This window comes from Flavobacterium sp. OHVDL-2026-0007 (assembly GCF_059882335.1).
Map to the genome: position 1 here is coordinate 2825907 of NZ_CM187612.1, position 115343 is coordinate 2941249.

The following is a 115343-nucleotide window of genomic DNA, read 5'->3' on the forward strand; positions in this document are numbered from 1 at the left end:
GTTAAATTTTCAGTTTCCGGACCTGCCATTGGAGGTGCAAAATCAGGTATTAACTTTGACCCTAATGATCCTCGTAAAAAAGGCGTTTTACAACGTTGGTATAAAGCCGTTTCTCCTTTACTAAAAAGCTACTACGGAACTGGAGGAGATTTAAATGTGGATGAAATTCATGAAGTAATACCGATGACGGAAGAATGTGGTGTTTGGCATCCACAAGAAGGTGTTTTTAACGGGCATTTTAAACCGACTGAAGCGGATAAAATCAACAGAATCGGTCAATTGCGTCAAGGGGTTATCAAAGTAATCGAGAACCCAAAATTCTCACCTGATGTAACCAGAAAATATACTGTTGCTGATATGATCACTGGTTTCGGTGTTGCCGAAGCAGTCCGTCACTTTTACGCTACTTATGGTGGCGATGTAAAAGGTAAAAAAGCGATCGTACAAGGCTTTGGAAATGTGGGTTCAGCTGCCGCTTTTTATTTAGCGGAAATGGGCGCCAAAGTGATCGGAATCATTGACCGAGATGGTGGTTTAATCAAACAAGATGGTTTTTCTTTTGAGGAGATCAGAAGCCTGTTTTTAAACAAAGACGGTAACAAATTAGTAGCCGACAATATGATTCCTTTTGAAGAAATCAATTCCAAAATATGGGCTATTGGTGCTGAGATTTTCACTCCATGTGCCGCTTCAAGATTGGTTACCCAAACTCAAATTGACAGTTTAATTGCCAATGGATTAGAAGTGATCTCTTGTGGTGCGAATGTTCCTTTTGCTGATAAAGAAATTTTCTTCGGATCCATTATGGAAGCCGTAGATCACAAAGTGAGTTTGATTCCTGATTTTATTTCCAATTGTGGAATGGCTAGAGTTTTTGCTTATTTCATGGAGAAAAAAGTACAAATGACAGATGAGGCCATTTTCACAGACACCTCTGATATTATCAAAAATGCTATTCTAAAAGCACATGCTTTAAGTCCATCTAAAACAAATATTAGTGCAACCGCTTTCGAAATTGCACTGAAACAGCTCGTATAATTATTTTTATACTTCCTTCTAAACGAGTCAACTAATCATTGGCTCGTTTTTTTTTACCTCATACTGAGTTACTTTGCTCTTTAAAAGAACAAAAAAACACTTATTCTAGAGAATCAATACCCTCTTCACAAGTCAGTATAAAATCATAACTGCCCTTCACATCTAAACAATTTTTACTACTTTTAAACGTTTTTATAAAATACAATTACAAAATTCAGAATCTAAATGACGGCAACCGATTCTTCAGATAAAAAGAAATCACTTCTCATCTCTACAGCACTTTATGCTGTTTTATTATTGCTTTTATTCTTCATACGCTTTTGGCCTCCTTATAATCCAGAAAATAATGTGGCTCTTGCCTCTGGAGGTGGCGGCGGTGGTGGTGTAACCGTGAATTTTGGAGACAGTGATTTAGGCTCTGGAGCCAACTATAAAAGTGAAGTTTTACATGTGAAAAACGAGGCCAAAGCGGTACGCGCTAAAGCTACTCCTGATGAAGCCATACTTACACAAGAAAACGCCACTGATGAAAGTGTTGTTATTCCTGTAAAAGAAAAACCTAAAAAAAATACTCCTGTTGTCAAACCAGAAGCCAAACCTGTACCCGAAAAACCAAAAGTTTCGAATTCTACCAATAATGCTTTATCAAGCATTTTAAAAGGATCTAACAAAGGTGGAGATGGTGACGACAAAGTAGCAGGAAACAAAGGAAAAGCAAGCGGTAGCTTAAGCTCTAATGGCTATTATGGCAGTGGAGGATCTGGAGGAGGAACAGGTGGCGGAAATGGTACCGGAAATGGCATTGGTACTGGAAGCGGTTACGGCGCTGGAAGCGGAGGCGGTACTGGTGGTGGATCTGGTTATTCACTAGGAAACAGAAAAGCATTATCTAAACCTGCACCTAAATACACTTGTGATGAAGCCGGAAAAGTGGTAGTAGAAGTTACCGTGGATCAAAATGGAAAAACCGTTAGTGCCACACCAGGTATAAAAGGAACAACTAACACAGCACGATGTTTACTCGATCAAGCTAAAATTGCTGCTATGAATACCAAATGGGATGCAGACAGCAATGCACCAGCAAGACAAGTTGGAAAAATCATTTACAACTTTAGCTTAGATTAAAAATATAGACCCAAGTAAAAAGGCTTTCTGAAATCGTAATTTCAGAAAGCCTTTTTTATTATTTATAGTTGGTTGCCCAGAGCATTACCGCTGTAAGACTACATCGTTTTAACAGCACTCTGTATGGGTTCCTCCTAGTCTCTTCCTTGATCCTAAGGCCCTAATTGCCGTTGGAGGAAAACAAACTACTTAGGACTCGTTGCGATCACAAACTTTAGATTATTCTTCACTCCTATTTGCAATACATCTACTAGGTCTTGAACCTGTAGATTAAATGGAATTCGAACCACAACCGTTTGGTCTTTATCTGTTCCTATTTTCGACATCAAGCTGGTTTCGAGATTCTCAAAATCAACCGGCTGTTTATCAATATAGAATTTCTTATCTTCTGTAACCGATAAACTAATCAATTGTTTATTGGTTTTCTCATTTGCTTTTGCTTTGGGCAAAGTCATTTTGATAACATTAGGATTTGCAAGCGTTGAAATGATTAAGAAAAACAACAGCAGGAAAAACATAATATCACTTAACGATGAAGTAGCTACTTCAGCATGAAATCTTCTTTTTCTTTTAATAGACATACCCTATGCTCTTTGAATTATATTGACAAATTCTAAGATTTGCTTCTGAATCTTCAAAGCAAAATCATCAATTTTTCCGTTTAATAAGTGGTAAGCACTATAGGCAATAATACCTACTAAAAGTCCAGCACCACTACTGATCATTTTTTCATATAAACCTCCAGAGATATTACCAATACTAATATTCTCGGTAACAGAGATACTATAAAAAATCTTAATTACTCCTGAAATCGTTCCAATAAAACCTAATGTTGGTGCAATACCCGCAATAAGTCCAAGATGCCCTAGACGTCTTTCCATTTCTCCGATTTCAATATCAGCAGCACGATCCATATTGGATTCTATTTCAGTAATTGGCCTACCAATTACTAAAACCCCTTCTTTTAAAATATTTCCCGCTGCAGTATTACTTCTTTCTACTATAGTTCTAGCCAATTCAATATTACCTGAATTCAACTTATCCCCTACGTCTTGCATTAATCTTGCATCGATTTGAGAAGCCTTGCTAATATATAAATAACGTTCTATGATTACATAAAAGGTATAGAATAATAAAATGGCAATTGGAATTAAGAAAAAACCTCCTTTTAAGATAAATCCTAAAACAGAGATTTCGGTATTGGGAGCAATTTTTTCGATAACTACGTTAGATGCGGCGTTTGCAATGGTATCAGTTTGTAATTGAATGAAGCTAAACATATTTTAATTCTTGTTTTTAATAATTAATTCTAAAAAATATTTCAATTTTGCAATAAAGATAATTTTCATTGTAATATTAAACTAAAAAAAATGAAAATTATTTCAATCGACAACTATTTTATCCAAAATAAATGAACTATCAAGAAACAACAAATTGGATGTTTAACCAATTACCGATGTATCAACTTCAAGGCGCTTCTGCCTATAAAGAAGATTTAACCAATATTAAGTTATTGGCCGCGCATCTTGGTAATCCTGAGAACGAGCTTAAATGCATTCATGTTGCCGGTACCAACGGTAAAGGATCGACATCGCATATGCTCGCTTCCGTTTTACAGGAAGCCGGATACACCGTTGGCTTGTATACTTCACCCCATTTAAAAGATTTTAGAGAACGAATCAAAATCAATGGTCAAGAAATTTCAGAAGCATTTGTCTGTGAATTCATTTCCAAGCACAAAAGCTTTTTCGAAGCCAATGACATGAGTTTTTTCGAAATGTCGGTTGGACTAGCTTTTGACTACTTTGCTTCAAACAAAGTAGATATCGCTATCATCGAAGTTGGTCTAGGCGGACGTTTAGACGCCACCAATATCATCAAACCGTTGGTTTCAGTGATCACCAACATCGATTTAGATCACACTCAATTTTTAGGAACTACACCAAAAGAAATAGCTGGCGAAAAAGCCGGCATTATAAAACCAAATACACCCGTTGTCATTGGAGAATATACATCCGAAACACAGCCTGTGTTTTTAGCTAAAGCAGAAGAACAAACAGCCCCAATTTATTTTGCTTCGGAATTAATTCAAGAAGTTTACCCCTCCGATTTAATTGGAGACTATCAGTTTCACAACAAAAAAACAGTTCAGCAAACTATTGCTGTTTTGAATACACAAAACGAATTTAATGTTTCCAACGAGAATCTACAAAAAGGTTTATTGAAAGTGGTAACCAATACCGGTTTACAAGGTAGATGGCAACAATTAGGAGAAAACCCAAAAATCATTTGCGACACGGCACATAATAAACATGGATTGGCTATTGTAATGAAACAAATTCAAAAGGAAACTTTTGCGCATTTACATATCGTTTTAGGAGTTGTTAACGACAAAGACTTAGATTCCATCCTACCTCTTTTCCCTAAAGACGCACAGTATTATTTCTGCAGCCCTGATTCATCAAGAGGACTAAATGCTGAAGTACTGAAAAATACAGCCAAAAAATACGATTTAACAGGAACTACATATGATTCTGTAGCCAAAGCCTTTACTGAAGCCAAGAAAAATGCTACAGAAAAAGACTTCGTATATGTTGGCGGAAGTACGTTTGTAGTGGCTGAATTGCCTTTAAACAAAGAGAATTAAAACTTCATATAAAATCCAGCTTAAAATTCATATTTAAAAACATAACAGCTTGGTTTATAATATGTTAAATTTGTATAGTTTTTTTAATAACCAAACAAATTTACATCATGAAAAGCAGAAGCACCCTCGCTATGGGAGTCATCGTACTGATGATTCTCAGCAGCGCAATCATTTGCGCGCAAGAAAAAGAAAAACCTGTATTCATTACAGTAACGACATTTCACTGGAATTTAGATTCTAAAGGAAAAGACTGGAAAGCTGGCGAACAAGAATATTTTGACAAAGTCACCAGCAAAAATGATTTGATCATAGGCTCAGAACTACTGACCCATTATTACACGGACGACAATACTGAAATTCTTCTTGTAAGTGTCTATAAAAGCTGGGAGGATATCGAGAAAGCAGGTGAACTAAGCAATGAACTAATCAAAAAAGCTTGGCCCGATGAAAAAGATAGAAAAGCATTTTTCGACAAATATGACAGTTACTACTCTCCCGTTCATTCAGACGAAATCTACCAAAGCGTCACTTCAATTGGCAGAAAAGAATACAAAGACCAAACTAAAAAACCAATGATTGTCTACATCCGTAAATCTCAGATGAATCCTCAAGGCAAAGGCAGTGGTCTAAAAGAATTTAATGAAAAGATTACCTTTAATAACCCCTACCTAAAAGCCTACTACCCCTATCGTCATTCTTGGGGAGCCAACAGTACGGATTTCATGGAAGCCTTCTTCTATGATTCTTTATCCGATTTAGAGAAATCAAATGAAAAAATAACGGAACTTATTAAATCAACTTGGCCAAAAGAAAAAGATCAGGATGCCTTTTTCGATGAATTAGAAAAATCATTCACTGGAAAACACTCCGATTATGTCTATAGAAACATTCCATCGCTATCTAAATAGAAAATAACCTCAAAATTCAAACTCATAATCAATTCTACCCCAATCATATAGAAAATACATTAAAAAAACTTTAAATTTTTAGTGTATTTTCTTTGCAGAACTCAAAAACTAGCTTATATTTGCACTCGCAATCACAAACGATAGCAACCTAGTAAAATAGGGCGATTAGCTCAGCTGGTTCAGAGCACCTCGTTTACACCGAGGGGGTCGGGGGTTCGAACCCCTCATCGCCCACCAAGAAACTCCTTAAGAAATTAAGGAGTTTTTTTTATTCCATTTTTTAAAAAATTTACTTTTTTTTCAATACCCTGAATCCAACAAAAAATCAGAAATATAAAAGTGTTTTACACCTTCTACTGACTCCTTCCAAAAATCATCCATTGTTACCACAAACTTAAGGTATCGATCCTTAACACCTAAAAGCACTAAAAATTCACGCATTGCAGTTTGCTCGCTTTCTATTCTATACGCCACTTGCACATAGATTTTTAGCGACTTTCTAATGGAATCGAAAAAAATAAAACACCTATGAAAATGCCCCAAATAGTGTCTAACTTTTTGGGGCATGTTCAATCTTGATGGTTTTTATTTTTTTACAAGGATAAAATAAAAATTGACTTTATCTTTAAATATCCTAAAGAATCAGTCTAATTACGGCTAATTACTTACAGCTAATTTTAACTCCGGTTTTATCATAACACTCTGTTGCTTTTCCATACATTGTCTTTGTAAGTCCGAAAATCCCTTTATCTATATTGTATTTAATAAAATTAGGAATGATAATCTCCTGGATAAGCACCTTACCATTTCTATCAATAATATTATATTTATTTTCACGGTTACCATCTTTATTTAGGGCAAAATACTTATCTGTATCTGTTATTCCAAGCAAACTTGTTGCATTTTCATAAATTAAAGAACGCGTAGACTTATCATATATATCGACAACCGAATTTTTTAGATCTATTTGCTTAGTAATTGCATACATATTCCCGGCACTACGGAAATTTTTTATGTTTTTGTTTTCACCATATGCTAAGGTGTTTGTTTTAGAATCGTATGCTTCACAATAATCATTGTACTTAACCACAGCAAAATCTCCTTCTGAACTAAAATCCTTTACATCTTTATTTGCGCCATATAAAAAAGCACTAGTTTTATTATCATATATTTCACAATAATTGTTATACTTAGCCACATCAAACGCTCCTACCGTCGTTAAACTATTATAAAACGCTCGGTACACAAAAGCTTTTTTTTCTAAATCATAATAATTTTGTTTCCCTTGTTTATCTTCTACTACAATTTTATTTCCTTCAAAATAAAACATGAATCTTGCATAATCTTCTTCAAAAACTCTTTTTCCCTTACTATCTACTAATATTGGTTTATCATAATCTCCTACAATGAAATAATTTTTAGGATTAACATCACTTAATACGTAGACTTCTCTAATTGCCTTATCTGATTCAAAAAATATCTTATTAGTAGCAGGATTAAAAAGTATGTATTTTTCATTATGTTTTCCTACAAGCAGTTTATTAACAGGAAGTGCATTGATATCTTCATAAATTGAAATGTCGATGTTTTTCTTTGTACTTAATTCCATTAATTTTTCTTTTCCTGCCTCATCATAGGTTACAAATCCAGGAATTATAAAACTAATACCTGAAACATCGTTGGTAAAAATGGTTGTCCCATTATCAGTAATAATATTTTCTGCCCCCGAATTTGAATGTACAATCACATAGGAATTATTTTCTGAATTATACAGGTTTTCCTGCATATTAAGCGCATAATAATATTTTGAGAGGTCTACATCAAGTTTCTTGCCCGTGTTATCAATAATTCTAATATTCGAACATTTCGACCATTCGCTTTGATTTATACATTTATCAACTACTATTTTAGAATTATTTTTTGTTGTAGTTATCAATCGTGTGTCTGCAGGGATTTTTTCAACATTACCATTAATGTTAATCAAATAAGATTCCTGGTTCTCTCCGTATAGTACAAAATCGTCGTACATAAAATGTTTTTCTGAGCTTGTTGGTATTTTAAAATCACCACCACTAACACTTGCCCCCATACTCCTGGCTTTTGAAATAACATCTTTAGATACCAGTCTGCTAGGTGCCAGGCTTAGCAATTTAATTGGCACATCTTTTTCTTCTTTAATTTCTACAACTACAGTCTTTTTAATGGGCGTCGCAATCTTTTTTTTCTGAGAAAAACAAATTTGTGTTGTTGATAATAAAATTATTAAAAGTAAAAATCGATTCATGTTTTGTGTTTTAATTTTTAGAATAGTTGATTAATTAATATTGAGTTTTCTTATGTTAGATTTCATTACAGAAGTTTTGTTATAAAAAAAATATCAAAGTTTTCTTTTTTCAATTTTTGATATTTTTCAATATAAGCATCTAAAAACCAGCTTTGCTTAAAAATTGCATTGGATCTTTTATATTTAGTATTTCTTCAATTACTTTTTGTTTGTCTTTTGTTTATCGAAGTAAGACTCTGTTATTTTATAGCCAATTATAAATCATTTGGTCTGTCATCTTTCTTAGAGGTTCCAAATAACCAATCTTAATAGTCCGTATTTTTTTAATCTCGTAACAAATTCTTGACATAATTTATCTAAGTTTTAATCTCCATATTTATATGAAAATTTATTTATTGATTCTCATGAAGAGTCTTTTTACATATATCCAATAAATGGATTTTGTTTTGATTTCTCAATACAAAAAACCAAACAGCCACAGTGGTATTTTATTTTGAAACCCATATTCTAAATCATCTACTGCAATAAAAGCATTCTCTAAGCCCTTAATTTGCTTAGCAGTCTTATCCTTTCCTCCTATCTCAAAAGCATACTTTTCATTTACAAAAAAATCAGTAGATTCATGATAACTTATATTATTGTGATACCCCAACTGATTAGCAAAAAAAGTCTCCCTTACATTCCCTACATTAAATTTAACTGGAGATAATACAAACATCAAATTGGTGTTTTCTAAATATATTTTAGCTGGTTTTTGTAATTTACTACTTCCTCTAGCCTCCTTATACAAATTATTTGTTAAACCAATCTCCTCTAAATAGTGCAGATACTGCATCAAAGTCGCTCGACTTACCCCAATTTTCTCACTCAGATTACTTACATTAGGAATAAACGGAACTGATTCAGAAATAATACCCAGCAGTTTCTTTATTTTAAAAACATAACTCAAATCAACACCCCTTAGCAAAGGCAGTTCAATCTCAAGCATCATATTGATTACCTCCTCCAATCGCTGCCCATACAATTCTGGTTGTTCTCTATAAAAAGGATAATATCCATATTTCAAATATGCCTCAAAATACTCAAATGGCTTTATTCTGGCATTTATCAAAGTCGCTTCCTCTATATGATTTTCCAATATCTTTTCTAAAGATAAACGTTCAAAATACACTCCAGTTTCCAACGAAATATACTCCCTAAACGAAAGCCCATGAAGATGGTATACAATAGCCCTTCTACTCAAATCAGCTCGAGCATTTAAAATTTCCAGAAGCGACGATCCTGTAAAAACAACTTTCAACTTTGGATAATCGTCATAAATATTTTTGAGCTCTTGAGCCCAATTAGCATACTTATGAACTTCATCCAAAAACAAATACTTGCCACCTACTTTCACAAATTCATCTGCCAAATCTACCAAAGTCATATTACTAAACCCAATAGAATCTAAGCTTACATATAAAGACCTCTCTAATTCATTACTAAAATTAAGCTTCATATATTGCAAAAGCAAAGTAGTTTTACCTACACCCCTCGCTCCTTTAATCCCGATCAGTCGTGCATCCCAATTGACTTCATTAATAAAACTACGCACAAACTGTGTAGATGTATTTTGCAATTTTCTTTGATACTTTTGAAACAATAACTCCATAATGTTTTACTAAGAACACAGATATACTTTATTTTGCTATATACACTTTACAAAAACATTGTGTTTTTGTAATATACACATTACAAAATATACTTAAATACAATTTCATGCATTACAAAAACATTACTATTTTTTCATAAAGACATCTCATCCACATATACTACATCCCTGGCCAATACAATACATTAAATCTATGATTATCTGGATCAGCAAAAGCAAAAGTATAGCCTTTCTGATAAGCTTGTGCATCTGAAAAAACTGTGCCGCCAGCCACTTTTACTTTTTCAACCCATTCATCCACTTCCTCTTTGCTTCTTGCAGAAAGAGAAAACATAACTTCATTCTCCTTCTTAGGATCACTAAGGCTACCATTTACGTTTTCACTTAATCTTTCCTTGCTGAAAAAATTGATCACAAAGTTTTTCTCACCGAAAAAAAAACTTACTACTACTCCTGCTTCATCTTCACCATTTTGCTGAAAGCCTAATGCTTTATAAAACTTAGCTGTTTTCTTCAAATCAGTTGAGACTAAGTTCGCCCATATCATTTTTGATTCCATAACTATTTATTTTAAAGATGTTTTTCAAAGTTACAAAAAGCGAACTAGAGTCTAAAAATCAACTTAAAAAGAATTCAAGATCACTAATAAAAACAAAACACAATAAAAACACCAGAGCCAACAGATCAATACACCCCAAAAAACAACAATAAAGCCTTTTTAAGGGACTAAAATTTAAAACGGATATATTGGATGTTTCAAGCAGCATTATTCAAATAACACAGACAAAAAATAGCCAAACAAATCTAATTACAAGACTCAAACTCTTTAACACTAACAGCTATCCTTGGTCAACTTTAAGTATTGTTGACCTAACAAGGAAACTTTTCAGATATTGGATTAAAGATTTCCAAAACGGCTGAAAACAAAAAACCCCGTTTCGTTAGAAACAGGGTTTTCAAAAGAAAGGCGACGACATACTCTCCCACATAACTGCAGTACCATCTGCGCAGGCGGGCTTAACTACTCTGTTCGGGATGGGAAGAGGTGAGCCCCGCCGCAATAACCACCTTAAGGTCGTTTTGCAATGGGTGATTAACTTATTGTCAATCAACATTACACAATATCTTAACATACTGAGATAAAGAAAAAAGTATTTATTAGAAAGTTTCTCCCCCTGACCGGAGTCAGGGGAAAAGGTGTACATAAGCTTACGGATTATTAGTACTACTCGACTATGACATTACTGCCTTTACATCTATAGCCTATCAACGTGGTCATCTTCCACGATCCTTAAAAGAAATCTCATCTTGTGGTGGGTTTCGCGCTTATATGCTTTCAGCGCTTATCCCTTCCAAACGTAGCTACTCTGCGATGCTCCTGGCGGAACAACAGATACACTAGAGGTTTGTCCAATTCGGTCCTCTCGTACTAGAATCAGATCCACTCAAATTTCTTGCGCCCACAGTAGATAGAGACCGAACTGTCTCACGACGTTCTGAACCCAGCTCGCGTGCCACTTTAATGGGCGAACAGCCCAACCCTTGGGACCTTCTCCAGCCCCAGGATGTGACGAGCCGACATCGAGGTGCCAAACCCCCCCGTCGATATGAGCTCTTGGGGGAGATCAGCCTGTTATCCCCGGCGTACCTTTTATCCTTTGAGCGATGGCCCTTCCATGCGGAACCACCGGATCACTATGCTCTACTTTCGTACCTGATCGACCTGTATGTCTCTCAGTCAAGCTCCCTTATGCCATTGCACTCTACGCACGGTTACCAAGCGTACTGAGGGAACCTTTAGAAGCCTCCGTTACTCTTTTGGAGGCGACCACCCCAGTCAAACTACCCACCAAGCAATGTCCCCCGCAATCGCGGGGTTAGGCCTCAGATAAACAAAGGGTTGTATTTCAACAATGACTCCACAACGCCTAGCGACGCCACTTCACAGTCTCCAACCTATCCTACACATCATTTATCCAAGGTCAATACTAAGCTATAGTAAAGGTGCACAGGGTCTTTTCGTCCCACTGCGGGTAAACGGCATCTTCACCGTTACTACAATTTCACCGAGCTCATGGCTGAGACAGTGTCCAGATCGTTACACCATTCGTGCAGGTCGGAACTTACCCGACAAGGAATTTCGCTACCTTAGGACCGTTATAGTTACGGCCGCCGTTTACTGGGGCTTCAATTCAATGCTTCTCCGAAGATAACATCTCCTCTTAACCTTCCAGCACCGGGCAGGTGTCAGGCCCTATACTTCATCTTACGATTTTGCAGAGCCCTGTGTTTTTGATAAACAGTCGCCTGGACCTCTTCACTGCGGCCAGCTTGCGCTGGCGACCTTTCTCCCGAAGTTACAGGTCTATTTTGCCTAATTCCTTAGCCATGAATCTCTCGAGCACCTTAGGATTCTCTCCTCGACTACCTGTGTCGGTTTGCGGTACGGGTACTTATTACCTGAAGTTTAGAGGTTTTTCTTGGAAGCCCTTAGGCGCACTATCTCTTTGTCCGAAGACTCCGAGTACTATCGTATTTCCCCAAGCCGCGTGGATTTGCCTGCGCAGCTTATAGGTAGGTACTTCAACGAACTATTCCGTCAGTTCGCGGCGCTTTCATCACTCCGTCACCCCATCACAGTAATAAGTAGTACGGGAATATTAACCCGTGGTCCATCGACTGTCCCTTTCGGGTTCGCCTTAGGTCCCGACTAACCCACAGCTGATTAGCATAGCTGTGGAAACCTTAGTCTTTCGGTGTGCGGGTTTCTCGCCCGCATTATCGTTACTTATGCCTACATTTTCTTTTCTAACCGGTCCAGCAGGCCTTACGACTCACCTTCAACCCTGTTAGAATGCTCCCCTACCACTCCGTAAATAAATACGAAATCCATAGCTTCGGTAATATGTTTATGCCCGATTATTATCCATGCTCGTCCGCTCGACTAGTGAGCTGTTACGCACTCTTTAAATGAATGGCTGCTTCCAAGCCAACATCCTAGCTGTCTGGGCAGACAAACCTCGTTCTTTCAACTTAACATATATTTGGGGACCTTAGCTGATGGTCTGGGTTCTTTCCCTCTCGGACTTGGACCTTAGCACCCAAGCCCTCACTGTTGTGAAACATTATATAGCATTCGGAGTTTGTCAGGAATTGGTAGGCGGTGAAGCCCCCGCATCCAATCAGTAGCTCTACCTCTATATAACTTTGTGCACAACGCTGCACCTAAATGCATTTCGGGGAGTACGAGCTATTTCCGAGTTTGATTGGCCTTTCACCCCTACCCACAGGTCATCCGAAGACTTTTCAACGTCAACCGGTTCGGTCCTCCACTGTGTGTTACCACAGCTTCAACCTGCCCATGGGTAGATCACACGGTTTCGCGTCTAACACTACTGACTAAAGCGCCCTATTCAGACTCGCTTTCGCTACGGATCCGTGGCTTAACCACTTATCCTTGCCAGCAACGTTAACTCGTAGGCTCATTATGCAAAAGGCACGCCGTCACCCCACTAAAGGGCTCCGACCGCTTGTAAGCGTATGGTTTCAGGATCTATTTCACTCCGTTATTCACGGTTCTTTTCACCTTTCCCTCACGGTACTGGTTCACTATCGGTCTCTCAGGAGTATTTAGCCTTAGCGGATGGTCCCGCCAAATTCAGACAGGATTTCTCGTGTCCCGCCCTACTCAGGATACCACTATCTATTATACTCGTTACCCATACGGGACTATCACCCTCTATGGTGTCACTTTCCAGTAACTTCCGGTTCCTTGTACATAAAATATCGTGGTCCTACAACCCCAACATTGCCGTAACAACATTGGTTTGGGCTAATCCGCGTTCGCTCGCCACTACTTACGGAATCACTTTTGTTTTCTTCTCCTCCGCCTACTTAGATGTTTCAGTTCAGCGGGTTTGCCCACCTATCGGTGTACTATGTCTTCAACATAGTGGGTTGCCCCATTCAGGTATTTACGGATCAATTCGTGTGTGCCGATCCCCGTAACTTTTCGCAGCTTATCACGCCTTTCATCGCCTCTGAGAGCCAAGGCATCCCCCATACGCCCTTATTTTGCTTATTGTACCAATCATAAATTAATATGACCGTTTTTTTTTATTTCCTGTTACGTATAACAGAAAATGCTTTCTACTTTTTATTATTTTCTTATCTCAATATGTCAATGAACTTTTATCCAAAACTTTCGCTTCGAATCAGTGGAGAATAACGGAGTCGAACCGTTGACCTCCTGCGTGCAAGGCAGGCGCTCTAGCCAGCTGAGCTAATCCCCCATTTCAATTGTAGAAACTGAATTCAGATCTTAGATCTATATTCCATCTAATTTCTTTTGGTGAATTCCAACTTCTAGAATTTCCTTTTTTTTCAAGTTTAAATAGTTGTCTCGGACAGACTCGAACTGTCGACCCCTACATTATCAGTGTAGTACTCTAACCAGCTGAGCTACGAGACACTCTTATTCTTAAAAATTTATTATTTGAACTAACAGCAAGAGTAAAATAGTCTTAAAATCATGACCTATAAAGCTTCTTCTTTTTTCCTCAGCGTGTTGATAAATCAACTAACACTAAGGCTCTAGAAAGGAGGTGTTCCAGCCGCACCTTCCGGTACGGCTACCTTGTTACGACTTAGCCCTAGTTACCAGTTTTACCCTAGGCAGCTCCTTGCGGTCACCGACTTCAGGCACCCCCAGCTTCCATGGCTTGACGGGCGGTGTGTACAAGGCCCGGGAACGTATTCACCGGATCATGGCTGATATCCGATTACTAGCGATTCCAGCTTCACGGAGTCGAGTTGCAGACTCCGATCCGAACTGTGACCGGTTTTATAGATTCGCTCCTGGTCGCCCAGTGGCTGCTCTCTGTACCGGCCATTGTAGCACGTGTGTAGCCCAAGGCGTAAGGGCCGTGATGATTTGACGTCATCCCCACCTTCCTCACAGTTTGCACTGGCAGTCTTGTTAGAGTTCCCGACATGACTCGCTGGCAACTAACAACAGGGGTTGCGCTCGTTATAGGACTTAACCTGACACCTCACGGCACGAGCTGACGACAACCATGCAGCACCTTGTAAATTGTCTTGCGAAAGATCTGTTTCCAAACCGGTCAATCTACATTTAAGCCTTGGTAAGGTTCCTCGCGTATCATCGAATTAAACCACATGCTCCACCGCTTGTGCGGGCCCCCGTCAATTCCTTTGAGTTTCATTCTTGCGAACGTACTCCCCAGGTGGGATACTTATCACTTTCGCTTAGCCACTGAGATTGCTCCCAACAGCTAGTATCCATCGTTTACGGCGTGGACTACCAGGGTATCTAATCCTGTTCGCTACCCACGCTTTCGTCCATCAGCGTCAATCAATTAGTAGTAACCTGCCTTCGCAATTGGTATTCCATGTAATCTCTAAGCATTTCACCGCTACACTACATATTCTAGTTACTTCCTAATAATTCAAGTTTAACAGTATCAATGGCCGTTCCACCGTTGAGCGATGGGCTTTCACCACTGACTTATTAAACCGCCTACGGACCCTTTAAACCCAATGATTCCGGATAACGCTTGGATCCTCCGTATTACCGCGGCTGCTGGCACGGAGTTAGCCGATCCTTATTCTTACAGTACCGTCAAGCTGGTTCACGAACCAGTGTTTCTTCCTGTATAAAAGCAGTTTACAATCCATAGGACCGTCATCCTGCACGCGGCATGGCTGGATCAGGCTTGCGCCCATTGTCCAATATTCCTCACTGCTGCCTCCCGTAGGAGTCTGGTCCGTGTCTCAGTACCAGTGTGGGGGATCTCCCTCTCAGGACCCCTACCCATCGTAGCCTTGGTAAGCCGTTACCTTACCAACTAGCTAATGGGACGCATGCTCATCTTTTACCGTTGTGACTTTAATTATAAAATGATGCCATTTCATAATACTATGAGGTATTAATCCAAATTTCTCTGGGCTATCCCTCTGTAAAAGGTAGATTGCATACGCGTTACGCACCCGTGCGCCGGTCTCTAGTTCCGAAGAACTATACCCCTCGACTTGCATGTGTTAAGCCTGCCGCTAGCGTTCATCCTGAGCCAGGATCAAACTCTTCATCGTATATTGTTGATCTAATAAATTAGATCGTATTGTTATTCGAATCAGTCTCTATCGGTTCATTTAATTAATCTCTCGATTATCTTACTCTTTATTATTTGTTTTAACATCTCTGTTAAAACGGCTGTCAATTCAATATGTCTACGAACGTGTCTTTTTTGTTTGTCGCTTATGTCTCAAAGCGGCTGCAAAAGTAGAAAAGTTATTTACAACTGGCAAGAAAAATGTGAAGTTTTTTTTTGAAGACTTTCGTCTCATTTAAACTTCTCTTTCCAACCAATCTCTCAATGAACTTTGCAATGTTTTGCGGGGTGCAAATGTAACATCCGTTTTCCAATCTCACAAGCTTTTCAAAATCTTTTTTCAGAAAAATTTTCCGATTTTCAATTTGTTTGCTTGTCAAGATTTCAGTGAACGTCTGCGTCGTTGCGGGTGCAAAACTACAACCTTTATGCGGGTAAACAAGCTTTTTAAAACACTTTCTACATTCTTTTTTACACTTTTTTCTTAACGCACTGATAACACTAAACTTACCTTTAACCTTGTTTTTAGTTTTATAGGATTTTTCTTTAGACACCTACGTTTACCACAACAACACCACTAAGAAAACGCCCCATTTTATTGAGTTCGCAGCTCATTCGGCTATTTCATGGTAATTTATCAAGTCCCTCATTATAGTGTTTCTTCAACTTGAACCCTTTTTAATCACCTCCCTAACCATTTCCTACTACCTCCACCCCTGCTAACTCTCTCAAACCCCTTACCCGCTTCCTCTCTTCAGCAGCACTCCCTATTACACAGGAACAAAACAGACCGCTTTACCTATACTATATATAGACCACCTATATAACAAGCTACCTACAACAAACAACAAGCCCGACCATCTCTCGAAACGACCGGGCTTGTCATGATAGTATTTCCATCATAGCACTACAAAAAAAACTTAATCGAATCGAATCGCTTTCACTGGTGAGATCTTGGTAATGATATAAGAAGGAATCAACAACACTACAAAACAAATGGTAATAGTCAACAAGTTTAACAAAACCACATAACCCCAATTTAAATACACTGGCGCCTGATTCACATAGTAGTTCTCCGGATTCAGAGGAATGATTCCAAACTGCTGCTGAATCAACAACAACGAAATACCAATTAGATTCCCCCAAAACAATCCTCGCACGATAAGGTAAAAGGCATTATACAAAAATACTTTGCGAACCGACCAGTTATCAGCTCCCAATGCTTTAAGAATCCCTATCATCTGTGTACGCTCTAAAATCAACACCAACAATGCTACAACCATATTAATGGTAGCCACTAAAATCATAACCGCTAGTATCACCACGATATTAAAATCAAAAAGCTGCAACCAATCAAATATATAGCTGTATTTTTCAATTATGGTTTTAGAATCTAAATCAGATGACGTCTGCTCGTAGATCTTCTCTCCTGTTGCTTTTATTTCACTAAAGTCTTTTACAAAAACTTCAAAAGCCCCTACCTGATCTTCTTTCCATTTATTGATCCGTTGCACATGACGAATATCGCCAATGATATAAGTAGCGTCGAAATCTTGAAACCCTGAATTAAAAACACCAACAATCTTGAAGCGGCGACTATTAGGCAATTTACCTTGTTCTTCTTTGATAAAAAAGGTATTAAAACTATCTCCAACTTTCAAATTGAGTCGATCAGCAAGAAATTTAGAAATCAAGACCTCTTCATTAAGACTTTTTGAAAAATCAGGCAATTTACCCGCTACCAAATATTCTTTTATATTACTCCAGTTATAATCCCCACCTACTCCTTTGAACACAATTCCTTCAAAAGCATTATCCGTTCTTATGATCCCTGCCTTTGTAGCGATCGCTTGAATATGACTTACCTCAGGAACTGATTTGAATTGGGGATAAAAATCTTGTTTTTTCGAAATAGGAACTAAAGTAACCTCCGAATTATTATTGTCATAATTCGAAATGATCACCTGGCCATTGAAAGCAGAAACTTTTTCACGTATCTTTTGCTGCAAACCAATTCCGGTTGCCACCGAGATAAGCATCATAATAATACCAATGGCAATTGCTGAGATAGCAATCTTTATAATAGGCGCCGAAATACTGCTTTTATAATCTTTGGCAGTAATGAGTCTTTTGGCTATGAAATATTCTAAATTCAATATGAATGGTCTTAGATGGGTTTATTGGGACAGCCTACTATGGCCTTAGTCAAAAATACATTTAAAAAAGCAAAACTAATTTGCTTCAAAAAACAATTACAATATATTTATCACTTATAGTGGCAGCTTCTTCTTCATTTCTTCTACTATATTATAAGCAGCAGGACAAATAGTAACATTCTTTAATGTAAGATCTGTAATTTGATAAAACTTCTTACGATCTGTATGCGGAAATTCTCTGCAAGCCTTTGGACGCACATCATAAATCATACAATAATTTTCAGCATCTAAAAAAGTACAAGGAACACTTTTCAAAACATAATCCTTATCCTCATCTATTTGCAGATGTTGATCAATGAACTGTTGTGGCTTCTGCCTGAAATGTTTCGATATCCTTTCAATATCCGCCAAGGTAAACAAAGGTCCAGTCGTTTTACAGCAATTAGCACACTGCAAACAGTCCGTTTTTTTAAATTCAGCCTCATGCAAATCCTGCATGACGTAATCTAAATTCTTAGGTTGTTTCTTTTTCAGCTTATCGAAATACTTTTTGTTTTCGATATGCTTATCTTTGGCTAACTTATTTAAGTTATTTAAAATTTGTTTCAAGTTTAGATTTTAAAGTTGACATGCAAAATTAAACAACTTTAAACTTGAAACGGTAAACTTTGAACTAAAATACAATGAAAGATCTTTTTGGGAAAGCGATGTTCGATTTCCAAACCAATAATTCACCAGAAGACCTCATTACTGAAACTTCCATTTCAGAAGAAGATGAAATGAGTGTAGAATACCTTTTTCGCTCTTATAACGAAATGCCTAAGCTTGAACAAAAAGCACTACAACTAGCCACTGGAAAAGTACTTGATGTGGGTTGTGGTGCAGGAAGCCACGCTTTATCGTTACAAAACGAGCGTAATCTTGACGTTACCGCTATTGACATCTCTGAAAAAGCTATCGAGACCTGTCAACTCAGAGGCGTTAAAAAAGCCATAGTACAAAACATACTTGATTTTGAAGGAGAAAAATTTGACACGCTACTATTATTAATGAATGGAGTGGGCATCTTTGGAAAACTAAACAAATGCAATGACTATCTGTCCAAACTAAAATCACTGCTCAACCCAGGAGGACAAATCCTACTAGACAGCTCTGATCTTATTTATATGTTTGACGAAGATGAGGATGGAGGAAAGTGGATTCCCTCTAGCAATGACTATTATGGAGAATTAACTTTTAACATCAGCTACAAGGGAGAAAAAGAAGACACTTTCGATTGGCTGTACCTAGATTACAATACCCTTCAGAACGCCGCAGTGGCCAATGGCTTAAAATGCGAACTCGTTACTGAAGGTGAACACTATGATTATTTAGCTAGACTTACTATTGAATCTTAATATTTAGAAAAATGGAAGCATCTGATTTAGAAAAATTAAAATACCCTATTGGAAAATTCAGCCCTCCAAAACAGTATACCCTTGAGTATCTCTCAGAAAAAATTCTAGAAATTTCAAGCTTTCCTGCTAAATTAAAATCGGAAACGATTCACCTAAGCGATTTACAACTCGATACGCGATATCGTCCTGACGGCTGGACTATCCGACAGGTCATTCACCACTGTGCCGAAAGTCATATGAACTGTTTTATCCGACTAAAATGGGCCTTGACCGAAAACAATCCCGTGATCAAAGCATACGATGAAACCTTATGGTCAGACTTACCCGATTCCATACAAATGCCCATCGAACCAAGCCTCACTTTGTTAGAAGGGTTACATTTTAGATTGGCCTACCTGATGAGTCTTGTCTCCCAAGTGGATCTGGACAAAACTTTTATTCATCCTGAAAACAATTCAGAATACAGTATCAAACAAATGATCGGAACTTACGCTTGGCACGGTAATCATCACCTGGCACAAATCACCAACTTAAAAAAAGACAGGAACTGGAAATAATCTACAGCATACTTTCTACACAACGCATCCACACCTTAAACAAAAAAATCTCTTCGTTTCGAAGAGATTTTGTTTTATTACTTATGGGATATTTAAATACTTGTGCGTTTGCAACGACACTCTCCATTTAGGATTACTCATTACATAGTCCACAATTAAGGGTGTCATCTCTTCCTTCTTACTCCATTCGGGTTGAAGAAACAAAATGGCATTATCATTAACTAATTCCGCTTGCTCTTCAGCAAAAATAAAATCGTGTTTATTGTAGATAATTACTTTTAACTCATGTGCATTATCGTATACCGTTTGAGTAGGCAATTTATTCTTTTTAGGAGAAAGACAGATCCAATCCCAGGTTCCACTAAGCGGATAAGCTCCTGAAGTTTCTATATGCACTTTTAAATTTTTATCTTTTAATTGCTGTGTAAGCAAAGTCATATCCCAAGTTAATGGTTCACCACCAGTAATCACCACAGTATCAGCATAAGTAGAAGCGTGTTGTACAATTAAGTCTACACTTGTCGGTGGATGCAATTCTGCATTCCAACTCTCCTTCACATCACACCAGTGGCACCCTACATCACAACCTCCAATTCGTATAAAGTAAGCAGCAGTCCCTGTATGAAAGCCTTCTCCCTGTATGGTATAAAACTCTTCCATCAAAGGTAACATTGCTCCTTTATTTACTTCTAATTGTATTTCTTTTGATAACATTATTTCATTTTAAAGTGCAAAGATAGTCAATTAAATACGGAACAAAAAAAACCGACAGTTCTTTGAACTATCGGTTTTACTTTTTAACTTAAAAATCGTTTCTTATTTTAAAGCTTTCACTGACTGACTAGCGTAAGCATTAGCAGGATCTAAAGCTAATGTTTTGTTGAAGAACTCAACCGCTTTAGCTTTGTCTGTATTGGCATAACTAGCACCAATACTATTATAAGCTTCAATTACTTTTTTCATAGTAGCAGGTTTTGCTAACTCTTCAGCTCCTTTAGCCGTCATATTAGTTACATACTGCTCGTAGTTTTTAATGATTAAATCATCTTTCTCTAACAAGTTGTTGATTCTACCTTTATACAAATAGGCCTCATCATAACTTGGAGAAGCCTCTAAGATTCTATCAAAAGCAGCTTCCGCTTTCCCTAGGGCAGCAGCATCTGCAGCACCATTTGTTTTATTAGCATTAGCATAATAAAGTGAAATACCATAATAAACATTATCATCAAGGTAGTTTTTAGACTCTTTATTATTCGCTCCTAATTCAAAAATACCAGCAGCTTGTGCAAATTGTTTTTTAGCAAACATTGCTTTTCCTAAATCAGAAAGCTCCTCAACCACTAAAGGCTCTAATTCTACAGCTTTTTTAACATCAATCATACCTGCATCAAAAGCAGCTTGATCAACTACACCCTCAGCATTAGTACCTTTTTTGATTTTAGCTAAACCTAAGTATAGATAATCTCTACCAATAATTTTGTTAGTTGGCACTTTCATGAAATCCTCAATAGACTTAATAGCCACATCAACATTTCCATTCTCATAAGCAGCATAACCTAAGTATCTGAAAATTCTTGGATTAACCTTATCCTCAGCACTCATTTTGTTAGCTACCACTTCAAGAGTTTTATAATCTTTAACCAAGATTAAGAAATCTGCATGACGCATTTTTGAATCCAAAGAGTAATCTGTAAGACTTAAATATTTCTCATAGTTCGTAATAGCATTTTGCATATTCACTTTAGAAGTAGAAGGTTTGTTTCTTCCCCATTTGTAATATGTTTCAGCCAATTCTCTGTAAACAGGACCATAATTTGGGTTTATTGCAATTACTTCATTAAATGCCTTAATTGCTTCCTCATATGATTTTGCTCCTTTTAACAAAACTCCTAATTGCATTTTTGCTCTCAAAAGTGTTGGATCTGCAGTAAATGCATCACGGTAAGCCTTGTAAGCATCGTTTTGATTGTTTGCTCCATAATACGCATCTCCTATTGTCAAAAGAGCGTTTGCATTTTGTGGATCAATCAACAACGCACGTTTCACGCTAGCAATAGCATTAACATAATCAGGGTTAGCCGAATTCATATACGCTTTACCGATATAGATAAATTCATCTACATCTTTACGTTTCATATCTTTAGTTGCCAAACCAATATTAGTTACAGCACCAGCGGTATTTTTATCATCTAAATCAATTTGAGCTAGTCCAATATAATTTAAGTTTTTGTGATCTGAAGCTGCCAATCCATTTGCGTAATAAATTTTAGCAGAGTCAAGGATACTTTGATTCAAATACACATTACCTAAAACAAAATTAGCTTCCCCATCAGATGGTTTTGCTTTGATGATTGATTTTAACAATCCTTTTGCTTTTTGAAATTGTTCAGCATCGATTGCTTTTTTAGCTTCTTTGATATCTTGCGCTTGTGCGACAGTAGCTGAAGCAACGAAAGCAAGACTGAAAATTTTAAATTTATTCATCTTAATTGTAATTAATTTATTCTTTATCGTTTATAATTTGACTTCTAATTTTAAGCTTTCTACCTGGTGTTCTCACAGGCAATAATCCTGACTTTAAAACTATACGTTGTCCGATATCTCCGGCAATGAATGAAGCAAAGCCCATTCCTAAACCTGAATACCCTTGACAATTTATAATATACAAATCACGTGCCAATGGATATTTAATCTCGGCAAGATCATTCTGCGTTGGGCTGTAATATTGATCATCTTTCAAACCTTTAACACTCAAAACATTTATCTCTTTCACAATGCCCGCCATTTTTGGAGAAGGTTGTGAAAGCCAATTTACTCCCACCACTCCAATCATACCGTCATTCTCAGAAACAAATTTAATCACTTCGTCGTTTGTTTTAAAAGAAAAAACACCCTTAGCTGGAATATCTTTAACCTGAGCCAACTCTTTCATATAACGCACCGTACTTGAATTAGGATTATCAAATACCAGTCCCTTAATTTTTGAGTCCGATTTTCCTTGCATAAAATCTATTACAGATTTCAACGCAATTAATGTGTCGTTATTGCCTTTGTTCGAAATAAAAGCAATCGCATCTGTTGCGAAAACCGTTACACGAGGCTTGATCTTACTCTTAGCAAACCTATCTTTTTCTTCTTGAGTCAAATCTCTAGTAGTGATCACCACTTTAGCTTTTTGATTCAATAAATCATTTATCAATTCACCTTCAGACTTCGATTGAACTGCAATTTTAGCACCATAGTAGGTTCCTTCAAATACAGCGACTTGATCTTCCACTATTGGCGTTATCGTTTCATCCGCTGTAATAGTAATAGATCCCTTTAAAATCGTCTCTTTATCCGCTTCACTCTTGCTTTTTTGGTTGCACGTGACAAACAAAAAGACAAAAGCCGCTAAACCAAAAACCTTACTATATTTTAACATACCTACTCTGTGTTTGCATTAATTAATCTCAAAAAACGTATGGCCGAATACACGATCAACAAGCCACCAAAAGCATATCTATACTTCTGTTCCATGTCCAACGGCAGCTTTTCCCAAAACATAATCATTAAACCTAGCACAAGGTAAATCAAAAAAAACAGTATTCCTAAAACAAGAAGAAATCGCTCTTTGAGCGATTTCTTCTGAATATTATTAAGCATATTTTTTAACATTATTCTGCAGATTGAATCGTAATAGGTAAAGAGTAAAGAACCCTAACTTTTTTACCATTTTGCTCACCAGGAGTCCATTTCGGACATTTCTTAAGAACACGAATTGCTTCTGCCCCTGTACCGTAACCGATATCCCTTAAAACTTTAATGTCGGTTAATGAACCGTCTTTTTCAACTACAAAAGTAACATATACTTTACCTTTTAAACCTTCTTCTTCTGGAGTCTTGTAATTGTTTCCTACGAATTTGTAGAATTTCTCAATTCCTCCTGGGAAATCTGGTTTCACCTCAATACCTGCAGTATTATAAACATTGTTATCTTCTTGCACTACCTCGGCTACAGGTCCTTTACCAACTGGCTCATCAACAGTTAAAACTGCATCTGGATCTCCTTTGATAGTTTCTGAACCTACTTTTTTGTCTTTAAGCTCCTCAATTTTTGGAGGATCTTCAGTAACTTCATTCGCCTTAGCAACCACTGGTTTCACGAACTTCACTTGATCCACTTTTGGTGGTGGTGGTGGTGGTGGTGGTTGATTTGGTTTAATTTCCTCTTTTTTAGGAGGTAATTTTACTGTTGCAATCTTAATATCGTTATTCACCTCTTCTTCAGTAGAATCAGGTAAAAAACTTGCAATAAGAGGAGCCGCTACAGCAAAGCTAAAAATAATCGATCCAATGATAAGCGCTTTTACCGTTGTTTTTCTATTCGATTTTCTTAACTCATATGCACCGTATATCTTATTACGCCCTTCGAATACGATATCAAGCCACTGATTTTTAATTATATCTAATTTCATTTTTCTTGATTATTAGGATGTTAAAACAAGATTGCTCTTATTTTTTATCTATCAATTTAGTTTCCTCTGGACTAAACTCAGGAACAATCGCATAAGTATCTACTCCCGCAATAGCCATTTCATCCAACATATCAACTAAATTTCTATAAGTTGACTTTTTAGTTGGTTTGATAATAACGATGATTCCATTTTTAGGTTTCCCTTGAGCAGCAGAATATTCTAAAACTGATTTCTTTCTTTTAAGAACTTCTTTACGAATCCCATCTTTACCATAAGCGATATCTTTTGGACCCGCAATAGGAGTCGCCAATAATCCCATATAATAAACCATCTTATTATTTTCCCCTAATATTACTGTCATCGTACGATTCTCATCTACCTTGATGTCTTTATTCTTAGTAGGATCATCGTCCTTATCAGGCAATGACAAATCCATTGATTGAGGTTTTGACAACGATGTAGTCAACATAAAGAATGTGATCAATAAGAACGCCAAATCCACCATTGCCGTTAAATCGACCTTAGAATTTTGCTTTTTACTTCTTACTTTACCACCTTTTCCGCCACCACCGTCGCCGGTATTTAATTCAGCCATTTAGTGTATCTTTTTTAATTAAAAGTCTTTTCCTCTCATACCTGTAACTAAGTTAAAGGTGTTGATTTTTTGATCTTGTAGAATATCCATAATCTTTTTGATTTGTGGATATTGTTCTTTAGCATCTCCTTTGATCGCAATTTGCAATTCTTTATCATCAAGATCAATAGAAGCTCTTCTTGAAACCAAAAGCCATTCTTTTAATTGATTATCCAAAGAATCGATTGGAATACCTGGTTGATTAGCTTTAACTCTATCAGACGCTTTCATTGCAATGATCTCTTTCAAACTTGCTACTGGAACACCGAAGTCATCCATTAAGGCAAATTTGGTTTTCTCATCTTCTGTAAAATTCACACCGAATTTTGCACCCATTCCTTCAAGAGTTCTTTTACGGATCTCTCTTCCTTTGAGGTCAAAAAACACTTTGCTTTTCCCATCATCCCCTTTACCTATCGTAATAATAGCCAAATCTGAATCTGGTAATTTACTTTGAACAGTAGAAGAAGGCATATCTACAGGAAGTGCTTCAGGCACCTTAGCAGTAGCGGTCAAAATAAAGAACGTAAGCAAAAGGAACGCAACATCACACATGGCAGTCATATCTGTCGATGTTGACTTTTTTTTCATTTTTATTTTAGCCATTCTCTTTTATTTTTATTTTGATATAATTAATTAGTCGTAATATCAAAAATTAATTATTGTTTCAAACTTCCTCTGAATCTTCTGTAAGTATTTACAATTGTAGTACCAGCCTCATCGATAGAGTAAGTTAAATCATCAATTTTAGCAGTAAAGAAGTTGTAAGATACAATTGCTAAGATTGAAGTAGAGATACCTGTTGCAGTGTTGATAAGTGCTTCAGAGATACCTGTTGCAAGAGCAGCTTGATCTGGAGTTCCAGCAGAAGCTAACGCACCAAACGCTTTAATCATCCCCGATACAGTTCCTAATAATCCTCCTAAAGTTCCTAAAGATACTAATGAAGAGATAATAGTCATATTTTTTTCTAACATTGGCATTTCTAATGAAGTAGCCTCTTCGATTTCTTTGTGGATTACTTCTGAAGCCTCTTCACTGTTGAAACCTTCTTTTTTAACATCTTGATATTTAATCAAAGCAGATTTAATTGCATTTGCAACTGAACCTTGTTGTTTGTCACATGAAGCGATTGCAGCCTCGATGTTTCCTTCTTTGATACTTCCTTGTACATTTTTCATAAATGCATCTAAGTTAGCTTTACCTGCAGCTTTACCGATAACGATAAATCTTTCAATAGAAAAAACAACAACCATTAAAAACATACCTAATAATACTGGTACGATAAAACCTCCTTTATATACTTGTCCTAATGTATTGATCGGATGACCAGTTTCTGGATTACCACCCTCGAAGTTAGAAGCATCTCCCATGATTACTTTCCAAATAAACACCCCAACTAAAATACACGCTACAATGATGATTCCTGTAATCATTCCTCCTCCATTTGAAGTGCTTTCTTTTTTAACTTTAACGTTTGCCATTTTTTTTAATTTTAATAGTTTTAAATAATTTTATTTTTTAGTTATATTTAACTTGTAGAGGAGCAAATTTATACGTTTAGTTTAAATAAAAAAACTTTTTTCAATTTAATTCAACGAAATTTAACGCTAATTTAAAAAACATCTCATTAATTTGGTACCTGGTTTTTCTCGATAAAACAAAAAACAGGACGTTTTTTGGAAAAATTACAACGTTTTAGTAAATATTCAAACATTCCTTTGATATCTTCTTAAAAAGTTGCGAAATATTTTTTTACATATTTTTTAATCCAAAATAGCTTTTTCCTACTAAATATAAAGAATAACCCAATGTTAAAAAAAAAGTAATACTCTTATAATCATCTAAATTACAAAGAAAAAATGACAAAAAAAGACAATTTCATACAAGATATAACAAATGGCTATTCACCCAAGGGAGGTAGCATCATCCTAGGAGGAGCCATCTTTGACGGAGAAACACTTCCTAATGCCCCTGTCAAAATCCCTTTAAAAACATTAAACCGTCACGGACTGATTGCTGGCGCCACTGGAACTGGAAAAACCAAAACCATTCAAGTTTTTTCTGAACAATTATCTAGTGCAGGAATCCCAGTTTTAATGATGGACATAAAAGGTGATTTTAGCGGAATCGCAAAAGAAGGAAAAGAAGAAGCCTTCATTACAGAGCGCCAGGCCAAAATAAACATTCCCTATAATGTAGCTGCCTTTCCTGTTGAATTGCTATCATTATCCGAGCAAAACGGTGTTCGATTACGCGCAACAGTATCCGAATTCGGTCCTGTATTGTTCTCTAGAATTTTAGATTTAAATGACACCCAAGCTGGAGTTGTTGCCGTCATTTTTAAATATTGTGATGACAACCAAATGCCGCTATTAGATTTAAAAGACATCAAGAAAGTCATCAACTACATTACCGAAGAAGGGAAAGATGAAATCTCGGCGAATTACGGTAAAATCTCTACAGCAACAACAGGTACTATTTTAAGGAAAATCATCGAACTTGAGCAACAAGGAGCTGATCTGTTCTTTGGAGAATTGTCCTTTGAAATTGATGATTTAATGCGAATTGATGAAAACGGAAAAGGATTTGTCAACATCATCCGTTTGACCGACATTCAGGACAAACCCAAATTATTTTCTACTTTTATGTTGAGTCTATTGGCTGAAATCTACCAACAAATGCCCGAAAAAGGAGATGTTGATCAACCAGAATTGGTGATTTTTATTGATGAAGCGCACTTAATTTTCAACGAGGCCAGCAAAGCCTTATTAGAACAAATCGAAACCATTGTTAAACTAATTCGATCAAAGGGGGTTGGAATCTATTTTGTGACCCAAAATCCAATGGATGTCCCTAGCGGTGTTTTGGCCCAATTGGGATTAAAAATCCAGCATGCCCTTAGAGCATTTACGGCAAATGACCGACAAGCCATCAAAAAAACAGCCGACAACTACCCAACCTCATCCTATTACAAAACAGATGAATTACTGACCAGCTTAGGAATTGGAGAAGCCCTAGTCACTGCCCTAAACGAAAAAGGGATCCCTACTCCACTTGTCGCTACGATGATGCGTGCCCCTATGAGCCGAATGGATATCTTAACAACCGATGAAATTGACTCCATTAACAACCAGTCGAAACTCGTTAGGAAATACAGCGAAGAGATAGATCGTGAAAGCGCTTACGAAATCCTAAACAAGAAAATAGCCGCTGCCGTCCAGGCCAGCGAAGAACAAGAAGAGCAAGCTCCGAGCAAAACATCAAGATCCGAACCTAGTACCGCGAGTGTTGTGGGGAAATCCGTTCTAAAAGTAGTGACTAGTGCCACTTTTATAAGAGGTGTATTTGGTGTCTTATCTAAAATGTTCAAGAAGTAAAAAAAACAAAACCCGACAGTTTTTTCACTGTCGGGTTTACTATTTTGATTTAGATAACAATTCTAGTATCTTATTTTCAATGGCGGGTGTATTCCATATCTCCTCAATATTTTCAGTTCGAAGCACCTGTTCCATAATTTCATTTTGAAAATCTCCAATAGCCAAAGCTTCCGTATAGGGACGATCACTAAAAGTAACTCGACTATACAGCGGAACCCATTTATCGGGATATTTATCTGAAAATGCCTTTTCGATTTTCTTTTGCAATAAAAATTTCTCATCGGCCGTCTTGGTACTCATTTCTATGAAATTACGATACGAAAGCTCTGCAATTGCATCTGCATTGGGTTTACGTGAAGTTTCATATTCAGCGAAAATCGTCTTCCAATCGTCTCCATATTTTTGAATCATTTCACTCAGTACCGTAATATCTTCAAAGCCAGCATTCATCCCTTGTCCATAGAACGGAACAATAGCATGACAAGCATCTCCGATTAAAGCAATCTTATTTTCGTAGGTCCATGGAAAACATTTCATGGTCACTAGTGTACTGGTTGGGTTCTTGAAGAAATCCTCTGCCAATTTCGGAATCACATCAATCGAATCCGGGAAGTTTTTCTCAAAGAAATCTTCTACCATTTTTCGATCTATAAGTGAGGCAAATGAATTTTCGCCTTCAAAAGGCATAAACAAGGTACAGGTAAAACTTCCATCTAAGTTAGGAAGCGCAATTAACATATACTCACCACGCGGCCAAATATGAAAAGAGTTTTGATCTAATTTATGTGTTCCATCTGCATTGGCCGGAATATTCAATTCCTTATAGCCCATATTTAAAAACTCCTGTGAATAGTTAAACATGCTCTGACGCTGCATTCTGTGTCTGATTCTTGAAAAAGCACCATCAGCACCAAAAACCATATCGTATTTACGCTCTTCCCACTCCCCTCTTTCTGTTTCCCCTATATGCAAAGTCGCATCATTAAGGGTTACATCCCAGATTTTTTGCTCAAAGTAGAATTCCGCTCCTGCCTCTTCAGCAAGATCAATCATTTTACGATTGAGTGTTCCTCTCGAAATCGAATAAATCGATTCTCCTTCTTGTCCATAATTCTGAAAATTCAGCTTATCAACCAAATGAATAGCCCTTTTATCCAAAGCAATGGAGATATCTCGTACCGAGTCACCAACGCCAACAGCATCCAGTGCCTTCCATCCTCGATTAGACATCGCCAAATTAATAGATCGACCTGAGAAATTTATTTTACGAATATCAGGACTACGATCATAAACATGAACCGTATGCCCTTCTTTTTTAAGATAAATTGCCAACAAGGAACCAACTAATCCAGAACCAACAACAGCAATTTTTAATGGAGTTTGCATCAAGAAAAATCTAAATATATAAGATCGTAAAAATAAGTAATAAATACACAAAAGCTTAAAATTAAAACAAATATTTACAACTTAGGACCATTGAACACCCGCTTTTATTACGATTTTAAGCTTTGACGCCCTGCTCCCTATCTCATTTATAAGGATCCTTATCCCCAAAAAAACAGTATTAGCCTTCCTACAACTCCCCTTTTCGTAACAAAATCTCTCTCGAACAAATTTATTTTCAATTTCAAAAGCACTATTTTAGCTGAAGAACAAAACGTCGATCAGTACAACAGCCCGATTGTTAATAGTATCAAAACTGTCGTTTTTTTACTTTATAAAACGGACTCCTTAACAAAACGGCAACTGTTCATTCCCATTACTCATACCCTAACACCTATGAAAAGCGAACTATTACAATCCAATCTTATTTTAGAAAACGAAAAAGTGCTATTAATTCCTTTTGAGAACGAAAGAAACCTCGAACTCAAAGCGATTATTTTTGATGACACTATCTGGAAATTTATGGGTATGTATGTTCGCAATGACCTTGATTTTGAAAACTACATCCAAAATACGTTACAACAAAAAGCCAATGGGATCTGCTATCCCTTTTTAATCATTGACAAAGCCACTAACCAAGTAGCCGGAAGCACACGATATGGTTACCTCAATGCCGCCAGTCAAAAATGTGAAATTGGCTGGACCTGGTATGGCAAAGCCTTCCAAGGAACAGGTTTAAACAAAGCCTGCAAATTTGCCCTACTCGATTTTGGCTTTGAAAACATTCAATTTAAAAGAATACAATTCAGTGCCGACCTAGAAAACACTAAATCACAAAGAGCCATAGAAAAACTAGGCGCTCTAAAAGAAGGTGTTTTTAGAAACAATTATATAGATTCTCAAGGAAAAAGCAAAGACGATGTCTACTATAGCATTATATCGGAACAATGGGCCCAGACCAAACAAGCCTACTTCTCGGAGTTTAGGCCGTAAAGACCAAGGAAACAACCTAAGCAAAAAAAGGGTATTTTAGCCTAACTTTTCTGCCTCAAACCATTAGATGAGGCAGCCTTAACATAGTGGCTAAGATGAAATTATATTCCGAATATTATGTAAGTGAAAAATGCGAACGATTTGTCAGCAAGATTTGGTGTCTCGATAACAGCGTTGGTGAGAGTCTAATCGAAAACAAACTTGTCTTACCAAACGGCTGTTTTAACCTGGCGATAGTCAGCGGAAATGCGATCGAGGTCCATACCAGTAAAAAGAAATACCAAATGAATGAAGGTTTCTACTTTTGTTCGCAAATGACCAATAAAGTTTTGGTCCACATACAACCCAAAACTAAAGTTACGATAATTCAACTACACCCTTGGACACTTTCGATGTTCCCCATATATGATTTGAAAACTTTTTCGGATGCTATTATTAAAATAACTCAGACAGCTTTGCCTTTTGATATCCCAACCGACATGTCGGCTCTATTGAATACGCTGAATCACTATTTTGAAGAACTAAGCATTTCACATCCAAACAAAAATACCATCGAAAGAATTTGCGAAATCATCAAACTTCAGAACCAAGAAATTACCATCTCCGAAATTGCAAAGAGCTTAGCTGTATCACAGCGCTTACTACAGATTAAATTTAAAACCGCCACTGGACTCACCATTAAACATTACGTTCAGATACTGAAATTCAGAAAATCAGTCGAACTCATGGCCAATACTGATCTGCAGAAACTCAGCTTAACGGATGTTGCGCTTTACAACCAATACTTTGACCAGTCTCATTTTATAAAGAAATTTAAAGATGTGACCAAAACCACTCCCAAAATGTTCAACTCTGAGCTGTACTTTCTTTCTAAAAAAAGATAAGATTTCGCATTTGTACAATTTTGAGAAGTACGATTGAATTACTATTGCAAAATCATTAATTATCAATCAATCACAAAATGAAAATCAACCTATCCTTTTTCCTTTTAAAAACTATTTTAATTGGAATCTTATTCTTCCAAACCCACTTTGGGTTTTCCCAAGAAAAGAAAAGCTCCAACTTGTACAAAACCATAATATCTAAAGACAGCCTACTGTTTAATGTTGGTTTCAACACTTGCGATATTGTACAGTTTGAAAACTTACTAAGTGACCAATTTGAATTTTATCACGACAAAGACAGTATTCAAGACAAAGCTGTATTCTTAAAAAATATCCGAAAAGGTTTATGTGGCTCCACCAAAACATACCAAGCAAGAAGAGACTTAATACCCGAAAGTACCGAAATTTATCCCTTAGCCAAAAATGGTGCTTTGTATGGTGCTATCCAAATTGGAATTCATCAATTTTTCGAACCTACACCCGCAGGAAAAGACAAATTTGGAAGCACTGCCCGATTTACACATGTTTGGATTTTAGAAAATGGGATCTGGAAACTAAGAAGATCGTTTAGTTACGATCATCAATCAGTCAATACTGCAGGCACTAAATCAAGTATTTTTGACAATGACTCCGAAATCCAAAAATGGCTCCAACAAAATAAGGTTCCCACTCTAGGAATTGGCGTGATCAATAACGGAAAACTACAACAGATAAAAGTCTTTGGAGAACTCCAACCAGGAGTTGCCGCGCCCTATAATACCATCTGGAATGTAGCTTCCTTAACCAAACCGGTCACGGCAATTGTAACTTTGAAACTCGTAAGTTTAGGAAAATGGGATTTAGATGAACCTCTTTACAAATACTGGACGGATCCGGATATAGCCCAAGATCCCAATACCAAATTACTGACCACTAGAATCCTTTTGAGTCACCAAAGCGGTTTTCCGAATTGGAGATTCTTAAACCAATCAGGCAAATTGAACTTCAAATTTACTCCTGGAGCTCAATATCAATATTCGGGAGAAGGTTTTGAATACCTGAGAAAAGCATTAGAGAAAAAATTCCATAAAACATTGGATCAATTGGCCGATGAACTCCTTTTTAAACCGCTAAATATGAAGGACAGTCGATTTGTCTGGGATGATAAAGCAGATCATTCTCGATATGCAATAGGGTACGACAACAAAGGCCATGCTTATGAACCTACTAAAAATAAAAAACCAAATGCAGCAGATGATTTACTCACTACCATTGAAGACTACGGCAACTTTCTGTGCAGTGTTATAAACGCGGAAGGATTGAGTCCAAAAGTATATACCGATATGACTTCCCATCAGGTCTCCACGAAGGAAAATAAATATTTCGGTTTGGGATTTGAAATCTATGACTTAGGAAACAACCAGTTTGCCTTAACTCACGGTGGCGCAGACAAGGGCGTTCAGACTATGGTCATACTGTTACCCAAAACAAAACAAGGCCTTCTTATCTTCACCAATGTAGACGATGGCTACAAAGTTTACGAAAAAATAGTTTCTCACTATTTAGGCGAAATGGGTCAGAAGATAATCGATATTGAAATGAAGTGAAAAACTACTCACATCAACACCAAAGATTTACACTTTAAAATCATAAAAACTCATGATCAAACTCCTCACCCTTATCCTACTGTTCTTTGCCACATTGGCTTTGGCACAAACCAACAAAGAGGTACTCAAAATGGATCTCCTAAAAACAGAAATCATCAAAATGGACAGTTTACTCTTTACCGTTGCCTTCAATGGGTGCGATACAATACTATTCAAAAACATCCTTGCTGATGATATTGAATTTTATGACGACCGCTCTGGTTTAAATACTTCAAAGCCAAAAGAGATACAATCTTTACTTTCTAAATGTGCAGATTCGGGAAACCTGACCCGAAAATTAAATTACTGCACCATTGACAAACTAGGGGATTTTGGCGCTGTACAATTAGGCGAACACACCTTTATATATAATGGTATTGCAGTAGGCACAGGGAAATTCATTCATATATGGGAGCGAAAAGAGAAGCAGTGGCAACTCAAACGAATTGTTAGTTATGAACATAGACCCATCAAAAAATAACCTTTAGACAATGAGATGTTCTTCACTATTTAGGCAAATGAAACAAAATTCACTTGATATTGAAACCAATTCCTTTTTTTGTCGTCTAACTAGATTAGAGCCTTGTTTTTAATTCACAAATTACTCTAATCAAGTAGCTTACAAAGAATTATTTTCATCATCCTATCAAAAAACGAACATCAATTCATTAACCTTAATTATCAATCATTATGACAAAATCAATCAAACTCATCACCATTTACACGGTGACACTACTGTTCACCTTTCAACTGTCGTTTGCTCAGGACAAAGCAAAAGAAATTGAGCAACTTCTCACCACTTATAAAGACTATGGACAATTCAATGGTTCAGCCCTAATAGCCCAAAACGGAAAAGTCATTATGAAAAAAGGATTTGGTTCCGCCAATATGGAATGGAATATCCCCAATGAGCCCAATACCAAATTTAGATTGGGCTCGATCACGAAGCAGTTTACTGCGTTTTTAATTGTGGCATTAGCTGAGCAAGGAAAATTAAAACTAGACGTACCCATTAGCACCTATTTACCTGATTACCCAAAAGCTACTGCGGATAAGATTACCCTTCATCATTTGCTCACCCATACTTCAGGCATTCCTAATTACACCTCATTACCCAACTTTTTTAAAGATAAAAGCCGTAATCCTTATACTCCAGAAGAGTTTGTCAAAACATTTAGCGATCTTCCTCTTGAGTTTACCCCTGGTGAAAAATTCAATTACAGCAATTCTGGTTATTTTTTATTGGGTTATATCATAGAGAAAGTTTCTGGAAAATCTTACGAACAGTATTTACAAGAAACTATTTTCACCCCACTAAAAATGGTCAATTCTGGTTACGATCATAGCGAGACTATCCTCCCAAACAGGGCCACTGGTTATGAAAAAAGAGGTAAAAAAATCACCAATTCTCCTTATCTCGATATGAGTATTCCTTATGCTGCAGGTTCTTTATATTCTACTGTGGAAGACCTTTATCTTTGGGACCAATCACTTTACACGAACCAGTTGCTTTCCTCAAAATCAATGGAATCTTTATTTAATACGTACATCAAAGCAGGAAAAGGCTCTTATGGATACGGCTGGTTTATTGAGCAAACCAATGATGCAAGCCCACTCAAAGTCGTACAACACGGAGGAGGCATCAATGGTTTTAACAGTATCCTATATCGCATTCCAGCAGATCGTAACCTAATTGTATTATTGAACAATACTGGCGGAACAGTTTTAAATGAAATGAGTGAAGCCATTCGTGCCATTTTATACAATCAACCCTTTAAAGCGCCTAAAAAATCTTTAGCCTTTGAACTATTTGATGCATTTTCAGAACAAGGCCTTAGCGCGGGCATCAGTACTTTTGACAAAATTAAAAACGACCCTACTTATGCTCTTGTAGAAAACGATATGAATAACGCTGGCTACCAATTATTGCAAAACGGCAAAACAAAAGAGGCGATAGAAGTTTTTAAGATCAATACTGAAGCGAATCCAAAATCCGGAAATGCCTATGACAGTCTAGGTGAAGCGTATTTGAAAGACGGTAACAAAAAACTAGCCATCGCCAATTACAAGAAATCCATAGCACTTGATCCAACGAACGATACTGGTAAGAAAACATTAGAAGAAATCTTGAAAAACTAACAAGCCTATACGTAGGTTTCTTTCTTTATAAAAAAGCTTCGATACTGCAGTTGTAATGTAGTATCGAAGCTTTTTCTTTTTCCGATTTTCAATCGAATCCTTTTTCTAAAAAGGCTATTTCTTCATAGGTTTAAAAATCAATTTAGTAGACGTTTTTACAATCTCCTCTTTGTTCAATTTCATTTTTCTAAATTCCCCAGCATTAAACATTTTAGCCTGATCGTCATAATGTTTACTGAACGGATTACCCGATTGTCCAGTTGGCAAAATACTCCAACTGTTTTCAATATCTGAAAAATCAACAATTCTTCTCGTTGAAGGCCCACCTTTAACGGTATACTGACCTTCATCATTAAAGCCAAAATACTGATTATTGATCACTTCATTTGATCCTGGAGCTGCGTCAGGTCCTACATTAAACAGATTACGTAAAGCGGCTACTTTTCCTAATGGATGTTCGTGCTCCACGGTATGTACTTTACCCCACTTCCAATGGGAAACTTGATCACCCAATTGTTTTTGAAGTGCCGCAACTGCTTGATGAAATGATTTTGACACTATTTCCTTTCTATTTTCTATGTGGTCTTTGGTTTTGATATCATCCCACCAAACTGAATTTTCCTGTTCTATTTGTCGGGCTATAATTTGCTTTCCTATATGAGTTCCCAGAAACAGATTAAAATTATCTACCCCCAGTTCATCTTGAAAGGTGTTTTTCAAGTACAAATAAATCCACTTATTATAAATCGTTGGTCCAACGTCTTCTAAATTATTGGTTCCTTTCCAAGCTTGTAAAGCTGTCATCACTTCTTTCTCTTTTGCAGTCATGGCTTGACCTTGGACAGTCGCGATTAAAGTTTGGACCACACCAGGTGAGATAGGAGACGTATTATCAAAAATCATTTTGCTAATCGCCCGCTTATCCCAATCTGATTTTGCCTCCATTAAAGCGGTGATTCTTTTGGCTCGGTCTTCAGGCAAATAATACCCTGGATACAAATAACCATCGATGGCCTCCGGTTGATTATTCGCAGAGTACACATACCCCCATTTGGGATTTTCAGCGGATGGATTTTTTGAAAAATCCAAGTATTCTACAATATCATCTTTACCTTTGGCTCCATCCAAAACAAAAAAGGAATTCACCCCTTTGTTGTGTTTATATAAAGTTCCTGTTGCCCACCAACCTACATTGCCTTTAGCATCTCCATACATTACATTTAACCCTGGAGCCGCAACCAATTGTACGGATTTTCTAAAATCGTCTTTGTCTTTAGCATGCGATAGTCCATATACCGCATCCAAAATACGAATCGGCTGCTGGGTATAAATCCAAGACATGGCAATAGGTGCTTTGCCATTTACATTCGTTAACAAATCATTCATTATAGGCCCATGTCGACTTGACTTAATGGTGAAGACCTCATCGGCCTCATCCTTTACTTTTATGGTTTTCTTTCTAGATTCAAAAGTGCCAACTCCAGTTGGAGTTACATATTGATTGGGACGCCCCGCTATAGTCTTTTCTTGATAAAAATCGACATCATCGTTTTCAAACATCGTTAAGCCATAGGCATAATTTCTATTGTGCGCTAGTAAGGGAAAGGGAGTTCCTGCCAAATAACAACCGTACAATTCAAAATGGGGTGTAATCAAATGCGCCTCATACCAGGTTCCCGGTTGCGAAAAACCAATATGGGGGTCGTTAGCGAAAATCACTTTTCCGCTTTTCGTTTTATTGGGGCCTACCACCCAGCTATTACTCCCTACAAAAGGAGGGATTGGAGAGGCCTCTAACAAAGAGGCTATTGATTTTGCAACAGCAGTATAGGCCTGGGCATTTTCTTTAGCATTCTTGATTATTGTAGTATTGAACTCTGCTTCAATACCCAAATCTTTCAAATAGGCCACGCCATATTTGTCGCGGATCATCGTTAACAAGGGATCCGTTTTTTGAGCCATCGCAAAACTAAAAGACATATAGCCAAAAATGTTATACACATCTTTTATGGTAAACTTTTCTTTCTTCACGCCCAACAAGGTAAATTCGATGGGTGTTACCCCTTGATCGACATATTGATTAATACCATCTAGATATGCCATGGTCATTTGATAACTCGGGCTGTTTTTATCCAATTGAGCAATCGCTTTCATTGAAGCTTCTTCGATACCAATGCCAGAGAAAAACTTATCGTTTTTAAGGGTAACTGCTCCAAAAATCTCAGATAAACGCCCCGGAGCAATTCGGCGCAGTAATTCCATTTGCCACAATCTTTCTTGCGCATGAACATACCCCAAGGCCGTCATAGCATCCTTTTCAGAGTCAGCATAAATATGGGGAACACCAAAGTCATCAAAATATACGGTGGTTTCCTTCTGAATGTTTTTCAGTTGTACTTCTCCTTCGTATTTGGGCTTCAGATGAAAAATAAAGGCACATAAACTTATTCCAAGTAAAACAATCAACACCAATAAAACCAGTAAGATTTTTTTAATTTTTCTCATATTCAAAAAAGTATAAACAGTTCAGTACTACGGCAGACAGGTAATACAATTATCTCAGTAACCTAGCGTATAAAATCTAAATTTATGTATTTAAAATCAAATCGATAAACATTGTTCTATAAAAAATCAGCAACTAGAGCACTTAGTTCCATTTAGTATCGATTTTCCGCTATGAGGTTCACCTACGCGGATAAAAAATAAACGATCCGCTATTGCCCATCCAAAAGAACAACGGTCTAAAAACCTGACTTTTATCAGCTTTTAAGAAAAAGTATTTTCCAACATTTGCTTTTATTTTAAAAGCAGAACAAATGACCACAACACCCTTACACACTTTTCATATTCCTGTAATGGGACTCGCCTATACCATTGACAGCCCAATTCGAGTGGCTCAGTATGGCATTTCATCTGTGATCCCTATCGCAGACGATGATCTAATAGAGAAAATGCGTAATTTTTATAGTGCTAAATTCAATCAGCCTTACGAAGAAATAAGTCAACAATTTCAAGATTATCGTGCCAAAAGAATCACCTCTTATCTTAATTTAGTCGACAAAATCGTAAAACAAAAATTCGAAAACTTTAAAACAGAATTAGCCCAAAGCAGACCTGCTTTAGAACACTTCATCTCCATGTTGCCCAATGGATCAACTCTAAAAAAAGGCTTTCATAACTTAATGGCTGAGGGGCTTTCTTTCAAGGAAAACATCCAAAACTACATGGAATCGCAACTAAGTGCCGGTGCCATAGACGTCAACATTATGACCAAATTGGACAAAGACAATTTCGATAAAAATGGTCCACTTCCCATTGAATTTAATGATGCCCATGCTGCCTTGAGAGGATTCGCCAATAGCACACTAGAATCCTCCGTTGTACTTTCTGCAGGAATGAATCCACGGCTCTATAGTTACTTTGAAAACTTCAGCGATTTCTACCCCAATGAAAAAGATCAACTCAAAAAGAAAATTATTTTAAAAGTAAGTGACTTTAGATCGGCCCTGATTCAAGGAAATTTTCTAGCCAAAAAAGGTCTTTGGGTTTCTGAGTACCGAATAGAATCAGGTTTAAACTGCGGTGGTCACGCCTTTGCAACGGACGGCCTTTTATTAGGGCCCATCTTAGAAGAATTCAAGCAAAAAAAAGAGCAGCTTATTGGGTCCGCTCATGAATTAATGACCAAGGCATTGGTGCAAAAACAACGTCATTCTCCTCGGACAGCACTCCCGCTAAAAATCACCTTTCAAGGTGGTGTTGGCACTGCTGAAGAACATGCTTTTTTATTAAACACTTATGCCTTAGATACTGTAGGCTGGGGCTCCCCTTTTTTACTTGTTCCGGAAGCTACTACTGTAGATCAAACGACACGTACTTTACTGATCAACGCCAAAGAAGAAGATTTCTACTTAAGTCATATTTCCCCATTAGGCGTTCCCTTCAACACGGTAAAGGGAACCACAAATGACCAACTAAAACAAAAAAGGATTCAGCAAAACAAGGCCGGAAGTTCTTGTCCTAAGAAATTTTTAGCTTTGAGTAAAGAATATGATTCGCAAGGAATTTGTACGGCTTCGCGTAAATATCAGCAATTAAAACTGGCCGAACTACTAAATACAAAAGAGAACCTTTCCCCTGATGCATTGGAGAGAAGCAAAATTAAAATAACGGAAAAAGCTTGTTTATGTGTTGGTTTAGCCAATTCGGCTTATATCGAAAATGATATTCCAATTAAAGGCCAAGCACAAGGAGTGGTCATCTGCCCTGGCCCCAATATGGCCTATTTTAACCGCGAAGTTTCTTTACGTGATATGACACAACACATTTACGGAAACAAGTCGGTTATCACTACTGTTGATCGTCCTAACTTCTTGGTAAAGGAATTAAAAATGTATGTGGCTTATTTAAAAAAGGAAATCGAAAGCACTTCTGACGAAGTAAGCGCCAATCAGTACAAAAAATGGCAGACCTTTAAAACCAATCTTTTGGAGGGAATTCGGTACTATCACCAACTAGTATCAGAATCACAGTATTTTAATAATGATACAAGCGAGATTAAAGCACAGTTCAATGCGTATCAATTAGCCATAGACGAAATCAGAATTCCACAATAAACATAAAAATCAAAACCCCAAACTAAAAAATTAATTTGGGGTTTCGTATCTATATAATCACAAAAGGTTATTCCTTTTTCTTCTTACTATCAATGATCGCTCCTGTCCCAGCACCAATTCCTGCTCCAGCTAAGCCACCAATTATAGCACCTTGTCCTTTTTTCTTACTCACAACTGCACCTGTTACTGCACCAACACCAGCGCCAATTACAGCCCCTTTAGCAGTAGAACTCCAGCCTTTCTTTTTCGCTTCTGGAGCAACTGCAGCAGCTTGTTGCTGATGTACAACCACCACTTTTTGAGATTCGATTTTTTTCTCCTCTTTCATCTTGGCCATTCCTGTCTTCATTGAATCAATAACCCTTTGTTTATTAATTTCAACCTTCATCGAATCAATGCTAGCTTGTTTTGCTTTATTGATATCTATTTTCTCTTGGTTCTGACAAGAAACGACAGTTAAAGCGATTACTAATATGTATAAGACTCTCATGATTGTATTTTTTAATATTGTTAAGTCACAAAGTAAAGGAGAAATAGACCATTGAAGTTACAAGATTCAACGAAAAGCTTACAGAATTAAAAGAATATCCTCTTTGTCACCCTATACAACTTATAATCAAACACTTCACTTCAGACTATTTACCCAAAATTCCATTTTTCAAAATTTGCCCAAAATCATACATATCTTCATAGGAACAATACAAGGGAACTGGAGCCAAACGAATCACATTCGGTTCACGCCAATCTGTAATCACTCCATTTTTCATTAAATAATCAAACAAACTTCTTCCTTCTCCATGAAGAAAAACAGATAATTGCGAAGCTCTTTCCTCAGGATTAGAAGGGGTAATAATTTCAAATCTCCCCTCCACTTCCTTATCGATTTCATGGAGTATGAACTCTAAATAAGCAGTAATCTTATCTCGTTTGGCAATCAAAGCATCCATACCCACTTCAGCAAACATTTCAACCGACGCTAAATAAGGTGCTAACGAGAGTACGGGTAAATTACTAATTTGCCAACCATCTGCCCCATGAACAGGATCGAAAGTAGGCTCCATTTTAAAACGGCGTTCTTTATTATGTCCCCACCAACCCGCAAAGCGAGGTAGATCAGGATTATGATGATGTCTTTCATGAACAAAACAGCCTGAAGCATTTCCGGGCCCTGAATTCATGTATTTATAACTGCACCAAGCAGCAAAATCTACATTCCAATCGTGTAGCTGAAGTTTAATATTTCCAGCAGCATGCGCCAAATCCCATCCTACTTTTGCGCCCACTTTATGACCAGCACTAGTGATGGTCTTCATATCAAAAACTTGACCCGTATAATAGTTAACTCCTCCAATTAACACCAAAGCCAGTTCATCTCCAACTTCTTCAATTTTAGCCAAAACGTCCTCAAGACGAATATTATGTTCTCCTTCTCGGCGCTTAATTTCTACTATAGCATCCTCGGCCTTAAGACCATGAAAATGCACTTGACTCTGAAACATGTATTGATCAGAAGGGAAGGCTTTCTCTTCACAAATAATTTTATAACGAGTAGCAGTGGGTTGATAAAAAGAAACCATTAACAAATGAAGATTTACCGTTAAGGTATTCATCACCGTAACTTCAGAAGGCAAAGCCCCCACAATTTTACTTAAAGGCTCCGCAAATCTTTCTTGATAATCCCACCAAGGTTTCTGCGCATAAAAATGCCCCTCTACTGCTAAGTTTGCCCAATCGTCCATCACTTCATCAATATAAGCTTTGGTACGTTTAGGTTGTAATCCCAGCGAATTTCCAGTAAAGTAAATCACCCTTTTGTCATTCACTTTAGGAAAAATAAATTGCTCTTGATAAGGATGTAATTGGTCCTCTGAATCGAGTTGTTTTGCGAATTCGCGAGTATTTAAGAAAGCCATTGATTGAATTTTTATTGGTAAAAATAGACATTTATTTAATTTCTTGCAAAATATCCTCCTAATGATGGCCGTATTATAAATTGTAAATAAATTGATACAAAGCATCCATTTTTAAATTATATTTGATTGAAATTAAAAACATTAGCTATGCTCAAAAACAATTTAAATGTGATTATCATCGCTTTAGCCGTAATCATTTCGTCTTATTTATTTTCGAGTGCTTTTCAAAATAGAAACAAAAACGACAACACCATAAGTGTGACCGGTTTGGGAAAAAAAGACTTTACTTCAGATCTAATTGTTTGGAGTGCTTCTTTTTCCAAAAAAAGTTTCACCTTGAAAGAAGCCTATGAAGCCTTAGACGGTGATCGTGAAAAAATAAAAGGATACTTAAACAGCAAAGGGATTCCTGCTGGTGAAATTGTATTTTCGGCGGTGAGCTTCAATAAAGATTTTGATACTTCCTATAGCGAAAATGGCACTATAAAACAGCAAACATTTACTGGATTCACCTTAACTCAAACCGTCACTATTCAGTCGAAAAATGTCAATAAGATTGAAGATATTTCTAGACAATCCAGCGAACTGATCAATTCTGGAGTTGAATTGTACTCGAATCCCCCTGAATACTATTACACTAAATTGGCGGAGTTAAAAATAAAAATGATTGCGGAAGCTACTAAAGATGCCAGTATCAGAGCCAAAAGTATTGCAGAAAATGCGGATGCGGCATTAGGCAACCTAAAAAAATCTGACATGGGCGTTTTTCAAATAACGGGTCAAAACTCTTCAGAAGATTTTTCATATGGAGGTTCTTTTAATACGACATCTAAAAACAAAACCGCCAATATAACGGTAAAATTGGTTTATCAAGTACACTAAACTATTTCATTTTTAGGCATAAAAAAACTCGTCAATGCTGACGAGTTTTTTATTATTATAGCTCTTAGTGAGTTAGATGATTAACATCGCATCTCCGTAAGAATAGAATTTGTATTCTTCTTTGATGGCCTCATCGTAAGCTCTCTTCATTAAATCATGACCACAGAAAGCTGAAATCATCATTAACAATGTTGATTTTGGCGTGTGGAAATTGGTAATCATACAGTTCGCAATACTAAAATCGTGAGGAGGGAAGATGAATTTATTGGTCCAACCTTCGTACGGATTTAAAGTATTTTGAGAGGATACTGAACTTTCGATAGCACGCATCGAGGTAGTTCCAACTGCACAAATACGTTTTTTATTTACTTTAGCAGCATTTACGATATCACAAGCTTCTTGTTTGATGATCAATTCTTCAGAATCCATCTTGTGTTTAGACAAATCTTCAACCTCAACTGGGTTGAAAGTTCCCAAACCAACGTGAAGCGTTACTTCAGCAAAATTGATTCCTTTGATTTCTAACTTCTTCAAAAGATGTTTTGAGAAGTGTAAACCTGCAGTTGGTGCCGCTACAGCTCCTTCTTCTTTTGCATAAATAGTTTGGTATCTTTCTGCATCTTCTGCAGTTACCTCTCTACTGATATATTTAGGAATTGGAGTTTCTCCAAGTTCCGTCAATTTATTTCTAAATTCTTCATAAGAACCGTCGTATAAAAAACGTAATGTTCTACCACGTGAAGTCGTGTTATCAATTACCTCAGCAACCAATGAATCGTCATCACCAAAATAAAGTTTATTACCAATTCTGATTTTACGAGCTGGATCAACCAAAACATCCCAAAGACGTTGCTCAGAGTTAAGTTCTCTCAATAAAAAAACTTCGATTCTTGCTCCCGTTTTTTCTTTGTTTCCGTACAAACGTGCAGGGAAAACTTTAGTATTGTTAAGAATTAAAACGTCACCGTCATCAAAATAATTGATAACATCTTTAAACATTTTATGCTCTATAGTTTGTTTTTGACGATCGATTACCATTAAACGAGATTCATCTCTGTTCTCTGCTGGAAATTCGGCTAAAAGTTCTTTCGGTAAATTAAATTGAAAATGTGATAATTTCATTTGAGAAAGTTATGAGTTATAGATTTTCGATCAGGATTATTCAATACCTGATTTTTAATCGTCTGCAAATATACGATTGTGAGATAGGCCTTGTCAAGTGTTTTGCTGTTTATTTTCAAAAGTCGTTAGTTTGCTGCTCTTTGGAGTTCCTTTGAAAGAATGTTTTTCCTCCGTTTTTTTACTTCACAGCTGAAACATGCTCAATTGAAGGAGCAGCTTTACAAGAATAAATTGGTTTATTTCTTAACCCTGAAAAAAAGCATAAAAAAACCTCCAGTTCACACTAGAGGTCATTCTATTTTGTTTCCCTTACATGCTTTTTATCAGCGGGAATTTCTTTTGTATTTTTACAGTCTGCTTATAATTCTGAAACTTCAAATTTCAAGGCCTTTAAATCATTCCAGAAATCAGGATATGATTTAGAAACTACTTCAGCATTCTCGATTATGATCGGTACTTTAAGTGCCAATGGAGCAAAAGCCATGGCCATACGATGATCATTATAAGTGGCTATGGTGATATTGTGATTGATCTCTTGAGTTGGTAACAAAGTCAAACTATCATTAGTCACTGAAATGTTCGCTCCTAATTTTGTAAGTTCAATTCGTAAGGCTTCTAGACGATCTGTCTCTTTAATTTTTAAGGTATGAAGCCCCGTTAAATGACAACCAATTCCTAAACCTAAACAAGTAACCACTATAGTTTGTGCAATATCTGGTGTATTGTTTAGTTCAAAATTTACTGTTTCAAATTTAAAATCTGCTTGTTTTACCAAGGTCATTTTATTATCCTCAAAAGTAGTTTTCACTCCTAATTGCTCATAAAGGGATACCAATTCAGAATCTCCTTGTAAACTATTCTCCTTATAACTGCTTAAGGTAATAGAGGCTGTATCGGCTAAAGCAACTAAACTAAAAAAGTAAGACGCAGAGCTCCAATCCGACTCCACTACCATTTCTTTAGAAGCTACTTCAGTTTTAGGATATACTTTAATTACATTTCCTTCAAAACTAGTTTCAATAGCCAAATCATTAAGCAGAGCCAAAGTCATTTTGATATAAGGAATTGAGGTAATCTCCCCTTCTAAAGTCAACTCTAAACCATTTTCCAATTTAGAAGCCACTAACAATAAAGCGGAAATATATTGACTACTTACATTGGCGGCCAAAGTCACTTTTGAAGCGGTCACTTTTTTTCCTTTGATACGTATCGGCGGATAACCTTCTTCTTTTTCATAAGAGATCTCCACTCCCAATTGCCCCAAAGCCTCCACTAGAATTTTTATCGGACGCTCTTGCATTCTACTAGAACCCGTCATCACTACTTTTCTTCCCTGATTCACTGCAAAATAAGCGGTTAAAAAACGCATTGCCGTTCCTGCATGATGAATATCTACAATTTCGTCATGACCAACCAACGCTTTTTGCATTACTTCACTGTCATCAGAATTTGAAGTATTAGCTAAAGTAATATTAGGAAACAACGCTTTTAGTAACAACAAACGATTGGTTTCGCTTTTTGATCCTGTAACCGCAATTTGACCTTGTAAATTATTGTGAGAAGTATGTAATAATAAATTCATTTTGGCTTGTTATTTAGTGCATTTTGGCAAATTTATTTTAAAAAAAGGACACTCCAAAACTTTGCCGTGACTTATCACATTATTTTAATTTATCGTTGTTTTTATGGCGGTCTTTGTCTCTAACCGATTTGAAATCCATCTTTTTATCAAAAGCAGCTTGTAAATCAATTCCTGTTTGATTGGCTAAACACAAAACCACAAACACAACATCGGCCAATTCTTCACCTAAATCTTTATTTTTATCGCTTTCTTTCTCGGATTGCTCACCGTACCTACGAGCAATAATTCTGGCCACTTCACCTACTTCTTCAGTAAGCTGTGCCATATTGGTTAACTCATTAAAATAGCGAACACCGTGCTCTTTAATCCAAGTATCCACATCAAGCTGTGCATTTTTCAAATTCATAGTTATATTTTTTTAAGAACAATTTTTTGATTTTGACTGGCGATCATTTTTTGGAAAAGTTCTTTTAATCCAAGGTATTGATCTACCGCAAAAATACTATTGTTAATTTCTTTGGAACTAATTATTTGAATTTTGTTTCCTTGATTCACTATATTTAACATATAGGCTATCTCCTTATTTTCCGATAAAATCTTGATGGGAGCTGGTAGAGATTCTACTTCATATCCAGATGGAATTTCTATATTGACATTGACTTTTTCCTGAGTAGGATAGGCAAAACAAATATCCATCTGTCTTTGCTCTTTCTTAAAAGGATTCTTACTCATGGTCAAAAACAACAAAGGATTTACGTATATTTTCCCTCCAATTATCTCGTATTGATTATCGCTAACAAAAGCATAACTTTCCACTACAGGATCAGCAAGATTGGTCTTCTTATTTTCAATTATATAATCTGTAATCTTTAGATCTCCTAATTGTTCTTCTAATTTCTCCAGGTAATCCTCCTGGGCTTTAGCTGCATTTTGAATTCTAAAACGGTACGCATTGTAATCGGTTCTTTGAATTCTAGCGCGTCCATCCATTTTTCCAGCGCCGTCTATTTTGACTACCAAATTGGAATATTCTCCTGACAATTTAACTGGCTCTAAAGCAATCTCTTGAGAAGTTCCATCCTCCTTTATTAGTCTTCCTTTCCAATTTAAAACATTTAAGGGCAAAATATTAGGCGAAGTAAATTTACGTGTGGCATCTAAGAGTATTTTTTTTCCATCTAATTCCACTGCGGCAATCACATAATTAAAACCGGTTCTGGTCGGATAGACAGGTATTCCATTTTCAATAGTACTGATCAAAACCGGATTAACTTCTAAGCCAGCCAATTTTAGCATATTGATTAAGATAAAATTGATTTCCGCTACATTTCCTACTTGATCAGCATAGGCTTTTACAACTCCTTTATCTGTATAGTAACCATAGACCTCATTCCAATTCATTTTTTCCTGGACAAATTTAAAAATGACATCCAAGCGCTCTCGTTTTGATTCAACATTAAGTATTAATCGCTTTACATCTTCTACTAAAAAATTTTTCTCATGTAATTCTTTACCAAAGCGTTCCTCCTTAAAAATAGAATTCGCTACGCCTTCCCAGCTAAGGGTGTAGTCTTTAATGGGTTGTTCCGGATAACGAATCACTTCCAATTCATGCTCAATAGATCCCCTATAATTATTCACATTATTGACATAAGGTTCGTCTTGTAATGCCGGAATATCTTTTCCTTTATAAACCGCATTAAACTGCTCGAACTCAATGGTTTTTGTCGCATTAAACTCATCCTCATAACTTTGTCGTCCAAAGGTGACTTTACCTGTTGACTCTATAGCCAAATTCCCCACCACTACTGGTTTATAAACATAGTACACTGGAATCTCTGTCTTATATTCGAAATAACGTACTGGTATACTGTATTGGGTTTCAAAATCAGGCAACTTCCCAATGTCTTCTGTCTTTAAAACATATTTGTATTCAATAATAGAACCCACTTTTACATTAGGCAATGTTATTATTTTTTCCTCCCAATATTTATTTACTTTTTTCGTAAAAGCGCCTTGATTTTCGAGCTTCGTTTTTACAACGGATCCATTTTCAAGATTATAGGTAACGGCATTTGAAAATTCCAATCGATCCTCTCTTAGGTTTTCATAACCCACATAAAATCTCACTTTTTGATCGGCCCATTCTAAGCCTTCTTTTTTATAAATTTTAATTTTGAACTCGTACTCGTGATTGACTGCAAACCCACTTTTTCTATTGTAGGTAAAAAAAGTCCTCCCTTTTTTAAACAAAATGGCCGCTGGAGCAGCAGTATCCTTTGGATAAACGCTCTCCTCTAATTCCTTGACTGTCACTTTACCTAACTCATAATTTTGAGCTTTACTTTTTGAAACACAACAAAGCGTGAATAGCGCGATAATCATTATTCTTATTACCATCCTTAAATTCTTTTCAAAACAATTTTTTCTGTTTCTTTGGCAATCATTCCTTTGTAATACTCTTTGAGCATTTCATACCTTTCAGAAGAAATAATCGCTGCATTAATCTGATGCTGAATACTAATTTGCAAAGTATTACCCTGAAGGGCAGAAATAAACTTAAAAGTTCCTAAATCCTCATCCATCTTAAGAATAACGGGCTGAGGCACTACTTCAGCAGTAAAACCCTCTGGAATATTTAATGTGATCACATATTTATCCGAATAAGGAAATCCAAAGTCCACTGGATACTCCCTTTCCTCTTGTTTAAACGGATTTTTGACGTTTGTAAAAAACAACATCGGATTAATATATATTTTACCTCCGATTACATCACATAAACCATTCCCTGTAAAGGAGTACGCTTCTGTAATAGGCATCAAGAGTTCTTTTTCATTGGTTTTGGTATAATCACTGATCTCAATTTTACCATTCTGATTCTCCAATTTCTCTAAATACTCCTCTTCTTTTAAGCTAAAAATTTTCTTTCTGGTGATCAAAGCATTGTAATCCGTACACTGTCTTCTTGCTTTTCCGGTAACTTTCCCTTGGGCATCAACGGTATAATTAAGATATACTACATCATTTGACAACTTACTCGGCATTAAACCTACTTCCTGGGAAGTCCCATCTTTTCGAATCAATCGACCAAACCAATTTAACGTGTGTAAAGGCAAGACGTTTGGCACGGAGAGTCTATCTGACGCATCTAATAGAATAAGTCCATCTGGGGTCTCAACAGCAGCAATCACATAATTGAAAGCATTTCTATTGGGAAAAAACGCAATTCCATTAGAACGCGTGCTCAATAAAACCGGATTCGCCGTTAAACCTGCATAACGCAACATGGCAGTCATCATTAAATTAATATCCGCAATATTTCCTGTTTTCTCCTTATAGGCCTTCCTTACACCACTATCACAACCATAGCCCGTATAACCATTCCATTTTACACTAGACTTTACGTGATTTAAAATGACTAATACTTTTTCTTCAAGTGTATTCTTCCCTACTAACAAGGCTTTCAAATCCTCTTCAAAATAGCCGGTTTTATTCAATTCAGGACCGAAATCTTCATATTCATAAATGGTTTTTACTACAGCATTCCAATCCGTAGAAAACATCTTCATTGGTGAATTAGGGAAATTGGTCATGGACAACTCATGCTGAACACTCGAAACATAATTATCAATATTATTGACATAGGATTCCTCTTTAATAGCAGGGACATTCTCTGCTAAATAAGTGGTTCGAGTTTCTACATAATCCACTTTCTCCTGAACAACCGACGTTTTTTGAGTTCCTCCTCCAAAACCTCTTAAAGCCACGCTTTCTTTATTTGTATAAATAATCGCTTTATTCGCTTTTTCCGTAGTAACCTTAGGAAATATATACCCTTTCTGTCTCGAATTAAAAACATAATACTGCGGCACATAGGTCACAAACTCGGAATAATTCACGGGAATGCTGGCTTGAAAATCCCATTCTCTAATCGTACTAGCCCTAGGACTTCTAATAACATATTTAAATTCGATCACCGACCCTTCCTTCACGTTGGGCATGGTAATCTTTTTCTGGCCTCTGAATTTATTAAGCACTTCATCAAAAACCCCCTCACTTTTTAGTTTGGTTTTTTCAATCTTACCGTCAACAAGGTTATAGGTCACCGCATCCGAAAAACTCACTTTTTCAGTTAAATCAGTATAATTGAAATACCATACCTCTTGATTGGCCCATTGATAACCTTCTTTTTTATAGATTTTGATTCGCATTTCCACTTCTGTTGTCGTTACAAAGCCATTGTTCACTTCGTATTCGATTCTGGCTTTTCCTTTTTTATATAAAACGGCAGCAACCGCCGATGAATCTTTTGGATGTATTTTTTGCTCAAGTTCCGCAACGGATACTTTTCCTAATTTAAATTCCTGTGCAGATCCTTGAGTAATAAACAACAGCAATAGGGACAGACTAAAAAGTTGAATTGATTTCATGGTAGGTTAGTTCTTGGTTAATACAATTTTGGCGTTATCATTTCTAGACACTTGCTCCATAAAAAGACGATATTCATCATATTCTTTATTGGAGTACTTGCCTTTATTTAAAAACATGGAGCGTTTATAGATCAGTTTATTTTTATCTCTTTTGACAATCTCCGTCTTGTACTGCCCAAATTTCCCCTTCAATTCAAAATTGGAAGGCAAAAATTCAATAGCAAATCCTGGCGGCAGATTAATTTCAATTTCATCCGTATCTACATAGCCTCTTTGAATTTCAAATGGATTTTTTCTATTCCTGATTCGTTTAATACTTTTTGAGCTTTGATTAAATGCATCTACAGCAAAAATCATTTTATTAGCAGAAATCGAAGCGTAACTAACGGCACTTAGCTGCACATCTTCTGTAAAACGAATTTTCTCTTTGTCGTTTGAAAACATAATTTTGCCCAGTTTCAGATTATTGATATTATCCCAATATCTCTTATAATGCGCTTCCTTTTCAGTTGGTTGAAAAGATTCGATTGATGATTTATCACTGTATTGAGAACCTTCTGAAGTAATGAAAATTGAACCCGAAAAATCGCCATTTTCATTGATGGTGTAAACACCTTTGTCCTTCTGAGAATTCCCATTGTCGTCATAAAGAGTTGTTCTAACAATTATACCCCCTTCAGGTTTCACCACTAAAACATCTCTATCGTCTGTAAAAGTTCCTTGATAACCAAACGGGTCGTCCTGACTTGTACATTCTAGCCAGGCAAAATTATCACCGTTAGGAATAGCCAATATCATATGATTGCCTTGCATGGAAACAAAATCAGACTGAATATCCGTTTTGTAATGGCCACCATATAAAATCGTATTATAAGAAGGCACATCAACTGCCTGTAGAAGTGCTTTTGTATAGTTGGTTAACGCTTTACAGTCCCCGTACCCTAATCGATCTACATCAGCTGCCAGCATCGGTTTCCAACCTCCAATACCAATAGCGATATTGACATACCTCGATTTTTTCTGCACATAATCATAAATAATTTTCGCTTTTTTAATGGGATCTTTTTCATCACCTACCAGTGCTTTGATCTTAGCTTTAGTTTCATCAGGCAATACTGTAGTTCCCGATAGAATTTTCTCATTATACCATTTACCGAATGCTTCCCAAGTTTTAGCCGTTCCATCTACACCTTCTAGATGAAAGCTCTCTAAACCCATCATCACTCTAGGAAAAAGATTACTCAGAGCTGGGCTAAAATCTTCGGATTTCCGCGCTAAAATAGCAGTCCCCAAATAACTTAGTTGTGTATCGGTATCTACTGTTTTTTGGATATCATAACCGACAAACTGGAATTCTTTCTTTTTAAATCCAAGGTTATTAGGAAAAGTAACATTTAGTAGGCATTTTTCAACACTTACGAAATAGCCACCTAAGAAATACCATTGTGGTATAAAGGCTGTGTTGGAGGTTTCAATCTCACTGTTGTAAACAATGGTAAAAGGATAAGAAACTGGAGTATATTGCAATAAAATTACACGATTATCTGAAAAAAGTGTACTGCCACTTACAGCACTTTGATCTCTAAAATCTTTACGTTTAATTTTTTTGATTTCCTTACCTAAAGCATCATAAACAACTGCTTCAATATTTTTTACGGAAATAGCTTTATCGTATCCTTGATAAGCATCAATATCGTTCAATCCTGCCTCGTTAAAAACCGTTACAATTCTTTGTACTTTGACGTTCATGCTACGTTGTGAGGTAATGGCTATATCCATTTGATCCAAACGCACTACAGCATTAGCATTCTCCTTAAGACTATCTGGGATTTTTGATACCGCTAATTCACTCTTCTGAGCAGAAGAAAGCTGTGTAAATAAGAAAAAAGTCAGGGCATAAAAGAGCTTTATCATTAGTAGGTAATTTCTTCAAATGTATATTATTTTTAGAAATTATTAACATTTATTTATGATTTTTTACTCTCGGTTTTTACTGTCCATAACAATGGTTACTGGTCCGTCATTTAACAGACTAACTTTCATATCTGCACCAAATATTCCAGTTTGCACTTTTTTATCAAAGTCTATCTCTAATTTTTTTACGAAATTCTCATACATCGGAATAGCAAATTCCGGCTTAGCAGCTCTTATGTATGAAGGGCGATTTCCCTTTTTTGTAGAAGCGTGCAGCGTAAACTGACTCACTGCGATAATATCGCCATCTATGTCCTGAACCGAGCAGTTCATGACTTGATTTTCATCCGCAAAAATGCGCATTTTGATGATTTTCCCCACCAACCAGTCAATATCTTCCTGAGTATCGGCATCTTCAATTCCGACCAAAACCAACAAGCCTTTTTGAATATCAGCTGTTTTATTTCCCTCCACCATTACTGATGCTGAAGAAACTCTTTGAAGCACTACTCTCATTTTTATATTTTAAAGTAAAGATTAAAAATTCGATTCAAACAAAAGATGCACTCCCGTGCATCTTAATTATAGGATAGGTATGGAATACAGCTGGGTATTCTTTACCATTTAATTTCCTTTGTTTCTGGTTTCGTCACTAGCGGTACGATCGTCATTATAAATATCGGTTCGGTAATTTTCATCATCCCCTTCCAGAATTTTAAGATAACTATTATAACGAGACCAAGCAATTTCATCTCTTTCCAAAGCGGCTTTAATAGCACAATGTGGCTCTTCCTTATGCAAACAATTATTAAACTTACATTGTTCTTTCAATCTAAAGAATTCAGGGAAATAACCACTGATTTCCTCTTTCTCCATATCCACAATTCCAAAGCCTTTTATCCCTGGTGTGTCAATGATTTTGGCATCAAATGACAAATCATACATTTCAGCAAAAGTAGTGGTATGTTGCCCTTGTTTACTGGCTTCAGAAATGGTTTTGGTTTTAAGATGTAAAGAAGGCTCCATGGCGTTTACCAGAGTGGATTTCCCTACACCTGAATGTCCAGAGAACATACTTACTTTACCAATCATCATTGCTTTTAGCTCCTCTACTCCTTTCATTTCAGTAGAAGAAACACGCAGACATTTGTAACCAATTTGTTGGTATACGTATTGCATATACAATTGCTCATCCGAAGTAGCCTCATCAAAAGTGTCTATTTTATTAAACACCAAAATGGTTTCAATGCCATAAGCTTCAGCTGTAACCAAAAAACGGTCTATAAAATTAAAGGTTGTTGGTGGGTTATTGATCGTGATCAATAGAAAAACGCGATCGATATTCGATGCGATAATATGCATCTGATGCGATAAATTAACCGACTTACGCACGATGTAATTCTTTCTCTCGTGAATATGATGAATAGTTCCCGTAACGGTATCCGAAGTTTCTTCGAGTTCATAATCAACAAGATCACCTACAGCAATCGGATTGGTACTTTTGATCCCTTTCATTCTGAATTTCCCTTTCATACGGCATTCTATAAAATCGCCTTTTTCAGATTTTACGGTGTACCAACTTCCTGTAGATTTATATACGAGTCCTGTCATTTTTTAATTTTAGATAACTGCTTTAGAATTTTAGATTCAAATCCTAAATCTTTGCAAAGATAATTGATTGTTTTTCGTTTAAACTTCAAAGTGTAAAGTTTTTGCACTTGCCTATAAACAAAAAAACTCCATAACTTTTGATTCGTTATGGAGTTTAGATTTAAAACAGTTCAATTAGGCATTGAATATTTTTTCTTGGTGACCGATACTTTCTTGGTGAATTGCTTTGAACATTCTCAAAACAAACTCTTCAGTAAGTCCTTTTTTCTCACCTTCTAAAATCATTTTACCTAAGATTTCATTCCAACGCGTATTTTGAAGAATCGCTACGTTTGCGTCTTTTTTCACTTGACCAATTTCGTCAGCTACTTTCATACGTTTTCCTAACAAGTCTAATAAGTTAGCATCTAATACATCGATGTTTGCTCTAAGCTTAGTCATTTTATTGCTGTACTCATCTGTAGTATCATCCGTTTTTCTGATCGTCAAATCTTTAATGATTTTCTTCAAAACATCTGGAGTTACTTGTTGAGCAGCATCACTCCAAGCGTTGTCTGGATCGATATGCGTTTCGATAATCATACCATCGTAATTCAAATCTAAAGCCTCTTGCGTTACTTCGAAAATCATTTTACGATCTCCTGTAATGTGAGATGGATCGATGATTAATGGTAAGTCAGGGAATTTATTTTGCAATTCGATTGCAATTTGCCATTCTGGAATGTTTCTGTATTTTGTTTTTTCGTAAGTAGAGAAACCTCTATGAATTACACCTAATTTCTCAATTCCAGCCATATGTAAACGCTCTACACCACCTAACCATAAAGCTAAATCTGGGTTTACAGGGTTTTTAACCAAAACGATTTTATCTGTACCTTTCAAAGTATCAGCAATTTCTTGAACTGCGAAAGGATTTGCAGTAGTACGAGCTCCAACCCATAAAACGTCAATATCATGCTCTAAAGCTAATTTACAATGTGCTGCAGTTGCTACTTCAGTTCCCATTAATAAACCTGTTTCCGCTTTGGCTTTTTGTAACCATTTTAATCCAATTTCTCCAACACCTTCAAATCCTCCTGGACGTGTTCTTGGTTTCCAGATACCTGCTCTGAATACACTTACTTTTGAATCTTTCAATTCATGAGCAATTTTCAATACTTGATCTTCAGTCTCTGCACTACAAGGTCCAGCTATCACAAGTGGGTGATTCAAATTCATATCATCTAACCACTTTCTCATTTCTTTCTTATTTTCCATCTTAATTTTTAGTTTTATTTTTTAATTGTTAATCCGTTTAATATCTCTTTAATTCTATTGGTACTTTCCATTTCTTCAAAAATGGCATTATAATTATCTTCTTTTAATAAATCTCTAAATCGGCTAAGATTCGAAATATATTCTTCCAATGTTTCAATCACATGTTCTTTGTTTTGCTTGAAAATTGGTGTCCACATCGCTGGAGAACTCTTGGCCAAACGAACAGTACTTTCAAAACCACTTCCCGCCATATCGAAAATATCTTGTTCGTCTTTTTCCTTGTTCATGACCGTTTTTCCGAGCATAAACGAACTAATGTGCGACAAATGCGAAACGTAAGCAATGTGTTTGTCGTGTGAAGTCGGATCCATATAACGAATCCTCATTCCGATTTCACTAAAAAGCTGCAAGGCTTTTTCCTGCAATTTGAAAGTAGTTTTTTCTACTTCACAAATAATATTAGTCTTTCCTTTGAACAATCCTTTTATCGCTGCCGATGGTCCTGAAAACTCAGTTCCTGCAATGGGATGTGTCGCGATAAAGTTTCTTCTTTTAGGATGCTGAGCAACAGCATCACAAATTGGCTTTTTAGTCGACCCTACTTCAAAAACAATGGTTTTATCTCCAACCAAATCCAGCACTTTTGGTAAAACCACCAGCGCTACATCCACAGGAACCGAAACGATAACAAAATCAGCCTGGGCCAAATCTTCAAAGTTTCCTACCTGATCGATAACTCCTAGATCAATTGCTTCCTGCAAATGTTTTTCGTTACTATCGATCCCAAAAATAGTCGCGTTCGGATGCTGTGTTTTGATATCTAACACCATCGAGCCTCCTATTAACCCTATTCCTATTACGTATACTTTCATTTTTCTTTTTTATTAGAAGCTAAAATCGATCTATAGCTTCTTGTACTTTTTCTTCTTTCACACATAACGAGAATCGGATATACCCCTCACCATTACTTCCGAAAATGGTTCCCGGTGTGATAAAAATATGTTTCTCGTATAATATTTCATCAATGAACTTCTCTGCTGATGCAATTCCTTCCGGTAATTTGGCCCAAACAAAAAGCCCTACTCCTTCAGCATACACTTTACAACCTAGTTTTTCTGCTAGTTGGTTGGTTAGTTCACGACGACGTCTGTAAATTTTGTTCTGCTCTTCGAACCATGATCGATCACAATTCAAAGCGGCAATAGCTCCTTTTTGAATGCCATAAAACATTCCGCTGTCCATATTGCTCTTTACTTTCAAAACAGCATCGATAATTTCAGGGTTTCCTAAAACCATTCCGACTCTCCAGCCTGCCATGTTGAATGTTTTACTAAGTGAATTCAATTCTAAAGCCACTTCTTTTGCCCCTTCAACTTGTAACAAACTCATTGGATTGTCATTCAAAACAAAACTATATGGATTATCATTAACCAATAATATGTTGTGTTTTTTAGCAAAAGCAACCAATTTTTCAAATAACGCTAAACTTCCTCTTGCTCCAGTAGGCATGTGGGGATAACCCAACCACATAATCTTTACTTTTGAAAGATCTAATTTTTCCAAGGCTTCAAAATCTGGCTCCCAAGCATTGGCTTCTTTCAAATCATAATACACTGGAACCGCTCCTACCAAATTGGTTACCGAAGTATAGGTTGGATAACCTGGATTCGGAATCAAAACATGATCTCCTTCATTCAAAAAGGCTAACGAAATATGCATGATTCCTTCTTTGGAACCCATCAAAGGCAAAATTTCATTAGTAGGATTCAACTCCACAGCAAATTGATTTTGATAAAAATCAGCCATTGCTTTTCTCAATTCTGGCAATCCTTGATAACTCTGATAACCATGCCCGTTCTCCTCTAGAATTGCAGCGGCTACCGCTTCAATTACTGCTTTGGACGGACTCAAATCAGGGCTTCCGATTCCCATATTGATGATTGATTTCCCTTCAGACTGCAATTGACGAACCTCTCTCAATTTGGATGAGAAGTAGTATTCTTCAACTGTATCTAATCTTTTTGCTGTTGTAATCATGATTCTATATCTACTCTTTTAACGTTTTATTCTTCATTGTCCTTCTGAATATCATCAGGGACTGAAATTTCTTTCTTACGGCTTGGTGTTCTTATATTCACCCAACACTTTAAAATATTCTGCCATTATATTTAATAAGGATTTCGCTTTTGCAAAATCTTCATATTTCTCAAACGTCACATCTACGAAAAAAGAATATTTCCAAGGTGTTTCAATTTTTGGCAAGGATTGAATTTTAGTTAAATTCAGTTTGCAGTCGCTCATCACATTCAAAACCGCTGCTAAACTTCCTCTTTTATGATCCAATTCAAACTTGATAGAGGCTCTATTAATTTCGCTTTCCGACAAAAATGAATTTTCTTTTTTGATGATTACAAAACGAGTCATATTGTTTTTGATCGTTTGAATTTCTGGCGCCAGAATTTCCAAATCATACATTTCAGAAGCCGTTTTACTAGCAATAGCAGCAATTCCGGTCAGCTGTTTTTCTTGAATTCTTCTCGCCGTTTCCGCTGTATCTTTATCCTCAACCAACTTGATGTTTGGATATTTCTTTAAGAAATCCATACATTGTAATAAGGCCATTGGATGCGAATGAACTTCCGTGATATCCTCCATTTTCTGACCTCTTAAAGCCATCATGTTTTGATGAATACTCAAATAATGCTCACCCACTATGTGTAAATTATTCTTATCAATCAACGCATAATTCGGAATAATCGGACCTGCAATCGAATTTTCAATCGCCATAACGGCCTGATCTGATTTTCCTGCAAGAAGGCTATCGACTAATTCCTCAAAAGACAAACATTCGTCAATATCCACATTCTCAGAAAAATACTCTTTAACCACCTGATGATGGAAAGATCCCTTTATACCTTGTATTGCAATTTTCGTTGTCATATATTCAAAAAAAAATCCTGATTTGCATCAGGATTGTATATTAGTTTTATTTGTCTTTTTTATATTCTCAAATAACCATAGCACAATCCTGACTTCTACTAAAGAAGAAATAAAAAGAGTTGCTAAAATAAAAACGGTTAGTTGACATTGTGTTTGTGTTTTTCAATAAATTCTCTGCGAATGTATAAATTATTTTAACTGTACCAAAAAAAAGATTGCATTTTATGACACAAAAAGGGATTTCTTAACAAAATACCTCGGTTTTGTAAGATATGTTAAAAAATAGGCCTTAAAATGCGATATAGATAATTGATTTTTAGACAACTGCTCCCTCTTAAATTGCTAATCTTTTATTTGTAGTCCTATGCCAATATAATTAAAAAGCAAAAGCATCTACCTTTCGCTAACTGCTTTATATGAATTAAAGATTAATTTTTTTCTATCTTACTCTTTCTGGCCTTAGACTTAATTTTTGGAAATACGTTTAAACAAAAATTGAATTCTTTACTGCTGCTTATCTCTAAAACAAACCAGAAACTGGTCTATTTTTTATTCCTATTTTAGCATAATCAAAATTCATTTTTTGTTGTAACAATGACGCATAAACACTTCTAAAATCAATTTCATGTTTTAAATCTCCATTATCTAAGTCACCTAAATTTGGATTATTCCCCAGAATAGTTCCTTTGTTATTTCCTCCAATAATAAACATTGGCGCAGCGGTTCCATGATCTGTTCCGTTTCCGTTATCTCTAACGCGTCTGCCAAATTCCGAAAATACTACCACGGTTACATTTTGAAGCAACTGAGCTTGTTTTAAATCCTGATAAAAACTATACAGCGAATCATTCAAGTCCGTTAATTTCCTTTGGTGAATTGCCAGCTGATTGTCGTGTGTATCGAATCCCCCTAAAGAAGTATAATACACTCTTGAATTTAAATTACCTTTTATCAATCGGCCGATCCATTCCAGATTTTTGGATAATTCTGTTTTAGGATAATTAATTTCAGATTTGGATTTCGCCAAGGCTTTCTGGATTTCATCTGAACCTTCTGTAACAGAATTCGCAATTTTACGAACAAAATCCAATTGTGGATTATCCGACAAGCTTACATTCTCTTCACGATCCGATTTTACTTTAAATCGGTTGGGGTCTTTTACCGTAATAGCATTCGGTTCTATTCCTTTTAAAGCCAAATTATCAATAGAATCCAGATTAATGCCTGCTGTTGGTTGATGATCCTTGCATTGAAAATCCAAATACCTTCCGAGCCAGCCTTCATTTATATATTTATTGGAGTCTGTTGCGGTTTGCCAAATTTCTTGACTTCTAAAATGGGAACGAACCGGCTCTGGATAACCTACGTTCTGAATTACTGTTAAATCACCATTTTGTTGCATTTGAGCAAAATCTCTTAGCGCTGGATGAAACGCCATTCCTTTATTTTTTCCAACCACCACATCTTTATTCAGCGCAATTTTCGTCCTAAGATCATAATACAGTGGATTATCATAGGGAATAAAGGTATTCAACCCATCATTGCCACCGTTTAACTGCACAAACACTATACATTGCTGTCCGATTACCAAATTATTCTGTGAACCAAAAGCGTGTAAAAATTCAGGAAGCACAAGCATTCCACCTGTAAAAGTCCCTGTAAGCGTTAGAAAATTTCTTCTGTTCATAACTGTAGCGCTCTAAATTAATTGATATTCGGGTAGTTTTGTCATGTAATTAAAGAGTCTTATTACAGCGAAATTGGCATGCACCTCTTTTGAATCAAAATCATATTTGAGTAAATTCTCCATGTCTTTCTGCATGGAATTATCTACTTTGAATAATAACCTGTCCGATAATTCACTAATAATCATTTTATTATTTCCGTCACGATCAAAATCAATTTTTACCGCGATTTTCTCCAATTCTGCTTTTGGCTTTTCGGTTTCAGAAGTCATTGTATTGAAAATCTTTCGATTAATACTCCTTCCGCTACAAAGCAAATCAGCAGTATTATTTCGCTGTAAATAAATCTGAGAAGTCAACCAGGAATTTCCGCCGTCCCACCCTTTCACGTTGACCTGATTGTACAAATCCATTCCTTGTTGCTTTAGAAAAAACAGTACCATCCCATCTTCAAGATCATCTATATGCAATTCATGTAATAGTTGTAAAACATAAACCAATGGATCTTTTATTTTTGTTCCCGAAACATCTTTAGCATATTCTTCCGTGAAAATTTTAGTTAGCAGCGGTGCGATTTCAAAATTTACTTTTCTAAAATAATCACCATAATAGGTCACAGCTTTCTCTGATGGATTATCATAAATAAACCATTTGAGAATTTTTTTGGTAATTAAATACGGTATTTCTTTCTGCTGAAAAATAATATCGACAAGATCATCTACTTTCCAATTTCCCGTTTTACCGAAATACGTTTTATCGGTATCATCTTCTGCAAAGCGCCTATAAACTGCGCCCTCATTTCCATAATTTAATCCCGCTAAAGCTCTTGCTCCGTTTTTGATATCGCTTTCAGAATAATTCCCAATCCCGATAGTAAATAATTCCAATAATTCACGGCTTAGATTTTCGTTGTATTTGCCTTTTCTATTATCAACATTGTCTAAATACTTCACCATTGCATTGGATTTCACAATTTGCTTGGTCAGTTCTTTGAAATTTCCGAAAGCATGTTCACGCAGAATCATATTGTGTTGATAAATCCAATAATTGACTTTTACTTTTTGAGAAGTAGAAACAAAATGATTGTGCCAAAAACAAACCATGTTTTCGCGTAATGGAAATTCATCATTACGCATTTTTGAAATCCACCATTTTTTTAATTCAACAGCGGAATAGATTTCTTTCTTTAGCAACTTCTTTTTAGTTTCAGAATCCGCGCTTTTTATGGATTCTCGCACTGTTTTGAGCTCAAGAAGAGTCTTGGGATCATCCTCTAAAAAAGCAGGAAGTTGTTTATCAAATGGAGAATTATAGGAATATTGTAGAAACTTCTCCAATCCTAGCTGCTCTATTTTCTTGGCTTCTTTCCCAGAAAAACCCAATCGTAAGGACCAAACATTGCTTTTTTTCATAATTCAGAAATTATCACAATAAGACTAGCCTTTTTTTCAAAGGTTTAATTCGAGGATTTCAAAACGCTTAACAACTAAGTCTTAGTACTATTTTAAACGGGCATCTTTTGTAGATATTGTTAAAACAAAAAAGCAGCTATCGTAAAATAGCTGCTTATAAAATTGATCTAGGATCATTATGCTCTAAAGTTTATTAACTCTAACGAAATCTTAATTAAAGAATCTACATTAGGCTCTGCATCTTCATTATTAAAAAAGATATTAAGATCCACACATTTCACAATCTTCAGGATCTCCAGCTTGTGCTTTAAGCAACATTGCTTTGTAATCCTCTACACTGATTGGCTCTGCTTCTTCTAATACAGCTGTCGCTGGTACACCTTCCTCTTTTTTATCATTGTTTAATGTGAATTTAATCGCATCAACAGCTGATTTTGTTCTTAAGTAATACATTCCTGTTTTCAAACCTGATTGCCAAGCATAGAAGTGCATTGAAGTTAACTTAGAATAGTTAGCATCTTGCATAAACAAGTTCAACGATTGTGATTGATCAATGAAGTATCCTCTTTGACGTGACATATCGATAATGTCTTTCATAGACATTTCCCAAACTGTCTTGTACAACTCTTTCAAGTCTTGTGGAATCACCTCAATATTTTGAACTGATCCATTATGACGCATGATTTCTTGTTTCAAAGTCTCATTCCATAAACCTCTATCTACTAAGTCATGAAGTAAATGTTTGTTTACTACGATGAACTCTCCAGACAATACACGACGGGTGTAAATATTTGATGTATACGGCTCGAAAGCTTCGTTGTTTCCTAAAATTTGTGAAGTCGAAGCCGTTGGCATTGGCGCTACTAATAAGGAGTTACGCACACCGTGCTCCATTACTTCTTTTCTCAAAGATGCCCAGTCCCAACGTCCTGATAATTCCTCATCTTGTAATCCCCACATATTGTATTGGAATTCTCCCTTAGACATTGGAGATCCTTCAAATGTAGAGTATGGCCCTTCTTCTTTAGCCATTTCCATAGAAGCGGTTACTGCTGCGAAGTATAAGGTTTCGAAAATCTCTTGGTTCAATGCTTTAGCTGCATCACTTGTAAAGGGCATACGCAACATAATAAAAGCATCAGCCAAACCTTGCACTCCTAAGCCTACTGGACGGTGGCGCATGTTTGAATTTTCAGCCTCTTTTACTGGGTAATAGTTTCTGTCGATTACTTTGTTCAAGTTACGTGTTACACGCTTGGTTACATTGTACAAGGCTTCGTGATCGAATTTTCCGTTATCAATAAACATTGGTAACGAAATAGACGCTAAGTTACAAACTGCGATTTCATCTTTAGAAGTAAACTCCATAATCTCTGTACACAAGTTTGAAGAACGAATCGTTCCTAAATTCTTGTGATTTGATTTACGGTTGGCTGCATCTTTATACAACATATAAGGCGTCCCCGTTTCGATTTGTGACTCTAGGATTTTCTCCCATAATTCACGTGCACGAATCGTTTTTCTTCCTTTTCCTCTAAATTCATAATCTAGATACATCGTCTCGAATTCTTCACCATAAACGTCATATAATCCAGGACATTCGTTTGGACACATTAAAGTCCAACTAGCATCTTCCTGAACACGTCTCATGAATAAATCGGAAGTCCACATAGCGAAGAATAAATCTCTCGCACGCATTTCTTCTTTACCTGTATTTTTCTTTAAATCTAAGAAATCAAAGATATCAGCATGCCAAGTTTCAATATAAATAGCAAAACTTCCTTTACGTTTTCCTCCACCTTGATCTACATAACGAGCTGTATCGTTGAACACTCTCAACATAGGAACAATCCCATTTGAAGTTCCGTTTGTACCACGAATATAAGAACCAGTAGCACGAACGTTATGAATAGATAGACCAATTCCTCCCGCTGATTGCGAGATTTTAGCCGTTTGTTTTAACGTATCATAAATACCATCAATACTATCGTCTTGCATAGCCAAAAGGAAACAAGAAGACATTTGTGGCTTTGGCGTCCCAGCATTGAATAATGTTGGAGTTGCATGGGTAAAGAACTTTTTAGACATTAAGTCATAAGTCTCAATTACCGATTTTAAATCATCCAAGTGAATACCAACAGAAACACGCATCAACATATGTTGTGGTCTTTCTACGATTTTACCATTTATTTTAAGCAAGTACGAACGCTCTAATGTTTTAAAACCAAAGTAATCGTAATTAAAATCTCTTGTATAGATAATATGCGAATCCAAGAAAGCAGAGTTTTCTTGAATAACATTAAATACTTCATCCGAAAGCAATGGTGCGTCTTGACCATTTCTTGGATTTACGTAGTAATACATATCTTTCATCGTCTCTGAGAACGATTTTTTTGTATTAGAGTGTAAATTTGAAATTGCCACACGCGCTGCCAATTGAGCATAATCTGGATGCGCAATTGTCATAGATGCCGCCGTTTCTGCTGCAAGATTATCTAGTTCAGAAGTAGAAACCCCATCATACAATCCTTCGATAACACGCATAGCTACCTTAACAGGATCTACAAGTTCATTCAAACCGTAACATAGTTTTTTAATTCTTTCTGTAATCTTATCAAACATTACGGGCTCTTTGTGGCCATCTCTTTTTACTACATACATAAGTTTACTCTATTTAATTATTGATAAAATGAAAAACACTGAAAAACAAACTCCAGCACTTCAACATTGTGTGTTTTTATATTATTTCCATGAGAACTGTAGGATCCTCATAGTGCTCTCTTTTCCAGCTAAAAAGCTGATAAATCGAAAATCATCATTGAACCAGCGATTTGGGAAAGCGATTCAATTTCAAAAAAAGATCTTGTTTTTACCTTTTCACGCTCAGCAGCTCTTCTGAGTACACTAAACTTGTTATTAGGATTTAAAAATCAGCGTCAAACGAGATTTTTTGGGCATCGCTATCGGTATTCATCACACCTGATTTTTGATACTCAGCAACTCGTTTTTCAAAGAAGTTCGTTTTTCCTTGAAGCGAAATCATGTCCATGAAATCAAAAGGATTCGCTGAACCATACACGCGCTCACAACCTAATTCTACTAATAATCTATCAGCTACAAATTCTAGGTATTGCGTCATTAACACGGCGTTCATACCAATTAAACTCACTGGAAGAGATTCGGTAACAAATTCTCTTTCTATATCTAAAGCATCCACAATGATTTCTTTAATCCTGTCTTTTGGTACTTTATTAATCAAGTGATGATTGTGCAAGTGTACTGCGAAATCACAGTGAACACCCTCGTCACGAGAAATCAATTCATTAGAGAAAGTCAAACCTGGCATTAAACCACGTTTCTTCAACCAATAAATAGAACAGAAAGCACCTGAAAAGAAAATTCCTTCCACAGCAGCAAAAGCAATAAGTCTTTCTGCAAATGAATCAGAATCAATCCATTTTAATGCCCAATCCGCTTTTTTCTTAATGGCTGGAAAAACTTCTAAAGCATTGAATAATTCTGCTTTTTCTGCTTCATCCTTTACATAGGTATCAATTAACAAAGAATAGGTCTCACTATGGATATTTTCCATCATAATCTGAAAGCCGTAGAAAAACTTCGCCTCTGCATATTGAACTTCGTTTACAAAGTTCTCTGCTAGGTTTTCATTTACGATTCCATCAGATGCAGCGAAGAAAGCCAAAATATGCTTGATGAAGTATCTTTCCTCTTCACTTAATTTATTGTTCCAATCTGTCAAATCTTGATGTAAATCGATCTCTTCAGCAGTCCAAAAACTAGCCTCCATTTTCTTATACCATTCCCAAATATCATGATGTTTGATCGGAAAAATAACGAAACGATTTTTATTTTCTTGTAATATTGGTTCGACTTGTGACATTGCTGTTTTATTTAATTTTTGTATTGAATTTTTATTCATTCAGTATGATTACAAAGATTGTCATTTGTTGCCAAAAATAAAAGCCAAACTTATTCACAATCCACCGTAGTTTTTAACAACGGTAGAAAAACAGCAAATTCACAACAATGAAATTAAATAATTGTAAATGAGTTAATTAATAACGCTATTTACACCTTTAGGTGCCGTAAAATATAGACTTTTTACTTTAAAAAGCAAGAAAATTTCAAATGTTTTTTCAAAAAAATTTGATCTCACTTTTTGTTTATTGGGATCCAAATTGAAGTACTTCGTAGTGCCAGTAATGGCTACCGAATTTTTAAGATTTTTTTAGCTCTTCTGCTACTTTTTCAAGCTCTAAATACCAGTCTTCGCCAAAGCGACGAATCAGGGCTTCTTTCACAAATTTATAAACGGGAACTTCCAATTCTTTACCTAAAGAACAGGCATCATCACAAATTTCCCATTTATCGTAATTCACCGCAGCAAACTCTGTAAAATCTTTTACTCGAATAGGATATAAATGACAAGAAACTGGTTTCTTCCAATCTACTATTCCTTGATTATAGGCTTGCTCGATTCCACAAAGTGCTGTTTTGCCATCAAAAATGACATAAGCGCAATCTTTGTTATCGATTAACGGTGTTTCAAGATCACCATCAGTTCCTTTCACCCAAGTTCCTTGCGCCTCAATGGCCGCAATTCCTTCCTTTCGCAAGAAAGGTTTCACTTTTGGATAAATATCTTCCAATATTTTAGTTTCAGCTTCGCTCAATGGCGCTCCTGCGTCTCCATCGACACAGCAAGCTCCTTTACAAGCTGACAAGTTGCACACAAATTCTTTTTCAAGAATATCCTCTGAAATAATGGTTTTACCTAGTTGAAACATTTTGCAAAGGTAACCAAAGATTCAAGAAATAAAAACCACTGCTCCATATTAATTCTCAAAGAAGATTGATTAACACATTAACACCAACTTACCTACATAAATTTATAATCCGCTTTACGAAACTCATAAGCACTTTTTTCTAGACTAACACACTTCATAGTGGTCACTTTCCCTTTATTTTTCAAGTCCCTCATCGTCATATCCATCAATAAACTTTTATCCTCCGGTTTAAAATAATTGGCCAATGCATCAGGCATTTTCCAATTTTTCTGATTCCTAAACTGATCTCCAAAACTCACCTTTGCCTCATTAGTATAATAAAAAACAATATCATACTCCTCACTGGTGAGCTGCATCCCTTTACAATTATACCCTAAAAAGGTTTTATTAGGTAAAGCCTTAAAAGTAAATTTAGACTTTTCACTCTCCTTTTGGGCCATTTTCGAATAATCAAGCATTTTAGCAGCCGAAGCCATTTTTTCGTTGCCACTACCAAAACAAGTAACCGTAATATTGTTTTTCGCATCCATGATCATCAACATACTTTTCCCTTCCCCTTGATCCATATTAAATGCAAAATAAGAGGCATTAGGCTCTAAAAGATAATCCGCATGCATCGCCTTCCCCTCATTGCTCTTAATTTCCATTACATATTTCCAGCTAAAACCATAGGAACTAGGAACAACAGATGGATCCACTTTATTCTTACCATAACTCAAAATCGCCGTTTCCATACTGCTTTTTTGATCAGCCGTTGGATCCACATCGTTTTGACTACCCTTTGAAGCTTTCTCTAAAGCTTTTTTCTCAGCCGCTTTTTTAACCTGCTGCCAAATTTGAGCTTGCGAACTATTGAATGAAAACAACAATCCCAAAAGCACTACAACAAACCCCATCTTTTTCATAATCATCCCTTTTAAAATTACCAACAAATTTAATAATTGATAATCAGTAGTTTACGATTTTTAACATTTATTACACATCAGGGACATCCGCTCAAGCAAACAAAAAAAACTCCTTGTTCGATTATTGAGGCTGAAATTTTCAAAATGAAAAAATAAACGTAATTTTGCCTCATAAAAAACAGTTTTTACACCCAGTATTCACTAAAAGATAATAATTATGCTAGAAATCGACTTAAAAGAAATCATTACTGTCGGAATGGTGCTTTTTGCTGTAATTGATATTGTAGGCTCTATTCCCATTATTGTCAACTTAAGAGCAAAAGTGGGCCACATAGAATCCGAAAAAGCATCTCTAGTTGCGGGTATTATCATGATCGTTTTTCTTTTTGTTGGAGAAGGATTACTCAGCATCATAGGTATTGATGTCCATTCTTTTGCCGTTGCCGGTTCCTTCGTTTTGTTTTTTTTAGCCCTAGAAATGATTTTAGGTATTCGCATCTACCGTGATGAAGAACCAGGATCCGCTTCTATTGTTCCTTTAGCCTTTCCCTTAATCGCAGGAGCAGGAACCATGACTACTTTACTTTCATTACGCTCGCAATTTCACACCATTAATATCATTATCGCCATTGTATTGAACATCATCTTGGTCTATATCGTCCTGAAATCCTCTAAAAAAATCGAAAATTTATTAGGAGAAAACGGACTAGGAGTTGTCCGCAAGACCTTTGGCGTGATCCTTTTGGCGATTGCTGTTAAATTATTCGCTGCTAATGTTAAAGGTTTGTTCGTCTAACGGATATTTTTATATTTTTACACCATAAAATTCCAAGACTAGAGCCCGGTGGCATCCGAACCAAAAAGCTTTATTTTATAATTTTAGACAAACAAACAATCAATATGAAAATCTTCACTTCAATCTTAGTGCTTTTAGCATTAGCTTTAATTGTTTTTAATATCACGTTGCTAGACTTCAAAAATCCTTTCCAAGGGGATAGTGTAGTCGCTTTTATTGGAATCGCAGCTTCATTTTGCGCCGTTTTAATTCTTTTAATCTTCAGAATCTCTAAAAGAATCGAAGAAAAAACAAACGGTAGATAAACATGTTTGACGTTTTACTTATTGGAGGAGGCGTTTCGAGTATGTCTTGCGCCCTCGTATTAGGTTCCGCCAAAAACAAAGCTTTTGTTACCGACAAAAAAATCGGCATCATCACACATCAAAAGAGTTCTTCCCTACAGGATGCAATTTTCTACAATGCTTATGGCATAACCCCAGGTACCTTAGGCGCTGATTTATTAACAGAAAGTACGCAACATTTAAGCGCCAACTATCCACATGTTTCTCAAATCCCAGATGAAAAAGTAGTCAAAATTGAGGGGACCTATCCTGCATTCACTGTAGTGACCAACAAAAATACTTACAAAACCAAAAGTATTGTCATCGGAATTGGCTCAGCCAACACCTTTGCCATTGAAGGCCTCATGCACTATATTGAGCCACATCAAAAAGCACTTCCTGAAAAACAGAGAATCCAACTTAAAAACAACGACCATAAAGTTACGGACGGCATCTATGCAATTGGCACCTTAGCAGGCTGGAGAAGCCAACTAGCCATTGCCGCTGGAAGCGGTGCTGCTGTTGCCACAGACATCCTTACATTGTGGAATAACGGCATACAAACTCATGCGCACGACAGCATTCGCTAGTCTTACACAACAGTTCTCTAAACCATTAGCTTTTCACAAAGTATAGTTGTTGTTTTTTAACTCAATCGTAAATTGTTTCTTCTTTAATTTTAAACAACTTACCTTAACTGTCTTGCCCCAGAACAAGTAATTAGGCCTTATTTTTTCGGATGTAGTACCGCCTTAATCATCGCATCTTCTTTCAACATCACATCATAATAATACAGTTCACCATACAATTGTCTAGCAAACTCTGCTGTGATATATCGATTCACCAAGGCTTTGGTTGGATCTAATTTCAAGTCTAGACCCGTTAGTAGTATATACGCTTTGAACTGTTTGAAGTAAACATCCGAGTTTTTCATCTTGGCCAAAAATTCATTAAAATGAAGTCCGGCAAAAGCATTTCTATTTTTATCTAATGCTTCAAAAACAAAATGTCCCACAATTCCGGTTTGCAACAAATAGGCCACATTTTCATTTCCGTGCTCTGCCTCCATAGGCACAAAAACATCGGGAACAATACCACCACCACCGTAAACAATTTTGCCTTTTGGCGTTTTAAACCTCAAGGAATCCGCCACTTTTATACTGTCTTTAGCGTACAATTCTCCTGATCTCACTCGTGATTCAGATTCTTTAAAATAGGCTTCAATTCCTTTCTTATAGGGTTTCTGAATAGATCTACCTGTAGGGGTATAATACCTCGCCACAGTCAATCGCACTGCCGATCCATCATTAAAATCCATTTCGCGTTGCACCAAGCCTTTTCCAAAAGAGCGACGTCCAACAATGATTCCACGATCATTATCTTGAAGGGCACCCGCTAGAATTTCACTGGCCGAAGCACTATTTTCATTAATTAAAACATATACTTTTCCCGTCTCAAAACTTCCTGCTTTGGTCGCGTATGTTTTCTCAGTTGTGCCATTTTTATTTTTAGTAAAAACGATCAACTGTTTGTCTTTCAAAAATTCATCAGCAATTTCCACTGCCTCTTCCATATAACCTCCTCCATTATCACGAAGATCAATTACCAGGGATTCTATTCCATTTTGTTTCAGTCGGGCTAAACCTGCTTTGAACTCACCAAAGGTTGTTTCAGCAAAACGGTTTATTTTAATATAGCCTATTTTATTTCCCAGCAATAAAGACGCATCCACACTTTTGATCGGTATAACATCTCTTTTTACCTTAAACTTAAGCTTCTTTTGTTCTGACTTTCTAAAAACAGTCAATTCAATTTCAGAACCTTTGATCCCTTTTAATCTAGAGAACAAACTGTCCGAAGGCAATTTTCTACCAAATAACTTCGTTTTTCCGGCAAATAAAATACGATCTCCCGATCTAATCCCTGCTTTGGCTGAAGGGCCGTTTTCAACAGGTTTTATAATGGCAACAGAATCCTTATACATATAAAAATTAATACCAATACCCACAAAATCACCTTTCATACTTTGGGCCACTTCCACTTGTTCGCTTGGCGGTATATAAACAGAATGCGGATCTAATTTGGACAAGATATTATCGACTGTTAAGTTGACAATCGAATCGGTATTCACACTATCTACATATTCTGTATTGATAAAATCAATCAGTTTATTCAATTTTGTTTTGGAATAGTTTTTAGCCAACAAAGTGTCCTCAACAGGAGTATTGATCATACTTCCGAGTACGGTGCCAAGAGCAAGTGCTGCTGCTATAACAAGGGGTAGATATTTTGAATTAAATTTCATTTACTCTTCTAAAACAGGAATATGCTCGACTTCTACACCTGCTTTTATTAAAAATTGAATTCCTGAATCATCACGGTAGCCATTGTGATACACCACTCTTTTAATTCCAGATTGATGTATTAATTTGCTACATTCCTTACAAGGCGAAAGTGTAATATATAAAGTGGCTCCTTCACAAGATTGTGTTGATCGGGCCACTTTTAAAATAGCATTAGCCTCTGCATGTAACACATCCCAACGGGTCAACCCTTCTTCATCTTCACAACAGTTTTCAAATCCTGAGGGTGTACCATTGTATCCATCGGAAATAATCATCCGATCTTTTACGATAATAGCCCCAACTTGTTTTCGTTTGCAATAAGAGAGCGAACCCCATTCTTTTGCTATTCTTAAATACGCTTTATCGTATTTATTTAATTTTTTTACTTCCATTTATTTTATCTGTTCCAAATTGGGCTTTCTACTATCATTGGCAAGACAACTCCAATAACAAAAGCCGACATTACAAGTGCCCAATCACGTTTAGAAAAACGAAATACGGTTTGCACAATATAAGACAATACCAAAACCACAAACACCACTACTAGTTGTGCTGCTTCAATTCCCAAAGCGAATTCCCCTAAAGGTAATAATTTTGAAGTTGCTGTCCCTCCTAAAATAGTCTTAAAATAATTAGAGAATCCAAGACCGTGAATAATTCCAAAGAACAAAGTCACAAAAAAGATCAAATTCACACCTTCATTCTTAGAGGTTTTTCCGGCCGTAAACAGATGAAAAAATGCTGTAATTAAGATTGTAATAGGAATTAGAAACTCCACTATATTCACTTTCACTGCAATAATTCCAAAAACGGATAACACTAAAGCCAACGTATGGCCAATAGTAAAAACGGAAACCAAAAGTAAAATACGCTTCCAATCTTTAAACAAATAAGGAATGGTTAACGCAATTAAAAAAAGGACATGATCGTAAGCGTTGATATCTAAAACATGCTTTAATCCTATTTGAAAATAAATCCAAAACTCTGACATAGGGGTAATACTATTAATTGATTAGGGGGTGTAAACTTACGACTTATTTTGAAAATTCTAGAAATCAAACCTCAAATCACGGAATAAAAATAAGTTAAATTTTATGAGAAAATTAAAATTAATGAATTAAAATAAGAATTATATTTGTAAGACAAAAAACTATATAATTATGTCATTTTCAGATTTATTTGATAGCGAATTTAAACAAAGAAATAAAGGTCACTTTTCAGCAATTGTTCGCGTAGCATTTGCAGAGGGAGCACTACATCCTGAAGAACAGGCTTTCTTAGATAAATTAGCTAATCGTTTAGAAATTTCAGAAGCTGAATACGAAGAAATCCTAAGCGATCCTTTAAAATACCCAATCAACCCTCCTTACTTACATGTTCAACGTCTTGAGCGTTTATTCGACTTAACCAGAATGGTGCATGTTGACCACCATTTGGAAGACCAACAGGAAGTAATGTTAAGAAAACTAGGTGTTGCTCTAGGCTTTACACCAAGTAATGTAAATTACATCATTGCAAAAGCGTTATCCTTAGTGGACAAAAAAGTAGATTTAGATACTTTTATTTACGAAATGCAACATATGCATAAATAGCATTCCCATTTCAATTGTCGTCTCTAAATTAAGTTGAGACGAACCTTAACGATGAAGATGGAAACTAAATATAAAACCCGATAGCCAAAAAAAAGCTATCGGGTTTTATTTTATTACTTCGCCTCAGCCATAAACTCCTCAGCTTTTTCTACCATATTGAGACTGCCGCAGAAAAAAGGAACCCGCTCATGCAATTCTGTTGGTTGAATTTCCATAATTCTTCCAAAACCATCTGTCGCTTTTCCTCCTGCTTGTTCGGCTATAAAGGCCATTGGATTACATTCATACAACAAACGCAACTTCCCTTTCGGGGCTTTTGAACTCGTTGGATACAAATAAATCCCTCCCTTAATCATGTTACGATGAAAATCAGCGACTAGACTTCCAATATACCTTGAGGTATATGGTCTATCTTCTTCTTCACGCTGACAATATTTAATGTAATTTTTGACTCCTTGTGGAAAATGAACATAATTCCCCTCGTTTACAGAATAAATATTTCCACTCGTTGGAAACTTCATATTCGGATGCGAAAGGTAAAAAGTACCAATGGCTGGATTCAAAGTAAAACCATTCACTCCATGTCCTGTGGTATAAACCAACATAGTCGAGGTACCATAAATCACATAACCTGCAGCGACTTGATTGATTCCGGGTTGTAAAAAATCCTCGCTCGTCACTGGCGTCCCAATCGGGGTAACCCTTCTGAATACCGAAAAAATAGTACCTACCGAAACGTTCACATCAATATTAGAGGATCCATCAAGAGGATCCATCAAGATCACGTACTTATTATTATGACTGTTGTCGCTCCCCTGAACAGTAATAAAATCGTCGTTTTCTTCCGAAGCTATTCCACAGACAATCTCACGGTTAATTAACGTCTGAATAAATACTTCGTTGGCATACACATCTAATTTTTGCTGATCTTCTCCTTGAATATTTTGTTCGCCTGCAGCGCCAATAATATCCACTAAACCCGCTTTGTTTACTTTATAGTTGACCACCTTGGCAGCCAAACGTATAGAATTAATAATTCGGGAAAGCTCTCCCGACGAATACTGAAATGCTTTTTGATTCTCAATAATAAACTCTCCTAGTGTTTTATTGCGTTCTTCCATTACTATTTCGTTGTAGTTTTAATTTTAAGTCACAAATATCGCTTTTTTTGTGAGAATGATTTAAAAATTATTTTGTTAGTTTGCCACTATTGTATATTTGCTAATTAAAAGGATAAATTCATCGAATTAAAAATGCTTTTTCCACCAATAACTAGCTAATAATTAGAATATATGAATATTAGAAAAGGGACCCCTGAAGACATGCAATCGGTTTTAGAATTGATACAGGAACTGGCGATATTCGAAAAAGAACCAGATGCAGTAGTGATAACGGTAGCAGACCTAGTGCGTGATGGATTTGGAGACAAACCTTTATTTCATGTTTTTGTTGCAGAAATTGAAGATCACTCGAACCAAAGCGAACAAACAAAGGAAATTGTGGGGCTTGCTTTATATTATTACCGCTACTCTACTTGGAAAGGAAAAACCATACATTTGGAAGACTTGATTGTCAAAGAAAAAATGCGTGGTACTGGAGTAGGATCTGCCTTATATGCCGAAATCATGAAGCAAGGCAAGAGAGACCAAGTCCGAAGAATAGAATGGAATGTTTTAGACTGGAATACGCCAGCAGTAAAATTCTATGAGAATTCAGGCGCTAAAATCCTTGACGGATGGCAAGTAGTTCAAATGGACCAAACAGGCATTAATTCGTTTTTAGAGCGGTTATAAAAAACAATTCAACCATTAGGGACAACAAATTTAAAAAACCCTAATACTTGATAATCCTCTTTGACAATAAACAAAACACAGCAACGTAACTTTAGTCAAATAAACAAGACGTTTCAAGTAGCTTACCCCCCAATGAGTAATAAGCCTAACTGAACGTCTGCATAAAACCCTGTAATGGGATTTTATACCAATTTGACCTTATAAAATAATAGCATAAATAAAATGAGAGTATTTAAATTTGGTGGTGCATCAGTAAAAGATGCTGAGGGAATAAAAAATGTATACGACCTTTTACAAAAGGTAGGATATGAAGATGTAATTTTAGTGGTTTCCGCTATGGGAAAAACAACCAATGCTCTTGAGGTTGTGATCAAGAACTATTTTGACAAATCAAGCGAGTTAAATTCATCAGTACAAGAAATAAAAAAATACCACAATCAAATCTTATTGGATTTATTTGAGGATGACAAACATGCTGTTTTCACCGCAGTAACAGCACTTTTTTCTGAATTAGAATATTTCTTAGCGCATAACAAATCACCCAACTACAATTTTGTATACGATCAGATTGTGAGTTTTGGAGAATTGATTTCCACTACGATTCTAAGTCACTTCATGAACTTCATGGGCATACAAACACAATGGCTTGATGTTCGTAATTTCATCAAAACCAATGCTAATTACAGAGATGCCGAAGTGGACTGGGAAACGACTCAACAAAACATTAGCAAAAATGTAAAACGCAAAATCTTAAACATAACTCAAGGTTTCTTAGGTGCGGACGAAAACAATTTTACCACCACTTTAGGTCGTGAAGGTTCTGATTATACGGCAGGGATTTTTGCTTATTGTCTAAATGCTGAAAGTGTAACGATCTGGAAAGACGTTCCAGGGGTGATGAATGCAGATCCACGTTATTTTGAAAACGCTAGTTTATTAAACCAAATCTCGTATCGTGAAGCGATTGAATTGGCTTTCTATGGTGCTACGGTTATCCACCCAAAAACACTACAACCTCTACAGAAAAAAGAAATTCCTTTATATGTAAAATCTTTTATCAACCCATTATTAAAAGGAACCTGTGTTTCTAAAGGTGTTGATCTGGAACCACAATACCCTTGTTTTATTGTCAAAAGAAACCAACTTTTAATTTCTCTATCTTCTATTGATTTCTCCTTTATCATGGAAGAAAACATCAGCGAGATTTTCGCTTTGTTTCACGAATTCAAAATAAAAGTAAACTTGATCCAGAACTCTGCGATTAGTTTTTCTGTATGCGTTGAAGATAAATTTGAAAACTTTACAGAATTAAACGCCATACTATCCAAAAAATTCAAAGTAGATTACAGTGAAAATGTAACCTTATATACCATTCGTCACTTTACAGAACAAGCCGCTCATACCGTTGAAGAAAACAAAGTCGTTTTACTAAAACAAGTCAGTAGAGAAACGATGCAAATCGTGACCAAAGAAATAAATTAATTGTATACAAAAAAGTTAATTATCAATTCAACCTATTCTAAAGCCTCACGACATAAGTGAGGCTTTTTTTTACACTCTATCCTTATCCGCTTTCCTTTTAACACCACTCCATAATTCACACAAAAAATACTCATCATCGTAAATAATTTTAATTATTTATGAATAACATTATAATAAATTCATTAATTTTAATTGAAATTTAAACCTCTAAGATTATGAAAAAATTATTGTTGCTCTGTTTTATAGTTATTCTGTCCCATAACTTCTATGCGCAAGAAACAACTACAACAGCAAAAACTAAAACAACTGCTGCTGCTAAAAAATCGGCTGCCAAAGCTGCTAAAGCCGCAAAGGAAGCTAAAGAAACTACAAAAGAAGTAAAAGCTAAAACTACTAAAGAAACCGCTAAAGCAAAAACGGAAACGGCTAAAGCCACCAAAGCTGCTAAAGCTAAAGCTGCTAAAGAAACAGCTGCAGCAAAATCCGAAACGACTAAGACTTCAAAAAAAGTTTCTGACAAAGCAGAAAGCACTAAAGCCAAAGCAAGTAAAACAGTAGACAAAGCAGAAAGTACTAAAGCCAAAGCAGACAAAACCGCTGACAAAGCTACCGCCACTGCAAAAGCAGTAAAAAAAGACGCTACTGCCGCCAAAACCAAAACCACTAAAAAACTACAAGAGACTAGTGAAAAAGCGCCAAAAGTAGCCGATAAGATTACTGGTGAATACAATGGTAAAAAAGTATATACAGGTCCTAGAGGAGGCAAATATTACATTAATTCCAACGGTAACAAGACCTATATAAAAGAATAAACGTAAGCCTACTGCATACAAAAGACAAAGGACTAGATAACTAGTCCTTTTTTTTTGTAAAAAATCCAACCAAGGGTCAATAAGCCTGCAAATACCATATCCTATCCACTACTCACTGCTTTCAAAACCCTAACTAGCACTTAGAGTTAATAATTTAGTAATACAGCAGAAATCATACAAAAACCTTATTTCTTTATCTTAGTTTCTATAAAACAGCAAACTATGAGCATTGAATATTCAGCAAACAAAACTATTTTAATTGCTCCACTAAATTGGGGACTAGGTCACGCGACAAGATGCATCCCTATCATTAAAGCACTTCAGGAAAACAACTATATCCCTATCATAGCTTCAGACGGAATTGCTCTGGCGTTATTGCGAAAAGAATTCCCTTATATTCAAACACTGGAATTACCTTCTTATCATATTGAATATGCTAAAAATGGCAAAAATTTCAAATGGAAGTTGATCAAAAACCTACCTAAAATGATCGCGGCTATAGTAGACGAGAAAAAAATGGTAAACGGTTGGATTAAAAAGCACGGTATTGACGGTATTATTTCCGACAATCGCTTGGGTGTTTTTAGCAAAAAAATCCCCTCGATCTTCATGACACATCAATTAAACGTCATGACCGGAAACACCACTTGGTTTACCAGTAAATTTCACCAACATATTATTAAGAAGTACGCCGAATGCTGGATTCCAGATACCAATGAAACCATAAATCTAACAGGTGATTTAGGACATCTAAAAACAAATGATTTGAATTTACGCTATATTGGCCCTATCAGCCGAATGCGTAAAAAAGAGATGCCTAAAGCCTACGATCTGATGATCATTTTATCAGGTCCAGAACCGCAACGTACTCTTTTAGAAGAAAAATTACAACAAGAAATCAAACACTATAAAGGAAAAGTCGTTTTTGTAAAAGGGGTAGTCGAGAAAAATCAAACCAAACACGAAATTGGTCACATCACCCATTATAATTTCATGAATTCTAAACAACTAGAACAGACTTTTAACGAAAGTGATCTGGTCTTATGCCGTTCTGGATATACTACCGTAATGGATTTAGCAAAACTAGGCAAGAAAGCTTTTTTTATTCCTACTCCAGGACAATACGAACAAGAATATTTGGCGGTCAAACTTCAGGATGAAAACCTAGTGCCTTATGCAACGCAAAACGATTTTACTATTGAAGATCTCTCCAAAGTAAAATCGTTTAAAGGTTTATCTCAGTTTCAACATACGATCGACTGGGACTCGTTATTTACGATATTCGAAAAATAGTTTTAGAAATTAAACTGTGCTTGTAAGCGCAATAAGTTTCCTTGTTGTCTATTGATCGGTAGTGCACTGTCCACAAAAGTTCGATCTGCAATAACATATTCAGCCGTTAACTCTACCGCTTTTAGCGGCTGCCACTCTACACCTATTTCATAATCTCTAACCACATAACTTCTGGCATCCTTTTCATATTTTTTTCCTCCGTCATAGTACTGAAATTTAGCAAAAGGATACAGCAATTGTTTTCCTAGGTCTAACTTATAATTCATCAACACATAACCTCCGTTCAAACTCTTCACATCCACACTATTGGTGGTTGGATTGTATCGTGGTCCCTTTCCAACATTATACTCTGTTTGTATTCCGAATGGTTTTGGATACAACACAAAAGTAGCCCCTATCCTTTCATCCTTTACATATTGTGGATTGGTCACGGCAACTCCAGTTGAGATTTCGTTCGTAAAAGCCCATTTACCGGTATACGCCTGAATTCCAGGCTCAATAATTTGGTTCCCAATAACAAACGGATAGGTTATTCTCGATACAATATTCAAAGCTCTATTTCCATCTAACTTATTAGCTATCTGTCCATTATAAACTCCAAAAGCAAAAACACCAAAATCACCAGAACCTTTGTAACCTTCTTTTACCAACATATCAAAACGCTCTCTAATTTCACTTGGCGCCCAATAAAAGAAGGCCCCTAGATCACGTTCATTAGCAATAGAGCTATTCATGGCATCATTTCTATCTAAGGCCAGTCGAACAGAACTAGATTGCATGTTCTCAAACCCATAAGGAATCTTACTTTGTCCAATACGAACGCGATATTCTCTTTTTTTATCAAAAGATAGATCAAAATAAATATCTCTAATTTGAACAAAATTGTTGACTCCACTACTAGGTGAACTCGCAAAATCGGGTTGAAAATAAAAGAATACATTGGGGTGAATTTGTCCCGAAAATACCAGACGCGCACGTCTGATAAAAAGACCATTATTTGATCTTGCCTCAGGATCCGTAGAAGTGGTACCCCATGACTTATCACATTGCTCGCAAGACACTTTATCATTTGTAGACAACAAACCATTGTATCTCACTTGCGCATAACCGCGTAACGAAATTCTATCGTACCAGTGCTCCTTATTACTCACTCCTGATTCCGTATCAGGAAGTTTTGCTTTGTTAATCGAATCTAAAAGACGAATTACTTCCTTCCTTACATCTTCTTTTTTTACCTCTTGGGCATGCATTACACCAGTAATTAGCAATAAAATTGCGGCGATTTTTCTTTTCATTATTTAGCTTTAAACTCTAAAAATTTAGAGGCACAAAGATCTATCACCAATGTTAAGATAATATTAACACAGTGTTACTATAATGAAAAGGAATTGTTCCTAAATCGTTAACTAATTGTCTTTTACGTTAAAAATCGGTATTTTACGGTACTTCGCAGTACTACTGCTCACTATTATTTAACATCCTGTTTTGGCGTTTTATAAGCCTTTTCGAGTGTGAATGAAAACTCAGAACCGATTCCAAACTCACTTTCCACGTACACTTTCTCTTTGTGTGCTTCAATAATGTGTTTTACAATAGCCAATCCTAAACCTGAACCACCTTCTGTTCTTGCTCCGCTTTTATCCACTCTATAGAAACGCTCAAAAAGCCTTGGGATGTTTTGTTTTTCTACTCCTTCTCCATTATCACTAATCCTGATTAACACTTTCTTCTTGGTCAAGTTTACGACTCCAACTTCAGTTAAACCGTTCTCATTTCCGTATTTAATAGAATTCACAATCAAGTTTTCTAAAACCTGTTGGATACGATCCTTGTCCCCACGAACAATAACCGATTTCACATTTCTACTTTCAAAAGCCAACTTGATATTCTTTTTATCGGCTTTCATCTCTAGTAAATCGAAAACATTCTGAATCAATTCCACTATATCAAAATCCGTAATCATCAAATCTAAATCACCCGATTCCAATTTAGTGATCATATCCAAATCTTCCACAATATAAATCAAACGCTCCACTCCCTTTTCAGCTCGTTTTAAATATTTTTTTCGAATGGTCTTATCCTCCATCGCTCCATCGAGCAAAGTAGAGACATATCCTTGAACAGTAAACAAAGGTGTTTTGAGTTCGTGTGACACATTTCCTAAAAACTCCCTACGATATTGCTCACGAATTTCCAGCATCTCGATTTCCAACTTTTTATCGGTAGCAAACTTTTTTACTTCACGCGATAACGTTTCCATATCGGTAGTGATCGGCTGATTAATCAATGTCGTAGATTCCAACAAGGAAACCTCATCATATATTTTCTTAACCCTTCTGTATATAAAACGCTCTACCCTGTATTGTAAAACTAAAAAAGAGAAAATATAAACCGAAACCAGAAAAATCAAGGCGAACCCTATCTCATTTTTCAAAGTATTTCTATAAAACAAATACAATAGTATCAATACAAAGCCTGTCGCAAAAAGACTGATATACAAGGCCGATTTTACCGCAAATCTGTAGGTCTTCTTAAAATTAATTTTCATTTATAAAGGGAATCATTTATAGTATACAGTTAATAATTAAACCATTAAAAGATTCCCTAAATTAAGTTTTTTAGTCTTAATAAAGCGCAATCCCTTAATGGCTTTGTAACCCTGAATGAGTTATATTTATAATAAAATTAGTATGGGCTTATACTTCAAATTTATACCCAACTCCTTTTATCGTCTTAAAAAGTTCTTCTCCAATCTTCTCGCGTAATTTTCGAATATGAACATCTATTGTTCTTCCTCCAACAACCACTTCATTACCCCATACTTTGTCCAGAATCTCGTCTCTTTTGAATACTTTTCCTGGTTTAGAAGCCAATAAGTAAAACAACTCAAATTCTTTTCTTGGTAAAGCAATTTCTACATTATCCTTGATGATCTTATATTCTTCGCGGTTAATTTCGATTCCACCTACGTTTAAAGTATCACTAACAACTTCTTGTTCTTTTAACCTTCTTAATAAAGCCTTCACTTTACTGACCAATAATTTTGGCTTTATCGGTTTGGTGATATAATCATCTGCCCCCGCATCAAAACCAGCTACTTGAGAATAATCTTCACTTCTAGCAGTTAGAAATGTTATGATAACATTATTCAATTCTGGGATTTTTCTAATGTGTTCACAAGCTTCCATACCATCCATCTCCGCCATCATTACATCCATAATAATTAAGTCTGGAAGTTCTTTTTGCGCTTTTGCAATAGCTTCTTTTCCATTGGAAGCCGTAACAATTTGATAGCCTTCTTGAGCAAGGTTATAGCCTACGATTTCTAAGATATCCGGTTCATCGTCGACTAATAAAATCTTGGTTTGTGTTTTTTTCATAAAATAGCAAAAATTGAGTTTTTCTCATCAAATTTTCTTCTCTACAAATCCGATGGTTTTTAATTGCGATGGTAAATGTAATAATAAATAAACGTTAAAAAAGTCGTGTTAACCGTAATTTAATTTGGTAACAATTTGATAATCTAATAGAGACAAAAACATAACAAGCAGCTAACACCAAGTTTACAATGCTGCCATTTCTTTGCAAAAAAAATAAATTAAACACATTCTGAAATGAAATTCAATTTAAAATTTCTATTACTTACATTATTATTCTGTGCTGTTTCGATCGCACAAACCAAAGGTACAATTTCTGGAGTTTTATCCGACAAAGAAATGAACAATACACCTTTACCTTTTGCTAATATTTTAATTAAAGGTACTAATATTAGTGTAAACACTGACATGGATGGAAAATATTCCTTATCAGTTAATCCAGGAAATTATACCGTTATCTTTAGTTTTCTTGGATATCAATCTGTGGAAACTCCAGTTACAGTAAAAGCAAAAGAAAATACAACAGTAAATCAAACATTATCCTCAGGGGGTTACGAACTTAAAGACGTAGTGGTAAAATCATCCTCTGTCAACAGACAAAAAGAATCTGCATTATTATTAGAGCAAAAGAATGCTGTAGACATAAAGCAGTCTATTGGAGCGCAAGAACTTTCTAAAAAAGGAGTTAGTGACGTCGCTAACGCTGTTATTAAAACTACTGGTATTACCAAACAAGAAGGAACAGGTAATATTTTCGTAAGAGGTCTAGGTGACCGTTACAATTCTACTACTATGAACGGATTGCCAATCCCATCTAACGATCCTGAGAAGAAAAACATCAACTTAGATATATTCTCAACAGATATCATCGAATATGTTTCGATCGACAAAGTTTACAATGGTAAGTTTTTCGGAGATTTTGCTGGAGGAAACGTTGATATTGTTTCTAAAGACTACAAAGGAAATGGTTTTTTCAAAATTGATGCTGAATCAAAAATAAATACTAATGCTGTGGGAGAAAGCAATTTTTCTTTACAAAAAGGACCTAACGCATTTGGATTTAGCAAAGCTGAAATCCCAAACAACCCATTAACATCATACGGGTTTAATACTTTAGGCTTTGAGAAAAAAACACCTCTTGCTGGTTCATTCGGAATTTCTGGTGGAGATTCATTTAACGTAGGTAGCGAAGGAAAAATAAACGTTTTCGGAACAGCTTCTTTTAGCAACGAATACTCCTCAAGAACCAATGGTACTATTAAAGGAAGTGTTAATGCTATGGGTGTTGCTGGCAAAGACTTAGATTACAAATACCTTGCTTACAATACCAATACAACTGCTATGTTTAATACAGGGTACAAAATTAACAGCAGAAACAAAATCAACTTCAACTCTTTATACATTAATACTTCCTCTCAAAAGAAAGAAGAATCTGCAGGATATATAGTAGATTTAGCTAATGAAGGAAATGGTTTTATTCGTAGAAATGACTATGAGAAAACAGACTTATGGGTGAACCAATTATTAGGAACACACAAACTAAGCGAAAGAAGCACTTTTAACTGGGGAACTTCGTATAACATCGTAAACCAAAGTATCCCAGACAGAACGTACAACACTATGAATAAAGTGGATGGTGGTTATGTCATTAACTCTCAGTCTACACCTAACAACAACCGTTATTTCCAAAGCCTTAAAGAAGATGAATTAGCGGCTAACTTAGGACTTGATTACAAGTTCAATAAAAACGCTGACGGAGACTACCTAGGAAAATTCACTGTAGGTTATAACGGAAGATTCAAAAGTAGAGCGTTTAAAGCAACACAATTTAACTTCAAAACAGTTACCGACCCTATTTCACACACTGGAGATATTGTTGACCCAAACAATTTAGATGCTTTTTACAATCAACAAAACTTTGCCAATAATTACTTCACTATTTCCACTTTCCGAGGAGGATCAGATGTTTATAACGCACTTGACCCACAGGCATACAATGGAGACATGATGATTAATGCTGCTTTTTTCAATACAGAATACAAATTCAATAAACTTACAGCGGTCTTAGGATTAAGAGGTGAAGTAATTAGCCAGGACGTGAACTGGAGCACACAATTAGATCCTGATGGTGGTAGCGACAAACTGGAGAAAAATGCTTTTCTACCAAGTTTAATCTTGAAATACGAACTTAACGACAAACAAAATTTACGTTTAGGATTAAGCAAAACCTACACTTTACCACAATTTAAAGAAAGATCTCCTTTTATTTACGAGGAATTTCTTCAAGCAAAAATTGGTAACCCATTCTTATATGCTTCTGACAACTACAACCTAGACATAAAATGGGAATTGTTTCCTAAGAGCGATGAAATCATCTCGGTAACCGCTTATGGAAAATACATTTTAAACCCTATTAACGAGGTAATCATCAACTCCTCTACAAATGATATCTCTTACGTAAACTCAGGTGATTACGGGTATGTTGCTGGTGCTGAAATAGAATACAAAAAAGTACTTTTTACTTTTGACTCTGAAAACACTAAAAAACTTACTGGAGGATTAAATGCTTCTTACCTGTACAGCAAACAAGAATTAAATAACGAAAAAGTATTAAGAGAAACAAACGGAACTAGACCTACCACATTTACCAGTACTACAGGTAAATTTACAGGAGCTTCTCCACTATTATTAAACGCGGATTTATCTTTCTTTAATGAATGGAATGACAAAAAAAGTAATTTAACTACAACTGTAGCTTACAATTATTTCTCAGACCGAGTAAATGCAATTGGCTCACTTGAGAAAGGTGACCTAGTGGATAAAGCTGTTGGTTCTTTAGATTTTATTGCAAAATCAAAACTAAACAAAAACTTCGGTCTTGGTCTAGTAGTTAAAAATATCCTTGACCCAACTATTAACAGAGTTCAAGAAAACCAATCAGGAGATGTTAATGTTTTAAGCTATAAAAAAGGATTAAACCTAAGCTTAGGATTCAGCTACGAATTCTAACTAGAAACAACATAACAAGTACTAAAAGCAGCTTTCGAGCTGCTTTTTTTGTACCCTCCCATTCCGTATGAAATCACCAGAGACCGCGGAACAAAAAACCTTAGAGATCTACCCCGATTTACCCTTTAAATATTCCCTTAACAACTTAACATTAAGTTAATATAGAGTGTTCTTTAATTTAAACTAACATTCATGGTTAGTTAACATCTAGAAAAGATTTCTGATACATCTTTGCAATAAGAAATTAAACACACAAAAAACAAAACAATACCTAAAACAATTATGAAAAAATCAATTGTAAACCTACTTGGGATTATCGCTGTATCAACTAGCTTACTAACAAGCTGTTCAAGCGAAGACATTAAAAAAACGGAACCATCTTCATCTTTCGTTGCAGATGCTAACAATTTCAAAGGAACTATCACTGATGGCGAAGTAGTACTTACTGCTGGAACTACTTATAAATTAACTGGAAAAATACAAGTAAACGACGGTGCAACCTTAACAATACCTGCAGGAACAATAATCGAAGGTTCTGGTGGAACTGCATCTTATATCGCTGTTGCACAAGGTGGAAAAATTAATGTAAATGGTACTGCTGCAAATCCTGTTGTTATGACTGCTGCTGTTAAAGAAGCTGGAAAATGGGGTGGATTAGTAATCTGTGGTAGAGCTCCTATCAACCGTGTAACGGGTGGTGCTAGTACAGCGCAATCTGAAGTTGCTGAATTAACTTACGGAGGTACTAATTCTGCTGACAATTCTGGTTCTATCAAATATTTAAGAATTGAGTACGCTGGTGCAGCTTTCAACTCTGAAAAAGAATTCAATGGAGTTTCTTTCTTCGGAGTAGGTTCAGGTACAGTTGTTGAAAACGTTCAAGCGTTTCACGGTGCTGATGATGGATTCGAATTCTTCGGAGGATCTGTAAACACAACAAACTTAATCTCTATCGGTAACGAAGATGATCAATTTGACTGGACAGAAGGTTGGAATGGTACTAATACAAACTGGTATGGTAAATTAGCTTTCGGAAAAGGAAATAGAGGTATTGAAGCAGACAACTTTGAATTTGGATTCGCCAATACACCAATTGCTAACCCAACTATCACAAACATGACTCTTGTTGGACCTGGAAGTACTGCAGACGTAGCTAACTTCGCTGAAAATCAAGCAGTAAAACTAAGAAGAGGAACTAAAGGAATGATATCTAACGTCGCTCTAAGCTCTTGGACAACTGGTTTTGATGTTGAAAATGACGAAACAATCGCATTTGTTGGTACTTTATTAAAAGTTACTAACGTAAAGTTCGTTGCTGATGTAACTACTAAAACAAAAGGAAAGAAAACTGCTGTTGCTCCTGCTACAAGTGGAGTAAGTGCTGATGTATCTGCTTTAATAGTAGAATCCGCTACTGCTACTGGAGCTGGAAATGGTGTTGCACAACCAACATGGGCTACTGGATGGTCAGTAGGTTTCTAAACCCTTAGAACATAAACCGTTAAAAAACATCCTAAAAATTTAGGATGTTTTTTTTTGGCGTAATTTTTGTATTTTATTTTGTATATTTACGTATCCAAAATAAGGCGATGGCAAAAAACTACTTTTATATTACATTCTTATTGGCTTTTTTCTTTACGCTGAGCGCCTCTGCTCAGGACAGTAAACAATTACCAAAACCTCAAGATGGAACTACCATAGAGGGACTGAGCTTGTACCCTAACCCAGTGACCAACGGCAAGGTTTATATCTCTTCTAAAAATGATTTAGAGAAAGAGATTATCATCTTTGATGTTCTAGGGAAAAAAGTACTTCAAGCCCATATGAGCTCGAAGGAATTAAATGTCTCCGACTTAGCACCTGGTGTTTATATCATCAAGATAAGCGAAGCTAATGCATCCGCAACTCGAAAATTAATTGTCCGATAAAAAACTTTTAAAGCTCCAAAATAACATTGGAGCTTTTTTATTGCCTTTACATCCTATATTTATACCTTTGCACAAAAAAAGTTTTGATTACAGCCAGCGATATATTTACCCTTTCAGGTCAGAAACAATTTGAAAAATTAGCACTAAAAGTGTTTCGTTTTCAACATGAACACAATGGGGTATATCGTGATTTTTGCGATTATTTAAAAGTGAATCCTCAACAGGTAAAATCGTTACAACAAATTCCCTTTTTACCCATACAGTTTTTCAAAAGCCACCAGGTGGTCTCCAATACCGATCCCGCCGAGGTTACTTTTACCAGCAGCGGAACCACAGGCATGATCACCAGTAAACATTTGGTTACCGATGTTTCCCTTTATGAAGAAAGTTACCGCAAGGGATTTTCTCAATTTTATGGCAATATTGAAGATTACGTTGTTTTAGCCCTTTTACCTTCCTATCTCGAGCGTGACGGCTCTTCGTTAATCTATATGGTCGAAGACCTTATAAAGCTATCCAATCAGCCTGACAGTGGGTTTTATTTACACAATCATGACGACCTAATTAAAAAACTAACTGCTCTTGACCAGTCGGGTCAGAATGTTATTCTAATTGGGGTTACTTATGCTTTACTGGATTTAATTGAAAAACACCAATTTCAACTTCAGAATACCATTATTATGGAAACTGGTGGAATGAAAGGCAAACGCAAAGAAATGATACGCGAAGAATTACACCAGCAACTTTGCGAAGGTTTTGGCGTCTCGGCTATTCACTCGGAATATGGTATGACCGAATTATTAGGACAGGCTTACTCTTTGGGCGAAGGTGTCTTTGAATGTCCATCATGGATGCACATTTTAGTACGCGACCCTGAAGATGCTCTTACTTATGTAAAAGAGGGAAAAACAGGTGGAATTAACGTTATCGACTTAGCCAACATCAATTCTTGTTCTTTTATTGCGACCCAAGACTTAGGCAAAAAAAATCCCAACAACTCTTTCGAGGTATTGGGACGTTTTGATAATTCTGATATTCGTGGTTGCAATCTGATGGTTTTATAATTAAACCACTCGAACTACAAAATAGTTTTTCTTTCCACTTTGCAACAATACAAATTGATTGTTAATCAAATCCGTTGTTGTTAAAACAAAATCTTCTTTGATTTTCTCTCTATTGACAGAAATTGAATTAGCTGTTAAGGCACGTCTAGCTTCTCCATTTGACTTAAAGAATCCTGTTTTTTCATTCAAAACTGTAACAATATCCAATCCGCTTTCTAAGTCTGCTTTGGCTATTTCTGCCTGTGGAACTCCGTCAAAAACCTCTAAAAAAGTAGTTTCATCCAATTGCTTCAAATCGTCAGCAGTTGAATTTCCAAACAAAATGTTCGATGCTTGAATCGCCTTTTCCAATTCTTCTTCTGAATGAACAAAAATCGTAATTTCTTGTGCTAGTCTCTTTTGTAAAACTCTCAAATGAGGAGCAGTTTTATGCTCTTCAATTAGCGCATCTATTGTTTCTTTATCTAAGAAAGTAAAGATTTTGATGTATTTCTCTGCATCCACATCGGTAGCATTTACCCAAAACTGGTAAAATTTATACACTGAAGTTTTATCCGCATCTAACCAAACATTTCCGCCTTCAGATTTTCCGAATTTAGATCCGTCTGCTTTTGTAATTAAAGGTGTTGTCAACGCAAAAGCTTTGGCATTTTCACCACCCATTCTGCGCACTAATTCTGTACCAGTGGTAATATTACCCCATTGATCAGAACCTCCCATTTGTAAAATACAATTGTTGTTTTTATATAAATGGTAAAAATCGTAACCTTGAATTAATTGATAAGTAAACTCAGTGAAAGACATCCCCTCTCCTTCTCCACTTAATCTCTTTTTAACAGAGTCTTTAGCCATCATATAATTTACCGTGATGCGTTTTCCCACCTCACGAGCAAAATCAATAAAAGAGAATTCTTTCATCCAGTCGTAGTTGTTCACCATTACTGGAGCATTTTCAGCTGTTGAATTGAAATCTAAGAAACGAGACAAAACGCTTTTAATTCCAGCTACATTTTTAGCCAAAGTTTCTTCGTTCAATAAATTTCTTTCATCAGATTTACCGGATGGATCACCAATCATACCTGTTGCACCTCCTACCAAAGCGATAGCTTTATGCCCCGTTCTGTTTAAGTGAACCAATAAAATAATCTGAACCATACTACCAATATGTAGTGAATCTGCCGTTGGATCAAAGCCTATATAAGCCGTAGTTACCTCTTTCAGCAATTGTTCTTCCGTTCCTGGCATGCTATCATGATATAAACCGCGCCACTTTAATTCTTCAACTAGATTCTTCATTTTTAAAATAATTTGTGCAAATATAACGATTGTCAATATCAATATCAAAAACCATTGACAATGTCAAAGAGAAATATGAATTTCCTTAAAATTAAAAAAGGACTCTTTGTCTCTTTGGAGCAAAATAGTATATTTACCAAATGGTATTAGTAACTGGAGGAACAGGTTTAGTAGGCGCACATTTATTACTTCATTTGGTTGAAAATGGAGAAAAGGTTCGGGCTATCTACCGCAACCAAAAGAAGATTCACAAAACAAAATCCGTTTTTGAATATTATAAAAAAGCGGACTTATTTGAAAAAATTGAATGGATTGAAGCCGATATCATAGACGTTCCCTCCCTAGAAGTTGCTTTCCTTGACATTGACTATGTGTACCATTGTGCCGCTCTAATTTCATTTGATCCTAAAGAGGAAGAATTACTTCGAAAAACCAATATCGAAGGCACAGCCAATATGGTCAATTTCTCAATTGCCAAAGAAGTCAAAAAATTCTGTTTTGTAAGCTCTATTGCCGCTTTAGGAGACTTAGCTCCACACGAAACCTACATCACAGAAGAAACAGACTGGAACCCAGAAAAACCACATAGTGATTATGCCATTTCAAAATACGGTGCGGAAATGGAAGTTTGGCGTGGACTTCAAGAAGGTTTAGATATTATTATTATCAATCCAGGAGTAATTTTAGGACCTATTGCGCTGGCCAAAACTTTCGAACAAGGCAGTAGTGCATTGTACCAAAAGGTAGCCAACGGGCTTTCCTTCTACACTCTAGGAAATACAGGATTTATTGCCATAAACGATGTGGTACGAATTGCCTTTGAATTAATGAAGAGCGATATCAAAAACGAACGTTTTACTTTAATTGCCGACAATATTGTTTTTCGAGATGTCTTAAACACCATCGCTACAACTTTACAAGTCAAAAAACCTAGCTTTCATGCAAAGCCTTTCTTCATGAATCTACTGTGGATAGTGGATGCCTTATATTCGACCTTGTTTTTTCAAAAAAGACGCATTACAAAGGCCACAGCAAAAGCTTCCTATTCTAAAAACCTCTATACAAACCAAAAAATAAAAACCGCTCTAGGAACGGTTTTTTTAGATGTACATCAGTATATTAAACAGACGTCAAAGTCATAAAGCTACTTGCCTAACTGCCTTGCGCGTCTTATCGAATCAACATTTACTTTTCTCAAGGGACGTTTTTCTAAAGTATCTTTAGCTACCGCTTTTTTCTTTGCTGCCTTAGCTTTAGCCGCCGCTTTCTTTTCTTCGATCTTCACAATCGAATCCACTGCTTTTTGCTTCTTCTCTAGCCGTTTGGCTATTTGATCAAACATATCCTTATAAGTCTCGTAATCGGCAGCATAATAAATATTACTCTGTGCAAACTGTAAACTATCTACTTTGTATTTACGAAGAATAAACTTCGTTGGACTAGTATCAATGGAATCTAATGACAAAGGATTTTGATACTTCACCGCCTCTAACAACGATAAATCATACATAATATCAATCATCTTTTCTCTTTCAATAAGTCCCTTTGGCTCTTGAACCAACTCTTTTTTACAACTTATAGAAAGAAACAAAACCAATACTATTACTACAAAATTCCTCATATCCGCTTTTTATCTATCAAACAATAATCTTTTTCCAGAACGAACATCCTTTACTTTGAAATTCGTATACACCATTTCACCATTTACAAAAGTATGGGTAATCCTAGATTTAAATGTATAATTTTCAAAAGGAGACCAACCACATTTTGACAAAATGTTTTCTGGCTTTACACTCCAAGGTAAACTTGGATTCACAATAACTAAATCAGCAAAATACCCTTCTTTTACGAAACCTCTTTTTTTGATCTTGAAGATTTTAGCCGGATTATGACACATCTTCTCTACTATTTTCTCAACAGAAATTTTTCCCTGATGATGCGCTTCGAACATAGCCACTACAGCATGTTGCACTAATGGACCTCCAGAAGGTGCATTTAAATAGGATTGCATTTTTTCTTCTTTAGTATGCGGCGCATGATCTGTAGCAATTACATCAATACGACCGTCATTTAAAGCATCCCAAAGCGCTTTTCTATCCTTATCCGTTTTCACAGCTGGATTCCATTTTATAAAATTACCTTTTGTTTTGTAATCCTCATCGGTAAACCAAAGATGATGTACACAAACCTCAGCCGTAATCTTTTTATCTTCTAAAGGTATTTTATTGGTAAACAATTCCATTTCCTTAGCAGTAGAAAGGTGAAAGATATGCAAACGAGCTCCTGTTTTTTTCGCTAAAGCCACAGCTTTTGAAGACGATATATAACAAGCTTCTTCACTTCGAATTAAATGATGCGCTGTTACAGGCACCTTATCTCCGTATTCTTCTTTATACTTGGCAAGATTATTTTGAATGGTTGTTTCATCCTCACAGTGAACAGCTATTAACATAGGCGTACTGGAAAATATTTTTTCCAAAGTAGCCTCATTGTCCACTAACATATTACCGGTCGAAGAACCTAAAAATATTTTAATACCTGCTACATTTTTTGGATTGGTTTTTAAAACCTCCTCTAAATTGTCATTGGTTGCTCCCATCATAAACGAATAGTTCGCGTACGACTTTACACCCGCAATTTTATATTTATCTTCTAGAATTTCCTGAGTAACGGCATTAGGAACAGTATTGGGTTGCTCAATAAAAGAAGTGATCCCACCGGCAACAGCAGCTCTTGATTCTGATTCAATATCTCCTTTATGCGTTAAACCTGGTTCTCTAAAATGCACTTGATCATCAATTGCACCCGGCATCAAGTAACTTCCTTCGGCATCTATAACTTTGCAATCTGACGTTTTTAAACTAATACTATCTGAAATTTCAACAATTAGATCGTTCTCTATCAAAACATCACCTTCAAAAATAGATCCTTCGTTTACTATTTTGGCATTCTTTATTAAAATTCTATTCATCTCTTGGATTTATAACGAATTGACTAATTTTTTCAATCTAAGCGAAATCACACCCAGAATTGCTTCCTTGATAATGGCATTGCTCATTTTGGATACTCCTTTAGTTCTATCTGTAAAAATAATAGGAACTTCCGAAATCGCGAACTTAGCACAGTAGGTTCTGTACTTCATTTCAATTTGAAAAGCATATCCGACAAATTTAATTTTATCGAGATTGATCTTTTCCAACACCTCTCTTTTATAACAAACAAAACCCGCTGTTGCATCATGAATTTTCATTCCTGTAATAAACTTCACATACACCGAAGCGAAATAAGACATCAACACTCGACTCAAAGGCCAGTTGACCACATTAACCCCCGTTACATAACGTGATCCTATAGCCAAATCGGCACCGCCAAAATGACAAGCATCAAATAGCTTTTCTAGATCATTGGGATTGTGTGAAAAGTCAGCGTCCATTTCAAAAATGAAATCGTAGTTTCTTGCTAAGGCCCATTTAAAACCATGAACATAGGCAGTTCCTAAACCTGATTTTTTGGCTCTTTTCTCTAAAAACAATCGCTCCGGAAATTCTTCCTGAAGCGCAACAACCTTATTGGCAGTATGATCTGGCGAATTATCATCTATAATTAAAAGATGAAAAGGCTTGTGTTGGGAAAGTACAGCTCTAACTATACCTTCTATGTTTTCGATTTCGTTGTAAGTGGGAATTATGACAATACAATCATTCATTTTTCTGCGTAATTTCAACGCAAAAGTAAACTTTTTATAGCATTTCATCCATAATAAAGTTATAATAAAAGTATTGATATAAAAAATTACTAATTTTGTATCGTTATGATTGAACAACTTCACCCTAGAATTCTCGAAAACAAAGACTGGGCAACACTTTTATTTGTGTTAACCTTTGCCGTTGTCGCGATTACCAAATCGGCTTATGAAGCCCGATTCAGCGAATTTAGCAAGCTCATATTTTCTGATAAATACGCCAAAATTTACCGTGATAGCAACCATCTAAAAAGTAGCTTTACCATTGGATTGTTTTTTGTCCAAGTTGTATCTTACGCTTTTTTCATTCAACTGACCATGCATGTTTTCGGCTATGCCTCCAAAACAGATTGGCTTTTGTTTATTCAAATTGCCACACTTTTACTGTATTTTATTCTCGCAAAGTATCTCATCGAAAAAATCATAGCGAATTCCTTCAATATTGATGAGTTTGTCGATCTTTTTAACTTACAAAAAGTTACCTATAGAACCTACATTGGTCTTTTAATCCTCCCAATCAATGCTGTTTTATTTTATTATGATGATATTCCAAAAAGTATACCCCTAGCAATCATAGGCGTTTCGCTCTGTCTAAGCTTATACTCCTATTTTATTTCAATTAAAACTTATCAAAATGCAATAATCAGCAAGTTATTTTATTTTATTTTATATCTTTGCGCTCTTGAAATAGCCCCTTATTATTTTCTCTATTATTGGATTACAAAAGGGAGTGCTTAGAAAAAGTTTATAATATGAAAGTGAAAACAATTTTGGTGTCACAGCCTGAACCTAAAGTGGAGAATTCTCCTTACTTTGAGCTCCAACAAAAACACAAAATAAAAATTGATTTCAGACCATTTATTCATGTGGAAGGGGTTAATGCAAAAGAGATTCGATTACAAAAAATCGACCTTAATCACTATACTGCAATAATCTTAACCAGTAGAAATGCGGTAGATCACTTTTTCAGAGTGGCAGATGAAATGCGCTATAAAGTACCTGAAGGATTGAAATATTTCTGTCAATCTGAAGCAGTTGCGTTTTACCTACAAAAATATGTAGTGTACAGAAAACGTAAAATTTATGTGGGAGCGAAAGATTTTGCAGATTTATCTCCGCTGATCAAAAAATACAAGGACGAAAAATTCTTGTTACCAGCATCAGATCAATTGAATGCTGACGCACCTATCACTTTAAACAACTTAAAAGTAGATTGGACTCAAGCTATTTTCTACAAAACAGTGATGAGTGACTTATCTGATTTAGCAGATGTTTACTACGATGTTCTAGCATTTTTCAGCCCAACTGGAATTAAGTCCTTGTTTAAAAACTTCCCAGATTTTAAACAAAACGATACCAGAATAGCTGTTTTCGGAAGCACCACTCAAAAAGAAGCTTTAGATTATGGATTAAGAATAGATATTCTTGCTCCAACTCCTGAAACTCCTTCTATGACGATGGCTTTAGAAAAATACATCAACGAAGCAAACAAAGGAAAATAGTCTTACCCAAGACCTTATTTAAAATTCCAAATTCCAACTTTATTAAGCTGGAATTTGGAATTTTCTTTTTTATAACATTTTCACCCTTACCAACACAACATCACAACAACAAAAAAACACTCTTCACTACAGAATAAAAAGTTTTATTCCTAAATTTGCTTTCTAATTCCAATCAAACATCCCAGATTAGTTTCAAATTACAACTCTTATGAAAATCAACTCTCTTATTATTGAAATCGACGGTATCGACAAAGAAATTCTTCGTTACTTAATGGATGATGCCCGAAAACCGATTTTACAAATTGCCAACAAAATAGGCATTTCAGGAGCAGCGATTCATCAGCGTTTAAAGAAACTAGAACAATCTGGCGTAATTTCAGGATCAAAATTCACCGTGAACCCAAAAGTTCTAGGTTACAATACTATGGCCTTTATCGGTGTATACTTAGATAAGGCCTCAAGAAACTCAGAGGCCGTAAAAGATTTAAAGAAAATACCCGAAGTTTTAGAATGCCATTATACCACTGGAAACTGGTCGGTCTTAATCAAGATCATCTGCCGAGACAACGAACACCTCATGCAGTTGCTTAATACTAAAATCCAAGCCATTGAAGGGGTTTCAAGAACCGAAACCTTCATCTCTCTGGATCAGCAAATCGACAGACAGATACAGCTTTAATACTAGCGGTAACTCATCTACCTACTAAATCCTTTACAACAGCACTAAGCCTAAACAAACAAGTCCTTAAATAGCAAAGCCGACAACTTTTAAAAAGCTGTCGGCTTTGTTCTATATACTAAACTAACGACCTCATTCGAACCTTACCTATTAGTCCCTCCTATTATTCCCTGAATAAATAGAGATATAATACAACAAGGTAGCAATTGACCCTAGAGCCGCCACCAGATACGTTCTTGCAGCCCATTTTAAAGCATCTTTTGCTCCAGCCTGTTCTTGCTGTGTAAGCATATGCTTGTTTTCTAACCATGCTAAAGCCCTGTTACTGGCATCATATTCCACAGGCAAGGTTACAATCGAAAACAAAGTGGTTACTGCAAAAAGTATGATTCCAATTAACAATAAAGAAGGAAACGATTGAATCATCAAAATTCCTGCTAATAAAACCCACTGCATATAATTGGATGCAACACTTACAATAGGCACTAATTTAGAGCGCATGTTCAACCATTCATAACCAATAGAATGTTGCACAGCATGACCACACTCATGTGCCGCCACTGCAGCAGCTGCAGCACTACGATGATTATAAACACCCTCGCTTAAGTTAACTGTTTTATCTGCCGGATTATAATGATCTGTCAATTGTCCTGGAGTCGAAATAACGCGGACATCCGTAATTCCATGATCGGCCAGCATTTTCTCCGCTATTTCCGCTCCGCTCATTCCATTTCTCAACTGCAATCTCGAGTATAATTCAAATTTACTTTTCAACTTCGAACTAACCATCCAACTAAAGAGCATGATTAATCCCGCAATAATTATATATCCACTTCCCATATCTTTTGTTTTTTATTTCTTTATATTCTATTTAAAGTTACAAAACAAATTGCAATTTCTGAACCAAATTAAAAAAATGTCATTTTGTCACTTCACAAGACAACCTTACCTTAACATGATCAAATCAACGTTTTAAAACAAAAAAAACTCCTAATTCAAAACGAATTAGGAGTTTTTATTAGGTATCAATCCACTACTGCAGATCGCTAGTATAAGATATATTATCCCACTAAATTAATAATCTTTCCAGGAACAATAATTACTTTGTTAGGCGTCCTACCTTCCAACTGCTTCTGCGTTCTTTCATCTTTCATAATAATTTCTTGAATTTGCGGCACCGTTAAATCCAAAGGCAATTCGATAGTGAAACGCATTTTACCATTAAAAGAAACTGGATACTCCTTACTGCTTTCTACCAAATACTTTGGTTCGAAAGTAGGGAAAGCAACCGTAGCTATAGAAGTCGTATGCCCTAATAACGACCATAATTCTTCAGCAATATGCGGAGCATAAGGTGAAATCACCACCGCCAAAGGTTCCAGAATCGCACGTGAATGACAATTCTGAGTTGACAATTCATTCACACAAATCATAAACTGACTCACTGAGGTATTAAAAGAAAAACTCTCAATATCCTCCGCTACTTTTTTAATGGTTTTATGCAATGACTTTAAATTATCTTTTGTCGGCTCCTCATTGGTCACGATCAAACCGTTTTCATCAAAATACAGACGACACAATTTTTTCAAGAAACCAAATACCCCAGAAATTCCAGCTGTATTCCATGGCTTAGCTTGCTCCAATGGTCCTAAGAACATCTCATACAAACGCAAAGTATCGGCACCGTATTCCGAACAAATATCATCTGGAGTCACTACATTATAATAGGATTTCGACATTTTTTCCACCTCGCGACCTACTACATATTTTCCATTTTCATCAGTAATAAATTCCGCATCATGGAAATCAGATCTCCAGGCTTTGAATCTTTCTATATTCAATTCATCAGAAGAATTCACTATAGCCACATCTACACGAATAGGCTGAACACTTTGACCTTCTATTTTATTTTTAGAAACAAAAGTATTGGTTCCCTCAAGACGATACACAAATGCCGTAGTTCCTAAAATCATTCCCTGATTAATTAGTTTTTTAAACGGCTCTTCTGTTGGAGCAAAACCTTTGTCTTTTAAGAACTTATTCCAGAAACGAGAATACAATAAATGCCCAGTAGCATGCTCGCTACCACCAATATACAAATCAACACTTTCCCAATAAGCAACTGCTTCTTTACTTGCAAATTCTTTCTCATTATGCGCATCCATATAACGCATCCAATACCATGAACTACCAGCCCAACCCGGCATCGTGTTTAACTCCAATGGAAAGATCGTTAGGTGATCCACCAAATCAGTAGCCACTACCGCATTAGCCTTAGTATCCCAAGCCCAAACATTGGCATTCCCTAAAGGAGGTAAACCGTCTTCGGTTGGCAAATACTTTTCTACTTCTGGTAAAATAATTGGTAAATGTTGCGCAGCGATCATCTGTGGCAGACCCTTTACGTAATACACAGGAAAAGGTTCTCCCCAATAACGTTGACGCGAAAATACCGCATCACGCAAACGGTAGTTGGTTTTTCCCGTTCCTTGATTTAATTTTTCTAATTCAGCGATTGCTTTTTCAGAAGCCGCTTTATAATTTAATCCGTTTAAGAAATCCGAATTAGCAATCTCTACATTGTCTTTCGAACCGTAAGCTGCTTCAGAGATGTCCACATTGGCAAAAATATTTTTAATATCTTGCATACCCTCTTGCCCCTTAAAGAAGTTGGCAAAAGCATAATCTCTTTCATCTCCACAAGGAACCGCCATTACAGCACCTGTTCCATATCCTGCTAAAACATAATCCCCAATCCAAACTGGAATCGCTTCTTTTGTAAATGGATGCTCTGCGTAAGCTCCCGTAAAAACACCTGAGATCGTTTTCACATCCGCCATACGCTCACGCTCTGAACGTTTTGCTGTTTTTTCAATATAGGCTTCAATAGCCGCTTTTTGATTTGCTGTGGTAATAGTGGCTACCAAAGGATGCTCTGGAGCCAATGTCATAAAACTTACACCAAAAATAGTATCGGGACGAGTGGTAAAAACATCAATAACGTCATCATGTCCTTTCAAATGGAAAGAAACCATCGCTCCAACAGATTTTCCAATCCAGTTACGCTGACTTTCTTTAATACTTTCGCTCCAATCGATATCATTTAAACCTTGCAACAAACGCTCTGCATAAGCAGAAATACGCATGCTCCATTGTGTCATTTTTTTACGAATCACAGGATAACCGCCACGCTCAGAAACACCGTTAACAATCTCATCGTTTGCCAAAACAGTACCCAAACCAGGACACCAGTTCACTTCTGTTTCTGCCAAATACGTCAATCGGTATTGCAACAGTATTTTTTGTTGCTCATCATTTGAAAACCCATTCCACTCACTAGCAGTGAAAGGAGCAATATTATCATCACAAACTGCATTTACAGTAGTATTTCCTTCTTTTTCAAAAACAGCAATTAAGCTTGAAATATCTTCTGCTTTATCTGTATTCTTATTGTACCAAGAATTGAACAATTGAATAAAAATCCATTGTGTATGTTTGTAATAATCCGGATTAGAAGTACGCACCTCTCTACCCCAATCAAATGAGAATCCTATTTTATCCAACTGCTTTCTGTATCCCGCAATTTGTTTTCCTTCTTTATCTACCCCACCATCAATATTCACGCGAGTAGTATCTTCTGGACGTTGACCCGTTTGTATCGCATATTGCTCTGCAGGTAAACCGAAACTATCGTAACCCATTGGATGCAAAACATTAAATCCTTGATGTCTTTTAAAACGAGAATATACATCTGAAGCAATATAACCTAGTGGATGCCCAACGTGCAACCCTGCCCCAGAAGGATAAGGAAACATATCCAGTACGTAATGTTTCGGCTTTTCGGAATTGTTTTCGGCTGCAAACGTTTTATTATCTGCCCAATATTTTTGCCACTTGGCGTCTATTTCAATCGGATTGTATTTCATTCCCTGTCTTAATTTTATTTTTATAAGGAGCTCTGCTTTGGCAAACTCTAATTATTCTATAAAGGTTCAAAGATTCTGCATGACAATGCTTCTACGCTTTTATCACCGAATTAAGTTCGCAAATTTACATTTATTGTACGAAAGTTAAAACTTTGGTCGTTATTAACTTCAAATAAAGAAATTCTTTATTATTTTTACCACATAATTTAAGCAAACTATGAGTTCTAACTTTGATAAATTTCAAAAACGCAGGTTAATTTCCTCTTATTTTTCGGTTGTATTAAGTGTTTTCCTGGTTTTATTCCTTTTAGGAGTACTCGGGTTATTCATTATCAATTCTAAAAAATTAGCGGACGACTTTAAAGAAAAAATCGCCATGACCGTTTTCTTTAAAAACGAAGCAAACGATAGTGTGATAAAAGCTTTCAATACGGAATTAAAAAGAGCGCCCTACGCAAAATCATATGTTTATGTTTCTAAAGAAAAAGCAGCCAAAGAACATACTGATATTATCGGAGAAGATTTCCTTACCTTTTTAGGGGAGAACCCACTGTTAAATTCTTACGACATACACCTAAAAGCGGACTATGTTGAACGAGACAGCATTCTAAAAGTAGAAAGTAATTTGCGTAAAAACGCTATGATCTCAGATATCGTTTACGACAAACAATTGATCAATCTGGTTAATGACAATATCAAAAAAGTAAGTATGTGGATCTTAATCATTAGCGGTTTCTTAGCCGTTATTGCCGTTTTATTGATCAACAGCTCCTTACGTCTTTCTATACATTCCAACCGATTCATCATCAAAACCATGCAAATGGTTGGCGCTACAAAATCGTTTATACGTAAACCTTTTGTTATGCGTAGTATAAAATTGGGCATGTTAGGTGCTGGATTAGCCATTATTGGTTTGATCGCTCTTTTACTTTATGTAGAATCTAATTTCCCTGGACTAGGCATTTTAGAAGACAAAGCCTTAATCGGACTGGTTCTAATCGGTGTTTTCGGATTAGGCGTTTTGATTACCTGGGCAAGCACACACTTTGCTACACAACGTTTCCTGAACTTAAGAACAGACGATCTTTACTAAAAAGCAAGCTCATCGTTTTTAACATACAGCACTCATAAACTAGCCTATGGTTTTCCTTGGCCGATAAAAAAACAACAATGAAAAATAATACAGAAGAACAAAAACAACAGTTCCTTTTTGACGGCATTAACTACAAAATTCTTTTAGTGGGAATTGGTGTTATTGCATTGGGTTTTATCCTAATGTCCGGTGGAGGAAGTGACGATCCAAATGTTTTTAACGAAGATGTCTTTAGTTTTAGACGCATCCGTTTAGCCCCAACTACTGTTCTAATCGGTTTTGGAATCACCATCTATTCCATCTTTAAGAAAACAAAATAAACTAGATTTTTAGACCCCTACTAACCGTTGGTAGCCCTAAGGTTAGTTGAAGGCAAAAACCAAACTTTTCAATGAATACATTACAAGCTATTGTTCTCGCCATTATTGAAGGAATCACAGAATTTTTACCTGTTTCTTCCACTGGCCACATGATTATTGCCTCTTCTTTTTTTGGAATTGCACATGACGATTTCACTAAACTTTTCACCATCGTTATTCAACTTGGCGCTATACTTTCAGTAGTGGTTTTATACTTTAAACGCTTTTTTCAAACGCTTGATTTTTACTTTAAACTTTTGATTGCCTTTATACCGGCTGTCGTTTTAGGATTATTGTTAAGTGATTTTATCGATGGTTTATTAGAAAACCCAGTTACTGTGGCTATTTCTCTTTTATTAGGTGGATTGATTTTACTAAAAGTAGACCAATGGTTCAACACACCCGACACCACAGAGACCTCACAAGAAATCACCTATTTACAAGCTTTTAAAATTGGATTATTTCAATGTCTAGCGATGATTCCTGGAGTTTCAAGAAGTGGTGCTAGTATTGTGGGCGGAATGTCTCAAAAACTAAGCAGAACAACAGCAGCCGAATTCTCTTTCTTTTTAGCTGTCCCTACTATGTTGGGCGCAACAGTTAAAAAATGCTACGACTACTATAAATCTGGGTTTGACCTATCACACGACCAAGTAAACTTATTGGTCATCGGAAATGTCGTAGCCTTTATCGTAGCGCTCTTAGCCATTAAATCTTTCATCGGATTTTTAACTAAAAATGGATTTAAAGTTTTTGGTTATTATCGCATCATTGCAGGAATCGTTTTATTACTGATTCACTTTTTCATTCATCCCCTTACCATACTATAATGACGCCTGAAGAATATTTAAACGGACAAATTTTACTGATCGACAAACCTTTAAAATGGAGTTCGTTTCAAGCAGTCAATAAATTAAAGTACTTGTTGATTAACAAAGTTGGATTGCCTAAAAAATTCAAAATTGGCCATGCTGGAACTCTAGACCCTTTAGCTACTGGATTATTATTAATCTGTACTGGAAAATTCACTAAAAGAATCACTGAGTTACAAGGACAGGCCAAAGAATACACCGGAACCTTTTATATCGGAGCCACTACTCCATCCTATGATTTAGAAACTGAAATCGATCAGACCTTTCCAACCGATCATATTGATGAAGCATTGATTCATGAAACCGTAAAACAGTTTTTAGGTGAAATCGACCAAAAACCACCGATTTTCTCCGCTATTAAAAAAGACGGTGTTCGTTTATACGAACATGCACGCGCTGGAGAAACAGTAGAAATTGCCAGCAGAAAAACAACCATACACGAATTTGAAATTACCCGAATTGCCTTACCTGAGATTGATTTCAGAGTGGTTTGCAGCAAAGGAACTTACATTCGCTCTTTGGCTTTTGATTTTGGTCAAGCCATGAATTCAGGATCCCATTTAACCGCTTTACGTAGAACCAAAATTGGGGACTATGATGTACAAAATGCGATCGATGTAACGCTGTTCGAACAAAGTCTGCAGTAAAACACTTACTTAGCTATCTTTCATTACTAAAAAAATACTATTCGTACGAATTATCGTAAATTTTAAATATCTTTCATAAAATTATCTTGCTAATCCTTAGTTCAGTCCGTCAACGCTACGGCACAACAAAGACAAGATTTAAATTACTTTTATGAAATATATTTCATTTGTTTTTATACTCTTTCTTGTCCTAAGTTGCACGACTTATGCTCAAGAAAGAAAATTTACCTACATTCAATTTGACGTCACGTTCTCTATAACAGGAAATCCAGACCTAAACGAACCTGAAGATTACCAAGGTCAAAAACGCTCCTGGCTTATCCCTGATGGCTTAGGTTCTAAGTTAGGCTACGGCATCCATTACAAACAATGGTGTACTTTAGGCATTCACAGTGGACTGGATTGGAAATGGAACGAACAACTTGTGGCAGTCCCCGTTTATTTGAATTTCGGATTAAGCCCAAAAATTGGTGAAGACACCAGACTTACCATGCAGTTAGGCTACGGCAAAAGTTTTGCTTTGGGACGTGGCCAATTAAGCGGTGAATACAAAAAAGCGCGACTCGGATTAACCGGAGATGACCGAACCTTGTTTATCGAAATCACCGATTACGGCTTCCCGCTACACCAGAACAATAGCGTCGGTAGCATTAGTTTAGGCATTTCTTTAATTAGTTTTTAATTCAAAACCGATACTCCCTATTAAAAGAAAGCCAACTCCTAAATAAAAAAGCACATTCCTAAAGTACCCTTTAGCAATGTGCCTGTTCCTAAATTAAAGTAGTTTTATCCCATATTTCTAGACGTTAATAGTGAGATATATTTTTCCCTTCAAACAACAATTTAGAGAAAAAATCGTAAAATCTTTCGAATAACTTTTTCATAATAGTGTATTTTTTAATGGTTAAACAATAAAGAAACACCTATAAGAATAGTAAATCAATAAACAATAGAAGTGGGCTTAATACGTACTAAGATACGAAATTCCTCATTAAAAACAAATGAGCCTCCCTTATTTAAAATAGTAACCTCTTATTTCTTAGATTCAAATCGACAAAACACCAAGGGATCATATCTCCAGCGTTACCCTTATAATCGATCGAACTTGATATTCCCCATGATTTCCATTAGTTCTTCCTGAACAGAAAGTCCTTTGTCCTGTAAATACCACAGTTGTAAATCGGTTTTGATCTTCTCATCAATAACACCAAAATCTCTTTTATAATTAGCCACTAATTCCGTAGCTCCTTTTGGTCGAGGCCCCCAATTCGCTCGAACGATTCCTGCTTCTTTACAAATAACAATTACCTTAGGGATTGCCCTTCCCCCATTGGTTAAATAATGATTCATTAATTCCTCATTCTCATCACGCAAAACGATCCGAAGATCAATTTTTTTATGGGACTCCAGAACCATTTTATACAATATCGGCAGTATTTGAGCCGCATCGCCACACCAACCTTCGGCTATAACCAACCAAATATAGTGGTTGTCTAACTGTTGCATTTTCAGAACCAACTCTTCAGGAACTTGAATCGTTTTCTCCAATCGATTCATTCTAGTCTCATTCAAACTGGTATACTTTAGCAAATCTTCCGATTGCTCATTACCTGTTACTTTACCTTCTACTAATAAATCGGCAACTAATTTTCGATATTCAGCGTACGAATAACTGTTGAATAATGCTCTGGCTACAATACTTTTCATAAATAGTTCGTTTAGGATCCCATAAATTTACAAATTTAAAACAGACCCCAGAATGTCTTTTTTTATATAACATCGAAATAAATCACCAAAGGCATCAAAAATTTAAAGAGAAAGCGCAATTAATTTTTAAAAACATTATTTTTAAAAATCAGAATATGTCTATATTTGCACAAATTAACGCAACACACATGAAATATAAAAGAATTCTTCTAAAACTAAGCGGCGAAGCCTTAATGGGTGATTTACAATACGGAATTGACCCTAACAGATTAGCCGAATACGCTGAAGAAATTAAGCAAATTCACAGCAAAGGAGTAGAAATTGCTATTGTTATTGGAGGAGGAAATATTTTTAGAGGAGTTGCAGGTGCAAGTGCTGGAATGGATAGAGTACAAGGTGACTATATGGGAATGCTTGCCACTGTAATTAACGGAATGGCTTTGCAAGGTGCTCTAGAAGACAAAGGAATGAAAACCCGTTTGCAAACGGCCTTAAAAATGGAATCTATTGCAGAACCATACATCAAAAGAAGAGCAGATCGTCACCTTGAAAAAGGAAGAATTGTTATTTTTGGTGCAGGAACTGGAAACCCTTATTTTACAACAGACACTGCTGCGGTTTTAAGAGGAATCGAAATCAATGCTGATGTTATCTTAAAAGGAACTCGTGTTGATGGTGTTTATGATTCTGATCCTGAAAAAAATGCTTCTGCTGTAAAATTCGATTTTATTTCCTTTGATGATGTTCTTAAAAAAGGACTTAATGTAATGGATACAACCGCTTTTACTTTAAGTCAAGAAAATAAATTACCAATCGTTGTTTTTGATATGAACAAAATAGGTAACTTGTTGAAGATCTGTGAAGGTGAAAACATAGGAACAGTAGTAAATATTTAAATCATCTAGTCTCTACTGTATTTCATTATCTTTAATGCGCATACACAGAACAACGTTTTTTAAAAAATTAAAGTTATCATACATTAGTACATTAGAGGTGCCCCTTTTAGCCTTGCTAAAAACAAGCCTTTAACCATCTAAAAATCAAATAAAATGACTGAAGAAATAGAATTTATATTAGATAGTACAGAAGAATCAATGAATGGTTCGATTGCGCATTTAGAGAAAGAATTTCTTAACATCCGTGCAGGAAAAGCTTCTCCAGCAATGCTAGGAAGTGTTTTCGTAGATTATTACGGATCATCAACACCGCTTTCACAAGTGGCTAAAATCAGTGTTCCAGATGCAAGAACCATTACCTTGCAGCCTTTCGAGAAAAACATGTTACAAATTATCGAAAAGGCCATCATGGTAGCCAACATTGGTTTCAACCCAATGAACAACGGTGATATGATTATCATTAGCGTACCTCCATTGACTGAAGATCGTCGTAGAGACTTAGCTAAGCAAGCGAAAATTGAAGCAGAAGATGCGAAAATTGGAATTCGTAATGTGCGTAAAGATGCCAATACAGACATTAAAAAATTAGAAAAAGAAGGGACTTCTGAAGATGTTTGCAAATCTGCAGAGGAACAGGTTCAGAACTTGACCAATACTTATATCAAAAAAATTGACGAACTATTGGCTACGAAAGAAGCCGAAATCATGAAAGTCTAATTTTTTAGAACTTAAAATAAAAATCCGTTTGGTTAAATACTACCAGACGGATTTTTTTATGCTTATTTTTGCATACCAAAATGCTATTTTTTTCGTTACTAAACTATATTATTCTATATGAAGCTATTTTGTTTATTGACTTTGTTTTTCACGCTTAGCTTGCAAGCGCAATTCCAAATAAACGGAATTGTAACAGACTCAAACAGCAAACCACTTCCTTTTGCTACCATTAGAACAAATCAAGACTACAATACCATTACGGATGTCGACGGTAAATTCAGTCTGACACTTTTACCCAACACTAGCTCTTTTACGATCTCTTACATAGGTTTCGAGACCAAAACCGTAACCACTATAGACAACAAGAAATTTTATTCGATTTCGCTTATTCAAAAAACAGCGGATTTACAAGAGGTCCTGATCTCTAACGAAAATCCTGCTTTATCGATTTTAAGAAAAGTTATCGCTCATAAAAACCAGAACAATCCTCAAAAAAGGCTAAACAGTTTTGAATACAAAAGCTACAACAAACTCATAGTAACAGCCAATCCCGATTCTATCGATGGCAGAATTGACTCAGTAGCCACGTATAAAGACTTGAATAAAAAATCCATAAACATTGATTCCTCTGATTACAAATTCAAAGAAATCATCAGCAAACAACATTTATTTCAAACGGAGAAAGTCTCACAATATCAGTTTAGGAACAACAAACTCAAAGAAACCATTTTGGGTACTAAAATAGCAGGATTCAAACAACCTGTTTACGAGATCATTGCCTTTAACTTACAGTCTATTTCGGTCTATGACCCTAAATATGAATTGTTCGAAACCAAATACGAAAGCCCTATTTCCAACAGCGCCCTTTCGGATTACAATTACAAACTACTAGACACCGTTCCCATCAAAGGAAGAAACACCGTTATGGTGTATTTCAAAAACAAGAAAAAAAGGAAAGCAACCGGCCTAGAAGGTGTCTTATATATTGACCAAGCCAATTTTGCTATTGCCAAGGCCGTGATGCGCATAAAAGGCGTACTAGACATCAGTGCCGTTCATGAATTTGAATACGCTGCGAACGAACAAGTTTGGTTTCAAAGCAACACCACCTTTAAAATTGTAAAAGGAAAAAACGACGATGACATTAAAATTTTAGGCGGAACAATTCAGTTTGACGGTGACGTTGAGGACAACTTTGAGCCTAGAAAAAAATCAGCCTCCGATTTCACTTATTTACTCTCTGAGAGCAATAATTTCGACATTCATTACAACAGCACTACCCCGATCAAAGATCCCTCCTTATACATCGAAATTAAAGACGATGCGAGCAAAAAACCAGAAAGCTTCTGGGACACCTACCGAAAGGAAAGTTTGGATTTAAAAAGCCAAAAAACATATTTATTGTTAGACAGTCTTTCCATAAAGAAAAGAGTCGAAAGTCGCTTGGGTATCGGACGTAAAATCATCAATGGGTATTTCCCTATTGGACCTATTGATCTGGATTTAAAAAAAGTCATCAGCTACAATAATTACGAAGGTTTTCGACTTGGTCTTGGCGGCATTACCAATGATCGTTTTTCAAAAAATTTCAGAATCGAAGGCTATACCGCCTACGGCACCAAAGACGGCAGCATCAAATACAGTGTAGGCTCTGGAGTTTTACTCGATAAAACCACCAACACCTGGCTCAACGGTTCTTATACCGATGATGTGCGAGAGATCGCCAGTACCGTATTTGCCGTAGACAAACGCGTTTTTAAAATATATGATCCGCGACCGATTAACATTAGTACTTTCTACAAATATACCAGCTGGAAAACCAACCTGCAGACTAAGATCATACCCAAAACGGAAGCTATTTTCGAACTATCGAGAACCTATGTTGAACCAAAATTCGACTATCTTTTTAATTTCAACGGGCAGCTGTACTCCAGTTATATTATGACCACCGCAATGGTTTCCCTTGTTTGGGCACCCTTTAGCGACTTCATGCAAACACCAACTGGAAGAAACGAATCCGACAAAAGATTCCCTAGATTCACTTTTCAATATACCCAATCTTTACCTAATGTTTTACAAAACGACTTTAGCTTTAGCAAAATAGATTTCAAAGCGGAATATGAAAAGAAATACCTAAACGGGCAAAAAACGAGTTTGTTATTGCAAGGAGGTTACGCCTTAGGTGATGTGCCGTTGACGCATTTATACAACACCATGCCCAACAACCTAACCAAAGAAACCATCATACAACGTATTACCTTCTCGGGTAGAAACAGCTTTGAAACCATGTACTTTAATGAGTTTTTCTCTAGTCAATATGTGTTTTTTCAATTCAAACATGGCTTCGACCGTATTACGATACTCAAAAAAGTTCGTCCTTCCTTAGTATTGGTTACCCGAATGGCCTGGGGAAATATGGAAAAGCCTGAGCAACATGTCGGCCCCACTTATAAAACCTTAGACAAAGGCTTTTTCGAATCTGGAATTGAACTGAACAAAATCTACAAAGGTATTGGTCTAGGAGGTTTTTATCGTTATGGCCCGAATCAACTCTTGAAATTTGAAAACAACATAGCCGTTAAGATTTCATACGTACTGGATCTAGGCTTGTAAGTAAGGAGCACAGAGCAACTCCCCGTCATTGAATTCCTGTAGCGAATCGAAGATTCATCCTCACTAGCCAGACTATTGACAAACCCAGCCATAAAAAACAAGCCTTAAACCAAAAATCCCAAATCCCAACGCTATTGTTTGGAATTTGGGAGGATATCATTTTAGTATTTCTTCCTTCTTATGGTTTTAAAATCAACACTGAAGGCGTATTATTAAGCCATGTACTTTGCGACTCAATTAACTTTTTCCAGCTGTCGAGACTGATAATCATTAAGTTCTGATTTTCTAAAAATTCTTTTTTAATAGTTCTATCATGCATAATCATAATATGATTAGGGGCAATTTGCTCAATAGAACGGATAGTCTCTTGAATATCTCTGGTATTTTTCACCTCACCGCTAGCATCTAAAACCGTAATCTGCGATCCATTATTATTGATTAATTTCTTAGCATATTCAATCAAGAACGAATCCTCTTTGCTGAAAATCGGCATAAAAACCTGACTTACTTCTTCTAAATCCTTATCAATGAAAATTCCTACTGGCATTTTACTCTTGGCAATAATATGACGTGTTCTTTCATCAAAGGGCGAATTCTCAAACAAACCTTCTTTACCTGTAAACTTATCAATTAGACGATCCGGATTTACAATTCGTGTGGTGAACCCTAAAATCTTACCTAACAGAGTTCCTTCAAAAATAGATTCTCCTAGTCCGACCAACAACAAGTCATACTCCCCATGATTGGCCGTATCAATAATATCGGTATCAATATCATTGGTCACTTTAAAAACACTGACCATGTTTTGACTCAAACGTTCCGATTCTTCAATAACGGGCACTAACATTTTGCGCTCATGATCTTTGATATCAAACGAATGTATTTCGGTACTTAAAGACAAATGCATAGCGGTTACTATAGAATTATCTCCTTGTTTTTTTACTAAACTATTAGCAATTTTCAACAATTTCTTTCCTTTCTCAGGAGTAGCGAAGGAAAGCAGAATCTTGTATTTACTTTTGTTGCCAATTTCTTGTGGAACCGCCGTTACCTTATCCTTAAATACAAATCCAATCAAATCTAAAGCTGGGCCCGTCATAAATGTGGTTACTAAAGCCATAATCACCATCATGGTAAAAATCTCCGTAGACAAAACGCCCAAATCGTAGCCGATATTTAAAACCACCAACTCCATCAATCCACGTGTATTCATCAAGGCACCAATAGCCAAACTGTCTTTCCAACTTTGTCCCACAAACTTAGCCGCCAAAGCACTACCAAAGAATTTACCTACTACGGCAACCGCAATAATCAATCCCGTGATCTTCCATAAATAAGGATCATTTAACAAGCCTATTTGTGTGCGTAAACCGGTAAACACAAAGAATAAGGGTAACAAAACAATAATCGCAACATCTTCTACTTTTTCAATAAAGATATTTCTGAATTTGTTGTTTTCCGGCATAATCGCTCCTGCTAAAAACGCTCCAAACAAAGCATGAATTCCAATTAATTCAGCAGCATAAGCAGAGAACAAAAGTGTCAAGAAGAAAATAGCCACTACGGGTTTGTTCAGACTTTCACGAGTCGAATTTAAATCTCCGACACGTTTTAAAAACGGACGCACTATTTTCAGCATCACAATAACATACAAAACAGCCAAACCTATCACATACAATGAACTGGTCAATGAACCCGCTTTCACAATAGCAATAACAACTGCTAGTATACACCAAGCCGTAATATCATCGGCAGCCGCACACGTTATGGCAATGGTACCTAATTTTGTTTTTTGCAAACCGCGTTCCTGCACAATTCGAGCTAACACTGGAAAAGCCGTAATACTCATGGCGATCCCCATGAACAATCCAAAAGAGGCAAACTCTACCCCAGCAGGCGCAAAAGTATGATAGACATAATAAGCCAAGGATAAACCTAAGGCAAACGGAATAACAATACTAGCATGACTAATAACAACGGCGTCATGCGCTTTATTTTTAAGCACTTTCAGATCCAACTCCATCCCGATCACAAACATAAAAAGAATCAAACCGATTTGACTTAAAAATTGTAGATTCCCTAAAGATTCTGTTGGAAATAAAGCCGCAGAGAATTCTGGAAAATACATCCCAACCAATGAGGGACCTAAAACGATACCCGCAATCATTTCTCCAATTACAGAAGGCTGTCCTATTTTTCTAAAGATCCACCCAAACAAACGCGCTACCAAAATGATCGTCACGATTTGTGCCAACAAAATAGCCAATGGATGATGTAAATTATCCACCATCGAACTCACAAAATCATTCCAATGGTTCCCTACGTTCTTTTTATGAATGACTCCCCTACCCACTTCTAGTGCAGCACCTTTTGAGATCACCCAATAGATCAAAGCGGTAAAACCTCCAATAATCGTCACATAAAACAAAGAGTTTTTTATGTTATTCATAGCTCATTTTTTAGATTTATTGGTGCAAATATCAGTACTGATACTCAAGTGAGAAAGTAAATTTACACCTAATTTTTAATCCATGTAACAAGTGGGAAAAACTTTGTAATAAGTTGTATTCTTTTAGTGAAAATGACCCAATTTTTGATGCGATCAGGAACTTAACCGCTATAAAACAATATCTTCCTATAACTTTACTTTCGATAAAAAGTCCGAGCGATAAGTTTCGCTTAAAATTAGGGTACTGTTTTTATCGTTTTTTTCTACATGATGCAACACAATTTCATTATGGCTAAAAAACTTAATGGCTTTCACGGCCACAATTTCTTTTTTGTTGATGCGACAAAAATGCGCGTCTGGCAATTCTTGTAAAAGGGTATCAAACTTAACGTTTTTCAAATTCAGCAGACTCCCGTCAACGAGTAAAACAGTTTTATCTCGACTATCACTTAGGGCTGTTTTGATGTATTGAATTTGATTAAAATACAACAAGGTCTTTCCCTTGTCTGTATTGAGCTGAATGAATTTTTTAGTAGCATCCGGTTTATGAAATTGCTCATAAGCTTTTGAGATCGCTTTTTGCAAACGTTCCAGTTTCACCGGTTTTGTGACATAATCTACTGCGTCAAGGGTAAAAGCATCGGCAGCGTATTCTTTATAAGCAGTACAAAAAATAACTAATTTACCTTGCAACAGCCCCGCCAAATGCAAGCCGTCCATCCCTGGCATTTCGATATCAGAGATCAATAAATCGAAGTCGAGATTAGGGATTTCTATAAGAAGTTTTTCAGGATTATTGAACGTTTTGACAATTTCCACTTCTGGAATCTGTTCGCAAAGCATTTTCAAATAGGTCAATCCAGGTAACTCATCGTCCAGCAGCAAGCATTTCAGTTTTGTATTCAAGTAAATCAATTTTTAGATGAGCAATGTAAATATCATTTTCTACAAACTTTTCCAGTTTGAAATTATTTTTATAAATAATACGCAAACGGTGTTCTAAGGTCGTATGACCAAAACCACTGCGTTCTTTTTTAAGTACTTTTTTATCGGAAATCTTATTGGAAACCGTCATCGAAAAAGCATTATTTCTAAATTCAAAAATCACAGAAATAAAGGCATCAGCACTTTGTAGATCAGCATGTTTAAAAGCATTTTCGATTAAATCAATTGAAATCAATGGCGCTAATAAGGGTTGTTCATAAAGTTTATCTTCCTGATTGATGTTGGTTTTAATCTTCAATTCAAAAAGTGGACTGATTTTGATTTTATTGATTTCAATCAAATTCATTGCAAAATCAATTTCTTCCTTTGCCGTAACAAACTTCTTTTTACTTTCGTACAGAATATAATCCAAAACATTGGCTAGTTTATCCAAAGCAAAATAAGTCTGATACGCATGCGACTGAATCGAGTTTAGAATATTCTTAAAAAGATGGGGATTCAGTTTTGATTCCAAAGTCTCTAATTGCAAATCGTTCACTTTCATCTCCAGCGCATAAAAACTCTTCTCAGCATCTTCTTTTGATTTCTTAGACTGCATGAGTTGGTACAGCATAAAACCAATGATACTAACGAGCAACAGAATTATGGCCAAAAAAATAAAAGTAATGGTATTGTTCTCTTGCATACAATTTCAAATTAAAATAAAAATAACCCACTAAAAATAAAGCGCGTGTTCTACCTCACAACACGCTCTTTTTACATCCGCAATAAAACTCACCTTCAGCTGTGAACAAATCCAATTCATAGCTTTTATCTTTTTTCTGAAAATTTCTTTTGTACTGCTGAAACAATGGCGTCGCTAACAAAAATTCGATTAGCCTAAAAGAATTATTGTAACCATAACTTTGAATAAAGCTACTATTAATCCACTTTAGCTCAATCGGATGTCGGTACAAATCCTCCATAGTAGCACTCGGACCTTTAAAAAACAACAGCGTTTTACTACTACTTTCAAGAAATCGATCGAGTTCTGTTAATGACCTTGTAAAGTGCGTCATCATTTTTAGCTTGATCGTGGATAAAATCTCCGCTTTACTAAATTCCTTATTCAAACAATCTAGTATTTCATTTAATAGATCAGCCTCAACATTTTTCTCAACAATTAAATCTCCTCTCGAATTGACTTTCAAAAATTCCATTAGAAACTCATCATCAATCTTTTTAAGATTAAACGTACAACTCCTTATACTCTCTTTAAAAACTTCTTCAAAATCAATAATTAAACGAGAACTAAAATCATCTTCAAGAAGACTCAATTGGATCTGATCTGTGAGTTGATAACGATAAATACCACCATAATCCAAAGAGGAATCATAGGACCCAAATCTCCTAGTGGCATTCAAAATCAAAGTTAGTTGTTCTACCATACTTCAAAGCTATTCTTTTTTAGTGACTAGAAACAAACTTCAGCCCAATAATTGAAGCAATCAAAGTGGAAAGAAAGAATATTCTCCAGAACGTCGCTGGTTCTTTAAAAATCAATATCCCTACTAGTACTGTCCCAACAGCACCAATTCCAGTCCAAACAGCGTATGCAGTACCTATTGGCAATACTTGTGTGGCTTTATAAAGCAACAACATACTAACAGAAAGACATACAAAAAATCCCCCATCCAATAAGTAGAAACCATCCCGGTCGTTTCCTTGGCTTTCCCTAAACAAGAAGCAAATCCAACTTCAAAAAGCCCCGCAATAATTAATAAAATCCAATTCATTTTCTTTTCCTTTTTAAATAGACTACAAATATGAGAAAAGCTGACGTAGCATTATACAAAACCCTCCAATTTTCCTAAAAAACCGCATGTTAATTAATGTTAACAAACCGTAAAAACCGTAGCGATTGTTTATGATTTAGAGCACTTTTCACTACATTTGCAACCATTTTAAAGATTTTATGAAAAACGCAATACAGGTTGGATTTTGGGAGAAATTAGCCCGAATCATACTTAAAAACAGAATTACAATCTTGGTGATTGTATCGGCCTTAACCATTTTCCTTGGCTACCAATGGAAGAATTTAGCTATGACCTATACCGAAGCCAACTTACTTCCTAAAAATCATATTGCCAATAAAGACTATCAAAAATTCTTAGATAAGTTTGGAGAAGAAGGAAATCTTATTGTGATTGGCTTTAAAGACCCTACCTTTTTCACGCCTAAAAACTATGCAGCTTGGAATGAACTGATGACAGGCTTAAAGCAAGCGAAAGAAGTAGACTTAGTGGTTTCCTTAAACGATCTAAAAAAGCTAGAAAAAGACACCGTTAACGAAAAATTTGTTCTTAATCCCTTTGTCGACCAAAGCAAAGCAACGGACCCTGCCTATTTAAAAAAGATACAATACGACCTGTTTCACAATTTACCTTTTTACGAAGGATTGTTGTTCAATAAAGAAAGCGGTAGTATTCGCTCTGCAGTTTACATGAATAAAAAACTAGTCAATACAGCAGAAAGAAAAACATTTATTCTGGAGAATCTAGTTCCAAAAATTGACAAATTCGAAAGAACAACGGGCATAGACTTACGCGTTTCTGGAATGCCTTACATTAGAACCATCAACGCGGACAATATGAAAGGTGAAATCGGACTCTTTATTGGAGCGGCCTTGCTTACGGTTTCCTTGATTTTCTTTTTCTTTTTCCGTTCTTTTAGAGCCACGTTTTTATCGATCTGTATTTTACTTGTCGGTGTTATTTGGTCTTTCGGGACACTGGGACTGTTTCATTATAAAATTACGATTTTAACGGCTATTATTCCGCCACTGATTATTGTTATTGGGATCACCAACTGTATTTTCTTGATTAACAAATACCAGCAGGAAATTAAGCTGCACAACAACCAAGCGAAAGCTTTACAGCGTATTATTTCAAAAATTGGAGTCTCTACTTTAATGACCAACTTAACCACGGCCATGGGTTTTGCTACCTTTATGATCACTGGAAACGACTTACTTTTTGAATTTGGTTTAGTAACTTCAATCAACGTTATCTCTGTATACCTGTTAACCCTATTAATTGTACCGATTGTATACAGTTTCATGTCGGTTCCAGGAGAAAAACATTTATACCATTTGACCAAAACCTACATCTCAACATTATTAGACTTTGTGGAAAATGTGGTAAAAAACAAAAGAAAAGTAATCTACACCATCTACGGTTTATTGCTATTGTTTAGTATAATCGGGGTTTCACAAATGAAAGTTTCTGGAAGTCTAATTGGAGAAATGCCTAAGAGCGCTTCTTTCTTTAAAGACATTTTATTTTACGAAAAAGAGTTCAATGGGGTAATGCCTTTAGAGATCATGATTGACACCAAACACAAAAAAGGAGTCATGAAGGCATCGACTATGCGCAAAATGGAGGAGTTGCAAAACACCATCGCTTCCTTGCCTGAATTGTCGAAACCCGTTTCTGTGGTGAATTTGGTTAAATATTCCAAACAGGCTTTTTATAATGGAAACCCAGAATATTACCAATTGCCGACCTCACAAGAGCAAACCTTTATTTTAACCTATGCTAAAAATGCCACTAAAAATAGCAAAGACAATTTAATGAAGAGCTATGTGGACTCGACGGGACAATATGCTCGAATCACTACTTTTATGAAAGACATCGGTACCGATGAAATGGCTAAAGTAGAAAAGAAATTACACACTAAGATTGACGAAATTTTCCCAAAAGATCGTTATGAGGTAACCTTGACCGGAAAAGCTTTGGTTTTCCAAAAAGGAACCTCCTACTTGGTAGACAACTTAATTGAATCTTTAATCTTCGCTATTCTAATTATCGCGGGCTTAATGCTGTATTTATTCCGTTCTTTCAAGATGGTTTTCGCTTCGGTAATCACCAATATTTTACCGCTTTGTATCACCTCTGGATTAATGGGTTATTTCGGCATTCCACTAAAACCCTCTACGATTCTAGTCTTTAGTATTGCCTTTGGTATATCAGTAGACAATGCCATTCAGTTTATGGCCAAGTACCGACACGATCTCTTACAGAATAACGGAAAGGTTAAAAAATCTGTTTTCAGCGCCCTTAGAGAGACTGGAATCAGTACTTTTTACACTTCGGTAGTTTTAATTTTAGGATTTGCTACTTTCACACTTTCAAGCTTTAGTGGAACCATTGCACTTGGAGGATTAATTTCTTGTACATTGGCCTTTGCAATGTTTGCCAATTTATTGGTTTTACCCGCTTTAGTACTGACCTTTGAAAAGAAAAAAGCCAAGAAAGAGGACTTGGAAGCCTAGTTCATTTTGGACTACAATCCGACCGATAGCCCCAATGGCTTCCAATTTTAATTATTATCGTTTATATTTGCAATACATACACAACAATTAATTTACTATCAATATTATATATAAAATGAAACACACAAAAGTTAAAGACTTATTAAACAGTACTACGACGCTTCAGGAGGTTAATGCAAAAGGATGGGTGAGAACTTTTAGAAATAATCAGTTCATCGCGCTTAATGACGGTTCTACCATTAATAATATACAATGTGTTGTTGATTTTGAAAATACACCAGACGAAACTTTAAAAAGAATCACTACTGGAGCTGCAATTTCTGTAACAGGAACTTTGATCGAAAGTAAAGGTGCAGGTCAGAAATATGAAATTCAGGTTGCAAAACTTGAAATCTTAGGTGATTCAGATGCTGAAAAATTCCCAATACAGCCAAAAAACAAACCTAGCTTAGATTTCTTACGTGAAAATGCACATTTACGTGTACGTACCAATATGTTTGGTGCCATCATGCGTGTACGTTCGGTATTGTCATTTGCAGTTCATAACTATTTTCAACAGAAAGGATTTGTGTATGTAAATACACCTATCATTACTGGATCTGATGCCGAAGGTGCTGGAGAAATGTTCAAAGTCACTGCTTTACCTTTTGACAATACGCCAAGAACAGAAGACGGAAAAGTAAATTACAAAGAAGATTTCTTTGAAAAAGAAACCAACTTAACCGTTTCAGGACAATTAGAAGGAGAAACCTATGCCATGGCATTAGGTCAGATCTATACTTTTGGCCCTACTTTTAGAGCGGAAAATTCAAATACATCACGTCACTTGGCTGAATTTTGGATGATTGAACCAGAAGTTGCTTTCAATGATTTGGATGACAATATGGATTTGGCTGAAGATTTTATTCAGTATGTAATTAAATACGCTTTAGACCACTGTGGAGATGATTTAAAATTCTTAGAAGGAAGACTTATAGACGAAGAAAAATCAAAACCTCAAGCCGAAAGAAGCGAAATGGCTTTGTTAGACAAATTGAATTTCGTTTTAGAGAACAACTTCAAACGTGTTTCTTATACCGAAGCAATTGATATTTTAAGAGACTCTACTCCTAATAAAAAGAAAAAATTCAACTATATCATTGAAGAATGGGGAGCTGATTTACAATCAGAACACGAACGTTATTTGGTTGAAAAACACTTTAAATGCCCAGTAATCTTATACGATTACCCAGCAAACATTAAAGCATTTTACATGCGTTTGAATGACAACACAGAGCCTGGAAGAGAAACAGTTCGTGCCATGGACAT

At 36.1% G+C, this 115343-nt stretch carries 95 protein-coding genes, 3 tRNA genes, 3 rRNA genes and 1 pseudogene (2 of these 102 cut by a window edge); 41 read left to right on the forward strand and 61 right to left on the reverse strand.

Annotated features, from left to right (window positions below):
* Window positions 1-1038: the 3' portion of a Glu/Leu/Phe/Val dehydrogenase dimerization domain-containing protein gene (locus tag AC51AA_RS11380; protein WP_500702361.1), read on the forward strand. The gene continues 189 nt to the left of window position 1, outside the view; only the last 1038 of its 1227 coding nucleotides appear in the window; its start codon lies off the left edge, out of view; its stop codon occupies window positions 1036-1038.
* A gap of 225 nt (window positions 1039-1263) precedes the next feature.
* Window positions 1264-2163 carry an energy transducer TonB gene (locus AC51AA_RS11385; RefSeq protein ID WP_500702362.1) on the forward strand — a complete coding sequence of 300 codons (900 nt, stop codon included), beginning with the start codon at window positions 1264-1266 and terminating at the stop codon, window positions 2161-2163.
* Between the two features lie 185 nt (window positions 2164-2348).
* Here the strand turns inward: AC51AA_RS11385 and AC51AA_RS11390 are convergent, their stop codons facing one another.
* Window positions 2349-2744, reverse strand: coding sequence for an ExbD/TolR family protein (locus tag AC51AA_RS11390; protein ID WP_500702363.1), 396 nt, complete (start codon window positions 2742-2744; stop codon window positions 2349-2351).
* Between the two features lie 3 nt (window positions 2745-2747).
* Complete coding sequence (locus AC51AA_RS11395; protein ID WP_500702364.1) at window positions 2748-3443, reverse strand: MotA/TolQ/ExbB proton channel family protein; 696 nt, start codon at window positions 3441-3443, stop codon at window positions 2748-2750.
* A gap of 131 nt (window positions 3444-3574) precedes the next feature.
* Here AC51AA_RS11395 and AC51AA_RS11400 point away from each other — a divergent pair, with 131 nt between their 5' ends.
* From AC51AA_RS11400 to AC51AA_RS11410, 3 genes are all read left to right on the forward strand, one after another.
* Complete coding sequence (locus AC51AA_RS11400) at window positions 3575-4810, forward strand: bifunctional folylpolyglutamate synthase/dihydrofolate synthase (protein ID WP_500702365.1); 1236 nt, start codon at window positions 3575-3577, stop codon at window positions 4808-4810.
* 107 nt (window positions 4811-4917) lie between these two features.
* A complete protein-coding gene (locus AC51AA_RS11405; protein WP_500702366.1) occupies window positions 4918-5718 on the forward strand; it encodes a hypothetical protein in 801 nt (266 codons plus the stop codon).
* 159 nt (window positions 5719-5877) lie between these two features.
* A tRNA-Val gene (locus tag AC51AA_RS11410) sits at window positions 5878-5955 on the forward strand.
* Between the two features lie 424 nt (window positions 5956-6379).
* Here the strand turns inward: AC51AA_RS11410 and AC51AA_RS11415 are convergent.
* From AC51AA_RS11415 to AC51AA_RS11460, 10 genes are all read right to left on the reverse strand, one after another.
* Window positions 6380-8002, reverse strand: a complete 1623-nt coding sequence (locus tag AC51AA_RS11415) for a hypothetical protein (protein ID WP_500702367.1) — start codon at window positions 8000-8002, stop codon at window positions 6380-6382.
* 454 nt (window positions 8003-8456) lie between these two features.
* Window positions 8457-9653 carry an ATP-binding protein gene (locus tag AC51AA_RS11420; RefSeq protein ID WP_500702368.1) on the reverse strand — a complete coding sequence of 399 codons (1197 nt, stop codon included), beginning with the start codon at window positions 9651-9653 and terminating at the stop codon, window positions 8457-8459.
* 160 nt (window positions 9654-9813) lie between these two features.
* Window positions 9814-10212 carry a VOC family protein gene (locus AC51AA_RS11425; protein ID WP_500702369.1) on the reverse strand — a complete coding sequence of 133 codons (399 nt, stop codon included), beginning with the start codon at window positions 10210-10212 and terminating at the stop codon, window positions 9814-9816.
* Window positions 10213-10615: 403 nt separating this feature from the next.
* Window positions 10616-10725 (reverse strand): 5S ribosomal RNA (gene rrf / locus AC51AA_RS11430).
* A 127-nt stretch (window positions 10726-10852) separates the two neighbouring features.
* Window positions 10853-13737 (reverse strand): 23S ribosomal RNA (locus tag AC51AA_RS11435).
* A 134-nt stretch (window positions 13738-13871) separates the two neighbouring features.
* A tRNA-Ala gene (locus AC51AA_RS11440) sits at window positions 13872-13945 on the reverse strand.
* 105 nt (window positions 13946-14050) lie between these two features.
* A tRNA-Ile gene (locus AC51AA_RS11445) sits at window positions 14051-14124 on the reverse strand.
* A 126-nt stretch (window positions 14125-14250) separates the two neighbouring features.
* Window positions 14251-15764, reverse strand: a 16S ribosomal RNA gene (locus AC51AA_RS11450).
* Together the 16S, 23S and 5S rRNA genes with 2 tRNA genes alongside form the textbook arrangement of a ribosomal RNA operon.
* 940 nt (window positions 15765-16704) lie before the next feature.
* Window positions 16705-17940 carry an ABC transporter permease gene (locus AC51AA_RS11455; protein WP_500702370.1) on the reverse strand — a complete coding sequence of 412 codons (1236 nt, stop codon included), beginning with the start codon at window positions 17938-17940 and terminating at the stop codon, window positions 16705-16707.
* A 114-nt stretch (window positions 17941-18054) separates the two neighbouring features.
* Window positions 18055-18549 (reverse strand): YkgJ family cysteine cluster protein, encoded by a 495-nt coding sequence (locus AC51AA_RS11460; protein WP_500702371.1) that lies wholly within the window; start codon window positions 18547-18549, stop codon window positions 18055-18057.
* A 74-nt stretch (window positions 18550-18623) separates the two neighbouring features.
* On the opposite strand from AC51AA_RS11460, the gene AC51AA_RS11465 reads away from it, so the two are divergent.
* Both AC51AA_RS11465 and AC51AA_RS11470 read left to right on the forward strand, forming a co-directional pair.
* A complete protein-coding gene (locus tag AC51AA_RS11465) occupies window positions 18624-19337 on the forward strand; it encodes a class I SAM-dependent methyltransferase (RefSeq protein ID WP_500702372.1) in 714 nt (237 codons plus the stop codon).
* A gap of 11 nt (window positions 19338-19348) precedes the next feature.
* Window positions 19349-19894, forward strand: coding sequence for a YfiT family bacillithiol transferase (locus AC51AA_RS11470; RefSeq protein ID WP_500702373.1), 546 nt, complete (start codon window positions 19349-19351; stop codon window positions 19892-19894).
* 81 nt (window positions 19895-19975) lie between these two features.
* On the opposite strand, the gene AC51AA_RS11475 is transcribed toward AC51AA_RS11470, so the two are convergent.
* The 8 genes from AC51AA_RS11475 to AC51AA_RS11510 form a co-directional block, all read right to left on the reverse strand.
* Window positions 19976-20608 carry a 7-carboxy-7-deazaguanine synthase QueE gene (locus tag AC51AA_RS11475; RefSeq protein WP_500702374.1) on the reverse strand — a complete coding sequence of 211 codons (633 nt, stop codon included), beginning with the start codon at window positions 20606-20608 and terminating at the stop codon, window positions 19976-19978.
* Between the two features lie 102 nt (window positions 20609-20710).
* Window positions 20711-22378: a tetratricopeptide repeat protein gene (locus tag AC51AA_RS11480; protein WP_500702375.1), complete on the reverse strand. Its 1668-nt coding sequence runs from the start codon at window positions 22376-22378 to the stop codon at window positions 20711-20713.
* Window positions 22379-22394: 16 nt separating this feature from the next.
* Window positions 22395-23318: a PstS family phosphate ABC transporter substrate-binding protein gene (locus AC51AA_RS11485; protein WP_500702376.1), complete on the reverse strand. Its 924-nt coding sequence runs from the start codon at window positions 23316-23318 to the stop codon at window positions 22395-22397.
* 2 nt (window positions 23319-23320) lie between these two features.
* Window positions 23321-23551 carry a hypothetical protein gene (locus AC51AA_RS11490; RefSeq protein WP_500702377.1) on the reverse strand — a complete coding sequence of 77 codons (231 nt, stop codon included), beginning with the start codon at window positions 23549-23551 and terminating at the stop codon, window positions 23321-23323.
* Window positions 23551-24351 (reverse strand): energy transducer TonB, encoded by an 801-nt coding sequence (locus AC51AA_RS11495; protein ID WP_500702378.1) that lies wholly within the window; start codon window positions 24349-24351, stop codon window positions 23551-23553. The genes AC51AA_RS11490 and AC51AA_RS11495 overlap by 1 nt, the downstream gene beginning before the upstream one ends.
* Before the next feature lie 37 nt (window positions 24352-24388).
* Window positions 24389-24946: an ExbD/TolR family protein gene (locus tag AC51AA_RS11500; RefSeq protein ID WP_500702379.1), complete on the reverse strand. Its 558-nt coding sequence runs from the start codon at window positions 24944-24946 to the stop codon at window positions 24389-24391.
* Between the two features lie 18 nt (window positions 24947-24964).
* A complete protein-coding gene (locus AC51AA_RS11505; protein WP_500702380.1) occupies window positions 24965-25591 on the reverse strand; it encodes an ExbD/TolR family protein in 627 nt (208 codons plus the stop codon).
* A 53-nt stretch (window positions 25592-25644) separates the two neighbouring features.
* Window positions 25645-26469 (reverse strand): MotA/TolQ/ExbB proton channel family protein, encoded by an 825-nt coding sequence (locus AC51AA_RS11510; RefSeq protein WP_500702381.1) that lies wholly within the window; start codon window positions 26467-26469, stop codon window positions 25645-25647.
* A gap of 378 nt (window positions 26470-26847) precedes the next feature.
* On the opposite strand from AC51AA_RS11510, the gene AC51AA_RS11515 reads away from it, so the two are divergent.
* Window positions 26848-28365 (forward strand): helicase HerA-like domain-containing protein, encoded by a 1518-nt coding sequence (locus AC51AA_RS11515; RefSeq protein ID WP_500702382.1) that lies wholly within the window; start codon window positions 26848-26850, stop codon window positions 28363-28365.
* Between the two features lie 39 nt (window positions 28366-28404).
* Here AC51AA_RS11515 and AC51AA_RS11520 read toward each other — a convergent pair whose 3' ends face one another.
* Window positions 28405-29751, reverse strand: coding sequence for an FAD-dependent oxidoreductase (locus tag AC51AA_RS11520; RefSeq protein ID WP_500702383.1), 1347 nt, complete (start codon window positions 29749-29751; stop codon window positions 28405-28407).
* Between the two features lie 393 nt (window positions 29752-30144).
* Here AC51AA_RS11520 and AC51AA_RS11525 point away from each other — a divergent pair, with 393 nt between their 5' ends.
* The 5 genes from AC51AA_RS11525 to AC51AA_RS11545 all read left to right on the forward strand — a co-directional run bounded on the left by AC51AA_RS11525 (window position 30145) and on the right by AC51AA_RS11545 (window position 35389).
* Window positions 30145-30741 carry a GNAT family N-acetyltransferase gene (locus AC51AA_RS11525; protein ID WP_500702384.1) on the forward strand — a complete coding sequence of 199 codons (597 nt, stop codon included), beginning with the start codon at window positions 30145-30147 and terminating at the stop codon, window positions 30739-30741.
* 95 nt (window positions 30742-30836) lie between these two features.
* The gene (locus AC51AA_RS11530) at window positions 30837-31625 is read left to right on the forward strand and encodes a helix-turn-helix domain-containing protein (protein ID WP_500702385.1); all 789 of its coding nucleotides are present in this window, start codon (window positions 30837-30839) and stop codon (window positions 31623-31625) included.
* Window positions 31626-31702: 77 nt separating this feature from the next.
* Entirely contained in the window at window positions 31703-33211 is a 1509-nt protein-coding gene (locus tag AC51AA_RS11535; protein ID WP_500702386.1) for a serine hydrolase domain-containing protein, read from the forward strand.
* 52 nt (window positions 33212-33263) lie between these two features.
* Entirely contained in the window at window positions 33264-33731 is a 468-nt protein-coding gene (locus tag AC51AA_RS11540; RefSeq protein WP_500702387.1) for a nuclear transport factor 2 family protein, read from the forward strand.
* Window positions 33732-33940: 209 nt separating this feature from the next.
* A complete protein-coding gene (locus tag AC51AA_RS11545) occupies window positions 33941-35389 on the forward strand; it encodes a serine hydrolase (RefSeq protein ID WP_500702388.1) in 1449 nt (482 codons plus the stop codon).
* Window positions 35390-35503: 114 nt separating this feature from the next.
* On the opposite strand, the gene AC51AA_RS11550 is transcribed toward AC51AA_RS11545, so the two are convergent.
* Entirely contained in the window at window positions 35504-37894 is a 2391-nt protein-coding gene (locus AC51AA_RS11550; RefSeq protein WP_500702389.1) for a penicillin acylase family protein, read from the reverse strand.
* Between the two features lie 311 nt (window positions 37895-38205).
* On the opposite strand from AC51AA_RS11550, the gene AC51AA_RS11555 reads away from it, so the two are divergent.
* Complete coding sequence (locus AC51AA_RS11555) at window positions 38206-40005, forward strand: hypothetical protein (RefSeq protein ID WP_500702390.1); 1800 nt, start codon at window positions 38206-38208, stop codon at window positions 40003-40005.
* 67 nt (window positions 40006-40072) lie between these two features.
* Here the strand turns inward: AC51AA_RS11555 and AC51AA_RS11560 are convergent, their stop codons facing one another.
* Together AC51AA_RS11560 and kynU are read right to left on the reverse strand one after the other, a co-directional pair.
* Entirely contained in the window at window positions 40073-40495 is a 423-nt protein-coding gene (locus AC51AA_RS11560) for a glycine zipper family protein (RefSeq protein ID WP_500702391.1), read from the reverse strand.
* Window positions 40496-40640: 145 nt separating this feature from the next.
* Window positions 40641-41918, reverse strand: a complete 1278-nt coding sequence (kynU, locus tag AC51AA_RS11565) for a kynureninase (protein ID WP_500702392.1) — start codon at window positions 41916-41918, stop codon at window positions 40641-40643.
* Between the two features lie 147 nt (window positions 41919-42065).
* On the opposite strand from kynU, the gene AC51AA_RS11570 reads away from it, so the two are divergent.
* Entirely contained in the window at window positions 42066-42800 is a 735-nt protein-coding gene (locus AC51AA_RS11570) for an SIMPL domain-containing protein (RefSeq protein WP_500702393.1), read from the forward strand.
* Between the two features lie 72 nt (window positions 42801-42872).
* On the opposite strand, the gene queA is transcribed toward AC51AA_RS11570, so the two are convergent.
* The 18 genes from queA to AC51AA_RS11660 all read right to left on the reverse strand — a co-directional run bounded on the left by queA (window position 42873) and on the right by AC51AA_RS11660 (window position 66466).
* The gene (queA, locus tag AC51AA_RS11575) at window positions 42873-43922 is read right to left on the reverse strand and encodes a tRNA preQ1(34) S-adenosylmethionine ribosyltransferase-isomerase QueA (protein ID WP_500702394.1); all 1050 of its coding nucleotides are present in this window, start codon (window positions 43920-43922) and stop codon (window positions 42873-42875) included.
* Between the two features lie 358 nt (window positions 43923-44280).
* On the reverse strand, window positions 44281-45504 hold the full coding sequence (gene aroA / locus AC51AA_RS11580; RefSeq protein ID WP_500702395.1) for a 3-phosphoshikimate 1-carboxyvinyltransferase: 1224 nt from the start codon (window positions 45502-45504) through the stop codon (window positions 44281-44283).
* A gap of 79 nt (window positions 45505-45583) precedes the next feature.
* A complete protein-coding gene (locus tag AC51AA_RS11585; protein WP_500702396.1) occupies window positions 45584-45910 on the reverse strand; it encodes a nucleotide pyrophosphohydrolase in 327 nt (108 codons plus the stop codon).
* Window positions 45911-45912: 2 nt separating this feature from the next.
* Window positions 45913-47904 (reverse strand): DUF3858 domain-containing protein, encoded by a 1992-nt coding sequence (locus AC51AA_RS11590; protein ID WP_500702397.1) that lies wholly within the window; start codon window positions 47902-47904, stop codon window positions 45913-45915.
* Window positions 47905-47906: 2 nt separating this feature from the next.
* Complete coding sequence (locus AC51AA_RS11595) at window positions 47907-49934, reverse strand: DUF3858 domain-containing protein (protein ID WP_500702398.1); 2028 nt, start codon at window positions 49932-49934, stop codon at window positions 47907-47909.
* Between the two features lie 6 nt (window positions 49935-49940).
* Window positions 49941-51848 (reverse strand): DUF3858 domain-containing protein, encoded by a 1908-nt coding sequence (locus AC51AA_RS11600; RefSeq protein ID WP_500702399.1) that lies wholly within the window; start codon window positions 51846-51848, stop codon window positions 49941-49943.
* 63 nt (window positions 51849-51911) lie between these two features.
* Complete coding sequence (dtd, locus tag AC51AA_RS11605; RefSeq protein WP_500702400.1) at window positions 51912-52364, reverse strand: D-aminoacyl-tRNA deacylase; 453 nt, start codon at window positions 52362-52364, stop codon at window positions 51912-51914.
* Between the two features lie 108 nt (window positions 52365-52472).
* Entirely contained in the window at window positions 52473-53459 is a 987-nt protein-coding gene (rsgA, locus tag AC51AA_RS11610) for a ribosome small subunit-dependent GTPase A (protein ID WP_500702401.1), read from the reverse strand.
* A gap of 174 nt (window positions 53460-53633) precedes the next feature.
* Window positions 53634-54716: a chorismate mutase gene (locus tag AC51AA_RS11615; protein WP_500702402.1), complete on the reverse strand. Its 1083-nt coding sequence runs from the start codon at window positions 54714-54716 to the stop codon at window positions 53634-53636.
* Between the two features lie 14 nt (window positions 54717-54730).
* Window positions 54731-55588, reverse strand: coding sequence for a prephenate dehydrogenase (locus AC51AA_RS11620; protein WP_500702403.1), 858 nt, complete (start codon window positions 55586-55588; stop codon window positions 54731-54733).
* Window positions 55589-55607: 19 nt separating this feature from the next.
* Entirely contained in the window at window positions 55608-56753 is a 1146-nt protein-coding gene (locus AC51AA_RS11625) for a pyridoxal phosphate-dependent aminotransferase (RefSeq protein ID WP_500702404.1), read from the reverse strand.
* A gap of 75 nt (window positions 56754-56828) precedes the next feature.
* Window positions 56829-57656: a prephenate dehydratase gene (locus AC51AA_RS11630; protein WP_500702405.1), complete on the reverse strand. Its 828-nt coding sequence runs from the start codon at window positions 57654-57656 to the stop codon at window positions 56829-56831.
* 520 nt (window positions 57657-58176) lie between these two features.
* Window positions 58177-59343: a DUF1501 domain-containing protein gene (locus tag AC51AA_RS11635; protein ID WP_500702406.1), complete on the reverse strand. Its 1167-nt coding sequence runs from the start codon at window positions 59341-59343 to the stop codon at window positions 58177-58179.
* Between the two features lie 12 nt (window positions 59344-59355).
* Entirely contained in the window at window positions 59356-60753 is a 1398-nt protein-coding gene (locus tag AC51AA_RS11640; protein ID WP_500702407.1) for a DUF1800 domain-containing protein, read from the reverse strand.
* A gap of 261 nt (window positions 60754-61014) precedes the next feature.
* A complete protein-coding gene (locus AC51AA_RS11645) occupies window positions 61015-63414 on the reverse strand; it encodes a ribonucleoside-diphosphate reductase subunit alpha (protein ID WP_500702408.1) in 2400 nt (799 codons plus the stop codon).
* A 262-nt stretch (window positions 63415-63676) separates the two neighbouring features.
* Window positions 63677-64654 carry a ribonucleotide-diphosphate reductase subunit beta gene (locus tag AC51AA_RS11650; protein WP_500702409.1) on the reverse strand — a complete coding sequence of 326 codons (978 nt, stop codon included), beginning with the start codon at window positions 64652-64654 and terminating at the stop codon, window positions 63677-63679.
* A 337-nt stretch (window positions 64655-64991) separates the two neighbouring features.
* Complete coding sequence (locus tag AC51AA_RS11655) at window positions 64992-65561, reverse strand: DUF3109 family protein (RefSeq protein WP_500702410.1); 570 nt, start codon at window positions 65559-65561, stop codon at window positions 64992-64994.
* A 92-nt stretch (window positions 65562-65653) separates the two neighbouring features.
* The gene (locus AC51AA_RS11660; RefSeq protein ID WP_500702411.1) at window positions 65654-66466 is read right to left on the reverse strand and encodes a hypothetical protein; all 813 of its coding nucleotides are present in this window, start codon (window positions 66464-66466) and stop codon (window positions 65654-65656) included.
* 217 nt (window positions 66467-66683) lie between these two features.
* Here AC51AA_RS11660 and AC51AA_RS11665 point away from each other — a divergent pair, with 217 nt between their 5' ends.
* The 3 genes from AC51AA_RS11665 (at window position 66684) to AC51AA_RS11675 (ending at window position 68175) form a co-directional block, all read left to right on the forward strand.
* Entirely contained in the window at window positions 66684-67262 is a 579-nt protein-coding gene (locus AC51AA_RS11665) for a MarC family protein (protein WP_500702412.1), read from the forward strand.
* A 104-nt stretch (window positions 67263-67366) separates the two neighbouring features.
* The gene (locus tag AC51AA_RS11670; protein WP_017496183.1) at window positions 67367-67567 is read left to right on the forward strand and encodes a hypothetical protein; all 201 of its coding nucleotides are present in this window, start codon (window positions 67367-67369) and stop codon (window positions 67565-67567) included.
* A gap of 2 nt (window positions 67568-67569) precedes the next feature.
* Window positions 67570-68175, forward strand: coding sequence for an FAD-dependent oxidoreductase (locus AC51AA_RS11675; RefSeq protein WP_500702413.1), 606 nt, complete (start codon window positions 67570-67572; stop codon window positions 68173-68175).
* 137 nt (window positions 68176-68312) lie between these two features.
* Here the strand turns inward: AC51AA_RS11675 and AC51AA_RS11680 are convergent, their stop codons facing one another.
* Genes AC51AA_RS11680 through AC51AA_RS11690 form a run of 3 tightly spaced genes read right to left on the reverse strand, consistent with a single transcriptional unit; the run spans window position 68313 to window position 70921 of the window.
* Complete coding sequence (locus AC51AA_RS11680) at window positions 68313-69890, reverse strand: S41 family peptidase (protein ID WP_500702414.1); 1578 nt, start codon at window positions 69888-69890, stop codon at window positions 68313-68315.
* Window positions 69891-70322: a deoxycytidylate deaminase gene (locus AC51AA_RS11685; RefSeq protein WP_500702415.1), complete on the reverse strand. Its 432-nt coding sequence runs from the start codon at window positions 70320-70322 to the stop codon at window positions 69891-69893.
* A 5-nt stretch (window positions 70323-70327) separates the two neighbouring features.
* Window positions 70328-70921 carry a HupE/UreJ family protein gene (locus tag AC51AA_RS11690; RefSeq protein WP_500702416.1) on the reverse strand — a complete coding sequence of 198 codons (594 nt, stop codon included), beginning with the start codon at window positions 70919-70921 and terminating at the stop codon, window positions 70328-70330.
* Between the two features lie 169 nt (window positions 70922-71090).
* On the opposite strand from AC51AA_RS11690, the gene AC51AA_RS11695 reads away from it, so the two are divergent.
* Window positions 71091-71522 carry a tellurite resistance TerB family protein gene (locus AC51AA_RS11695; RefSeq protein ID WP_500702417.1) on the forward strand — a complete coding sequence of 144 codons (432 nt, stop codon included), beginning with the start codon at window positions 71091-71093 and terminating at the stop codon, window positions 71520-71522.
* Between the two features lie 113 nt (window positions 71523-71635).
* On the opposite strand, the gene fbp is transcribed toward AC51AA_RS11695, so the two are convergent.
* Window positions 71636-72643 (reverse strand): class 1 fructose-bisphosphatase, encoded by a 1008-nt coding sequence (fbp, locus tag AC51AA_RS11700; RefSeq protein WP_500702418.1) that lies wholly within the window; start codon window positions 72641-72643, stop codon window positions 71636-71638.
* A 171-nt stretch (window positions 72644-72814) separates the two neighbouring features.
* On the opposite strand from fbp, the gene AC51AA_RS11705 reads away from it, so the two are divergent.
* From AC51AA_RS11705 to AC51AA_RS11720, 4 genes are all read left to right on the forward strand, one after another.
* Window positions 72815-73315 (forward strand): GNAT family N-acetyltransferase, encoded by a 501-nt coding sequence (locus AC51AA_RS11705; RefSeq protein ID WP_500702419.1) that lies wholly within the window; start codon window positions 72815-72817, stop codon window positions 73313-73315.
* A gap of 222 nt (window positions 73316-73537) precedes the next feature.
* Entirely contained in the window at window positions 73538-74797 is a 1260-nt protein-coding gene (locus AC51AA_RS11710) for an aspartate kinase (protein ID WP_500702420.1), read from the forward strand.
* A gap of 215 nt (window positions 74798-75012) precedes the next feature.
* Window positions 75013-75609, forward strand: a complete 597-nt coding sequence (locus tag AC51AA_RS11715; protein WP_500702421.1) for a hypothetical protein — start codon at window positions 75013-75015, stop codon at window positions 75607-75609.
* 222 nt (window positions 75610-75831) lie between these two features.
* Window positions 75832-76902, forward strand: coding sequence for a glycosyltransferase (locus AC51AA_RS11720; protein ID WP_500702422.1), 1071 nt, complete (start codon window positions 75832-75834; stop codon window positions 76900-76902).
* A 2-nt stretch (window positions 76903-76904) separates the two neighbouring features.
* On the opposite strand, the gene AC51AA_RS11725 is transcribed toward AC51AA_RS11720, so the two are convergent.
* The 3 genes from AC51AA_RS11725 to AC51AA_RS11735 all read right to left on the reverse strand — a co-directional run bounded on the left by AC51AA_RS11725 (window position 76905) and on the right by AC51AA_RS11735 (window position 80282).
* Entirely contained in the window at window positions 76905-78200 is a 1296-nt protein-coding gene (locus AC51AA_RS11725) for a porin (protein ID WP_500705632.1), read from the reverse strand.
* 170 nt (window positions 78201-78370) lie between these two features.
* Window positions 78371-79450: a sensor histidine kinase gene (locus tag AC51AA_RS11730; protein WP_500702423.1), complete on the reverse strand. Its 1080-nt coding sequence runs from the start codon at window positions 79448-79450 to the stop codon at window positions 78371-78373.
* 148 nt (window positions 79451-79598) lie between these two features.
* Window positions 79599-80282 (reverse strand): response regulator transcription factor, encoded by a 684-nt coding sequence (locus AC51AA_RS11735; protein ID WP_500702424.1) that lies wholly within the window; start codon window positions 80280-80282, stop codon window positions 79599-79601.
* Window positions 80283-80516: 234 nt separating this feature from the next.
* Here AC51AA_RS11735 and AC51AA_RS11740 point away from each other — a divergent pair, with 234 nt between their 5' ends.
* From AC51AA_RS11740 to AC51AA_RS11755, 4 genes are all read left to right on the forward strand, one after another.
* Entirely contained in the window at window positions 80517-83288 is a 2772-nt protein-coding gene (locus tag AC51AA_RS11740) for a TonB-dependent receptor (RefSeq protein WP_500702425.1), read from the forward strand.
* Window positions 83289-83570: 282 nt separating this feature from the next.
* On the forward strand, window positions 83571-84770 hold the full coding sequence (locus AC51AA_RS11745) for a beta-helix domain-containing protein (RefSeq protein WP_500702426.1): 1200 nt from the start codon (window positions 83571-83573) through the stop codon (window positions 84768-84770).
* A 107-nt stretch (window positions 84771-84877) separates the two neighbouring features.
* Window positions 84878-85216 carry a T9SS type A sorting domain-containing protein gene (locus AC51AA_RS11750; RefSeq protein ID WP_500702427.1) on the forward strand — a complete coding sequence of 113 codons (339 nt, stop codon included), beginning with the start codon at window positions 84878-84880 and terminating at the stop codon, window positions 85214-85216.
* A gap of 83 nt (window positions 85217-85299) precedes the next feature.
* Entirely contained in the window at window positions 85300-86280 is a 981-nt protein-coding gene (locus AC51AA_RS11755) for a LuxE/PaaK family acyltransferase (protein ID WP_500702428.1), read from the forward strand.
* Here the strand turns inward: AC51AA_RS11755 and tyrS are convergent, their stop codons facing one another.
* Window positions 86281-87576 (reverse strand): tyrosine--tRNA ligase, encoded by a 1296-nt coding sequence (gene tyrS, locus AC51AA_RS11760; RefSeq protein ID WP_500702429.1) that lies wholly within the window; start codon window positions 87574-87576, stop codon window positions 86281-86283.
* Between the two features lie 140 nt (window positions 87577-87716).
* On the opposite strand from tyrS, the gene AC51AA_RS11765 reads away from it, so the two are divergent.
* Window positions 87717-88718 carry an NAD-dependent epimerase/dehydratase family protein gene (locus tag AC51AA_RS11765; RefSeq protein WP_500702430.1) on the forward strand — a complete coding sequence of 334 codons (1002 nt, stop codon included), beginning with the start codon at window positions 87717-87719 and terminating at the stop codon, window positions 88716-88718.
* A gap of 2 nt (window positions 88719-88720) precedes the next feature.
* Here the strand turns inward: AC51AA_RS11765 and AC51AA_RS11770 are convergent, their stop codons facing one another.
* Genes AC51AA_RS11770 through AC51AA_RS11780 form a run of 3 tightly spaced genes read right to left on the reverse strand, consistent with a single transcriptional unit; the run spans window position 88721 to window position 91282 of the window.
* On the reverse strand, window positions 88721-89197 hold the full coding sequence (locus AC51AA_RS11770; protein WP_500702431.1) for a DUF4296 domain-containing protein: 477 nt from the start codon (window positions 89195-89197) through the stop codon (window positions 88721-88723).
* 9 nt (window positions 89198-89206) lie between these two features.
* Window positions 89207-90547, reverse strand: coding sequence for a dihydroorotase (locus tag AC51AA_RS11775; RefSeq protein ID WP_500702432.1), 1341 nt, complete (start codon window positions 90545-90547; stop codon window positions 89207-89209).
* A 9-nt stretch (window positions 90548-90556) separates the two neighbouring features.
* A complete protein-coding gene (locus AC51AA_RS11780; RefSeq protein WP_500705633.1) occupies window positions 90557-91282 on the reverse strand; it encodes a polyprenol monophosphomannose synthase in 726 nt (241 codons plus the stop codon).
* Between the two features lie 105 nt (window positions 91283-91387).
* On the opposite strand from AC51AA_RS11780, the gene AC51AA_RS11785 reads away from it, so the two are divergent.
* The 3 genes from AC51AA_RS11785 (at window position 91388) to AC51AA_RS11795 (ending at window position 93499) form a co-directional block, all read left to right on the forward strand.
* Entirely contained in the window at window positions 91388-92056 is a 669-nt protein-coding gene (locus AC51AA_RS11785; protein ID WP_500702433.1) for a DUF4271 domain-containing protein, read from the forward strand.
* A gap of 14 nt (window positions 92057-92070) precedes the next feature.
* Window positions 92071-92820 (forward strand): uroporphyrinogen-III synthase, encoded by a 750-nt coding sequence (locus AC51AA_RS11790; protein ID WP_500702434.1) that lies wholly within the window; start codon window positions 92071-92073, stop codon window positions 92818-92820.
* Window positions 92821-93028: 208 nt separating this feature from the next.
* Complete coding sequence (locus AC51AA_RS11795) at window positions 93029-93499, forward strand: Lrp/AsnC family transcriptional regulator (RefSeq protein WP_041518480.1); 471 nt, start codon at window positions 93029-93031, stop codon at window positions 93497-93499.
* A gap of 150 nt (window positions 93500-93649) precedes the next feature.
* Here the strand turns inward: AC51AA_RS11795 and AC51AA_RS11800 are convergent, their stop codons facing one another.
* Both AC51AA_RS11800 and leuS read right to left on the reverse strand, forming a co-directional pair.
* Window positions 93650-94339 carry a zinc metallopeptidase gene (locus AC51AA_RS11800; protein WP_500702435.1) on the reverse strand — a complete coding sequence of 230 codons (690 nt, stop codon included), beginning with the start codon at window positions 94337-94339 and terminating at the stop codon, window positions 93650-93652.
* A gap of 221 nt (window positions 94340-94560) precedes the next feature.
* Window positions 94561-97425, reverse strand: a complete 2865-nt coding sequence (gene leuS, locus AC51AA_RS11805) for a leucine--tRNA ligase (RefSeq protein ID WP_500702436.1) — start codon at window positions 97423-97425, stop codon at window positions 94561-94563.
* Window positions 97426-97642: 217 nt separating this feature from the next.
* Between leuS and AC51AA_RS11810 the strand changes: the two genes are divergently transcribed.
* The 5 genes from AC51AA_RS11810 (at window position 97643) to AC51AA_RS11830 (ending at window position 101078) form a co-directional block, all read left to right on the forward strand.
* A complete protein-coding gene (locus tag AC51AA_RS11810; RefSeq protein WP_500702437.1) occupies window positions 97643-98518 on the forward strand; it encodes a cell division protein FtsX in 876 nt (291 codons plus the stop codon).
* A gap of 77 nt (window positions 98519-98595) precedes the next feature.
* Complete coding sequence (locus AC51AA_RS11815; protein ID WP_500702438.1) at window positions 98596-98838, forward strand: DUF3098 domain-containing protein; 243 nt, start codon at window positions 98596-98598, stop codon at window positions 98836-98838.
* Between the two features lie 71 nt (window positions 98839-98909).
* Window positions 98910-99707: an undecaprenyl-diphosphate phosphatase gene (locus tag AC51AA_RS11820; protein WP_500702439.1), complete on the forward strand. Its 798-nt coding sequence runs from the start codon at window positions 98910-98912 to the stop codon at window positions 99705-99707.
* On the forward strand, window positions 99707-100396 hold the full coding sequence (gene truB, locus AC51AA_RS11825; protein WP_500702440.1) for a tRNA pseudouridine(55) synthase TruB: 690 nt from the start codon (window positions 99707-99709) through the stop codon (window positions 100394-100396). Before AC51AA_RS11820 ends, truB begins: the two co-directional genes overlap by 1 nt.
* Window positions 100397-100547: 151 nt before the next feature.
* Complete coding sequence (locus AC51AA_RS11830) at window positions 100548-101078, forward strand: hypothetical protein (RefSeq protein ID WP_500702441.1); 531 nt, start codon at window positions 100548-100550, stop codon at window positions 101076-101078.
* Window positions 101079-101485: 407 nt separating this feature from the next.
* On the opposite strand, the gene AC51AA_RS11835 is transcribed toward AC51AA_RS11830, so the two are convergent.
* Complete coding sequence (locus tag AC51AA_RS11835; RefSeq protein WP_500702442.1) at window positions 101486-102103, reverse strand: thioredoxin family protein; 618 nt, start codon at window positions 102101-102103, stop codon at window positions 101486-101488.
* A 188-nt stretch (window positions 102104-102291) separates the two neighbouring features.
* Here AC51AA_RS11835 and pyrH point away from each other — a divergent pair, with 188 nt between their 5' ends.
* The 3 genes from pyrH (at window position 102292) to AC51AA_RS11850 (ending at window position 106329) form a co-directional block, all read left to right on the forward strand.
* On the forward strand, window positions 102292-102999 hold the full coding sequence (gene pyrH, locus AC51AA_RS11840; protein WP_160373375.1) for a UMP kinase: 708 nt from the start codon (window positions 102292-102294) through the stop codon (window positions 102997-102999).
* Between the two features lie 153 nt (window positions 103000-103152).
* A complete protein-coding gene (gene frr / locus AC51AA_RS11845) occupies window positions 103153-103716 on the forward strand; it encodes a ribosome recycling factor (RefSeq protein ID WP_500702443.1) in 564 nt (187 codons plus the stop codon).
* Window positions 103717-103833: 117 nt separating this feature from the next.
* A complete protein-coding gene (locus AC51AA_RS11850) occupies window positions 103834-106329 on the forward strand; it encodes a DUF5686 family protein (protein WP_500702444.1) in 2496 nt (831 codons plus the stop codon).
* A 178-nt stretch (window positions 106330-106507) separates the two neighbouring features.
* Here AC51AA_RS11850 and AC51AA_RS11855 read toward each other — a convergent pair whose 3' ends face one another.
* The 5 genes and pseudogenes from AC51AA_RS11855 to AC51AA_RS11875 all read right to left on the reverse strand — a co-directional run bounded on the left by AC51AA_RS11855 (window position 106508) and on the right by AC51AA_RS11875 (window position 111498).
* Complete coding sequence (locus tag AC51AA_RS11855) at window positions 106508-108778, reverse strand: cation:proton antiporter (RefSeq protein ID WP_500702445.1); 2271 nt, start codon at window positions 108776-108778, stop codon at window positions 106508-106510.
* A gap of 186 nt (window positions 108779-108964) precedes the next feature.
* The gene (locus AC51AA_RS11860) at window positions 108965-109684 is read right to left on the reverse strand and encodes a LytR/AlgR family response regulator transcription factor (RefSeq protein WP_500702446.1); all 720 of its coding nucleotides are present in this window, start codon (window positions 109682-109684) and stop codon (window positions 108965-108967) included.
* Window positions 109647-110408: a sensor histidine kinase gene (locus AC51AA_RS11865; protein WP_500702447.1), complete on the reverse strand. Its 762-nt coding sequence runs from the start codon at window positions 110406-110408 to the stop codon at window positions 109647-109649. The genes AC51AA_RS11860 and AC51AA_RS11865 overlap by 38 nt, the downstream gene beginning before the upstream one ends.
* 55 nt (window positions 110409-110463) lie before the next feature.
* On the reverse strand, window positions 110464-111150 hold the full coding sequence (locus AC51AA_RS11870) for a hypothetical protein (RefSeq protein ID WP_500702448.1): 687 nt from the start codon (window positions 111148-111150) through the stop codon (window positions 110464-110466).
* A gap of 19 nt (window positions 111151-111169) precedes the next feature.
* A pseudogene (locus tag AC51AA_RS11875) lies at window positions 111170-111498 on the reverse strand (DMT family transporter).
* Between the two features lie 179 nt (window positions 111499-111677).
* On the opposite strand from AC51AA_RS11875, the gene AC51AA_RS11880 reads away from it, so the two are divergent.
* Entirely contained in the window at window positions 111678-114035 is a 2358-nt protein-coding gene (locus AC51AA_RS11880) for an efflux RND transporter permease subunit (RefSeq protein ID WP_500702449.1), read from the forward strand.
* A gap of 115 nt (window positions 114036-114150) precedes the next feature.
* Window positions 114151-115343: the 5' portion of an asparagine--tRNA ligase gene (gene asnS, locus AC51AA_RS11885; protein WP_500702450.1), read on the forward strand. The gene runs 256 nt beyond the window's last position; only the first 1193 of its 1449 coding nucleotides appear in the window; it begins with the start codon at window positions 114151-114153; its stop codon lies off the right edge, out of view.

Excerpts from the sequence above, each read along its gene's own strand:
- AC51AA_RS11865 (WP_500702447.1), bottom strand. The coding sequence starts at position 110,408 with ATGCAAGAGAACAATACCATTACTTTTATTTTTTTGGCCATAATTCTG.
- AC51AA_RS11800 (WP_500702435.1), bottom strand. The coding sequence starts at position 94,339 with ATGGGAAGTGGATATATAATTATTGCGGGATTAATCATGCTCTTTAGT.
- queA (WP_500702394.1), bottom strand. The coding sequence starts at position 43,922 with ATGAAATTATCACATTTTCAATTTAATTTACCGAAAGAACTTTTAGCC.
- AC51AA_RS11820 (WP_500702439.1), top strand. The coding sequence starts at position 98,910 with ATGAATACATTACAAGCTATTGTTCTCGCCATTATTGAAGGAATCACA.
- AC51AA_RS11530 (WP_500702385.1), top strand. The coding sequence starts at position 30,837 with ATGAAATTATATTCCGAATATTATGTAAGTGAAAAATGCGAACGATTT.
- AC51AA_RS11690 (WP_500702416.1), bottom strand. The coding sequence starts at position 70,921 with ATGTCAGAGTTTTGGATTTATTTTCAAATAGGATTAAAGCATGTTTTA.
- AC51AA_RS11540 (WP_500702387.1), top strand. The coding sequence starts at position 33,264 with ATGATCAAACTCCTCACCCTTATCCTACTGTTCTTTGCCACATTGGCT.
- AC51AA_RS11720 (WP_500702422.1), top strand. The coding sequence starts at position 75,832 with ATGAGCATTGAATATTCAGCAAACAAAACTATTTTAATTGCTCCACTA.
- AC51AA_RS11475 (WP_500702374.1), bottom strand. The coding sequence starts at position 20,608 with ATGTTATCAAAAGAAATACAATTAGAAGTAAATAAAGGAGCAATGTTA.
- AC51AA_RS11545 (WP_500702388.1), top strand. The coding sequence starts at position 33,941 with ATGACAAAATCAATCAAACTCATCACCATTTACACGGTGACACTACTG.
- AC51AA_RS11790 (WP_500702434.1), top strand. The coding sequence starts at position 92,071 with ATGAAAGTGAAAACAATTTTGGTGTCACAGCCTGAACCTAAAGTGGAG.
- AC51AA_RS11815 (WP_500702438.1), top strand. The coding sequence starts at position 98,596 with ATGAAAAATAATACAGAAGAACAAAAACAACAGTTCCTTTTTGACGGC.
- AC51AA_RS11625 (WP_500702404.1), bottom strand. The coding sequence starts at position 56,753 with ATGATTACAACAGCAAAAAGATTAGATACAGTTGAAGAATACTACTTC.
- AC51AA_RS11775 (WP_500702432.1), bottom strand. The coding sequence starts at position 90,547 with ATGAATAGAATTTTAATAAAGAATGCCAAAATAGTAAACGAAGGATCT.
- AC51AA_RS11830 (WP_500702441.1), top strand. The coding sequence starts at position 100,548 with ATGAAATATATTTCATTTGTTTTTATACTCTTTCTTGTCCTAAGTTGC.
- AC51AA_RS11660 (WP_500702411.1), bottom strand. The coding sequence starts at position 66,466 with ATGAAAAAGATGGGGTTTGTTGTAGTGCTTTTGGGATTGTTGTTTTCA.
- AC51AA_RS11685 (WP_500702415.1), bottom strand. The coding sequence starts at position 70,322 with ATGGAAGTAAAAAAATTAAATAAATACGATAAAGCGTATTTAAGAATA.
- AC51AA_RS11810 (WP_500702437.1), top strand. The coding sequence starts at position 97,643 with ATGAGTTCTAACTTTGATAAATTTCAAAAACGCAGGTTAATTTCCTCT.
- AC51AA_RS11560 (WP_500702391.1), bottom strand. The coding sequence starts at position 40,495 with ATGAGAGTCTTATACATATTAGTAATCGCTTTAACTGTCGTTTCTTGT.
- AC51AA_RS11490 (WP_500702377.1), bottom strand. The coding sequence starts at position 23,551 with ATGTTAAAAAATATGCTTAATAATATTCAGAAGAAATCGCTCAAAGAG.
- AC51AA_RS11750 (WP_500702427.1), top strand. The coding sequence starts at position 84,878 with ATGGCAAAAAACTACTTTTATATTACATTCTTATTGGCTTTTTTCTTT.
- fbp (WP_500702418.1), bottom strand. The coding sequence starts at position 72,643 with ATGGAAGAACGCAATAAAACACTAGGAGAGTTTATTATTGAGAATCAA.
- AC51AA_RS11795 (WP_041518480.1), top strand. The coding sequence starts at position 93,029 with ATGAAAATCAACTCTCTTATTATTGAAATCGACGGTATCGACAAAGAA.
- AC51AA_RS11420 (WP_500702368.1), bottom strand. The coding sequence starts at position 9,653 with ATGGAGTTATTGTTTCAAAAGTATCAAAGAAAATTGCAAAATACATCT.
- AC51AA_RS11515 (WP_500702382.1), top strand. The coding sequence starts at position 26,848 with ATGACAAAAAAAGACAATTTCATACAAGATATAACAAATGGCTATTCA.
- AC51AA_RS11765 (WP_500702430.1), top strand. The coding sequence starts at position 87,717 with ATGGTATTAGTAACTGGAGGAACAGGTTTAGTAGGCGCACATTTATTA.
- AC51AA_RS11635 (WP_500702406.1), bottom strand. The coding sequence starts at position 59,343 with ATGAACAGAAGAAATTTTCTAACGCTTACAGGGACTTTTACAGGTGGA.
- AC51AA_RS11665 (WP_500702412.1), top strand. The coding sequence starts at position 66,684 with ATGCTAGAAATCGACTTAAAAGAAATCATTACTGTCGGAATGGTGCTT.
- AC51AA_RS11870 (WP_500702448.1), bottom strand. The coding sequence starts at position 111,150 with ATGGTAGAACAACTAACTTTGATTTTGAATGCCACTAGGAGATTTGGG.
- AC51AA_RS11740 (WP_500702425.1), top strand. The coding sequence starts at position 80,517 with ATGAAATTCAATTTAAAATTTCTATTACTTACATTATTATTCTGTGCT.
- AC51AA_RS11675 (WP_500702413.1), top strand. The coding sequence starts at position 67,570 with ATGTTTGACGTTTTACTTATTGGAGGAGGCGTTTCGAGTATGTCTTGC.
- AC51AA_RS11555 (WP_500702390.1), top strand. The coding sequence starts at position 38,206 with ATGACCACAACACCCTTACACACTTTTCATATTCCTGTAATGGGACTC.
- AC51AA_RS11505 (WP_500702380.1), bottom strand. The coding sequence starts at position 25,591 with ATGGCTAAAATAAAAATGAAAAAAAAGTCAACATCGACAGATATGACT.
- AC51AA_RS11600 (WP_500702399.1), bottom strand. The coding sequence starts at position 51,848 with ATGATAAAGCTCTTTTATGCCCTGACTTTTTTCTTATTTACACAGCTT.
- AC51AA_RS11570 (WP_500702393.1), top strand. The coding sequence starts at position 42,066 with ATGCTCAAAAACAATTTAAATGTGATTATCATCGCTTTAGCCGTAATC.
- AC51AA_RS11670 (WP_017496183.1), top strand. The coding sequence starts at position 67,367 with ATGAAAATCTTCACTTCAATCTTAGTGCTTTTAGCATTAGCTTTAATT.
- AC51AA_RS11520 (WP_500702383.1), bottom strand. The coding sequence starts at position 29,751 with ATGCAAACTCCATTAAAAATTGCTGTTGTTGGTTCTGGATTAGTTGGT.
- AC51AA_RS11525 (WP_500702384.1), top strand. The coding sequence starts at position 30,145 with ATGAAAAGCGAACTATTACAATCCAATCTTATTTTAGAAAACGAAAAA.
- AC51AA_RS11850 (WP_500702444.1), top strand. The coding sequence starts at position 103,834 with ATGAAGCTATTTTGTTTATTGACTTTGTTTTTCACGCTTAGCTTGCAA.
- AC51AA_RS11535 (WP_500702386.1), top strand. The coding sequence starts at position 31,703 with ATGAAAATCAACCTATCCTTTTTCCTTTTAAAAACTATTTTAATTGGA.
- AC51AA_RS11495 (WP_500702378.1), bottom strand. The coding sequence starts at position 24,351 with ATGAAATTAGATATAATTAAAAATCAGTGGCTTGATATCGTATTCGAA.
- AC51AA_RS11835 (WP_500702442.1), bottom strand. The coding sequence starts at position 102,103 with ATGAAAAGTATTGTAGCCAGAGCATTATTCAACAGTTATTCGTACGCT.
- rsgA (WP_500702401.1), bottom strand. The coding sequence starts at position 53,459 with ATGACAGGACTCGTATATAAATCTACAGGAAGTTGGTACACCGTAAAA.
- AC51AA_RS11470 (WP_500702373.1), top strand. The coding sequence starts at position 19,349 with ATGGAAGCATCTGATTTAGAAAAATTAAAATACCCTATTGGAAAATTC.
- AC51AA_RS11485 (WP_500702376.1), bottom strand. The coding sequence starts at position 23,318 with ATGTTAAAATATAGTAAGGTTTTTGGTTTAGCGGCTTTTGTCTTTTTG.
- AC51AA_RS11620 (WP_500702403.1), bottom strand. The coding sequence starts at position 55,588 with ATGAAAGTATACGTAATAGGAATAGGGTTAATAGGAGGCTCGATGGTG.
- AC51AA_RS11480 (WP_500702375.1), bottom strand. The coding sequence starts at position 22,378 with ATGAATAAATTTAAAATTTTCAGTCTTGCTTTCGTTGCTTCAGCTACT.
- AC51AA_RS11425 (WP_500702369.1), bottom strand. The coding sequence starts at position 10,212 with ATGGAATCAAAAATGATATGGGCGAACTTAGTCTCAACTGATTTGAAG.
- aroA (WP_500702395.1), bottom strand. The coding sequence starts at position 45,504 with ATGAATTTATTATTACATACTTCTCACAATAATTTACAAGGTCAAATT.
- AC51AA_RS11645 (WP_500702408.1), bottom strand. The coding sequence starts at position 63,414 with ATGTATGTAGTAAAAAGAGATGGCCACAAAGAGCCCGTAATGTTTGAT.
- AC51AA_RS11745 (WP_500702426.1), top strand. The coding sequence starts at position 83,571 with ATGAAAAAATCAATTGTAAACCTACTTGGGATTATCGCTGTATCAACT.
- AC51AA_RS11640 (WP_500702407.1), bottom strand. The coding sequence starts at position 60,753 with ATGAAAAAAAGCAATGTTTGGTCCTTACGATTGGGTTTTTCTGGGAAA.
- AC51AA_RS11770 (WP_500702431.1), bottom strand. The coding sequence starts at position 89,197 with ATGAGGAATTTTGTAGTAATAGTATTGGTTTTGTTTCTTTCTATAAGT.
- AC51AA_RS11780 (WP_500705633.1), bottom strand. The coding sequence starts at position 91,282 with ATGAATGATTGTATTGTCATAATTCCCACTTACAACGAAATCGAAAAC.
- AC51AA_RS11385 (WP_500702362.1), top strand. The coding sequence starts at position 1,264 with ATGACGGCAACCGATTCTTCAGATAAAAAGAAATCACTTCTCATCTCT.
- AC51AA_RS11595 (WP_500702398.1), bottom strand. The coding sequence starts at position 49,934 with ATGAAATCAATTCAACTTTTTAGTCTGTCCCTATTGCTGTTGTTTATT.
- frr (WP_500702443.1), top strand. The coding sequence starts at position 103,153 with ATGACTGAAGAAATAGAATTTATATTAGATAGTACAGAAGAATCAATG.
- AC51AA_RS11590 (WP_500702397.1), bottom strand. The coding sequence starts at position 47,904 with ATGGTAATAAGAATAATGATTATCGCGCTATTCACGCTTTGTTGTGTT.
- AC51AA_RS11500 (WP_500702379.1), bottom strand. The coding sequence starts at position 24,946 with ATGGCTGAATTAAATACCGGCGACGGTGGTGGCGGAAAAGGTGGTAAA.
- AC51AA_RS11630 (WP_500702405.1), bottom strand. The coding sequence starts at position 57,656 with ATGACAACGAAAATTGCAATACAAGGTATAAAGGGATCTTTCCATCAT.
- AC51AA_RS11395 (WP_500702364.1), bottom strand. The coding sequence starts at position 3,443 with ATGTTTAGCTTCATTCAATTACAAACTGATACCATTGCAAACGCCGCA.
- dtd (WP_500702400.1), bottom strand. The coding sequence starts at position 52,364 with ATGAGAGTAGTGCTTCAAAGAGTTTCTTCAGCATCAGTAATGGTGGAG.
- AC51AA_RS11880 (WP_500702449.1), top strand. The coding sequence starts at position 111,678 with ATGAAAAACGCAATACAGGTTGGATTTTGGGAGAAATTAGCCCGAATC.
- kynU (WP_500702392.1), bottom strand. The coding sequence starts at position 41,918 with ATGGCTTTCTTAAATACTCGCGAATTCGCAAAACAACTCGATTCAGAG.
- tyrS (WP_500702429.1), bottom strand. The coding sequence starts at position 87,576 with ATGAAGAATCTAGTTGAAGAATTAAAGTGGCGCGGTTTATATCATGAT.
- AC51AA_RS11785 (WP_500702433.1), top strand. The coding sequence starts at position 91,388 with ATGATTGAACAACTTCACCCTAGAATTCTCGAAAACAAAGACTGGGCA.
- AC51AA_RS11550 (WP_500702389.1), bottom strand. The coding sequence starts at position 37,894 with ATGAGAAAAATTAAAAAAATCTTACTGGTTTTATTGGTGTTGATTGTT.
- AC51AA_RS11705 (WP_500702419.1), top strand. The coding sequence starts at position 72,815 with ATGAATATTAGAAAAGGGACCCCTGAAGACATGCAATCGGTTTTAGAA.
- AC51AA_RS11400 (WP_500702365.1), top strand. The coding sequence starts at position 3,575 with ATGAACTATCAAGAAACAACAAATTGGATGTTTAACCAATTACCGATG.
- pyrH (WP_160373375.1), top strand. The coding sequence starts at position 102,292 with ATGAAATATAAAAGAATTCTTCTAAAACTAAGCGGCGAAGCCTTAATG.
- AC51AA_RS11585 (WP_500702396.1), bottom strand. The coding sequence starts at position 45,910 with ATGAATTTGAAAAATGCACAGCTTGATGTGGATACTTGGATTAAAGAG.
- AC51AA_RS11510 (WP_500702381.1), bottom strand. The coding sequence starts at position 26,469 with ATGGCAAACGTTAAAGTTAAAAAAGAAAGCACTTCAAATGGAGGAGGA.
- AC51AA_RS11465 (WP_500702372.1), top strand. The coding sequence starts at position 18,624 with ATGAAAGATCTTTTTGGGAAAGCGATGTTCGATTTCCAAACCAATAAT.
- truB (WP_500702440.1), top strand. The coding sequence starts at position 99,707 with ATGACGCCTGAAGAATATTTAAACGGACAAATTTTACTGATCGACAAA.
- AC51AA_RS11415 (WP_500702367.1), bottom strand. The coding sequence starts at position 8,002 with ATGAATCGATTTTTACTTTTAATAATTTTATTATCAACAACACAAATT.
- AC51AA_RS11715 (WP_500702421.1), top strand. The coding sequence starts at position 75,013 with ATGAAAAAATTATTGTTGCTCTGTTTTATAGTTATTCTGTCCCATAAC.
- AC51AA_RS11650 (WP_500702409.1), bottom strand. The coding sequence starts at position 64,654 with ATGTCACAAGTCGAACCAATATTACAAGAAAATAAAAATCGTTTCGTT.
- AC51AA_RS11680 (WP_500702414.1), bottom strand. The coding sequence starts at position 69,890 with ATGAAATTTAATTCAAAATATCTACCCCTTGTTATAGCAGCAGCACTT.
- AC51AA_RS11615 (WP_500702402.1), bottom strand. The coding sequence starts at position 54,716 with ATGGAAAATAAGAAAGAAATGAGAAAGTGGTTAGATGATATGAATTTG.
- AC51AA_RS11730 (WP_500702423.1), bottom strand. The coding sequence starts at position 79,450 with ATGAAAATTAATTTTAAGAAGACCTACAGATTTGCGGTAAAATCGGCC.
- AC51AA_RS11695 (WP_500702417.1), top strand. The coding sequence starts at position 71,091 with ATGTCATTTTCAGATTTATTTGATAGCGAATTTAAACAAAGAAATAAA.
- AC51AA_RS11855 (WP_500702445.1), bottom strand. The coding sequence starts at position 108,778 with ATGAATAACATAAAAAACTCTTTGTTTTATGTGACGATTATTGGAGGT.
- AC51AA_RS11390 (WP_500702363.1), bottom strand. The coding sequence starts at position 2,744 with ATGTCTATTAAAAGAAAAAGAAGATTTCATGCTGAAGTAGCTACTTCA.
- AC51AA_RS11655 (WP_500702410.1), bottom strand. The coding sequence starts at position 65,561 with ATGTTTCAACTAGGTAAAACCATTATTTCAGAGGATATTCTTGAAAAA.
- AC51AA_RS11735 (WP_500702424.1), bottom strand. The coding sequence starts at position 80,282 with ATGAAAAAAACACAAACCAAGATTTTATTAGTCGACGATGAACCGGAT.
- leuS (WP_500702436.1), bottom strand. The coding sequence starts at position 97,425 with ATGAAATACAATCCGATTGAAATAGACGCCAAGTGGCAAAAATATTGG.
- AC51AA_RS11405 (WP_500702366.1), top strand. The coding sequence starts at position 4,918 with ATGAAAAGCAGAAGCACCCTCGCTATGGGAGTCATCGTACTGATGATT.
- AC51AA_RS11710 (WP_500702420.1), top strand. The coding sequence starts at position 73,538 with ATGAGAGTATTTAAATTTGGTGGTGCATCAGTAAAAGATGCTGAGGGA.